This is a genomic window from Mesorhizobium sp. M0615 (genome assembly GCF_040320805.1).
Classification (GTDB): domain Bacteria; phylum Pseudomonadota; class Alphaproteobacteria; order Rhizobiales; family Rhizobiaceae; genus Mesorhizobium.
Genome location: NZ_JAMYQI010000011.1, coordinates 1 through 114106, shown reverse-complemented (window position 1 = coordinate 114106; position 114106 = coordinate 1). Strand labels below are relative to the sequence as shown.

The 114106-nt window shown below is 63.5% G+C and carries 102 protein-coding genes, 1 tRNA gene and 2 pseudogenes (1 of these 105 cut by a window edge); 49 read left to right on the top strand and 56 right to left on the bottom strand.

Annotated elements, in window-relative coordinates; genetic code table 11:
* On the top strand, window positions 1–53 hold the 3' end of the coding sequence (locus tag NKI46_RS20645; RefSeq protein ID WP_352747702.1) for a glycosyltransferase family 2 protein. Its footprint begins 946 nt before the window's first position; only the last 53 of its 999 coding nucleotides appear in the window; the start codon falls outside the window, past its left edge; the stop codon is at window positions 51–53.
* A 77-nt stretch (window positions 54–130) separates the two neighbouring features.
* On the opposite strand, the gene NKI46_RS20640 is transcribed toward NKI46_RS20645, so the two are convergent.
* Window positions 131–2272, bottom strand: coding sequence for a sodium-translocating pyrophosphatase (locus NKI46_RS20640; RefSeq protein WP_023689501.1), 2142 nt, complete (start codon window positions 2270–2272; stop codon window positions 131–133).
* Here NKI46_RS20640 and NKI46_RS20635 point away from each other — a divergent pair.
* A complete protein-coding gene (locus NKI46_RS20635; protein WP_156933240.1) occupies window positions 2262–2492 on the top strand; it encodes a hypothetical protein in 231 nt (76 codons plus the stop codon). The genes NKI46_RS20640 and NKI46_RS20635 overlap by 11 nt on opposite strands.
* Before the next feature lie 40 nt (window positions 2493–2532).
* Here NKI46_RS20635 and NKI46_RS20630 read toward each other — a convergent pair whose 3' ends face one another.
* From NKI46_RS20630 to NKI46_RS20550, 18 genes are all read right to left on the bottom strand, one after another.
* A complete protein-coding gene (locus tag NKI46_RS20630; protein WP_023700549.1) occupies window positions 2533–3300 on the bottom strand; it encodes an ABC transporter permease in 768 nt (255 codons plus the stop codon).
* Complete coding sequence (locus NKI46_RS20625) at window positions 3297–4235, bottom strand: ABC transporter ATP-binding protein (protein ID WP_352445123.1); 939 nt, start codon at window positions 4233–4235, stop codon at window positions 3297–3299. The genes NKI46_RS20630 and NKI46_RS20625 overlap by 4 nt, the downstream gene beginning before the upstream one ends.
* Window positions 4232–5395 carry an ABC transporter permease gene (locus NKI46_RS20620; protein WP_352445125.1) on the bottom strand — a complete coding sequence of 388 codons (1164 nt, stop codon included), beginning with the start codon at window positions 5393–5395 and terminating at the stop codon, window positions 4232–4234. The genes NKI46_RS20625 and NKI46_RS20620 overlap by 4 nt, the downstream gene beginning before the upstream one ends.
* A gap of 316 nt (window positions 5396–5711) precedes the next feature.
* Window positions 5712–6623: a glycine betaine ABC transporter substrate-binding protein OsmF gene (gene osmF / locus NKI46_RS20615; protein ID WP_023693262.1), complete on the bottom strand. Its 912-nt coding sequence runs from the start codon at window positions 6621–6623 to the stop codon at window positions 5712–5714.
* Between the two features lie 178 nt (window positions 6624–6801).
* The gene (locus NKI46_RS20610) at window positions 6802–8019 is read right to left on the bottom strand and encodes an MFS transporter (protein WP_023742853.1); all 1218 of its coding nucleotides are present in this window, start codon (window positions 8017–8019) and stop codon (window positions 6802–6804) included.
* A complete protein-coding gene (nusB, locus tag NKI46_RS20605; protein WP_023682390.1) occupies window positions 8016–8516 on the bottom strand; it encodes a transcription antitermination factor NusB in 501 nt (166 codons plus the stop codon). The genes NKI46_RS20610 and nusB overlap by 4 nt, the downstream gene beginning before the upstream one ends.
* Window positions 8513–9007, bottom strand: coding sequence for a 6,7-dimethyl-8-ribityllumazine synthase (gene ribH / locus NKI46_RS20600; protein WP_023693260.1), 495 nt, complete (start codon window positions 9005–9007; stop codon window positions 8513–8515). The genes nusB and ribH overlap by 4 nt, the downstream gene beginning before the upstream one ends.
* Window positions 9008–9088: 81 nt before the next feature.
* On the bottom strand, window positions 9089–9199 hold the full coding sequence (locus NKI46_RS30955) for a hypothetical protein (protein WP_502896829.1): 111 nt from the start codon (window positions 9197–9199) through the stop codon (window positions 9089–9091).
* A 50-nt stretch (window positions 9200–9249) separates the two neighbouring features.
* Window positions 9250–9867 carry a riboflavin synthase gene (locus tag NKI46_RS20595; RefSeq protein WP_352747696.1) on the bottom strand — a complete coding sequence of 206 codons (618 nt, stop codon included), beginning with the start codon at window positions 9865–9867 and terminating at the stop codon, window positions 9250–9252.
* A gap of 1 nt (window position 9868) precedes the next feature.
* Window positions 9869–10999, bottom strand: a complete 1131-nt coding sequence (ribD, locus tag NKI46_RS20590) for a bifunctional diaminohydroxyphosphoribosylaminopyrimidine deaminase/5-amino-6-(5-phosphoribosylamino)uracil reductase RibD (RefSeq protein WP_352747693.1) — start codon at window positions 10997–10999, stop codon at window positions 9869–9871.
* 2 nt (window positions 11000–11001) lie between these two features.
* A complete protein-coding gene (gene nrdR, locus NKI46_RS20585; protein WP_023669351.1) occupies window positions 11002–11496 on the bottom strand; it encodes a transcriptional regulator NrdR in 495 nt (164 codons plus the stop codon).
* Between the two features lie 138 nt (window positions 11497–11634).
* Window positions 11635–12219, bottom strand: coding sequence for an invasion associated locus B family protein (locus NKI46_RS20580; RefSeq protein WP_023669350.1), 585 nt, complete (start codon window positions 12217–12219; stop codon window positions 11635–11637).
* 80 nt (window positions 12220–12299) lie between these two features.
* Window positions 12300–13613 carry a serine hydroxymethyltransferase gene (gene glyA, locus NKI46_RS20575; RefSeq protein WP_023669349.1) on the bottom strand — a complete coding sequence of 438 codons (1314 nt, stop codon included), beginning with the start codon at window positions 13611–13613 and terminating at the stop codon, window positions 12300–12302.
* Between the two features lie 171 nt (window positions 13614–13784).
* A complete protein-coding gene (locus tag NKI46_RS20570) occupies window positions 13785–15431 on the bottom strand; it encodes a Na+/H+ antiporter (protein WP_352747690.1) in 1647 nt (548 codons plus the stop codon).
* A gap of 183 nt (window positions 15432–15614) precedes the next feature.
* Window positions 15615–16868, bottom strand: coding sequence for a L,D-transpeptidase family protein (locus tag NKI46_RS20565; RefSeq protein WP_023736470.1), 1254 nt, complete (start codon window positions 16866–16868; stop codon window positions 15615–15617).
* A 378-nt stretch (window positions 16869–17246) separates the two neighbouring features.
* Window positions 17247–17762, bottom strand: coding sequence for a transcriptional regulator LdtR (gene ldtR / locus NKI46_RS20560; RefSeq protein WP_023672997.1), 516 nt, complete (start codon window positions 17760–17762; stop codon window positions 17247–17249).
* 202 nt (window positions 17763–17964) lie between these two features.
* Window positions 17965–18387 (bottom strand): DUF6163 family protein, encoded by a 423-nt coding sequence (locus tag NKI46_RS20555; RefSeq protein WP_023682398.1) that lies wholly within the window; start codon window positions 18385–18387, stop codon window positions 17965–17967.
* Window positions 18384–19421 (bottom strand): enoyl-CoA hydratase/isomerase family protein, encoded by a 1038-nt coding sequence (locus NKI46_RS20550; RefSeq protein ID WP_023672999.1) that lies wholly within the window; start codon window positions 19419–19421, stop codon window positions 18384–18386. The genes NKI46_RS20555 and NKI46_RS20550 overlap by 4 nt, the downstream gene beginning before the upstream one ends.
* Window positions 19422–19601: 180 nt before the next feature.
* Between NKI46_RS20550 and NKI46_RS20545 the strand changes: the two genes are divergently transcribed.
* Window positions 19602–20108 (top strand): pyridoxamine 5'-phosphate oxidase family protein, encoded by a 507-nt coding sequence (locus tag NKI46_RS20545; protein ID WP_023705074.1) that lies wholly within the window; start codon window positions 19602–19604, stop codon window positions 20106–20108.
* Window positions 20109–20196: 88 nt separating this feature from the next.
* On the top strand, window positions 20197–21252 hold the full coding sequence (gene hemB, locus NKI46_RS20540; RefSeq protein ID WP_023724522.1) for a porphobilinogen synthase: 1056 nt from the start codon (window positions 20197–20199) through the stop codon (window positions 21250–21252).
* A 34-nt stretch (window positions 21253–21286) separates the two neighbouring features.
* Here hemB and NKI46_RS20535 read toward each other — a convergent pair whose 3' ends face one another.
* A complete protein-coding gene (locus tag NKI46_RS20535) occupies window positions 21287–21613 on the bottom strand; it encodes a DUF1330 domain-containing protein (protein ID WP_023693250.1) in 327 nt (108 codons plus the stop codon).
* A 176-nt stretch (window positions 21614–21789) separates the two neighbouring features.
* On the opposite strand from NKI46_RS20535, the gene NKI46_RS20530 reads away from it, so the two are divergent.
* Together NKI46_RS20530 and NKI46_RS20525 are read left to right on the top strand one after the other, a co-directional pair.
* Window positions 21790–22485, top strand: coding sequence for a winged helix-turn-helix transcriptional regulator (locus tag NKI46_RS20530; RefSeq protein WP_023682403.1), 696 nt, complete (start codon window positions 21790–21792; stop codon window positions 22483–22485).
* Window positions 22486–22594: 109 nt separating this feature from the next.
* The gene (locus NKI46_RS20525) at window positions 22595–23239 is read left to right on the top strand and encodes a dihydrofolate reductase family protein (RefSeq protein ID WP_023727512.1); all 645 of its coding nucleotides are present in this window, start codon (window positions 22595–22597) and stop codon (window positions 23237–23239) included.
* 228 nt (window positions 23240–23467) lie between these two features.
* On the opposite strand, the gene ppk2 is transcribed toward NKI46_RS20525, so the two are convergent.
* Window positions 23468–24388 carry a polyphosphate kinase 2 gene (ppk2, locus tag NKI46_RS20520; RefSeq protein ID WP_023682405.1) on the bottom strand — a complete coding sequence of 307 codons (921 nt, stop codon included), beginning with the start codon at window positions 24386–24388 and terminating at the stop codon, window positions 23468–23470.
* Window positions 24389–24628: 240 nt separating this feature from the next.
* Between ppk2 and NKI46_RS20515 the strand changes: the two genes are divergently transcribed.
* Window positions 24629–25672: an aldo/keto reductase gene (locus NKI46_RS20515; RefSeq protein ID WP_352747871.1), complete on the top strand. Its 1044-nt coding sequence runs from the start codon at window positions 24629–24631 to the stop codon at window positions 25670–25672.
* Between the two features lie 20 nt (window positions 25673–25692).
* On the opposite strand, the gene NKI46_RS20510 is transcribed toward NKI46_RS20515, so the two are convergent.
* A complete protein-coding gene (locus NKI46_RS20510) occupies window positions 25693–26664 on the bottom strand; it encodes a glycosyl transferase family 90 (RefSeq protein ID WP_023700560.1) in 972 nt (323 codons plus the stop codon).
* Window positions 26665–26842: 178 nt separating this feature from the next.
* On the opposite strand from NKI46_RS20510, the gene NKI46_RS20505 reads away from it, so the two are divergent.
* Window positions 26843–27001, top strand: coding sequence for a hypothetical protein (locus tag NKI46_RS20505; protein WP_023673009.1), 159 nt, complete (start codon window positions 26843–26845; stop codon window positions 26999–27001).
* A gap of 72 nt (window positions 27002–27073) precedes the next feature.
* On the opposite strand, the gene NKI46_RS20500 is transcribed toward NKI46_RS20505, so the two are convergent.
* Complete coding sequence (locus tag NKI46_RS20500; protein ID WP_245259900.1) at window positions 27074–27307, bottom strand: DUF982 domain-containing protein; 234 nt, start codon at window positions 27305–27307, stop codon at window positions 27074–27076.
* Window positions 27308–27416: 109 nt separating this feature from the next.
* The gene (locus NKI46_RS20495; protein WP_023736463.1) at window positions 27417–28082 is read right to left on the bottom strand and encodes a GntR family transcriptional regulator; all 666 of its coding nucleotides are present in this window, start codon (window positions 28080–28082) and stop codon (window positions 27417–27419) included.
* A gap of 150 nt (window positions 28083–28232) precedes the next feature.
* On the opposite strand from NKI46_RS20495, the gene NKI46_RS20490 reads away from it, so the two are divergent.
* Entirely contained in the window at window positions 28233–29498 is a 1266-nt protein-coding gene (locus tag NKI46_RS20490; protein WP_352747683.1) for a multidrug efflux MFS transporter, read from the top strand.
* A 43-nt stretch (window positions 29499–29541) separates the two neighbouring features.
* Window positions 29542–29916 carry a DUF423 domain-containing protein gene (locus NKI46_RS20485; protein ID WP_023697462.1) on the top strand — a complete coding sequence of 125 codons (375 nt, stop codon included), beginning with the start codon at window positions 29542–29544 and terminating at the stop codon, window positions 29914–29916.
* A 36-nt stretch (window positions 29917–29952) separates the two neighbouring features.
* On the opposite strand, the gene NKI46_RS20480 is transcribed toward NKI46_RS20485, so the two are convergent.
* Window positions 29953–30096, bottom strand: coding sequence for a hypothetical protein (locus NKI46_RS20480; protein ID WP_023697463.1), 144 nt, complete (start codon window positions 30094–30096; stop codon window positions 29953–29955).
* Window positions 30097–30159: 63 nt separating this feature from the next.
* Window positions 30160–30303 (bottom strand): hypothetical protein, encoded by a 144-nt coding sequence (locus NKI46_RS20475; RefSeq protein ID WP_023705079.1) that lies wholly within the window; start codon window positions 30301–30303, stop codon window positions 30160–30162.
* A gap of 147 nt (window positions 30304–30450) precedes the next feature.
* On the opposite strand from NKI46_RS20475, the gene NKI46_RS20470 reads away from it, so the two are divergent.
* Entirely contained in the window at window positions 30451–31533 is a 1083-nt protein-coding gene (locus NKI46_RS20470; RefSeq protein ID WP_352747678.1) for a LacI family DNA-binding transcriptional regulator, read from the top strand.
* A 15-nt stretch (window positions 31534–31548) separates the two neighbouring features.
* On the opposite strand, the gene NKI46_RS20465 is transcribed toward NKI46_RS20470, so the two are convergent.
* Complete coding sequence (locus NKI46_RS20465) at window positions 31549–32784, bottom strand: OpgC family protein (RefSeq protein ID WP_352747675.1); 1236 nt, start codon at window positions 32782–32784, stop codon at window positions 31549–31551.
* A gap of 217 nt (window positions 32785–33001) precedes the next feature.
* Here NKI46_RS20465 and NKI46_RS20460 point away from each other — a divergent pair, with 217 nt between their 5' ends.
* The gene (locus NKI46_RS20460) at window positions 33002–33673 is read left to right on the top strand and encodes an alpha/beta hydrolase (RefSeq protein ID WP_245259901.1); all 672 of its coding nucleotides are present in this window, start codon (window positions 33002–33004) and stop codon (window positions 33671–33673) included.
* 57 nt (window positions 33674–33730) lie between these two features.
* On the opposite strand, the gene sthA is transcribed toward NKI46_RS20460, so the two are convergent.
* Window positions 33731–35119: a Si-specific NAD(P)(+) transhydrogenase gene (gene sthA, locus NKI46_RS20455; RefSeq protein ID WP_023682415.1), complete on the bottom strand. Its 1389-nt coding sequence runs from the start codon at window positions 35117–35119 to the stop codon at window positions 33731–33733.
* A 190-nt stretch (window positions 35120–35309) separates the two neighbouring features.
* On the opposite strand from sthA, the gene NKI46_RS20450 reads away from it, so the two are divergent.
* The 3 genes from NKI46_RS20450 (at window position 35310) to NKI46_RS20440 (ending at window position 37701) form a co-directional block, all read left to right on the top strand.
* Window positions 35310–35780 (top strand): RDD family protein, encoded by a 471-nt coding sequence (locus tag NKI46_RS20450; RefSeq protein WP_352747671.1) that lies wholly within the window; start codon window positions 35310–35312, stop codon window positions 35778–35780.
* A gap of 139 nt (window positions 35781–35919) precedes the next feature.
* The gene (locus NKI46_RS20445) at window positions 35920–36684 is read left to right on the top strand and encodes an arginyltransferase (protein ID WP_023682417.1); all 765 of its coding nucleotides are present in this window, start codon (window positions 35920–35922) and stop codon (window positions 36682–36684) included.
* A gap of 120 nt (window positions 36685–36804) precedes the next feature.
* Window positions 36805–37701 (top strand): DMT family transporter, encoded by an 897-nt coding sequence (locus tag NKI46_RS20440; protein ID WP_352747669.1) that lies wholly within the window; start codon window positions 36805–36807, stop codon window positions 37699–37701.
* On the opposite strand, the gene NKI46_RS20435 is transcribed toward NKI46_RS20440, so the two are convergent.
* Together NKI46_RS20435 and parC are read right to left on the bottom strand one after the other, a co-directional pair.
* Entirely contained in the window at window positions 37689–38903 is a 1215-nt protein-coding gene (locus NKI46_RS20435; protein ID WP_023727506.1) for an AI-2E family transporter, read from the bottom strand. The two genes, NKI46_RS20440 and NKI46_RS20435, sit on opposite strands and share 13 nt — an antisense overlap.
* Before the next feature lie 235 nt (window positions 38904–39138).
* Window positions 39139–41391, bottom strand: coding sequence for a DNA topoisomerase IV subunit A (gene parC / locus NKI46_RS20430; protein ID WP_352747665.1), 2253 nt, complete (start codon window positions 41389–41391; stop codon window positions 39139–39141).
* A 404-nt stretch (window positions 41392–41795) separates the two neighbouring features.
* On the opposite strand from parC, the gene NKI46_RS20425 reads away from it, so the two are divergent.
* On the top strand, window positions 41796–42986 hold the full coding sequence (locus NKI46_RS20425) for an aq_1923 C-terminal domain (RefSeq protein WP_023697470.1): 1191 nt from the start codon (window positions 41796–41798) through the stop codon (window positions 42984–42986).
* Window positions 42987–43216: 230 nt separating this feature from the next.
* Here NKI46_RS20425 and aspS read toward each other — a convergent pair whose 3' ends face one another.
* The gene (gene aspS, locus NKI46_RS20420; RefSeq protein WP_023715385.1) at window positions 43217–45004 is read right to left on the bottom strand and encodes an aspartate--tRNA ligase; all 1788 of its coding nucleotides are present in this window, start codon (window positions 45002–45004) and stop codon (window positions 43217–43219) included.
* A 225-nt stretch (window positions 45005–45229) separates the two neighbouring features.
* On the opposite strand from aspS, the gene NKI46_RS20415 reads away from it, so the two are divergent.
* The gene (locus NKI46_RS20415; RefSeq protein ID WP_352747661.1) at window positions 45230–45436 is read left to right on the top strand and encodes a hypothetical protein; all 207 of its coding nucleotides are present in this window, start codon (window positions 45230–45232) and stop codon (window positions 45434–45436) included.
* A gap of 200 nt (window positions 45437–45636) precedes the next feature.
* Here the strand turns inward: NKI46_RS20415 and NKI46_RS20410 are convergent, their stop codons facing one another.
* Window positions 45637–46395 carry a DeoR/GlpR family DNA-binding transcription regulator gene (locus NKI46_RS20410; RefSeq protein WP_352747659.1) on the bottom strand — a complete coding sequence of 253 codons (759 nt, stop codon included), beginning with the start codon at window positions 46393–46395 and terminating at the stop codon, window positions 45637–45639.
* Window positions 46396–46502: 107 nt separating this feature from the next.
* Here NKI46_RS20410 and NKI46_RS20405 point away from each other — a divergent pair, with 107 nt between their 5' ends.
* The 3 genes from NKI46_RS20405 (at window position 46503) to rnd (ending at window position 50382) form a co-directional block, all read left to right on the top strand.
* Entirely contained in the window at window positions 46503–47705 is a 1203-nt protein-coding gene (locus NKI46_RS20405) for an MFS transporter (protein ID WP_352747656.1), read from the top strand.
* A gap of 205 nt (window positions 47706–47910) precedes the next feature.
* Window positions 47911–49155, top strand: a complete 1245-nt coding sequence (locus tag NKI46_RS20400) for an MFS transporter (protein WP_023742864.1) — start codon at window positions 47911–47913, stop codon at window positions 49153–49155.
* 75 nt (window positions 49156–49230) lie between these two features.
* Window positions 49231–50382 carry a ribonuclease D gene (gene rnd, locus NKI46_RS20395; RefSeq protein WP_023742865.1) on the top strand — a complete coding sequence of 384 codons (1152 nt, stop codon included), beginning with the start codon at window positions 49231–49233 and terminating at the stop codon, window positions 50380–50382.
* A gap of 63 nt (window positions 50383–50445) precedes the next feature.
* Here the strand turns inward: rnd and NKI46_RS20390 are convergent, their stop codons facing one another.
* From NKI46_RS20390 to NKI46_RS20370, 5 genes are all read right to left on the bottom strand, one after another.
* A complete protein-coding gene (locus tag NKI46_RS20390) occupies window positions 50446–50865 on the bottom strand; it encodes an MAPEG family protein (protein WP_023682427.1) in 420 nt (139 codons plus the stop codon).
* Window positions 50866–50887: 22 nt separating this feature from the next.
* On the bottom strand, window positions 50888–51457 hold the full coding sequence (locus tag NKI46_RS20385) for a hypothetical protein (RefSeq protein WP_023749016.1): 570 nt from the start codon (window positions 51455–51457) through the stop codon (window positions 50888–50890).
* A gap of 19 nt (window positions 51458–51476) precedes the next feature.
* Complete coding sequence (gene guaB / locus NKI46_RS20380; protein ID WP_023742866.1) at window positions 51477–52979, bottom strand: IMP dehydrogenase; 1503 nt, start codon at window positions 52977–52979, stop codon at window positions 51477–51479.
* 142 nt (window positions 52980–53121) lie between these two features.
* Window positions 53122–53577, bottom strand: coding sequence for a PIN domain-containing protein (locus NKI46_RS20375; protein ID WP_023673035.1), 456 nt, complete (start codon window positions 53575–53577; stop codon window positions 53122–53124).
* The gene (locus tag NKI46_RS20370) at window positions 53574–53819 is read right to left on the bottom strand and encodes a type II toxin-antitoxin system Phd/YefM family antitoxin (RefSeq protein WP_023673036.1); all 246 of its coding nucleotides are present in this window, start codon (window positions 53817–53819) and stop codon (window positions 53574–53576) included. Before NKI46_RS20370 ends, NKI46_RS20375 begins: the two co-directional genes overlap by 4 nt.
* Before the next feature lie 243 nt (window positions 53820–54062).
* On the opposite strand from NKI46_RS20370, the gene NKI46_RS20365 reads away from it, so the two are divergent.
* Window positions 54063–55484, top strand: coding sequence for an MFS transporter (locus NKI46_RS20365; RefSeq protein WP_352747651.1), 1422 nt, complete (start codon window positions 54063–54065; stop codon window positions 55482–55484).
* Between the two features lie 216 nt (window positions 55485–55700).
* Here NKI46_RS20365 and NKI46_RS20360 read toward each other — a convergent pair whose 3' ends face one another.
* A complete protein-coding gene (locus NKI46_RS20360) occupies window positions 55701–56399 on the bottom strand; it encodes an RlmE family RNA methyltransferase (protein ID WP_352742293.1) in 699 nt (232 codons plus the stop codon).
* A gap of 246 nt (window positions 56400–56645) precedes the next feature.
* Entirely contained in the window at window positions 56646–57989 is a 1344-nt protein-coding gene (locus NKI46_RS20355; RefSeq protein WP_352747648.1) for a Ppx/GppA phosphatase family protein, read from the bottom strand.
* A 349-nt stretch (window positions 57990–58338) separates the two neighbouring features.
* On the opposite strand from NKI46_RS20355, the gene NKI46_RS20350 reads away from it, so the two are divergent.
* From NKI46_RS20350 to NKI46_RS20315, 8 genes are all read left to right on the top strand, one after another.
* Window positions 58339–59286, top strand: a complete 948-nt coding sequence (locus NKI46_RS20350; RefSeq protein ID WP_027049612.1) for a lysylphosphatidylglycerol synthase domain-containing protein — start codon at window positions 58339–58341, stop codon at window positions 59284–59286.
* A gap of 147 nt (window positions 59287–59433) precedes the next feature.
* Window positions 59434–59507: transfer RNA gene (locus NKI46_RS20345), tRNA-Gln, on the top strand.
* Between the two features lie 9 nt (window positions 59508–59516).
* Window positions 59517–60143 carry a hypothetical protein gene (locus NKI46_RS20340; RefSeq protein ID WP_352460098.1) on the top strand — a complete coding sequence of 209 codons (627 nt, stop codon included), beginning with the start codon at window positions 59517–59519 and terminating at the stop codon, window positions 60141–60143.
* A 397-nt stretch (window positions 60144–60540) separates the two neighbouring features.
* Entirely contained in the window at window positions 60541–61044 is a 504-nt protein-coding gene (locus NKI46_RS20335) for a hypothetical protein (RefSeq protein WP_352747643.1), read from the top strand.
* A 290-nt stretch (window positions 61045–61334) separates the two neighbouring features.
* Entirely contained in the window at window positions 61335–64676 is a 3342-nt protein-coding gene (locus NKI46_RS20330) for a M10 family metallopeptidase C-terminal domain-containing protein (protein WP_352747641.1), read from the top strand.
* A 74-nt stretch (window positions 64677–64750) separates the two neighbouring features.
* Window positions 64751–65188 (top strand): hypothetical protein, encoded by a 438-nt coding sequence (locus NKI46_RS20325; protein ID WP_352747638.1) that lies wholly within the window; start codon window positions 64751–64753, stop codon window positions 65186–65188.
* Between the two features lie 35 nt (window positions 65189–65223).
* A complete protein-coding gene (locus NKI46_RS20320) occupies window positions 65224–66960 on the top strand; it encodes a type I secretion system permease/ATPase (RefSeq protein WP_352747635.1) in 1737 nt (578 codons plus the stop codon).
* Window positions 66957–68267 carry an HlyD family type I secretion periplasmic adaptor subunit gene (locus tag NKI46_RS20315; protein WP_352747632.1) on the top strand — a complete coding sequence of 437 codons (1311 nt, stop codon included), beginning with the start codon at window positions 66957–66959 and terminating at the stop codon, window positions 68265–68267. Before NKI46_RS20320 ends, NKI46_RS20315 begins: the two co-directional genes overlap by 4 nt.
* A gap of 63 nt (window positions 68268–68330) precedes the next feature.
* On the opposite strand, the pseudogene NKI46_RS20310 reads toward NKI46_RS20315, so the two are convergent.
* The 3 genes and pseudogenes from NKI46_RS20310 to NKI46_RS20300 form a co-directional block, all read right to left on the bottom strand.
* A pseudogene (locus NKI46_RS20310) lies at window positions 68331–69763 on the bottom strand (aldehyde dehydrogenase family protein).
* A gap of 116 nt (window positions 69764–69879) precedes the next feature.
* Entirely contained in the window at window positions 69880–70269 is a 390-nt protein-coding gene (locus NKI46_RS20305) for an ACT domain-containing protein (RefSeq protein WP_352747868.1), read from the bottom strand.
* Between the two features lie 13 nt (window positions 70270–70282).
* Window positions 70283–70753: a GNAT family N-acetyltransferase gene (locus NKI46_RS20300; RefSeq protein WP_352747630.1), complete on the bottom strand. Its 471-nt coding sequence runs from the start codon at window positions 70751–70753 to the stop codon at window positions 70283–70285.
* Between the two features lie 352 nt (window positions 70754–71105).
* On the opposite strand from NKI46_RS20300, the gene NKI46_RS20295 reads away from it, so the two are divergent.
* Window positions 71106–72182 carry a YeiH family protein gene (locus NKI46_RS20295; RefSeq protein ID WP_352747627.1) on the top strand — a complete coding sequence of 359 codons (1077 nt, stop codon included), beginning with the start codon at window positions 71106–71108 and terminating at the stop codon, window positions 72180–72182.
* On the opposite strand, the gene msrC is transcribed toward NKI46_RS20295, so the two are convergent.
* On the bottom strand, window positions 72179–72676 hold the full coding sequence (msrC, locus tag NKI46_RS20290; protein WP_023689662.1) for a free L-methionine (R)-S-oxide reductase MsrC: 498 nt from the start codon (window positions 72674–72676) through the stop codon (window positions 72179–72181). The genes NKI46_RS20295 and msrC overlap by 4 nt on opposite strands.
* A 183-nt stretch (window positions 72677–72859) precedes the next feature.
* Here msrC and NKI46_RS20285 point away from each other — a divergent pair, with 183 nt between their 5' ends.
* The 7 genes from NKI46_RS20285 (at window position 72860) to NKI46_RS20255 (ending at window position 80486) form a co-directional block, all read left to right on the top strand.
* Window positions 72860–73756, top strand: a complete 897-nt coding sequence (locus NKI46_RS20285; protein ID WP_352747866.1) for a GlxA family transcriptional regulator — start codon at window positions 72860–72862, stop codon at window positions 73754–73756.
* 323 nt (window positions 73757–74079) lie between these two features.
* Window positions 74080–75384 carry a M24 family metallopeptidase gene (locus NKI46_RS20280; protein WP_023742722.1) on the top strand — a complete coding sequence of 435 codons (1305 nt, stop codon included), beginning with the start codon at window positions 74080–74082 and terminating at the stop codon, window positions 75382–75384.
* 382 nt (window positions 75385–75766) lie between these two features.
* On the top strand, window positions 75767–76444 hold the full coding sequence (locus NKI46_RS20275) for an isochorismatase family protein (protein ID WP_023826099.1): 678 nt from the start codon (window positions 75767–75769) through the stop codon (window positions 76442–76444).
* Window positions 76445–76447: 3 nt separating this feature from the next.
* Window positions 76448–77434 carry an alpha/beta hydrolase gene (locus tag NKI46_RS20270; protein WP_352747622.1) on the top strand — a complete coding sequence of 329 codons (987 nt, stop codon included), beginning with the start codon at window positions 76448–76450 and terminating at the stop codon, window positions 77432–77434.
* 413 nt (window positions 77435–77847) lie between these two features.
* Entirely contained in the window at window positions 77848–79488 is a 1641-nt protein-coding gene (locus tag NKI46_RS20265; RefSeq protein ID WP_352747619.1) for an ABC transporter substrate-binding protein, read from the top strand.
* Window positions 79489–79661: 173 nt separating this feature from the next.
* Entirely contained in the window at window positions 79662–80066 is a 405-nt protein-coding gene (locus NKI46_RS20260) for a hypothetical protein (RefSeq protein WP_023742726.1), read from the top strand.
* 66 nt (window positions 80067–80132) lie between these two features.
* Window positions 80133–80486, top strand: a complete 354-nt coding sequence (locus NKI46_RS20255; protein ID WP_023742727.1) for a hypothetical protein — start codon at window positions 80133–80135, stop codon at window positions 80484–80486.
* Between the two features lie 38 nt (window positions 80487–80524).
* Here NKI46_RS20255 and NKI46_RS20250 read toward each other — a convergent pair whose 3' ends face one another.
* A complete protein-coding gene (locus tag NKI46_RS20250; RefSeq protein WP_245272163.1) occupies window positions 80525–81325 on the bottom strand; it encodes a hypothetical protein in 801 nt (266 codons plus the stop codon).
* A gap of 146 nt (window positions 81326–81471) precedes the next feature.
* Window positions 81472–82329: a hypothetical protein gene (locus NKI46_RS20245; protein WP_031253510.1), complete on the bottom strand. Its 858-nt coding sequence runs from the start codon at window positions 82327–82329 to the stop codon at window positions 81472–81474.
* A gap of 145 nt (window positions 82330–82474) precedes the next feature.
* Between NKI46_RS20245 and NKI46_RS20240 the strand changes: the two genes are divergently transcribed.
* Genes NKI46_RS20240 through NKI46_RS20210 form a run of 7 tightly spaced genes read left to right on the top strand, consistent with a single transcriptional unit; the run spans window position 82475 to window position 88797 of the window.
* Window positions 82475–83107 carry a DUF4129 domain-containing protein gene (locus tag NKI46_RS20240; RefSeq protein ID WP_352747615.1) on the top strand — a complete coding sequence of 211 codons (633 nt, stop codon included), beginning with the start codon at window positions 82475–82477 and terminating at the stop codon, window positions 83105–83107.
* Window positions 83104–84312, top strand: a complete 1209-nt coding sequence (locus NKI46_RS20235) for a hypothetical protein (RefSeq protein ID WP_023682901.1) — start codon at window positions 83104–83106, stop codon at window positions 84310–84312. Before NKI46_RS20240 ends, NKI46_RS20235 begins: the two co-directional genes overlap by 4 nt.
* Window positions 84299–85255 carry an AAA family ATPase gene (locus NKI46_RS20230; protein WP_352747612.1) on the top strand — a complete coding sequence of 319 codons (957 nt, stop codon included), beginning with the start codon at window positions 84299–84301 and terminating at the stop codon, window positions 85253–85255. Before NKI46_RS20235 ends, NKI46_RS20230 begins: the two co-directional genes overlap by 14 nt.
* On the top strand, window positions 85252–86562 hold the full coding sequence (locus NKI46_RS20225; RefSeq protein ID WP_352747609.1) for a DUF58 domain-containing protein: 1311 nt from the start codon (window positions 85252–85254) through the stop codon (window positions 86560–86562). The genes NKI46_RS20230 and NKI46_RS20225 overlap by 4 nt, the downstream gene beginning before the upstream one ends.
* Window positions 86559–87578, top strand: a complete 1020-nt coding sequence (locus NKI46_RS20220) for a stage II sporulation protein M (RefSeq protein ID WP_352747606.1) — start codon at window positions 86559–86561, stop codon at window positions 87576–87578. Before NKI46_RS20225 ends, NKI46_RS20220 begins: the two co-directional genes overlap by 4 nt.
* On the top strand, window positions 87565–88431 hold the full coding sequence (locus NKI46_RS20215; protein WP_352747603.1) for an RDD family protein: 867 nt from the start codon (window positions 87565–87567) through the stop codon (window positions 88429–88431). The genes NKI46_RS20220 and NKI46_RS20215 overlap by 14 nt, the downstream gene beginning before the upstream one ends.
* Window positions 88432–88443: 12 nt before the next feature.
* Window positions 88444–88797, top strand: a complete 354-nt coding sequence (locus NKI46_RS20210; RefSeq protein ID WP_352747600.1) for a hypothetical protein — start codon at window positions 88444–88446, stop codon at window positions 88795–88797.
* A 7-nt stretch (window positions 88798–88804) separates the two neighbouring features.
* On the opposite strand, the gene NKI46_RS20205 is transcribed toward NKI46_RS20210, so the two are convergent.
* Window positions 88805–89491, bottom strand: coding sequence for a D-lyxose/D-mannose family sugar isomerase (locus tag NKI46_RS20205; protein ID WP_023694398.1), 687 nt, complete (start codon window positions 89489–89491; stop codon window positions 88805–88807).
* A 151-nt stretch (window positions 89492–89642) separates the two neighbouring features.
* On the opposite strand from NKI46_RS20205, the gene NKI46_RS20200 reads away from it, so the two are divergent.
* The 3 genes and pseudogenes from NKI46_RS20200 to NKI46_RS20190 all read left to right on the top strand — a co-directional run bounded on the left by NKI46_RS20200 (window position 89643) and on the right by NKI46_RS20190 (window position 91364).
* Window positions 89643–90701 (top strand): D-TA family PLP-dependent enzyme, encoded by a 1059-nt coding sequence (locus NKI46_RS20200; protein WP_352747597.1) that lies wholly within the window; start codon window positions 89643–89645, stop codon window positions 90699–90701.
* Between the two features lie 69 nt (window positions 90702–90770).
* A pseudogene (locus NKI46_RS20195) lies at window positions 90771–91075 on the top strand (type II toxin-antitoxin system RelE/ParE family toxin).
* Window positions 91068–91364 carry an addiction module antidote protein gene (locus NKI46_RS20190; RefSeq protein ID WP_352747594.1) on the top strand — a complete coding sequence of 99 codons (297 nt, stop codon included), beginning with the start codon at window positions 91068–91070 and terminating at the stop codon, window positions 91362–91364. Before NKI46_RS20195 ends, NKI46_RS20190 begins: the two are co-directional and overlap by 8 nt.
* A 47-nt stretch (window positions 91365–91411) precedes the next feature.
* Here NKI46_RS20190 and NKI46_RS20185 read toward each other — a convergent pair whose 3' ends face one another.
* The 10 genes from NKI46_RS20185 to hutI form a co-directional block, all read right to left on the bottom strand.
* Entirely contained in the window at window positions 91412–93043 is a 1632-nt protein-coding gene (locus tag NKI46_RS20185; protein ID WP_352747591.1) for a tetratricopeptide repeat-containing sulfotransferase family protein, read from the bottom strand.
* Between the two features lie 35 nt (window positions 93044–93078).
* A complete protein-coding gene (locus tag NKI46_RS20180) occupies window positions 93079–93750 on the bottom strand; it encodes an outer membrane protein (protein ID WP_023739271.1) in 672 nt (223 codons plus the stop codon).
* 194 nt (window positions 93751–93944) lie between these two features.
* The gene (locus tag NKI46_RS20175) at window positions 93945–94697 is read right to left on the bottom strand and encodes a heme ABC transporter permease (RefSeq protein WP_023682911.1); all 753 of its coding nucleotides are present in this window, start codon (window positions 94695–94697) and stop codon (window positions 93945–93947) included.
* A gap of 169 nt (window positions 94698–94866) precedes the next feature.
* Window positions 94867–96639 (bottom strand): glucan ABC transporter ATP-binding protein/ permease, encoded by a 1773-nt coding sequence (locus NKI46_RS20170; protein ID WP_023672897.1) that lies wholly within the window; start codon window positions 96637–96639, stop codon window positions 94867–94869.
* Window positions 96640–96982: 343 nt separating this feature from the next.
* Complete coding sequence (locus tag NKI46_RS20165; protein WP_352747588.1) at window positions 96983–105562, bottom strand: glycoside hydrolase family 94 protein; 8580 nt, start codon at window positions 105560–105562, stop codon at window positions 96983–96985.
* Window positions 105563–105851: 289 nt separating this feature from the next.
* Window positions 105852–106451 carry a HutD/Ves family protein gene (locus NKI46_RS20160; RefSeq protein WP_352747863.1) on the bottom strand — a complete coding sequence of 200 codons (600 nt, stop codon included), beginning with the start codon at window positions 106449–106451 and terminating at the stop codon, window positions 105852–105854.
* Window positions 106452–106463: 12 nt separating this feature from the next.
* Window positions 106464–108134, bottom strand: a complete 1671-nt coding sequence (hutU, locus tag NKI46_RS20155) for a urocanate hydratase (RefSeq protein WP_502896825.1) — start codon at window positions 108132–108134, stop codon at window positions 106464–106466.
* Between the two features lie 28 nt (window positions 108135–108162).
* Window positions 108163–108975, bottom strand: coding sequence for an N-formylglutamate deformylase (gene hutG, locus NKI46_RS20150; RefSeq protein ID WP_023742743.1), 813 nt, complete (start codon window positions 108973–108975; stop codon window positions 108163–108165).
* Window position 108976: 1 nt separating this feature from the next.
* Window positions 108977–110515 carry a histidine ammonia-lyase gene (hutH, locus tag NKI46_RS20145; RefSeq protein ID WP_352510765.1) on the bottom strand — a complete coding sequence of 513 codons (1539 nt, stop codon included), beginning with the start codon at window positions 110513–110515 and terminating at the stop codon, window positions 108977–108979.
* On the bottom strand, window positions 110512–111747 hold the full coding sequence (hutI, locus tag NKI46_RS20140) for an imidazolonepropionase (protein WP_352747585.1): 1236 nt from the start codon (window positions 111745–111747) through the stop codon (window positions 110512–110514). Before hutI ends, hutH begins: the two co-directional genes overlap by 4 nt.
* Window positions 111748–111837: 90 nt before the next feature.
* On the opposite strand from hutI, the gene NKI46_RS20135 reads away from it, so the two are divergent.
* Entirely contained in the window at window positions 111838–113190 is a 1353-nt protein-coding gene (locus NKI46_RS20135) for a formimidoylglutamate deiminase (RefSeq protein WP_352747582.1), read from the top strand.
* Window positions 113187–113927 (top strand): histidine utilization transcriptional repressor HutC, encoded by a 741-nt coding sequence (gene hutC, locus NKI46_RS20130; RefSeq protein ID WP_023831551.1) that lies wholly within the window; start codon window positions 113187–113189, stop codon window positions 113925–113927. Before NKI46_RS20135 ends, hutC begins: the two co-directional genes overlap by 4 nt.
* Window positions 113928–114106 lie beyond the last annotated feature (179 nt).

The following is a 114106-nucleotide window of genomic DNA, read 5'->3' as shown; positions in this document are numbered from 1 at the left end:
TCGATCGCTACAGCAAGCGCGGCGATGCCGGCACCGAGCCGGATGAGGGTTGACTGCCACCAGCGTAAATCTCAAACAAAAACCCGCGGGATCGCTCCCGCGGGTTTGTTCCTGAAGCAGTGGCGTTGCCTTAGCCGTGCGCGAGCACGGCCAGCAGCAGAAGCGCCACGATGTTGGTGATCTTGATTGCCGGGTTGACCGCCGGGCCGGCGGTGTCCTTGTAGGGATCGCCAACCGTGTCGCCGGTGACCGAAGCCTTGTGCGCTTCGGAGCCCTTGAGGTGCTTGACGCCGTCCTTGTCGACAAAACCGTCCTCGAACGACTTCTTGGCATTGTCCCAGGCGCCGCCGCCCGAAGTCATCGAGATGGCGACGAACAGGCCGTTGACGATGACGCCGAGCAACGAGGCGCCGAGTGCCGCAAAGGCGGACGCCTTGGAGCCCGAGATCAGCTGCACGCCGAAATAGACGACGAGCGGCGCCAGCACCGGCAGCAGCGAGGGGATGATCATTTCCCGGATCGCCGCCTTGGTCAGAAGGTCGACGGCCCGGGCATAGTTCGGCTTGGAGGTGCCGGCCATGATGCCCGGATCCTCGCGGAACTGCTTGCGCACTTCCTCGACGATGGCGCCGGCCGCACGGCCGACCGCCGTCATGGCGATGCCGCCGAACAGATACGGGATCAGACCGCCGAAGATCAGGCCGGCTACGACGTAGGGATTGGAGAGGTCGAAGGAGACATCGCCCATGCCCTGGAAGTACGGATATTTGTCGCCATTGGCGGCAAAGAACTTCAAATCGTTCGAATAGGCCGCAAACAGCACCAGCGCGCCGAGGCCGGCCGAACCGATGGCATAGCCCTTGGTCACCGCCTTGGTGGTGTTGCCGACCGCGTCGAGCGCGTCGGTGGAGTGGCGCACTTCCTTGGGCAGGCCGGCCATTTCGGCAATGCCGCCGGCATTGTCGGTGACCGGGCCGAAGGCGTCGAGGGCGACGATCATGCCGGCAAGGCCGAGCATGGTGGTGACCGCGATCGCCGTGCCGAACAGGCCGGCGAGCTGGTAGGTCGAGATGATGCCGCCGACGATGACGATTGCCGGCAGTGCGGTCGATTCGAGCGACACCGCAAGTCCCTGGATGACGTTGGTGCCGTGACCGGTCACCGAGGCCTGGGCGATGGAGTTCACCGGGCGCTTGTTGGTGCCGGTATAGTATTCGGTGATCACCACGATAAGACCGGTCACAACGAGACCGATCAGGCCGCAGATGAACAGGTTCTTGCCGATGATGGTCATGCCGGCGACGGTGCCGACCTCGCCCCAGCCGACGGTTGCCGAGGTAGCGACACCGAGACCGACGATCGACAGCAGGCCGGTGACGATCAGGCCTTTGTAGAGGGCGCCCATGATCGAGCCGTTGGAACCGAGCTTGACGAAGAAGGTGCCGACGATCGAGGTCAGGATACAGGCGCCGCAGATGGCGAGCGGATAGAGCATCGCCGCACCCAGAGCGGCGGTTCCGCCGAAGAAGATGGCAGCCAGCACCATGGTGGCAACGACGGTCACCGCATAGGTCTCGAAGAGGTCGGCGGCCATGCCGGCGCAATCACCGACATTATCGCCGACATTGTCGGCGATGGTGGCCGGGTTGCGCGGATCGTCTTCGGGAATACCGGCTTCGACCTTGCCCACGAGATCGCCGCCGACGTCGGCGCCCTTGGTGAAGATGCCGCCGCCCAGACGGGCGAAGATCGAGATCAGCGAAGCGCCGAAGCCGAGCGAAACCAGCGCATCGATGACGATGCGGTCATTGGGCTGCAGGCCCATCGGGCCGGTCAGAATATAGTAGTAAATCGACACGCCGAGCAGCGCCAGGCCAGCCACCAGCATACCGGTGATGGCGCCCGACTTGAAGGCGATGTCGAGACCGGCGGCGAGGCTGTTGGACGCCGCCTGCGCGGTGCGCACATTGGCGCGCACCGAGACGTGCATGCCGATGAAACCGGCGGCGCCCGAAAGCACGGCGCCGATCAGGAAGCCGACCGCGGCGGTGATCGAGAGCAGCCACCAGGCGAGCACGAGCACGACCACGCCGACGATGGCGATGGTGGTGTACTGGCGCGCCAGATAGGCCTGCGCGCCTTCGCGGATGGCGGCGGAGATTTCCTGCATGCGTGCATTGCCCTGATCGGCTGCAAGAACCGATCGTGTCGCCCAGATGGCGTAAAGGATTGAAAGCAAGCCGCAGGCGATGACGGCAGAAATGATGGTCATTGCCGAATTTTCCTCGATTGATGGCCCAAAAGAACCCCTCCCTGGGCCGTTGGTGCGGGGAGCGGATAAGCCTAGGCGGAATCCGTCCTTCGCAGCGGTGTATGCGAAACAGGGCTCGGAACGTCAAGATATTGTTCGGTTTTTGCCCCGCTTTCAGCCAAAAGGTTTAGGCCACAACATTCCCATTGCCGATGCCCTGCTATTAGATCGATTGAAATGACGCCGCGTCAGTCAATGCTTTGCCCGCAGTCCAGCGACGGTCAGTCGCCAGTCTCCTGCCCCATCTTGCGCGCGGTGTAGCGCTCGATGGCGGACAGTCCGTCATAGATCAGCACCGCCAGCGCCGCGACGATCAGGCCGCCTTGCAGGACGAAGGCGAGATTGTTGGACAGCAGGCCGGCGATGATCACCTCGCCCAGCGTCTTGGCGGCAACCGTCGAACCGATCGTCGCCGTGGCCAGGCTGATCACCACCGACAGCCTTATGCCGCCCAGAATGATCGGCGCACTCAGCGGCAATTCAACCTTGATCAGCCTTTGCCAGCCGGTCATGCCGGCGCCGCGCGCGGCCTCCATGATGTTGCCCTGCAGCGTCGTTAGGCCGGTCAGCGCGTTCTCGAAGATCGGCAGCAGGCCGTAGAGAAACAGCGCAATCAGCGTCGGCTTCTCGCCGAAACCGACGGCGGGCACCGCCAGCGCCAGCACCGCCACCGGCGGAAAGGTCTGGCCGATATTGACCAGACTGCGCGACAGCGGCAGGAATTCGGCGCCCGCCGGCCTGGTCACCAGGATGGCAAGCGCCACGGCAACGATGGTTGCGGCGACGGTAGCGATCAGCACGGTCCTGAGATGCAGCAGGGTCAGCGTCAGCAGGCTGCCCTGATTGTAGATCGCCGGCGCATTGTTTTCGGTCAGCGGCTTCAACAGCGGCTCGAACCAGCCGGGATTGGTAACGAAGGCTATGAGAAGCACCACCAGGGCAAGCCTGAGCAGCGAAGGCAGCCAGGCTTTTAGACCGGCCCCTTTCATGCCGGTCTCGCCGCGCGCTTCACCAGCCCGTCGACGGTGACGCGGCCGAGAGGCTTGCCGTCTTCGCCCTTGACCGGCAGCGCCGGCCGGCCCGACCACAGAAGCTCGGCCAGCGCGTCGCGCTGGCTGGCGTCGCCTGGGATCGCCTCGCCTTCGGCAGACCCCTTTTCCACGGCGTCGCGCACGCGGCCGAGCGACAAGAGCCGGAACGGCTTTTCGCTGGCGCCGACCAGGGTTTCGACGAAGGCGTTCGCCGGCCGCGCCAGGATCTCTTCCGGCTTGGCGTATTGCACCAGCTTTCCGGCATCCATGACGGCGATCTTGTCGCCCATGTGGACCGCCTCCTCCATGTCGTGGGTAACGAGGATGATGGTGGTGCCGAAGCGCTTCTGGATCGCCAGCAGGTCCTCCTGCGCCTTGGTGCGGATGATCGGGTCGAGCGCGCCGAACGGCTCGTCCATCAACAGCACGTTGGGTTCGGCGGCGAGCGCGCGGGCAACGCCGACGCGCTGCTGCTGGCCGCCGGACAATTCGTGCGGGTAGCGCGGGCCATAGGCCTCGGGGTCGAGCTGGTAGAGTGTCATCAACTCATCGACGCGGCCGTTGATGCGGTCCTTGTCCCAGCCCAGCAGGACCGGCACGGTGGCGATGTTCTGCGCAACGGTGCGGTGCGGGAACAGGCCGTGGCCCTGGATAGCGTAGCCGATGCTGCGGCGCAGCTCGTAGCCGGGCAGCGTGCGGTTGTCGTTGCCGTCGAGCTTGATGACGCCGGCGGTCGGCTCGACCAGCCGGTTGATCATCCGCAGAAGCGTTGTCTTGCCGGAACCGGAGGTGCCGACGATGACGCAAACCGTGCGCGGCTCAATGACCATCGACACGTCGTCGACCACGGTCGTTGCGTCATAGCGCTTGGTAATGCCTTCGATCTCGATCATGCCGTTTCAACCCTGCGCCTGGTGGCGGTCATTTCGATTACTGCGTCGAGGATGATGGCCGCGGCGAAGGCCAACGCCACCGTTGGCACGGCGCCAAGCAGCACCAGGTCCATCGCCGTCTGGCCAACTCCCTGGAACACGAAGACGCCAAAGCCGCCGCCGCCGATTAGTGCTGCGATGGTGGCCAGGCCGATGTTCTGCACCAGCACGATGCGGATGCCGGTGAGGATCACCGGAAAGGCCAACGGAAACTCGACGCCGAACAGGCGCTGGCCATCGGTCATGCCCATGCCGCGCGCTGCATCATTGGCCGCGCGGGGTACGCCGGCAAGCCCGACCACGGTGTTGGCCACCACCGGCAGCAGCGAATAGAGGAACAAAGCCACGAAGGCGGGCGCGGTGCCGATGCCTCTGATACCGAGCGCTGCGGCACCCGGAACATGCGCGGCAACCCAGCCGAGCGGCGCGATCAGCAGGCCGAACAGCGCGATCGAGGGTATGGTCTGGACGATGTTGAGCACATTGAGCACGCCGGCCCGCAACCGTTCGACGCGGTGGCACAGGATGCCGAGCGGCAGGCCGACGATCACCGCCGCCGCCAGCGACCCCAGCGCCAGTGTGATGTGCTTGGAGCCTTCCGCCCAGAAACTATCGGCGCGGTTTGCATATTCCTTGAGGATCGACAGGCTGTCCCACTGCCCCGATATCAGCAACAAGCCGATGGCCAGCGCCGCGAGGACGAGCACGCCGATGCGGGCCGGTGGCGACAGGTTGAGCCTGGTCAGCACGTCGGCGAGCAACAATGTGAAGGCAAAGATCAACAGCCAGAAGCCGGAAGCCGGCGAGATGCGGGCGAAGGTGTTGCCGGCCGGCGTCAGGAAGGTGCCGGCGACACCGATCAGGATGGCAAGGGCGGCGAGCGCCACGACGCTTGCAGCCAGGCGCAGGACAAGCGGGGTTTTCAGCAACGCAACAATTGCGGCCACGACGACGACCGCCAGCAGCAGCGGCCCGACTGTGGCCGGCAGCGCCTCGAGGATCGAGCGCGCCTGACCGGGAACGATACGATTGGCGCGGAAGGTGGCGAACGGGGCCAGAAACGCCGCATAGGCAACGATCGCCGCGATAACCACGCCGAGCTTGTCGAAACGCAGGGTCATGGATGCCCCTCATGAGGAGCGATTTTCCACGTTGCGCAGACTACGCCGGTGATCGGCGAAAGCCGACGCGAAATCCGATCTCCCCCCTTGCGGGGGAGATGGCCGGCAGGCAAGAGGGGGGTGTGAAGGATCGCCAGCTTTCGAGCGTCGGCTTGTTCAGAAGCAACCCTGTCGAGGCACGCACCTGCTACCGGTTGTGAGGTCGGCGGGACAGCACCCCCCTCTGTCCTGCCGGACATCTCCCCCGCAAGGGGGGAGATCAGCAGCTTCCAGAGAGAGGTGTCTCGCACCAGCGTCACGATCAGCTATGCGCTGACTACTTCAAAAACCCGTTCTTCTTCAAAAAGTCCTCGGCGACACCCTTGACCGGCTCGCCGCCGACCTGGACGCGGCCGTTGAGTTCCTGCAGCGTGACGAGGTCGAGCTTGGCGAACACCGGCCTCAACAGCGTCTCGATCTCCGGATGCTCTTTCAGCACCGCTTCGCGGATGATCGGCGCCGGCTGGTAGACCGGCTGCACGCCCTTGTCGTCGGCGAGCACGACCAGGCCGGACGGCGCGATGCCGCCGTCGGTGCCGTAGACCATGGCGGCGTTGGCGCCGTTGGTCTGGTTGGCGGCAGCACCGATTGTCGCGGCGGTGTCGCCGCCCGAAAGCGTGATCAACTGCTCCGGCTTCAGCGTGAAGCCGTAAGTGGTCTGGAACGCCGGCAGGGCTGCCGCCGAATTGACGAACTCAGCCGACGCCGCCAAAACCACCGTGCCGCCGCCGGCGACGTATTTGCCGAAGTCGGTCAGGGTCGCCAGCTTGTTGGTCTCGGCAACCTCCTTGCGCAGCGCGATCGCCCAGGTGTTGTTGGCCGGTGACGGCGACAGCCAGACGATCTTGTTGGCGTCATAGTCGAGCTTCTTGGCGGTCTCATAGGCCTTGGCGGCATCCTTCCAGACCGGATCGTCGGCCTTCTCGAAGAAGAAAGCGGCATTGCCGGTGTACTCGGGATAGATGTCGATCTCGCCGGCAGTGATCGCCTTGCGTACCACCGGCGTGCCGCCGAGCTGGATGCGGTCGGTGGTCTTGATGTTGTTGGCGTTGAGCACAAGCTGGATGATGTTGCCGAGCACGCCGCCCTCGGTGTCGATCTTCGAGGAGACGACCACCTGGGCATTGGCGGAGGCGGCCGTGATGCCGAGCGCCAACGCCGCGCCGGCCAGAATCTTGACTGAAAACATTGTGAAAACCCCTTGCTTTGGACCGAAATGCGGTGGCCGCATATGAGCATGGCTTCAACGCCCCGTCGGGGCACACGGTTTCATAACAATGGGTACAGACGCAATAATTTTGTGCGGTCGCCGCGATTTCGGCCGCCGCCATGCTGACACGTCGTGCCAAGCCAAAGATAGAACCGGATCAGGCGCGGGCTTTGCGCGATCCGGTCAGTTTGAGCGCGCCAAGGGCGACGAAGCAGAGGGCGACGACCGGGAAAACCAGCCAGTTCAGCATCTCCCAGCCCCAGGCATTGTAGATGGCGCCCGACATTAGCGAGGCGAAGGCGACGGAGCCGAACAGGACGAAGTCGTGGAAGCCCTGCACCTTGCTCTTTTCGGACGGATGGTAGCTGTCGGCGACCATGGAGGTGGCGCCGATGAAGGCAAAATTCCAGCCGAGGCCAAGCAGGATCAGCGCCGTCCAGAACTGCCACAAATGCAGGCCGGACAATGCCACCGCGGCGCAGCCGATCAGCAGGACCAGGCCGGTTGCGACGATGCGTTCGGCGCCGAAGCGATGGATCAGCGATCCGGTGAAGAAGCTCGGCGCAAACATCGCCATCACATGCCAGGAAATGCCGAGCGTGGCGTCGTCCGTCGACAGGCCGCAGCCGACCATGGCCAGCGGCGCGCCGGTCATGACGAAACTCATCAGCGCATAGCTGCCGACGGCGCAAAACAGTGCCGCGACGAAACGCGGCCGGGTGACGATCTCGGACAGCGGCCGGGCGTCGCTTGACGCGACTTCCGCGTGGCCGGGAGCCTTGGCCGGGATGCGCAGGAATGACAGGATCATGGCGCCGGCCGCCGCCAGAACCGGAATGGCCAAGAACGAGCCGGCAAACATCACCGGCGCCAGCAATTCGCGGGTGAAGATGACGATCTGCGGCCCGAGGATCGCGGTGATGACGCCGCCGGCCAGCACGAAGGAAATGGCGCGCGCCTTGAATTCGGGCGGAGCATTATCGGCGGCGGCGAAGCGGAACTGCTGGACGAAGGCGCCGCCGACGCCGATCACCAGCAGGGCGAAAGCGAACAGCCAGAAGCTGGCGTGGAACAGTGCCAGCGTGGAGATGACGCCGCCAAGCGCGGTCACGATGGTGCCGGTCATGAAGCCGCCGCGCTGGCCGAGCCAGCGGATGATGGCCGCGGCCGGCAACGCGCCGAGCGCCACGCCGATGTTGAAGCCGGTGATTGGCGCCGTTGCCAGCGACTTATCGGGGCCAAGCAGATATTGCCCGGCCAGCCCGCCCATGGAAATGGCAATCGGCGCGGCCGAACCGATAATCGCCTGCGACGTCGCCAGGATGATCGCCGTGCGGCGCGCTTCCCTTGCTGCGCCGGCGACGGTGCCGGTCACAATGCGTCCTTGCCGCGCCCCTCGCCCCGCACCCGGCGCGACACACGGTCGAGCACGGCGTTGGTCAGCTTCGGCTCGTCTTCCTCGTAGAAGGCCTTGGCGATGTCGACATATTCCGAAACGATGACGGCCACCGGCACGTCGTCGCGCTTCATCAGTTCGTAGACGCCGGCGCGCAGGATGGCGCGCAACGTCGAATCGAGTCTGGACAGCGGCCAGTCTTCCGTCAGCGCCTGGCGTATGATCGGATCGATGGTCGTCTGGTTCTCGACGACGCCGGCCAGGATGGCGCGGAACCACTGCGCGTCGGCCTCGCGATAAAGCGCGCCGTCGACTTCCTTGCCGAGCCGGAACGCCTCGTATTCGGCGGTGATCTCGAAGACGCCGCTGCCGGCCACGTCCATCTGGTAAAGCGCCTGCACGGCGGCCAGACGGGCGGCGCCACGCTTGTTGGCGTGGCGTATCGCGGGCTGGCCGGGCGAAGCGGGTTCGCTCACGATTGCGCTCCCAGCTTCTCCTTGAGCGCGATCATGGTCAGCGCCGCGCGCGCGGCAAAGCCGCCCTTGTCGCCCTCCGAGCGCTTGGCGCGCGTCCAGGCCTGCGCGTCGTTCTCGGTGGTCAGGATGCCGTTGCCGATCGCAATCGCTTCCTGCACCGAGAGATCCATCAGCGCGCGGCTCGATTCATTGGCGACGATGTCGAAATGATAGGTGTCGCCACGAATGATGGTGCCGAGCGCGACAAAACCATCATAGTCCTTGCCGCCCTCGCCCATGCCGTCGAGCGCAAAAGTGATCACTGCTGGAATTTCCAGCGAACCGGGAACGGTGACGACGTCATAGGTCGCGCCGGCTTCGTCGAGCGCGCTCGTCGCGCCGTCGAGCAGCGCGTCGGCAAGATCGTCATGAAAGCGCGCCTCGATAATCAGAAGGTGGGCCTTCTTCTTCGGGCGAATGAACGCTTTGCCGTGTTGGGATGTGCCTGCCATGAATGTCTCCGGGGGTAGCCGGTGACTTAGGCCGAAGCCGGTTTGATCGCAAGCGGAAGATTGCTGGAGGCGAAGCGTAGCCTAGCGCGTCTTTGGGCTGGGCGTCGGTAGCGGGCACTCGCTGCAGAGGCTTTCAGCCCAGACGAGAACAGCTTCGTGATCCACTAAACGACCCGCGTCTACATCGGCCATTGCTTCGCGCGTAAGCCGCTTTTTCTGTTCGATTGTGAGTCTTGCGGCCATCAAAGCCCCTCTTTCGCCGCCTCGACTAGGCGCGCGGCGTAGCGGGCCATCGTGTCGATCTCCAGGTTGACCTTGTCGCCGACCTTGCGCTCGCCCCAAGTGGTCACGGTCAGCGAATGATGGATCAGAAGCACGTCGAAACGGGTGCCCTCGACCTTGTTGACGGTAAGCGAGGTGCCATCAAGTGCGACCGAGCCTTTTGGGGCAATGAATTTTGCCAGTTCGCGCGGCGCCTCCAGCGTGAAGCGAACGGCATCGCCTTCATCCTTGCGCTCGATGATTTCGGCCATGCCGTCGACATGGCCCGACACGATGTGACCGCCGAGTTCGTCGCCGATCTTCAGTGCCCGCTCGAGATTGACCTTGGTGCCTGATTTCCAGCCCGACGCCGTGGTCAGCCTGAGGGCCTCTTCCCAGGCTTCGACCTCGAACCAGCGTGCGTTGGACCCGCCATCTGGCAGCGCCGTCACCGTCAGGCAGACGCCGCCGCAGGAGATCGAGGCGCCAATAGCGATGGTCGCGGGATCATACGCGGTGTCGATGCGCAGGCCGACGCCTTCGCTCAGCGGCTTGACGGCCGCGACGGTGCCGATATCGGTGACAATTCCAGTGAACATTTCAGATATCTCTCACCCATTCGGCATAGCTGTCTTCCGCGAAGCGCATCTCGCGCAATTTGCGGAAGCCTGCCGGGATATGGTTGGCGTCGATGGGCGATGCAATGCCGCCCTCGCCGATCGCTTCCGGTCCCTGGAACAGCACGATGCGGTCGACCAGTCCTTCGGCGAGGAAGGCGCTGGCTACCTTGGCGCCGCCTTCGACCAGAACGCTGGCCATGCCGAGCGCGCCGAGATCCTCGAGCAGTTCCGGCAAGGCCACGCCGCCTTCATGGGTTTCGGTGCCGATGAAGCGCACGCCGGCACGCTCCAGCACCGACCGCCGCAGCGGATCGGCCCCCAGGCTCGCGGCGACATAGAGCGGCACTCGGTCGGTGCCGGAGACCAGCTTCGAGGCTTCCGGCAGCCTGATCTGGCGGTCGAGCACGATGCGCGCCGGCGAGCGGTTCTCCAGCCCCGGCAGCCGCACGGTGAGCGCCGGATCATCCTCCAGCGCCGTGCCGATGCCGACCAGTATGCCATCGGCTTCGGCGCGCATCAGATAGACTTCGCGGCGGGCGATATCGCCGGTGATCGCGACCTGGCCGGCGCCGTGCCTGCCGATCTTGCCGTCGCTGGAAAGCGCAAGCTTCAGAATCACTTCCGGGCGCTTTTTCAGGGACCGAATCAAATAGCCGGCCATCTGCTCGGCGGCTTCCTCGGCCAGCACCTTTTCGACCACTTCGATGCCGGCGGCGCGCAGGATGGCATAGCCTTTGCCGGAGACGCGCGGATCGGGATCGCTGGCGGCGCCGACGACCCGCGCCACTCCGGCATTGACCAGCGCGTTGGCGCAAGGCGGGGTGCGGCCATGGTGGGCGCAGGGCTCCAGCGTGACATAGGCGGTGGCGCCGCGGGCCAACTCGCCGGCTTCAGCCAGCGCCTCGGTCTCGGCATGCGGCCGGCCGCCAACAGCGGTGACCCCTGTGCCGACGATCATCGGGCCGGCGCCATCGTCGCGAACGATTATGGTGCCGACGGAAGGGTTGGTCGAGGTGCGGCCGGCATTTCTGCGCGAGAGCCTCAGCGCCGCGGCCATGAAGCGGCGATCGAGGGCCTGCTGATCGGCCTTCCCTGACGTTTGGCTTGCCATGCTCAGCCGGCGTCCTCTTCGCTCTTCAGCTCGTCGCCTTTGAGTTCGTCACCTTTGAGCTCACCCAGCACGTCATGGAAGTCCTTGGCCTCACGGAAATTGCGATAGACCGAGGCGAAGCGGACATAGGCGACGTCGTCGAGCGACTTCAGCGCTTCCATGACGAGCCGGCCGACCTCGCCCGAGGCGATTTCAGTCTCGCCGGAGCTTTCGAGCTGGCGCACGATGCCGGTGACGGCGCGGTCGATGCGCTCGGGATCGACATTGCGCTTGCGCACCGCGATCTCCACCGAACGCAAGAGCTTGTCGCGGTCGAACGGCACCTTTCTGCCGGACTTCTTCACCACCACGAGGTCGCGCAACTGGACGCGCTCGAAAGTGGTGAAACGGCCACCGCAATCGGGACAGACGCGCCGCCGGCGGATCGCCGCGCCATCCTCGGCGGGGCGCGAATCCTTCACCTGCGTATCTTCGGACTGGCAATAGGGACAGCGCATGGAGAGCCTTCAGGTTGGCGATTCTGGCGGAACGATAGGCTTAGAGGTTTTTGCCGGGACGGCAAAGGTTCGGCAACGGCCGCTCGCGCCCTCAGAGATAGCGAGGCGGGAGGAAAATTGCCAGCCGCGCCAGATATGTCAGGGGGCGACGTCCTTGGTCGGGAAGCCGCAGGACGTTCCGAGGTTGCGGTAGGCCTTGGTGAAGCCGTCCATAGGGATGCTGGCGACGGCTTGCTTGCCGAACGTCACGTCGAGCGAGATGACCTGGCGCATGGCCCGCAACAAAGCGAGACTGGTCTTGGCCTGGTTGTCGACGGTCCAGCTCGGGCGGCCGGCATCATTGGAATAGACGGTCGCGGAAACCTTGACGCCGGGGTCACCGAAGGTCGCGGCGATCTTCTTGCCGGTCGGCAGCTCCTTGTTGGCGACGGTGAACATGATCGCCGGATAGGCATCGGGCGGCAGGGCGTCGCCAGTCGAGATCGAAAGCGTCAGCGTGCCGGCATTGCCGCCGCCATCGACAAAGGCCGTGGAGGCAGCGCAGGTCTTGTGGGAATCCTGGCCGGTGTCGAGCGCATCGATGATGGTGGTCCACCTGCCAAAGGTGTTTGTGGCGGGGATATCCGTGCCCGGCTGCGGCTGCTCCTGGGCGATCGCGCCCGACACGGCGACAGCGGCAAGCGAGCCGATGAAGGCCAGAACGGCAGGACGGAACACGCGCATCGTCAGATCTCCAACAGGCCGCGCCGCCCGAACAGCAAGCGGCGCAGAGCGCGGGATAAAAGACGATGCGCCGCTGGCGGTCAACCGAGATAGGGATAGAGCGGGAAACGATCGGTCAGCGCCACGACCTTGGCCTTCACGGCTGCTTCCACAGCCGCATTGCCTTCGTCGGAATTGGCGACCTTCAGCCCGTCCAGCACCTCGGCGATCAACTTGCCGATCTCGCGGAACTCGGCCTGGCCGAAGCCGCGCGTGGTGCCGGCCGGCGTGCCCAGACGCACGCCCGAGGTGACGAAAGGCTTTTCCGGATCGAACGGGATGCCGTTCTTGTTGCAGGTGATGTTGGCGCGGCCGAGCGCTGCCTCGGCGCGCTTGCCGGTGGCGTTCTTGGGCCTGAGATCGACCAGCATCAGATGGTTGTCGGTGCCGCCGGAGACGATGTCGAGGCCGGTTTCCTTGAGGCTCGACGCCAGCGCCTTCGCGTTGGCGGCGACACTCTCGGCATAGAGCTTGAAGCTCGGCTTCAGCGCCTCGCCGAAGGCGACCGCCTTGGCGGCGATGACATGCATCAGCGGGCCGCCCTGCAGGCCGGGGAAAACCGCCGAGTTCATCTTCTTGGCGATGTCCTCGTCATTGCACAGGATCATGCCGCCGCGCGGGCCGCGCAGCGATTTGTGCGTGGTCGTGGTCACGACATGGGCGTGCGGCAGCGGTGACGGATGCACGCCGCCGGCAACCAGGCCGGCGATATGGGCCATGTCGACCATCAGATAGGCGCCGACCGCATCGGCGATCTCGCGAAAGCGCTTCCAGTCCCAGATGCGCGAATAGGCGGTGCCGCCGGCCAGGATCAGCTTTGGCTTGGTCTCATGTGCGGTCTTTTCGATCGCGTCCATGTCGAGCAGATGGTCGTCCTTGCGCACGCCGTAGGAAACGACTTTGAACCATTTGCCGCTCATATTGACGGGCGAACCGTGCGTCAGGTGGCCGCCGGAATTCAGGTCGAGGCCCATGAAGGTGTCGCCGGGCTGCAGCAGCGCCAGGAAGACCGCCTGGTTCATCTGGCTGCCGGAATTCGGCTGGACATTGGCGAAGTTGCAGCCGAACAGCTTTTTGGCGCGCTCGATAGCGAGTTCCTCGGCGACGTCGACGAACTGGCAGCCGCCATAATAGCGCTTGCCCGGATAACCCTCGGCGTATTTGTTGGTCATGATCGAGCCCTGCGCCTCGAGCACGGCGCGCGAAACGATGTTTTCCGAGGCGATCAGCTCGATCTCGTGACGCTGGCGGCCAAGCTCGTTGCGGATCGAGCCGAAGATCTCCGGATCGGCATCTTCCAGCGTGGTTTCGAAGAAGGATTCGAACTTGTTCGACGCTGCCGCTGCAGTTGCCATGGCCTGAAATCCTTCGGTTCGGGGCATTTATCTATGCATATCGTTGCCCCGAAACCGCTGCACGGTTCCGGGCGACATGCATTGCCGCGCCATTAACACAGTTGTTTTCGCCTCGCCACGTTTGCAGCGCGAAATTTGCTGGCCGGATTGCGCCAGAGCGGCCCTGAACCGCTATTTTCGCTCCTGCCGCCCCTGCAGCAAGGCTTCGGTGAGCGTGATCTCGGTAAACAGCGCCCGCGCCGTATGGTCGTTGATCGCGCCGCTGCTTAACATGTCGCGCACGGCGATGCGCTCGGCCTCGATGCCGGCAAGCCGCATTTCGAGCTCCAGCCGCCCGGCTTCGCGGGTCTCTGCCCGGGCGTCGTCGGCCTCGTCCGAAGTGGCGATCCGGCGCCGGTAGCCGGCGACGATGTTTTCGGCGGCGGCAAGCCTGGCGCCGGGCACCTCGCCCTGGTCGTCGTCGCTGGCGCCCGCCATGCTTTCGATGCGGGCGATGGCCGCCTTGGCGGCGCCGATGCGGGCGAGACGCTCCTCGATGGCGCTGCCATCCTCGCCCGGCTCGACCAGTCCGTGCGCTATCTTCGGCAGCGCCACGCTGGCGATGGCGAGCGAACAGATGATGACGCCGGCGGCGAGAAAGATCACCAGGTCGCGCGCGGGAAAAGGCGAGCCGTCCGGCATGGCGAGCGGGAGCGACAGGATGCCGGCCAGCGTGATCGCGCCGCGCACGCCCGCCACCGAGCCGGCAAGCCGCACACGCATCCCGAACGGCTCGGCCTTGCGCTTTCCCCATTTTGCCTTGAGGCCTGCCGCGATGTCGCCGACCCAGATCCAGAGGAAGCGCAGCGCGATCAGGCACAGCGTCAGCGCTATCACCGTCGCGACCGGCTGGATGATCGGGTAATGGCCGGTCAGTTCGGGCGGCACGCGGCGAATGATTTCGGGAAGCTGCATGCCGAGCACGATGAACAGCGCGCCATTGTAGACGAAGGACAAGGTCGTCCACAGCGAGATCGTCTGCATGCGCGCCGAGACGCCGAGGAAGCGGAAGACGCCGGAGCCGCCGGTCAAAAGCCCGGCGGTGACCGCCGCCAGAATGCCTGAGGCATGCAGATGTTCGGCGACGAGATAGGCAATGAAGGGCAGCAGGACCATGACCAGAACCTGCGCCTCGGCCGGAACGCCGCCGATGCGATTCAGAAGCTGCAGCAGCCTGGCGGCGATGAACAACGCGGCGATGCCGGCCAGGATGCCGATGGCGACGGCATAGACGAAGGACAGCGATGCATCGGCGAAGGAAAAGCTGCCGGTCACGGCGGCGGCGACGGCGAAGCGGAACATGACCAGGCCCGAGGCGTCGTTGAGCAGCGCCTCGCCTTCCAGAATATGCATCAGCCGCGCCGGCACCAGGCTTCTGTCGACGATCGAGGACACCGCCACGGCGTCGGTCGGGGACAGCACGGCGGCGAGCGCGAAGGCGACGACCAGCGGGATGCTCGGCACCAACCAGTGCAAGGCATAACCGAAGCCGACAATGGTAAAGAAGACCAGCCCGATGGCCAGATCGAGGATCGGCCCGCGCAGCGCGATCAGCTCGCGTTTGGGCGCTCCATAGGCATCGCCGAACAAAAGCGGCGGAATGAACACCAGCAGGAAGAGTTCGGGGTCGATCTCGACATGGATGCCTTTCACCGGCCAGGCGAGCGCGGCGCCGATGGCAATCTGCAGCACCGGCAGCGGCACCCGAACCAACCGCACCAGTGCGCCGGAAAGAGCGACGAAAACCAGCACGGCGAGGATGAAGATTGCGACCTGCATGGCGCGATTCCGGCTGTTTTGAGTACCATGCGCAATTGCCGTTAGTCCGTCCAGATGGGCCTGCGGCGCAACGTCCGGCAGTGTTCATGGCCTGCATGGCTGGCGGCCACCAGTCTTCTTCTGTTGGGATGTCGAACGGAAAAGGCCACCTTGCGGTGGCCTTTCCTGAAGGAGATCAGCAGCTTAGAGCGAAGAGGTGATCTGCAGTTCGCTGGCGCCATCGAGCGCGTAGACGTCGTCGCGGAACTGCACGACGCCCGGACCCGTCGACCAGGCCGACACATAGAGGAAGTGGACCGGAACCGGGTTGACGACCTGCACCGGCGTGTTCTCGCCGGTCTTGATGGTCGCCTCGAAATGCTGGCGGTCCCAGCCGGGCGTGTCGCGCAGGACCCATGTGACGAGGTCGCGCACGTTCTGGACACGCACGCAGCCCGAGGAATCGAAGCGCATCATCTTGCCGAACAGGCTTTGCTGCGGCGTATCGTGCATGTAGACGCCGTCGGGGCTGGGGAAGTTGATCTTCACCGAGGCCATGGCGTTGCCGGAACCCGGATCCTGGCGGAAGCGGTATTTTGCGGCATCATCCGTCGACCAATCGACAGTCATCGGATCGACTTCGCTGCCATCCGGCGCAAACAGGCGGATATGGCTGTCCTTGAGATAGTCGGGGTTCTTCCGCATCAGCGGAATGATGTCCTTGCGCACGATCGAGACCGGCGCGTTCCAGTAGGGATTGACGATGATCTCGTTGATCTTGGAATTGACCACCGGGGTCTGGCGGTCGATCTTGCCGACGATTGCGGTGTGGCGCAGCACGACGCGATCGTTCTCGACCGCCTCGATCTGTGCCGCCGGGATATCGACCAGCACATAACGGCTGCCCAGCGTGCCGGCCTTTTCGCGCAGGCGCTCCAGATTGGTCTGCAGCTGACCGAGGCGGATCTGCGCCGAAACGTTCATCGCGGCATAGGTGTATTTGCCCATGGCGCCGTCGGCCGGCAGGCCATGGCGCGCCTGGAAGCGCTTGACCGCGGCGTCGACATAGGAATCGAACGACGTCGAAATGCCGGCGCTCTGCGCCAGGTCGCCCGAAACCATCAGCCGCTTGCGCAGCGGCACCACGTCCGGATCGTCGACGCCAAGCTGCAGCTTCTTTGTCGCCGGCACCTCGCCCCAGCCGCCCTGGGCGACGATGTTCTGATACTGCGCCACAGCCTGTTCGGTGAAGGCGACCGTCTGCAGGCTGAAGATCGGCAGCGTCGAGGCGACCTTGCCGCCTTCCGAGGCGCGGGCATCGAACTGGTCGTCCCAATTGCCGCGGTTCGACGATTTCAGGATATCATCGATGACATCCTGCGCGCTGGCGGCATTGGCAACCATGGCCACGGCGAGCGCGGAAGCTCCGGAAAGAAAAAAGCGGCGGCTGGTTCTCATGGACGTTCCAGACATTCTTGTCGTGTTTGGCTTGTAGCGTTTGGCTGTTGCAGCGTTCGGCTACGTGCTCGATGTTGGGCGATATCGCCCGCACTCTAAAGTTGGCACTGTTAACAATTAGCCAACCATGACCTGCGTCACCTGGCCGTCAAAAGCGGACCGCGATGCGACATTACAGGCGCGCGAACAGCTTTCGCCGCCGCATCACCCGCATCCCCGCTTCCACCGCGAATATGGCGGCAACGTGGCTTACGACGAATTTGGAAGCGCCGGCGGCTCGAAAAGAAAAGGCCGGTGCTTTTCGGCACCGGCCTGTTGGCTGAGACTTTCCTCCGGCCGCGCTTCTTCCGGCGCAGCTGCTATTCAATGGCCCGCTGATTACATCCGGTAGGCGATGGTGTCGTTCCAGAAGCGATCCAGGCGCTGCAGCGCGCGGTTCATCTGCTTGAACTCTTCGCTGTTGATGCCGCCGACCTGTTCGATCGAGCCGACATGGCGCTCATAGAGACCGGCGACGACTTCGGCCACTTCATTGCCCTTCGGCGTCAGCGAGACGCGGACCGAACGGCGGTCGATGCGCGAGCGCTGGTGGTTGATGAAGCCGAGATCGACCAGCTTCTTCAGATTGTAGGAGACGTTCGAGCCGAGATAGTAGCCACGCGAGCGCAGCTCGCCGGCGGTCAGCTCGGAGTTGCCGATGTTGAACAGAAGCAGCGCCTGGATGGCATTGATGTCGGAACGGCCATTGCGGTCGAACTCGTCCTTGATCACGTCAAGCAGACGGCGATGCAGACGCTCCACCAGCTGCAGCGATTCCATGTAAAGCGAACGGATAGCCTCGCGGCGATCGTCGGATACGTTGGCGGTCTTCGCCGCCGGACGCGAATTGATCATTGTCTTTGCCTCTCGTTTGTCGCCTGGTGATTTTTTGTTTTTCACCTTGATTGCGACACTATCGAATACTCATAAAATTCGACTTAAACGCTAGGGCTAACAAGAGCTTACCGGTAATAGGTTTCGCAAGACGCTTAACGAACGGTCACCCGAGCAAGGATAATTAACCTAAAGATTTACCCAATGGCTGCGGGGCGGCGTTTCAGGCGCGAGCGGGGCGCTTGCGCATCCAGATGACAACGCGGAAGGCGATGTAGAGCAGCGCGACCGCGGCATGCGAGAAGACGATGAGCGGCCGGTGGCCGTACAGATCGGGGAAGCCGGCATACATGATGGTCTCGGTGACAGCACAGATGAACCAGATCACCGGGCCCCACGACGCCAGCATCCAGAGGCCGGCGGCGGCGAAGGGGAAGAACACGGCCAGCATCACCGCCACGACCTGCCAGTGCACCGGCATCAGGTCGAAGCGCCACAGCGGGCCGGGATAAAAGCCGATCAGCCGGATCCAGTACAGGATGCCGAACAGCAGGCAATAGCCCGCTATGACGCGCTGGAACCAGGCGAAGATGATCTCGACACCCGAGGGCTGCAGCACGATGCGCCGCGACGTGACCTCGCTCACAGTTCGAGCTCCCGTTCGAGCGGCGCGAAATAGGCGTCCACCGAAGCAGCGTCGACCTCGGCCAGGCTTGCCGGCCGCCACTGCGGCGTCGAACCCTTGTCGACGAGGACGGCGCGGATGCCTTCATAGAAGTCGTGCCCGGCCAGCATGCGGTTGAGGATGCGGAACTCCATCTTCATGCAGGCTTCCATCGACAGCGTCAGCCCGGCGCTGATCTGGCGCCACGCGACATTAAGGCTGGTCGGCGAGCGGGTGCGGATGGTGGCCAGCGTCTTGGCGGCAAACTCGTCGGCGCCTGCCGCCCGCTCCAGGCTCTCGAGGATTTCGGCGAGCGAGGGTTGGGAAAAATGCCGGGCAATGGCTTCCAGCACCGGCTGGCCGGTCTCGCGCCTGGCCGGCACGAAAAAGCCGCGCAGCACCGATTCCGGATCGCCATTGGCGCAGAGCCGATCGAGAAAGGCAGCCTGGTCGGCGGCCTTGATGGTGTGGGTGGCCAGGCCAGACCACAGCGCATCGCCATAGCGAATGCGGTTGCCGGTCAGCGCCAGATACATGCCGAAGCTGCCGCCAAGGTCGGGCAGAAGATGGCTGCCGCCGACATCGGGGAAGAAACCGATGCCGACTTCGGGCATGGCGAACTGGGCGTTCTCGGTCAGCACACGCTGCGAACCGTGGAAAGAGATGCCGACGCCGCCGCCCATAACGATCCCGTCGATCAGCGCGACATAGGGCTTTTTGTAACTGTTGATGCGGGCGTTGAGCCGGTATTCGTCGGCGAAGAACTCGACCGGCGGCTTTCCGGCGCGGGCCTCGTAGACGTGCATGATGTCGCCGCCGGCGCAAAACGCCCTGCCCTCGGCCTTGACGATGACGACATCGACGCCGGTATCGCGCTCAAAAGCGTCGAGCGCCTTGTCCAGCGCCTTGATCATGCGATGTGTCAGCGCATTGAGCGCCTGCGGCCGCGTCAGCGTGACGACGCCTGCCTTGCCCAACCGTTCGAAGCGGATCTCGTCGCCGCCGCCAAAATCCATCGTCAGAGAATCCCTCCCCGCGCCTGCGGGACTGAAGTGCTAAAGGTGGCGCATGGGTGCGTCAACCGGCGGGCGCGGTTTGGATTTTCGCAAGGGAACGCGACCGTGCTTTGCCCCCGACAGAAATGCGCGCAAAATTGCCGGGCAAAACAGCCTTTCTTCTGATGCAGGGACAAACGCATGACGCTTGAAACCGCAGCGCCGAGCCATGGCTGGGAGATGCCGAAAAAGTTCGACCCGGATGATGTTCTCAGCCGCCCGCTGATGGCCAATCTGGCGACCGTGACCGCTGACGGCGCGCCGCGCAACGCGCCGATGTGGTTCATCTGGGAGGACGCTGCGATCTGGCTGCTCGGCTCGACCGGCGCAAGTGCTGTCAAACACCTCGAACGCGACCCGCGCTGCGCCGTGGAGATCGTCCATTTCGACAATGAGGCCGGCATCCTGCTGCATCTCGGCCTGCGCGGCGTCGCCACCATAGAAGCGATGGCGCCGAACCGCTTCAAACGGCTGCTGCACAAATATCTCGGCCCGGAGGCGACCTGGAACCGCTGGTTCATCGACAATGTCGCCGACATCGGCCATCCGGACGGGCGCCTGATCCGGCTCGCCCCGGAGAGCACCTTCACCAACAATGTGTCGTTGTTCAAAACCGGCCCAGAACTGGCGTGGCCGCCAAAGCCGTAAGCACCGCGTCATCGGCTGGCACAATCGTGTCGCATTGGTCAGCGGCAAGGCCTCGTGGTAAAAGCCGCCTCGACCCGGAGTTTTTGCGATGAACAAATTCACCCCCGCGACGAGCAACAAATTCGCGCCGGCAAAGCCCGCCGGTGCGCGCAGCGTCGACGAGATCACCGGCAGCCGCCGCTTGCGGCGCATGCGCAAGGCCGACTGGTTGCGCCGCCTAGTGCAGGAAAACCGGCTTACGGTGAACGATCTGATCTGGCCGATCTTCGTCATCGACGGCAAGAACACGCGCGAGCCGATCGCCGCCATGCCCGGCGTCTTCCGCCTGTCGCTGGACCTCGCCGTCAAGGAGGCCGAGCGGGCCGCTAAGCTCGGCATTCCGGCGATCGCCACCTTCCCCAATGTTGAACTCAGCCTGCGCGACCAGACGGGATCGCACATCCTCGACCCGGAAAACATCATCAACCGCGCCACCCGCGCCATCAAGGACGCGGTGCCGGAGATCGGCATCATCACCGATGCGGCGCTCGACCCGTTCACCTCGCACGGCCATGACGGCATCTTGCGCGACGGCATCATCGTCAATGACGAGACGGTGGAACAGGTGACCGCCGCGGCCGTCATCCAGGCGGCGGCCGGCGCCGACATCATCGCGCCGTCCGACATGATGGACGGCCGCATCGGCGCCATTCGCGACGCACTCGACGCCAACGGTTTTTCGGATGTGGCGATCATGTCCTATGCGACGAAATTCGCCTCCGCCTTCTATGGCCCCTATCGCGAGGCGGTGGGCACCGCCGGCCTGCTCAAGGGTGACAAGAAGACCTATTATCTCGACCACGCCAATTCCGACGAAGCGGTGCGCGAGGCCGAGCAGGATATCGCCGAGGGCGCCGACATGCTGATGGTCAAGCCCGGCCTGCCCTATCTCGACATCATCCGCCGGCTGAAGGACGAGTTCCAGATGCCGACCTTCGCCTACCAGGTGTCAGGCGAATATTCGATGATCAAGGCGGCGGCCGCCAATGGCTGGATCGACGGCGAAAAGGCGATGCTGGAATCGCTGCTCGCCTTCAAGCGCGCCGGCTGTGACGGCATCCTGACTTACTTCGCGCCGGAAGTGGCGCAACTGCTGAAGGGTTAGCCGGAACCTGGATGCTCCGGGTTCCGGCTTTTCCTCACGCCTTTGGCAAATAAGGAATCGTTCCGGCGAGATCGGTATCGTCGATCAGTTGGAAGCGGCTGTCGCTGCCCTTCTGACGCTCCGCCACAAACGGAGCGTATTGCGGATCGTTGGTGAAGGCTTCGGCTGCCTTTGCCGACGGAAACGCCATGATGGCGATCAGGCTGGTGTCGAGCGGCTTGCCCTCCAGCGTCTTCACATTGCCGCTGCGGGCGAGATACTTGCCGCCATGCTTGTGGACGAGGTCATGCACCGAAGCGGCATAGGCCGGCACCCATTTGTCGTCCTTCACCTTGATGTCTGCGATCACGTAAGCGGTCATTGTCCAACTCCTCATGGATCGGCACCGGACTGCCCGGTGACGTGACCGCTGCCTCGCATGGCGGCGCCGGACCGCTCCAGTCACAGAACTGTACCGGGGGTGCCAGTACAGCTTCTGTACTGGCTGAACTCAGGTTTTCTGAATAAGGTCCGGCAACATCTTTTGGAGCTCACCACATGACACAAGCCGGTTACAAGCAATTCTGCCCGCTCTCCATGGCCGCCGAGCTGCTCTGCACACGCTGGACCATGGTGCTGCTGCGCGAACTGGTGGCGGGGTCGACCCGCTTCAACGATTTGCGCCGCGGCGTGCCGAAAATGTCGCCAACCCTTCTGTCGCAACGGCTCAAGGACCTCGAGGCCGGCGGCATCGTCGAGCGGACCGAGATCGCGACCGAGAAGGGCGTGTTCGAATACCGGCTGACCGAGGCGGGCCGGGATTTGCGCCCGGTTGTCGAGGCGATGGGGTTTTGGGGCCAGAAATGGGTCGAGGCCAGGCTGTCGCTCAAAAACCTCGATCCGTCGCTGCTGATGTGGGACATGCGGCGCAATCTGAACCCCAGTCCGCTGCCGGACGGGCGCACCGTGATACAATTCCTGTACCATGACCTGCCGGCGTCAAAACGATCGTGGTGGCTGATCGTCGAAAAGCAGGGCGAGGTCGATCTTTGCTGGTACGATCCGGGCTTCGACGTCGATCTCTACGTCTCGACCGATCTGTGCACCATGACCTCGATCTGGATGGGGCTGACGACAGTTCACAAGGAACGCGACAAGATCAGCCTGACCGGCGATCTCGACGTCGCCGGCAAGATGCAGATCTGGCTTGGGCTCAGCCCGTTTGCGGTGATGCCGAAGCGCGTGGCGGCTTGAGGTCCCTGCGCATTCCACAGATCGGCTTGCCTCTAAAATACTAGTTGCAAAATGCAATCAGTTTGAATACTGATTGCAAATCACAACTGGTCATCAAAGGGAGTCTTCCATGTCCAAACTCCGCGTCAATGCCTTCACCTTGTCGCTCGACGGTTTCGGCGCCGGTCCTGACCAGGACCTGCAAAATCCGCTCGGCGTTGGTGGCGAAGATCTGCACAAATGGATGACCGGCACCCGCACCTTCCACGAGATGGTCGGCAAGGATGGCGGCAGCACCGATGTGGACGACCGGTTCACCGTCCGCAGCTTCGACAATGTCGGCGCCTGGATCCTCGGCCGCAACATGTTCGGTCCAATCCGCGGCGAATGGCCAGACGAGAGCTGGAAAGGCTGGTGGGGCGACAACCCGCCCTATCATGTGCCGACCTTCGTGCTGACCCACTACGAGCGCGACTCCATTGTGATGGAAGGCGGCACCATTTTCCACTTCGTTACCGGCGGCATCCACGCCGCGCTCGAACAAGCAAAGGCCGCGGCCGGCGGCAAGGATGTCCGCGTCGGCGGCGGCGTTTCCACCATCCGGCAATATCTGCAAGAGAAGCTCATTGACGAGTTGCATCTGGCGGTGTCGCCGGTGTTGCTCGGGAGGGGCGAGAGCCTGTTTGCCGGGCTGGATATGCTGAAGCTGGGTTACCAGTGCACCGAGCAGGTGGCGACAGCGCTCGCCACGCATGTGACGATCAAGCGGGTGTAAGCCTCATTTGGGAAAATTGCGATCCGTCGCGCCCCCTCTGTCCTTCCGGACATCTCCCCCACGCCGGGGGAGATCGGATGTCGCGCCGGCTTTCGCCACTCATCAACGTAGCAAGAAGGGCGCCATCGGCGAAGCTGCCAATCTCCCCCCTTGTGGGGGAGATGTCCGGCAGGACAGAGGGGGGCGCGAAAGAATGCCGTCCTCTCGTGTCTTCAATTGCGAAGACGCTCAATACTTCTCCGGCACGTAAAGCTCGCGCGGCAGGACCTGGCGCTCGTACTCCGGGTTGAACACCCGCTCGGGCAGCGTGATTTCTTCGTGCGGCACGTCCTCATAGGGCAGCTGTTTGAGGAGATGGTCGATGCAGTTCAGCCGCGCCCGCTTCTTGTCGTTGCCTTCGACGATGTACCACGGTGCCTCGGGGATGTTGGTGCGGGCAAACGTCTCTTCCTTGGCCTTGGTGTACTGCTCCCAGCGCACGCGCGACTGCAGGTCCATCGGCGACAGCTTCCACTGCTTCATCGGGTCGTGGATGCGCATCATGAAGCGCATCTGCTGTTCCTCGTCGGTGATCGAGAACCAGTATTTGACCAGCGTGACGCCGGAGCGGACCAACATGCGCTCGAACTCCGGCACGTCGCGGAAGAACTCTTCGACCTGATCGGGTTCGGCAAAGCCCATCACCCGCTCGACGCCGGAGCGGTTGTACCAGGAGCGGTCGAACAGCACGATCTCGCCGCCGGCCGGCAGATGCGGCACGTAGCGCTGGAAATACCACTGCGATTTTTCGCGCTCGGTCGGCGCCGGCAGCGCCACGACGCGGCAGATGCGCGGGTTGAGGCGCTGGGTGATGCGCTTGATGACGCCGCCCTTGCCGGCGGAATCGCGTCCTTCGAAAACCACCACCAGCTTCTTCTTGTGGTAGGCGACCCAGGACTGCAGCTTGATTAGTTCCGACTGCAAGCCGATCAGGTCGCGGAAATACTGCATGCGGTCGATCGACGGCGGATGCGCGTTCTTGTAGATCTTGGAGATCTCCAGCGACAGCGCCGGCTCCGACATTTCAAGCTCATAGTCCTCGTCGAGCATGTCGGCGAGTTCGGCTTCCAGCCAATCCCTGGCCGGAGAATTCTGCTTCAACTCGGTCATTTCCACTGCTCCGCTTGCCGGCTGACATGAAACCCTGAGCCGACTTGATATAGGCCGGCAATGACGGTTTTATTGCAACCCGCCAGCCAGCCGATCATCGCTGCAAATCGGCGAGGCATGGCTGATCCATCGCCGTGGCATGGCGACAAGCCGCTCAAATTGTCCTACAAATGGCCGACCCGTTCGGGCTGCCCGCCCTTCTCCAGTAAATCCCCACCCGCCAAAATTGCGAGGACCGACATGGAATACAGCACGCTTGGCCGTTCCGGCTTGAAAGTTTCGACGCTGACCTTGGGAACCATGACCTTCGGCGGCAGCGGGCCGTTCGCTGCCGTCGGCAATTCCGATCTCGCGGAGGCCTCGCGCATCATCGACACTTGCATCGATGCCGGCATCAATCTCATCGACACCGCCAATGTCTATTCGAACGGATTGTCGGAAGAGATCATCGGCGAGGCGCTCGGCGGCAAGCGCAAGAACGACGTGCTGATCGCCTCCAAGGCGCGCATGCGGATCGGCAAGGGCCCCAATGACGAGGGCCTGTCGCGCCATCATCTGATCCGCGAATGCGAGAAGAGCCTGAAGCGCCTCAGGACAGATGTCATCGACATCTATTTCCTGCACGAATGGGATGGCGCGACGCCGCTCGAGGAAACCATCGCCGCGCTCGACACGCTGGTTGCCCAGGGCAAGATCCGCTATGTCGGCTGCTCCAACTATTCCGGCTGGCAGGTCATGAAGGCGCTCGGCATCAGCGACAGCCAGCACCAGCCGCGCTTCGTCACCCAGCAGATCCACTACACGCTGGAAGCACGCGAGGCCGAGTATGAGCTCTTGCCGATCTCGGTCGACCAGGGCCTTGGCGTGCTGGTGTGGAGCCCGCTCGCCGGCGGCCTGATGTCGGGAAAATACCGCCGCGACAGTCCGACGGCGCGCCAGATCGGCGGCTGGTCGGAACCACCGATCCGCGACGAGGACCGGCTGTGGCGGATCGTCGACGTGCTGGTCGACATCGGCGCCACTCGCGGCGTCTCGGCGGCCCAGGTGGCGCTGGCCTGGCTGCTTGGCCGGCCGGCCGTCAGTTCGCTGGTGATTGGCGCACGCAACGAGGCCCAGTTGAAAGACAATCTCGCCGCGGCAAGCCTGACGCTGTCCTTTGATGAACGCCAGCGCCTCGATGCCGTCAGCCGGCCGCCGGTGCTCTATCCCTACTGGCACCAGCAGTTTACGGCGAAGGACCGCTTCGGCCCGGCCGATCTGGTTATGGACCGCAGCGTTATCTGACTTAAGGGCGCCGGAAGCGGCTAGCCCGCGATAAACCGCCAGACCTGCGGATCGGGCTCGATCTGGCCGCTGAGCACGAAATATTTGTAGAGCACGAGCAGGCAGATCGCCTGCTCGGCCCGCTCGTCGGCGAATTTGCGGCAATAGGCGTTGGCCGCCGCAACGATGCGCTGGGCCTCGGCCGGATGCTGCTCGAGATGATGCACCCGCTCGGCCAGATCGCTGAAGTCGGGCGCCAGCGGCACATAATGGACATCGGGCTCGAGCTGCCCCTCGGCGAACCAGGTCTCGTAAGTCGGCGGCGGCATCAGGCAGAGCGAGTTCGAGCTCATGATCCATTTCAGATTGGTCGCGACATCATTGCCTTCGAGCGAGATGATGTAGCGGTAGCGGCGCTGCTGATCGATGCTGAGATAGGGCTTGCGGTATTCCGCAGGTGCTGTCGCCCTCGGCGTGCCGACATCGCAGAACGGCAGATTGCGGGCTGCATCCAGCAACAAGGTGCGGATCGGATTGTTGAGTTCGCCGCGCCAAACGACGAGCGGATGCTTGTCGGCGAAGGCGACATCGTCGGCCGGCATGTAGAAATGACGGAACTTGTTCAGCTTGAACAGGACGCCGTTGCCGTTGTCGCCCGCTATCGGCCGGTCCTTGACGATCGACGGCATCTTCGGCACTTCGATGACGTCGCCGAATTCCAGGTCGATGCGCAGATCTGGGTCGAAATAACGGGTGAACTCCTTCAGATCGTAATAGTACATGCTGCGGTCCGACGGCAGCCGGCTGACCGGCACGGCCTCGGGGCTGGGGCTAAAAGGCTCCCGCAGCGTGTTGTAGTAATTGAGCCGCTGGCGGACCGATGCGTCGGAAAGCCTGGCCTGATCGAGCAGCCGGCCGAGCCGGCGCCGGAAAAGAACCGGCGGCGCGATGTCGCGCATGGCGTTGCGCGCATAGTAGATCAGCTTCTGTGCGTTTCTTTGAAGCGTGGCCATCGGTCGTTTTGATTCGAAATCGGTCGGCGGCGGCTCCAGCAACTGTCCCGCAGCCTTTTCTAAACCATTGTGTTCGCCATCACGCAAGTCCAGAACCGCTGGCATCTGCCCTCGCGGCGCTGTTGTGTTTGCCGGCCAATGCTTCTAGGCAGGATCAGGCACAGCGAAAGGAAACGATATGGCTCGACCACCGAATTACGGTCAGGAACGCAAAGAGCGCGACCGGCAGAAGGCCGCCAAGAAGGCGGAGAAGCTCGCCGCCAAGGTCGCGGCCAAGGAGCGCGCCGAGCCTGAGAACGAGGCAAGTTCCAAAACCGACACCGAGACAGAAAAATAGGCAAGACAGGATCACCGGCCCGCGAAACGGGCCGGATCCTGGCAAAATGCCGGTGTGATCAGGCCGATGTGATCAGGCCGGGGCCTTGTCGCTGACGAAGACGTTGACCTCGCGCGCGGCGGCGATGAAGGCGCGTCTTGCAATCATCGCCGGCTTGTCGCCGGCCAGCGCGTCATGGCAGGCCTGCAGCGCTTCGCGGTGCTTGGGGCTGCGCTTGCCGGGCCAGCTGTTGAGCAGGTAATCGGAAGCCTCACGCACCGTACGCAAGAGCTGAGTGCTTCCCTCCGTGCCCGACTTAACGGTCACGGGTGTTTCAAATCGGTTGTTTTCCATGGCCGCCTCTTACGCCATCGGCGTCCGCGAAGCGAGGCCGAAAGCGGATCGCGACGGCGTTCTTTCGTTTTCGTGACCGGTATCAAGCGGCGACGACGGCAAAACCCCTGGCGCGCAGGCCGCGCCGGTCATTGTGCAACGACGTCACCAGGCGGTCGCGGCTGCCGGCGATATGGGCCGAAAGTCGCGCCGCCGCCGCATCGGCATCGCCGGCCCGCACCGCCGCCAGAATGGCGTGATGCTCGCTCCAGGCGCGGCCAAGGGCCGCCTCGTCGCGCACCTCCAGCCAGCGCGCCCGCGACAGGCGCGTCATGGCATCGCGCACGGCCCGAAACAGGAACTCGTTGCCGGAGAGCCGCGCCAGTTCGATATGGAAATCCATGCCGACGCGGTGCCATTCCTCGCGCGGCGTGGCAGTGTCGCAGGAATCCAGCATCGCCTCGATGACATCGGCTGCGCTCCTGTCGGCCAGCGCCGAAGTCAGCCTGACCGCCGCGACCTCGACCGCTTCGCGGTACACAGCGATCTGTTCCAGTTCGGCAAGGTTGATCGGCGACACGGTCCAGCCGCGCCCGTCGCGGCAGATAAGCCCTTCCGTCTCCAGCCGCAGCAGGGCTGCCCTGACCGGCGTACGCGAGGCGCCGAAGCGGCTCTCGATCCAGCGCTCCGTCAGCCGCTCGCCAGGACCGACCTCGAGGCCAAGGATCATCTCGCGAAGCGCTTTTTCGACGATCTGCATCTGCGACATAGTTGCTTCCATTGCTGGCGATCGGCCTTGCCCATTGGTCTTGCCGATCACATTGAGGGCGCCTGATTGACAGCAGCCGGGCTTTGCGTCCATGAGGGTGCCAAATTGGTATCCCAAAATGGTATCCGCAGCAAGCGGACAGGACAGGACATGCCGCAGGACAGTGCAGCGCAGGCCGCCGAAGCGCCTTCCACCTACAACATTCATTGGCGGCGCAACCTGTTCGTGTGCTTTGCCGGATCGTTCAGCACGCTTGTGGCGATGACGCTGTTGTTGCCGTTCCTGCCGCTCTATGTCGAGCAACTGGGCGCCGTCGGCCACGCGGCGATCGTGCAATGGTCGGGCATCGCTTTCGGCGCCACCTTCCTTGCCGCCGCCCTTGTCGCGCCGCTGTGGAGACGACTGGGGGACCGTTATGGCCGCAAGGTGATGCTGGTGCGCGCCAGTTTCGGCATGGCGATCTGCATGTCGCTGACCGGCATGGTGCAGACCGTCTGGCAATTGGTGCTTTTGCGCCTGCTGATCGGCTTTGCCGGCGGTTATTCCTCAGGCTCGACGATCCTTGTCGCCATGCAGACGCCGAAGAAGCGCTCCGGCTGGGCGCTCGGCGTGCTGTCGGCCGGCATCACCGCAGGCTCCCTGGTCGGCCCGTTGCTTGGCGGCGCGCTGCCGCCATTGATCGGTATTCGCGCCACCTTCCTCATCGCGGGCGGCGTCATTTTCCTGGCGGCGCTGGCGACGACGTTCCTGATCAAGGAGATGCCTCGCCCGCCAATGCAGGCACAACCCAAGGAGAAACCAAAGGGCGGTTGGGCGCAGATCCCCGACAAACGCCCTGTCGTGGCGATGCTGGCAACCGGCATGCTGTTCACCTTCGCCAACATGTCGATCGAGCCGATCATCACCGTCTACGTCCAGCAACTGGTCGCGGACGCAAGCCGGGTGACGCTGGTCTCCGGTGTCGTCATGTCGGCGGCGGCGCTGGGCGCCATCCTGTCGGCGTCACGGCTGGGCAAGCTCGCCGACCGCATCGGCCACTGGAACGTCATCGTCGCATCGCTGGCCGTCTCGGCGCTGCTGTTGATACCGCAGGCCTTCGTCACCGAGAGCTGGCAGTTGGTCGGGCTGCGGTTCCTTATGGGTCTGGTGCTGGGCGGGCTGTTGCCCTGCATCACCAGCGTCATCCGCCACAATGTTCCCGATGGGGTCGGCGGCAATGTGCTGGGCCTGGCAATCTCGGCGCAATATGTCGGCCAGGTTGCGGGGCCGCTGCTGGGCGGCTTCGTCGGCGGCCATTTCGGCATGCGCGCGGTGTTTCTCGGCACGTCGGTGCTGATGGCGGGCGGTGCCGTGTATAATTGGCTGGCCCAGGCGCGCCGCACGCGCGACATGCTGGCGATATCGGAAAAATCCTGACAGACAGGTTGCGCCGCCTATCGTCAATCACGGAGCCCGAGACATGAGCATAGCCGAGTCAGCACCAGCAAACAGCGCGCGCATCCTCGTTTTCGCCGGCGGCCTCGCCGGCGCGGCGGGCGTGGCGCTGTCGGCGGCATCAGCGCATCTCGGCGGCGCCTTCGTCGGCACTGCGGCATCCTTCCTGATCATGCATGCGCCGGTGTTTTTGGCCGTCGGCCTCGCCGGCGCAAGCCGGATCTTGCGGATCGGCAGCCTGGTGCTGCTCGTCGGGCTTGTTCTGTTCTGCGGCGATCTGCTGGCACGAGATTTCGTAGGATCGCGGCTGTTCCCGATGTCGGCGCCGATCGGCGGCACCTTGCTCATCGCGGGCTGGCTGGTGATCGCGGCCTCGGCGCTCGTGCGACAACGGACCTGACGGGGCAAGAACCCTGCCCCATCAAATATCGCAGATTTAATCCTGCCGGCTTTCCGGCAGCAGGTCGCGGTTGCGCTTGGCAGGCTTGGTCGGCCGCCGCCGTTGCGGCTGCTCCGTGGCAGGCGAGATACCCCAGTAATTGCGATAAATGTCTTCGAACAGATGTTTCACGGGATGCATGTTCGTTCTCCTCTTCAAGAACTTGAATCGATCCAATCAACTGGCAAGAAAATGTCTGGCCGATCAGCTGCGCTTGCGTTTCACAAGGTATTGCAGGTCACGCCTCCACGGCCCGACCTTGTCGCGGCGCTTGCGGGTGGCGGCGTCGGAGACTATGCCCCAATCATTACCGTAGATGTCTTCGAACAGATAATTCACGGGATGCATGGCACCCTCCTCTTGAATCGATCCAAGTTCTAATTGGTGAAATCCCTTGGATCGATTCAAATATAGACCCTCTCGGCCGTCTGATCAAGGGAAAATTTGAACCGATCCAACTAAAGTGCTAAATAGGCTCCGGTTCAGGAGACGAAAATGACGGTATTGACCTCCGGCAAGACGAGACCAGTGCGGCTTGCCGACATCGCCAAGGCGGCCGGGGTCTCGCACGGAACCGCGTCCAACGTGTTCGCTCGCCCGGAAATCGTGCGCGAAGAGGTCCGCGAGCGGGTCAAGGCGGCGGCGGAAGCGATGGGCTATGCCGGCCCGGATCCCAAGGGCCGGCTGCTGCGCGCCGGCAAGGTCAACGCCATCGGCGTGGCAACGGCAGAACCATTGTCCTATTTCTTCGACGATCCCTTTGCCCGCGTCATGATGGCCAGCATTTCGCAGGCCTGCGACGCCACCGGCGCCGGAATTTCGCTGGTCTCGGCCGCCAACAGCGAGCAGCTCGCCTGGAACATCCAGAGCGCCCTGGTCGACGGCTTCATCGTGTTCTGCATCGAGGGTGGGTCGCGGCTGGTCGAACTGGCGCGCGAACGCAAACTGCCTTTCGTGGCGCTTGATCTCGATTCGGAAAATGAGGCGGTCGCTGCGATCGGCGTCGACAACGTCGCCGGCGCGGGTCTGGCGGCGCGCCATCTGGCCGAGTTCGGCCATCGCAGCTTTGCCGTACTCGCCCTGGAATCTGCCGACGCTGGCTTTGGTCCCGTCACGCAGGAGCAAGTCGAGACGACATCCCTCTACTCGGGCACACGCGACCGTCTGCGTGGCTATTTCGGCGAGCTCTCCCGCTTCGGCATCGACGTCTCGCAAGTGCCAATCTACGAAACCCTCAATGACGAGGCGAGCGTGCGGGCCGGCCTCGATCATATTTTCGCGCTGCCGCAGACGCCGACGGCAATCCTGGCCATGTCGGACAAGATTGCGCTGCATGCGCTCGACTGGCTGCGCGAGCGTAACATTGCCGTGCCGGGCGATGTGTCCATCGTCGGCTTCGACGGCGTGCCGGAAGGCGCCGACTCCGAGCCGCCACTAACCACCGTCGCCCAGCCGATCGCCGAGATGGGACGCCTGGCCGTCAAGGCGATCCTCGAAAATGACGGCTCGCAGCACCGGCAATTGCTGCCGGTCGATCTCGTGGTGCGGGGGTCGTCCGGCCCCTCGCCTGCTGGCTAGGCGGCTGATGTGGGATCATCGGCTTAGCCTTGGCATCGCGGGCATGCCGAAGGTCTGGTGAACGGCTGGCGCTTCTTTGCGAACCGGCTTTTTGCTCGAGCCGATGCCGGACAGCCACTCAAGATAGAAGGCGAGCACGAATTGCATGGCGATGCCGGCCGAAATCAGCAAGGCGTCATAGGCAAAGCCGCCCGGATTGATCAGCTTCATCACCTGCGCCGCCATGGCGATCAGCGTGCCGGCGAGGAACACCGGCAAGGAGCGCTTGCCGAGCAGCGCTAGCGGATGATCCGGGCTGAGACGGAACAGGTTCGAGAAAGCCGGCAGGGCGACGATCAGATAGCTCACCGCCAATATGTGCAGGAGCCGCGGCAGCGACAGGAACGTCTTGTCGAAGCCGCCGATCACCACGGGCAGGTTAAACCACGTTATCTCGCCCCAGAGCGGGCTGTGCACCCAGACCGCCGCTGCCGCGACATAGGTCGCCGCGGCGCCCACCAGCCAACGATTGACGGGAATTGTGCCGCCGCGCCTGACATGCAGCATGCCGGCAAGGCCGATGTTGAACAGGAATTGCCAGGACAGCGGGTTGAGGAACCAGAAGCCGGGCTCGGGATAGTTCGGCGGCGCGATCTGCCAGAGGCCGGCGACGAGCCACAGCGCGCCGGAAAAGACCAGCGCCGGCAGCGGCCGGTAGCTGACGAAGAGCAGGAAGAGCGGCGCCATCAACAGCAGCGCCGCATAGACCGGCAGGATGTTGTTGTAGCCAAGCTGGTGGCCGAGCGTGACAATGCCGATCATGACCTCCGGCGTGTTCTTCATCAGCGGCTCGATGTTGATCAGCTTGAGCAGTTCCGGCCGCCGGCCGAACACCGCCGCGGCGCAGAATAACGCCATCACAACCATGGTGGTGACGATGTGGGCGCTGTAAAGCACGCCGGCCCGGCGCCACATCTTCAACGTCGCCAGTAGCCGGCCGCCCGGCTGGAACTTGTTGCCATAGGCGAGTGCGACCGACATGCCGGAAATCAGCACGAAGGCTTCCGCCGCGTCCGAGAATCCGAAATTCTTGTAGGTCAGCGTTTCGAAGACGGTGCCCGGCACGTGGTCGATATAGATGGTCAGGAGTGCGAGCGCACGGAACACGTCAATGCGCGTGTCGCGATCGGGGATACGCGGAGCGCGATCGGCGATACGCGGAGCGCGATCGGCGATACGCGGGGCGCGATCGGGCGGGACTGGCAGGGTCATCGACAAAAGGCCTCAAAGGAGAGCAAGGGTGCTCGCGTTGTTCATGCCGGGATGCGACCATCGGCGCACACCGCTTCGATTCCTCCCGCAGGGAGCATATCGGCGCAGAAACGGTCTGAAATGAGCCTGTTGCAATCACATTTCGCGGAGCGTGAAAATATTCCGTTTTGAAGCTGGCAAAGGACCAATGTCTCCGTGAAATCAATGAGATATGAGCGTGCATCGATATAGCGACGAGAACGCCTTTCTGCATCAGGATCTGGCGTTTCCCTACCGCCTCCTCAAGCCGGAGAATGCCGGCGGCGAGAGCCTGTTTTTACTGCACGGATCGGGTGTCGACGAAACGACGATGGTGCCGATTGCGAGGCAGATCGCCCCCAACGCCACGCTGGTCGCGGTGCGTGGCCGCATCCGCCAAGAAGACGGCTTCCGCTGGTTCGAGCGGATCACGCCGACCAGTTTTGAACAGGCGAGCATCCGTGCCGAAACATCGTACTTTGCCGCCTTCGCAAGCGAGGCCGCAAAGCGCCACGGGCTCGACCTCGCCCGGGCGACTTTCCTCGGCTATTCCAACGGCGCCAATCTGGTTTCCAGCCTGATGCTGCTCAACTCCGGCCTCGTCCGAAAAGCGGCGTTGCTGAGAGCAATGCCCGTGCTTGACGATGCGCCGGCAACCGATCTGACAGGAAGGCGCGTCCTGATTGTCGCTGGTGCCGCGGACGAGACCTACGGGCCGTTTGCGCCGCCACTGGTGAGGCTGCTCAACAAACATGGCGCCGAGGTCGATGCGCGCATCGTGCCTTCAGGTCACGAAATCGGCGACCCGGATGCCGCCATCGTCCGGCAATGGCTGGCGGGACCAGCATTGGTCGCACGCCAGGCAGGCTAAGAGACCTTGGTAGACCGCATCGGCGCCCGGCGGAACGGCTGAGCAGATGCTCGTCGCCTAGCCCTGTCCCATCCGGTTCCAGGCATCGAGCCCGGCGATCTTGTAGGCTTCGGCCAGCGTCGGATAGTTGAAGGTGTTGTTGACGAAGAAATCAACCGTGCCGCCGAGGTTGATCACCGCCTGGCCGATATGGATCAGTTCGGTGGCGCCTTCACCGACGATGTGGGCGCCGAGCAGGCGGCGCGTTTCGACCGAGAACAGCAGTTTCAGAAAGCCGGAGTTGACGCCCATTATGTGGCCGCGCGAGGTTTCGCGGAACCGCGCCAGACCGACTTCATAAGCAGCGCCGCTCTCGCGCACCTGCTCCTCCGACTGACCAACGGTGGAGATTTCCGGCACGGCGTAGATGCCATAGGGGAAGGTTTCCGGCGGCGGTGGCAGTTGCACGCCGAAGGCGTGGCAGGCGGCCACCCTGCCTTGCTCCATCGATGTCGAGGCAAGGCTGGGGAAACCGATGACGTCGCCGGTGGCATAGATGTTGGGCGCACTGGTCTGGAAGGTCTGCGGATCGACCTTGATGCGGCCCCGGGAATCGGCCTCGATGCCGACCACGTCGAGGCCGAGGCTGCCGAGATTGCCGCTGCGGCCGGCGGCGTAAAGCACGATCTCGGAGCGGATGGTGCGGCCATCGGCGAGCGTCACTTCGGCATAGTCGGGTTTTGAGACGATTTCCTTGACCGTACTGCCGAGGCGAATGGTCATGCCGCGGTCGCGCATCTGGTGGATGAAGTCGTCGACGATCTCGCGGTCGACGAAATCGAGGATGGTGTTGCGCGGCTCCACCAGCGTCACCGGCACGTCGAGCGCCGAAAAGATCGTCGCATATTCAACGCCGATGACGCCGGCGCCGATCACCGTCAGCGTGCGCGGCAGATGGTCGAGTTCCAGCATCTCATCGCTGTCGAAGACGCGGATCTTGTCGAAAGGCACGTCGCGCGGCCGGTGCGGCCTGGTGCCGACCGCGATCAGCGCATTGGTGAAACCAACCTCCGAGTAGTCGCCATTGTCTGCCGTCAGGCTGACCTTGTTTGGGCCGACGAATTTCGCCATGGCGCGCACGCTTTTGACGGCGTTGCGCATAAACTGGTGCTGCAGCACCTCGACCTCGTGGTCGAGCGTCTTGTGCAGCCGCTCGACCAGATCGGCGATGGAGATGTCCTGCTTGACCCGGTAGCCGCGGCCGTAAAAGCCCCGCTCGCGCCAGCCGGACAGGTTCAGCACCGTCTCGCGCAGCGTCTTCGACGGGATGGTGCCGGTGTGCACCGAGACGCCGCCGAGGCGCCGGCCCCTGTCGACCACCAGCACCGATTTGCCGAGCTTGGCCGATTGCACCGCGGCGCGGCGCCCGGAAGGGCCGCTGCCGATGACCAGCATGTCGTAATCCATGTAACCCCGTCCCCTCGGCGTCTTGTTGCGCCGCAGCAAGCTAACGCCATCCGTCCACCAAATTCAATCGGCTCAACCGCGTCACACTGCCGAGCAGGACCGATGGACGAACCGATCTTGATTCCGCCCGCGGTCTTCACCATTTCAGTGGCGGCGCACCCTAGCGTGGCGCCTGTTGCGAGGACATGACATGAACGCGCGCGTACTTGACGGCGAAATCATCACCAGCAGGCTCGACGACGTCAGGGCCTATGACGGTGTGCGCACGCGGCGCATCCTGGCCTTCATCATCGACTATTGCATCGTGGCGCTTCTCACCATTACGTTCGCGATCCTGGTGGCCGTGCTTGGCCTTTTGACATTCGGTCTTGGCTGGGCGCTGTATTCCATCCTCGTGCCGGCGGTCGCCATTCTCTACATCTGGAACACGCTGGGCGGTCGCAACCAAGCCACATCAGGCATGAAGATGATGGGCATTCGGCTCGATCGTCTCGACGGCAGCCGTATCGACGGCCTCACCGCCGTTGTCCATTCGGTGCTGTTCTGGGCGAGCACGGTCATCCTGACGCCGCTCGTCCTCCTGGTGACGCTGTTTTCCGATCGCAAGCGCACACTGCACGACCTGCTGCTTGGCACGGTCGTCAGCCGCAGCGACCGTTGAACCGGCGTTCAACCGGGGCCAACAGGCATTTGTGCGCAAATGTGAAGGGGTCCGTTCAACCCCGCCTTCACAATCCTGTTGAATTTTTCGCCAGCCAAGCCAAAGGTAGAGCGATTCGCAGGAGTGTTCCCAAGGTTCGATGACGCACCATCCGACCCAGTCGCCGCAGTTCTTCCTGACCGCGCCATCGCCGTGCCCGTATCTCGAGGGCCAGTTCGAACGCAAGGTGTTCACGCATCTGGTCGGCGACAAGGCGCCGGAGATGAACGACCTGTTGACGCAAGGCGGTTTCCGGCGCTCGCAGAACATCGCTTACCGTCCCGCCTGCGAGACCTGCCGCGCCTGCGTCTCGGTGCGCATCCTGGCGCAGGAGTTCACCGCCAGCCGCAACATGAAGCGGGTGATCCAGCGCAATTCCGATCTGATCGGCGCCATGCACGACGCGCAGCCGTCGACCGAGCAGTATTCGCTGTTTCGCGGCTATCTCGACGCTCGCCATCGCCGCGGCGGCATGTCCGACATGACGGTGCTCGACTACGCCATGATGGTCGAGGATACCCATGTCGACACCAAGGTGATCGAATACCGGCGCCGCGGCCCCGACACATTCATCACCGGCAAGGGCCAGGGCGAGCTGATCGCCGTGGCGCTGACCGACAAGATGGCCGATGGCCTGTCGATGGTCTATTCCTACTTCAATCCCGAGTTCGAGGACCGTTCGCTCGGCACCTTCATGATCCTCGACCATATCGCCCGCGCCCGGGCCATGGGCTTGCCCCATGTCTATCTCGGCTACTGGGTCAACGGCTCGCGCAAGATGAACTATAAAATGCGCTTCATGCCGCAGGAGCATCTCGGCCCGAAGGGCTGGGAACGCTACGACCACGAAGCGGTCACGCGCTGATTTTTTTCTTACCAAATCCTGATCTAAACATTTTCAGCCGAGACGATGCTGGTCTTTCCGCCCGTTGGCGGGGCGATTGCGCAGACCGGCATCTGCTCAAATCATTGCGAAAGCCGTTGCATGTCCTCTCACAATGCCCACACCAAAGGACTTCTGCTCACCGCGCTTGGCGGGCTGGCGCTGACCATCGACATTCCCCTGATCCGGCTCGCCCATGGCGAAGCCTGGACGATCCTTTTGCTGCGCACCGGCTGCACCTTCGTGGCGGGGCTGATCGTATGGGCCATCTGGCGCTCGTTCAGCAAGAATGCTCCGCAGCTGATACCCGGCTGGTCGGGGCTCGTCGTCGCCACCCTCTACGGGCTCGGCGCAATCGCCTTCATCACTGCCGTCTACAACACCTCGACCGCCAATCTGGTTTTCATCCTGGCCTTCTCCACCATGTTCTCGGCGCTGCTGTCGTGGCTGTTCCTGAAGGAGCGACCGCAGCCGCTGACGCTTGCGGCAATGGCGCTGATGATCGTCGGCATCGCGATCATCGTCGGCGATTCCGTCGGCACGGGAAATCTGTTCGGCGATGTGATGGCGCTGTGTTCGGCCTTGGCGATTGCCTGCGCAATCACCGTTTCACGCGCCAGCGGCAGGGATATGGGATTCACCGCGCTGACCGGCGTCCTGCTGCCGTTCGGGCTGGCGGCGCTCATGGTCTCCAGGACCGGTTTCCAGGTGGAGGCGCCATGGTGGATCATTTTCAACGGCGCCGTGATCATGCCGTTCGCCTTCTTCTGCCTCGCCAACGGGCCGAAATACATTTCAGGCCCGGAAGTGGCGATGTTCTATCTCCTGGAAACGGTTCTGGCGCCGGTCTGGATATGGATGATCTTTGCCGAGACGCCGTCGCGCAACAGCCTGATCGGCGGCGTGATCCTGATCGTCACGCTGGTCGCCCATTCCCTGTGGCAGTTGCATGAAGGGCGCAAGCGCCGGGCAGCGCTCGCCGTCGCTTACCCAGCCTGACTTTTCTTCGCGGGGCCGGCAACAATCTCGATCTGCGGCGGCCCGCCTTCGAGCTCGGCCGCCGCGTCGGGAACGGTGTCTTCGGCCAGTTCCACCTCGCGCAGCCATTCGCGCCAGATCGCCACCAGCAGCGCCATCAGCACGGGACCTATGAACAGGCCGAGAAAGCCCATCGTCTTGACGCCGCCGATCAGGCCGAAAAAGGTGGGCAGGAAGGGCAATTTGATCGGTCCGCCGACCAGCTTCGGGCGCAAGGTCTTGTCGACGATGAACAGTTCCACCGCGCCCCAGATGAACAGCGCCAGACCCGCCATCGGCGAGCCGCTGGCGGCGAGGTAGATCGACACGAGCGTAAACGACAGCGGCGCGCCACCGGGGATCAGCGCCATCACGCCGGTCAATGCGCCCAGCGTCACCGGCGACGGCACCCCGGCCAGCCAGTAGGCGATGCCGAGCACCAGCCCCTCGCCGATGGCGATCACGGTCATGCCGGTAACGGTCGAGGAAATGGTCGCCGGCACGACGCGCGAAATCCGCTCCCAGCGCGTCGGCAGGATGCGTTCGCCGAGCCGGTCGATCTGGCTGGCAAAGTGTTCGCCGTCGCGATAGGCGAAGAACAGCGCGATCATCATGAACAGCAGCGTCAGCAACAGGCCGAAGGCGCTGCCGCCGGCAGCCAGCACGCCGCGATAGATGCTGCCGATATTGGCGCCGCTGACCAGCTGGATCAGCTCGCCGATGCCGCCGGGATGGCCGAAATTGTCGATCCACTGTTCGTTCAGCCACTCGCCGACGACAGGCAGCGAGGTGATCCAGTGCGGTGTGACGGCGCCGTGCCTGTTGGTCTCGATCGCCCAGCCGACCCATTCGCGGACCTCGTTGATGGCGTAGGTGCCGGCAAGCGCTATCGGCACCACCAGGAAGGCGAGGATGAACAGGATGGCGAGCGTCGCGGCGACGGTGCGGTTACCGCCGACACCGGCAAGCAGCCGGCGGTAGAGCGGCCAGCTGGCAAAAGCAATGACGAGGGCTGCCAGCACGGGAAACAGGAACCCGTGGAAGAAATAAACGCCGGCGGCGACGATCAGCACCAACAGCCAGCGCGCCGCCGACAGCGGCGGGATGACGGCGGCCCGCAGCGGTGTCGACAGGCCGAACAGGCGCTGCTGACGTTCCGGCTTCTGGATCTTCGCTTCCTTCAAACGGTCAATTCTCCCCAGCCTACACAGCGTTTATGCACTGTTATAGTGCCGCAATCGTGACGATAGTCCAAATGCCTTGGGATCTCCCCCCTTGAGGGGGAGATGGCCGGCAGGCCAGAGGGGGTCGCCGCGCATGAAGCGCCAGCCTTCTCTGCCAGCGAAAGGGTGTCGTGTCAGGACGTACCGACCCCCTCTGTCGCCTTCGGCGACATCTCCCCCTCGAGGGGGGAGATTCCTACCCAAATTTCCCCGTCCGCGGGAATCCCTTCGGCACCATCCGTCCGGCCGACGCTCTCGCGCCGATCCACTCGGCCAGCTCTTCGCGCGACCTGACGAAGGTGCGGTCAGCGGAATCCTGCCAGGACAGGCCGCTCTCCAGCGTGAAAGGTTTCAGGTCGAGCAGACCGCCATCCTTGTATTTCTGCAGGCGAACGCCCTTGCCGCGGCCCATCTCCGGAATTTCGGAGAGCGCAAACACCAGCATCTTGCGGTTCTCGCCGACAATGGCGAGATGATCGCCGGAAACCGGGATGCAGGCCTTGGCCTCGTCGGGCGCCTTGACGTTCATCACCTGCTTGCCCTTGCGGGTGTTGGCGACGACTTCCTCCTCCGGCACGACGAAACCATTGGCGTCGTAGGAAACCAGAAGCAGCTTGCGTTTCGGGTCATGGACGAAGGCGGTGACGATGTCCTGGTCGTTGTCCATGTCGACGATGATGCGGATCGGTTCGCCATGGCCGCGGCCGCCCGGCAGCCGGTCTGCGCCGATGGTGTAGAATTTGCCGCCGGTGGTGAAGACCAGGATCTTGTCGGTGGTCTGGGCATGGAAGGCGAGCTTGAGGCTGTCGCCTTCCTTGAAGGTGAGCGTGGAATGGTCGGCCAAATGGCCTTTCATCGCCCGCAGCCAGCCCTTTTCCGAGACCACCACGGTGACCGGCTCGCGCTCGATCATGGCGTGCGCGATGTCGGTCAGATCGTGCTCCGGCGCGTCGGCGAACTGGGTGCGCCGCTTGCCGAGTTCGGTCTCGGGGCCGAACTTGTCGCGAACTTGCGTGACTTCCCATTTGATCGTCGACCATTGCTTGGCGTCGGATGCGAGCAATGCCTCGATCTGCTTCTTCTCGGTGGTGAGACCGTCAAACTCCTTGCGGATCTCGAACTCTTCCAGCTTGCGCAGGGCCCGCAGCCGCATGTTGAGGATGGCTTCGGCCTGGGTGTCGGTGAGCGACCAACGGGCCATCATCACCTGCTTGGGCTCATCCTCCTCGCGGATGATCCTAATGACCTCGTCGATGTTGAGATAGGCGATCAGGTAGCCGGCAAGGATTTCCAGCCGCTTCTCGATCTCGCCAAGCCGATGCTTCGAGCGGCGGATCAGCACATCGCGCCGATGGTCGAGCCACTCCTTCAGCACGCCCTTCAGCGACAGGACGTTAGGCACCTTGCCCCGCGACAAAACGTTCATGTTGAGGGGAAATCGGCTTTCGAGCTCGGTCAGCTTGAACAGCGATTCCATCAGAATGCCGGGATCGACCGAACGGCTCTTCGGTACGAGCACAATGCGGACGTCCTCGGCGCTTTCATCTCTGACATCCTCGAGCAGCGGCAATTTGCGCGCGATCAACAGCTCGGCGATCTTCTCGATCAGCCTGGCCTTCTGGATGCCGTAGGGGATTTCGGTGACGACGATGCTCCAGGTGCCCCTGCCCTGATCCTCCTGGCCCCATTTGGCGCGCACGCGAAAACCGCCGCGGCCGGTCTCATAGGCCTCCAGGATGGATGCGCGGCTGTCGACGATGATGCCGCCGGTCGGGAAATCCGGCCCCTGGACGAACTCCATCAGCTTTGTCACCGGCGCGTCCGGCTGCTCGATCAACTGCAGCGCTGCGTTGCAAAGCTCGGCGGCATTGTGCGGCGGGATGGACGTGGCCATGCCGACCGCAATGCCGGAGGAACCGTTGGCGAGCAGATTCGGGAAGGCGCCGGGAAGCACTACGGGCTCCTCGTCCTCCTCATTGTAGGTTGGCCGGAAATCGACGGCGTCCTCGGTGATGCCGGCAAGCAAATCGCTCGCCACCTCGGTCATGCGCGCCTCGGTATAGCGCATGGCGGCGGCGTTATCGCCGTCGATATTGCCGAAATTGCCCTGCCCGTCGACGAGGGGATAGCGCATGGAGAAATCCTGCGCCAGGCGCACCAGCGCGTCGTAGATCGACTGGTCGCCATGCGGATGGAACTTGCCCATCACGTCGCCGACGATGCGGGCGCATTTGGCAAAGCCCTGGTCGGGGTTGAGCCTGAGCAGCCGCATCGCATGCATGATGCGGCGATGCACAGGCTTCAGCCCGTCGCGCACGTCAGGCAGCGCCCGGTGCATGATGGTCGAGAGCGCATAGGCAAGATAGCGCTCTTCCAGCGCCTTCTTCAGATCGACCGGTTCGATGTGGTCACCGCCGCCATTTTCAGGCGGCAAAATCCTTTTTCCCATGCGGCTGAACTAGCCGAGCGGGTGATTCGCGGCAAGGCGGGGCTGCGGAAATCCGCACTTTGCAGCCTTTGGGCTTACGAGGGCGGCTCAAGGTCCGACAATGGATGTGACGGACTTCATGTTCCCCCTTGCCGTCCCTGTGCAACAGCAACGGTAGCAGTGCTGTTGCCAACCAACATCAATCTGTTACACGCCCTCTCTAAGGCAGGAGACGGTACGCAGGGGAGCCCGACCTTCATGACATATTCACCGCGTCGGGCGAAGGCTCCCGCTCCGATTTGCCTTTCGCCGTGATTTTCGACAACTCTGCGGGAAAGCGCCTTTTTCCCGTCCAGTTCGTCACGGAATGGTGATGGCGTAGAATTGAGAAAACACTTTTTCAGGACTCTCTCAGGGAACTCGCGATGACAATCCAACGTTCGACACTCAAGAAACTTGCTTTTTCGACCTTTTTGCTGACGCTGCCGCTGAATGCCGCCTTTGCGCAAGACACGGCGGTTGCCGACCGACTGAAGGCCGCACTTGCCGTCCAGGGCGTCGATATCACCTGGACCGGCGTTACCGGCGACAATTCCAGCATGGTGCTACAGGGCGTGTCGGTCAAACCGGCGGCCGAAAAGGAGGCGCTGCCGATCGGCGACGTCAAGCTCGAGGGCGTGACCGAAGCCAATGGCGGCTTCGATGTCGCGACCATCACGACTTCGGCCTTCGAGCACAGCAAGGACGGCGTCACGCTCAACCTCACCCCCTTCGTCATCCACGACGCCAACATCCCGGCTGAGGGCGCTACAGGCCCGCTCGGCTCGATGATGATCTACAAGTCGGCCGAACTCGAAAACCTGACGGTCAAGGTTGCCGACAAGACCGCCTTCTCGGTGGATGGGCTTGCTGTCCAGATCACGCCGCCGGCCGACGGCAAGGCGATGGAGTTTTCCGCCACCACGGAAAAGTTCAACGCCGACCTGACCCTGGTCGACGATGCGAAATCCAAGGAAGCCATCGAGGCCCTCGGCTACCAGAACATCTCGGGCAATATCGAAATCGGCGGCACCTGGCAGCCGAGCGACGGCAAGATGGACCTGTCGAAATACGACATCTCGGTCGAGAATGCCGGCACGCTCGGCATGACCTTCGGCCTCGGCGGCTACACGGTCGACTTCGTCAAGTCGCTGCAGGAGATGCAGAAGAAGATGGCGGCGCAGCCCGAAGGGGCTGACAATTCGGCGCAAGGCATGGCCCTGCTCGGCCTGTTGCAGCAGCTCTCCTTCAACAGCGCATCGATCCGCTTCGATGACGATTCGCTCACCGGCAAAGTGCTTGAGTATGTCGGCAAGCAGCAGGGCATGTCGGGCAAGGACATCGCCAACCAGGCCAAGGCGATCGTGCCGTTCGGCATGGCGCAGCTCAACAATCCCGAACTGACCGCCGAAGTGACGGCCGCGGTGAGCAAGTACCTCGACGATCCGAAGAGCCTCGAGATTTCGGCCGAGCCGCCGGCAGCGGTGCCGTTCGCGCTGATCATGGCCGGCGCCATGTCCAACCCGGCCGACCTGACCAAGACGCTGGGCGTCCACGTCAAGGCCAACGAAGACTGATCGAAGTTCGCTCCCTTCTCCCCGTCACTATACGGGGAGAAGGTGCTGGCAGGCAGATGAGGGGCGGCGCCAACGCCTGCAAATTGTAGTTCGATGCTGAACCGGTTGTCAGAAGGCGCCAACTGCTAAGGCCGTTCGCCAATCGCCTGCATGCGTGCTGCCCCTCATTGTCCTGCCGGACATTTCTCCCCGTATAGAGACGGGGAGAAAGGGCAGCTGCAACGCTGCCGTCAGTCCTTCTTCACTGCCGCGACACGCAGCGACAGATCACGCAACTGCTGCGGCGAGGCTTCCGAAGGCGCGTTCATCAACAAATCGTAGGCCTGCTGGTTCATCGGGAACATGGTGATCTCGCGCAGGTTCTTGGCCCCGACCAGCAGCATGACCACGCGGTCGACACCGGCCGCCATGCCGCCATGCGGCGGCGCGCCATACTGGAAGGCGCGATAGAGGCCGCCGAAGCGCTCCTCGACCGTGGCGCGGTCCAGCCCGACCGTCTCGAACGCCTTGACCATGGTTTCCGGCAAATGGTTGCGGATACCGCCAGAGGCGATCTCGAAGCCGTTGCAGACCATGTCGTACTGGAAGGCCTTGATGCCGAGCAGGTCGTCGCCGTTGAGCGCGTCGATACCGCCTTGCGGCATCGAGAACGGGTTGTGGGCGAAGTCGATCTTCTTTTCCTCCTCGCTCCATTCGAAGAACGGGAAGTCGACGATCCAGCACAATTCGAAGCGCTCGCGGTCGACAAGGTTCAGTTCTTCGCCGGCACGCGTACGCGCGGCACCGGCGAAGGTGACGAACTTCTTCGGATCGCCGGCGACGAAGAAGGCGGCGTCGCCATCGGCAAGGCCGAGCTGCTGGCGGATCGCCTCGGTGCGCTCCTCGCCGATGTTCTTGGCCAGCGGACCGGCGCCTTCAAGCTTGTCGCCTTCCTTGCGCCAGAAGATGTAACCCAGTCCCGGCTGGCCCTCGCCCTGCGCCCACGAGTTCATGCGGTCGCAGAAGGCGCGGCTGCCGCCGGTCTTGGCCGGAATGCCCCACACTTCGGCCTTCGGATCGTTGGCCAGGATGTTGGCGAAGACCTTGAAGCCGGAATCGCGAAAATGGTCGGAGACGGCCTGCATCTCGATCGGGTTGCGCAGGTCCGGCTTGTCGGAGCCATATTTGCGCATCGCGACATCGTAAGGAATGCGCTGGAATGTCTGCGTCACCGGCTTGCCGTTGGCGAAGGTCTCGAAGACGCCGCGCATCACCGGTTCCATGGTCGACAGCACGTCGTCCTGCTCGACGAAGCTCATTTCGAGGTCGAGCTGGTAGAATTCGCCGGGCAGACGGTCGGCGCGCGGGTCCTCGTCGCGGAAGCAGGGCGCGATCTGGAAATAGCGGTCGAAGCCGGAGACCATGATCAGTTGCTTGTACTGCTGCGGCGCCTGCGGCAGCGCGTAAAAGGTGCCGGGATGGATGCGCGACGGCACCAGGAAGTCGCGCGCGCCTTCCGGCGACGAGGCCGTCAGGATCGGCGTCGAGAATTCGGTGAAGCCGACATCGGTCATACGCTTGCGCATCTCGGCGATGATTTTCGTGCGCGCCACGATGTTCCTGTGCAGCGTCTCGCGGCGCAGGTCGAGAAAACGGTACTTCAGGCGGATGTCTTCGGGATAGTCGGGCTCGCCGAACACCGGCAGCGGCAATTCCTTGGCTGCCGACAGCACCTCGATCTCGCGGGCAAAGATCTCGATCTCGCCGGTCGGCAGGTTGGCGTTGGTGGTGTCCGGCAGGCGCGCCTTGACCTCGCCGTCGACGCGGATCACCCATTCGCCACGCAGCGTCTCGGCCACCTTGAAGGCGGGCGAATCCGGATCGACGACGATCTGGGTCAGGCCGTAATGGTCGCGCAGGTCGATGAACAGCAGGCCGCCATGGTCGCGCACGCGATGCACCCAGCCCGACAGGCGAACCGAAGAGCCGACATCGCTCTTTCTCAACTGGGCACAGGTGTGGCTGCGGTAACGATGCATTGTCATGTCAAAATTCCGGGGTGTTCTGGTTGCGGGCCGAAGCATCAAAGCCCGGTCCAAAATTTGCGCGAAAAGCGCATGGGAGGCCCGATTTGTCAAGGCAAGCCGGGTTTGGGTCGTCTCTCTAACCGCTCGTCAGTGTTGAAGTCTTTGCCAGGCTTGGCGCATTGCCGCCAGAAGTGTTTCTCGCGACAGTGCAGTCATCGAATGATCTGGAGATACTTCATGCCAAAACCCACAGTCCCGCCGAGTGTCGGGCCACATAATGGCCGCGAATTGGAGCTGATGCTTCAAATCAATGGCCTTGTTCGCGGCGGAACCGGGTATGGACGCCGACATATTGGCGATGCAGGCTTTGCACCGTTTGTCGACGAAGGCCGCATCCTGAAGTTCACCCAGATTGTTCCTAAAACCTCAGTGGAAGAGCGCTGATACTGCCTGCCGACAGAAGAATGACGCTGCAAACTGAGCTTGTTGATCTCCAGAACGTGCCGCAGCGGAGAGGCCTTTGACATCTTCACATCGAATGATCTGGCGAGGCTTGAAGGAGCCCTTCTCGGCTATTCAAAGGAAGATGTCGAAGTGTTCGTCGCCCATGCTGCGTCCCGGACTGCCCGCGCGCCGAGCTCCGTTTAAGCCAAATGGATTTCGGCGCCCTGGCGTTCGAAATCCGCGAGGATCGCGGCCGGCGCGGTCTTTTCGACCACGAGGTGGCGGATCGCCTCTGGCCTGGCGACCCGGTAGGGTGCGGCTGTGGCTAGCTTGTCGTTGGTTACAGCGATGACGATGCCTGCGCTGTTCTTGGCCATCGCCCGCTTTACCTCGGCCTCAGCCGAATCGAAGGCCGTGACGCCGCGCGACGCATCGAGGCCGCAGGATCCGAGAACAAACAGGTCCGCGCCAAGTTGCGCGACAGCGGCAAGCGTGTCGGCGCCGACGCAGGCGCCGAGGTGGCGGTCGAACCGGCCGCCCAGCACAATCAGTTCGACCAAAGCGTGGTCTGACAGGACGGAGGCGATTTCGAGGGAATTGGTGGCGACGGTCAGTTCGAGGTCGCGCGGAATGGCCCTGGCGATCGCGGCATTGGTCGAGCCGCTGTCGATGAACAGGGTCTGTCCGCGCGAAAGCAATGCCACGGTCGCGCGGGCCAGCCGCGTCTTTTCTTCGACCGCATGGCCGGCGCGCAGGCCGACTGCTGTCGAGGCGAAGGGTGCGGGCGCGACCGCGCCGCCATAGACGCGGCGGCACTGCCCGGCCTTGGCGAGTTCCCTGAGGTCGCGGCGAACCGTGTCCTCCGAAACGCCGAAGCGGCTTGCCAGCTCGCCGGCCAGTACCCGTCCCTCGACGGCGAGGCGATCGCGAATGATTTGATGCCGCTCATCGGTCAGCATTGCATGATCCTGTTTTCTTTGTGCACGTTATTGCACGATTTGCATGTTTGTGCAAGATAAGGGGATATCAACGACAATATCCGGCTCTCTTCCCCGAAAGCATCGTCATGACCTTTGGCCTCCGCCTCGCTCCGCAACACCGGGTCTACGCCGGCTTTGCGATCTATTCGTTCGCCATGGGCCAAATCTTCCCGCGGCTGCCCGACATCAAGCACGCCATGGGCATCGGGGACGGCACGCTCGGGCTCAGCCTGATCGGGACGCCGATCGGCACCTTGACCGCGCTGACGCTGGCGGCGCCGATCCTGGAGCGCATCGGCTTCCGCCGCGCGCTGCTCGGGCTGGTGCCGCTTTTGTCGGTTGTCTTTGCCATTGCCGTGCATGCGCCTGGGCCGCTTGCGCTGTTCCTGATGCTGTTTCCGGTCGGCCTGATGATCGGCAGCGTCGAGATCATTCTCAATGTCGAGGCCGACAGAACCGAATTCCTGCTCAAGCGCCGGATCATGAACCGGGCGCATTCGTTCTGGAGCATCGGCTTTTTCGGCGCCGGCCTGTTCGGCGCCGCGCTTGCGCATCTCGGCATTTCGCCGCAACTGCACCTGGCGATTGTCGTACCGATGGTGGCGACAGGAATCGCGCTGTTTCTCGGCGGTTACGAACCGGCGCCGAGCCGCTTCGCCGGCAATGACGAGACGGCGCCAAGGCTGGCGCGGCCGACGCTGCCTATCCTCGTCCTCGTCGCGGTGACGCTGTCGGCGATGCTGATGGAAGGCGCCAGCATCGACTGGTCGGCAATCTACATGCGCACCGTGTTCGATGCGGGCCCTTTCGTCGCCGGCTTCACGGTGGCGCTGTTTGCATTCTCGCAAGCGGCCACGCGCTTCTTTGCCGACTCCTTTGTCGACCGCCACTCGCCGAGCGTCGTGGCGCGGGTGCTGCTGGCGACGATGGCGGTCGGCGTGCTGCTCGTCTTCTTCTCGCCTGCCCCGCTCGTATCGATGCTGGGCTTTGCGCTGCTTGGCATCGGCAGCAGCGTGCTCTTTCCGTTGGCGATCTCGGCGGCAGCCCAGCGGACGGACCGCTCCGCGACGATCAATGTCGCGGCGCTGTCGCAGATTTCCTTCGTCGCCTTCCTGCTCGGCCCGCCGCTGCTCGGTTTCGTCTCCGACCATTGGGGCATCCGCTCGGCCTTCGGCATCGGCATTCCGTTCATCATCCTCAGCCTGCTGACCGCCGGCTCGCTTGGCCGAAGGGCGTCCCGCCCGGCCGCACAAGCGGATGAAGCTTTGACGAGGGCTCACGAAGCCTGAACGGCCCGACCTGAAAGCCACACACCTGTTGGCGGCGGGATAAGCCACTGGCATTGGCCACACCGATGGTTCAGAACTGTGGAGCCACCTGGACGAGTATGACGTTTCGTCGATCGTCACACTCATCCAACTCTTTCTCGAAGCATGATCTTTTCCGAAAACCGGTTCCCACTTTTCGGGATCATGCTCTAAGCAACGGTTCCGTATGTCCTCCATCCGCCCGCTGATCCCGCTCCTCATCGCCGCCGGCATCCTGCTTGGCGGCAACGGGCTGCAGGGCACGCTGATCGCGTTGCGCGGCGCGCAGGAAGGATTTTCGGCCTCCGACATCGGCCTGATGGGCACGTTCTATTTCGCCGGCTTCCTGTTGGGGTGCTTGGCCGTCACCCGTATCCTCAAGGCAGTCGGCCATGTCCGGACGTTTTCAGCGCTCGCCGCCATCGCCGCTGCCAGTACGCTGCTCCTGGTGCTGGTGATCGATCCGGTGATGTGGTGCGCGGTGCGCTTTGCCGGCGGTTTCTGCTTTGCCGGCCTGTTCACCGTCATGGAAGCCTGGCTGAACTCCGGCGTCGAAAACAAGGATCGTGCGCGGGTGCTCGCCGTCTACCGCATGGTCGATATCGGCTCGGTAACCGGCGCGCAGTTCCTGATCCCGATCTTCGGCCCCGGCGGCTTTGCCATCTTCGCCATCATGTCGATGATGATCACGCTGTCGCTGGTTCCGGTGTCGCTCGGCGACCGCTCCAACCCGACGCCGCCGGAAGACGTCAAGCTCGATCTCGCCCGCGTCTGGCGGATTTCGCCGCTCGGCTGCTTCGGCTGCATCTGCGTCGGCGTCACCAACAGCGCGTTCCGCACGCTGTCGCCAGTCTATGCCGAGCAGATCGGCATGTCGGTGGCCGATGTCGTCACCTTCGTCAGCGTCGGCATCTTCGGCGGCGCCCTCATCCAGTATCCGCTGGGCTACCTCTCCGACCGCTGGGATCGGCGCGCGGTGCTTTTGGCCACGACATGCGGCGCCATGTTCGCCGCGCTGGCGCTGGTCTTCGTCGCTGGCGCCGATCCGACCCTCAATTTGATCATCGTCTTCATCTTCGGCAGCTTCGCCATGCCGCTCTATTCGCTATCGGCGGCGCATTCCAACGACCGCGCCGACAAGGGCGAGTTCGTGCTGATCAACGCCTCCTTGATGCTGTTCTATTCCTTCGGCGCCATTGGTGGCCCCTTCGCGGCGTCCGCAGTGATGCAACATTTCGGACCGGGCGCCCTGTTTGTCTTCAGCGCAGTCGTCTACGCCACCCTCATCGCCGTCATTCTCTACCGCATGCAGGTGCGCGGCAGCGTGCCGGCGGGCAAGCGCAGCCGCTTCACGGCGCTGCTGCGCACATCAACCGCCTTCGCGCGGCTGGCGCGCAGAAATGGCGATTCCGACGGATCGGCCGATACTTGACCGAAGGGCGGCTTGACGAAAGCGCCCATGGCTGAAATTGAAAGAGAACCTTACCCGTTACTAAAAAGCGATTTGATGCACGTCATCACCACCCAAAATGAGCTTGAGTCCGTTCTCGCCGCTTTTGAAAAGTCGGATTTCGTCACCGTCGACACCGAATTCATCCGCGAAACGACATTCTGGCCGATTCTGTGCCTGATCCAGATGGCGGCGCCCGGCGTCACCGCGCTGATCGACCCGCTGGCGCCCGACATCAACCTCGCCCCATTCTTCCGGCTGATGGCCAATGAGGCGGTGGTCAAGGTTTTCCATGCCGCCCGCCAGGACATTGAAATCATCGTCCATCTCGGCGATCTGGTGCCGCATCCGGTGTTCGACACCCAGGTCGCGGCCATGGTCTGCGGCTTCGGCGACAGCGTCTCCTACGATCAGCTGGTGCAGCGCATCACCGGCGCACGGCTCGACAAATCTTCGCGTTTCACCGACTGGCGCCACCGGCCGCTGTCGGACAAGCAGCTCGACTATGCCTTGGCCGACGTCACCCATCTGATCGACGTCTACAAGCATCTCAGCGCCGAACTGGAGCGGGAAAACCGCGCCCATTGGCTAAACGAGGAAATGGAGGTGCTGACTTCGCGCGAGACCTACGATCCGCACCCGGAAGACGCTTGGAAGCGGCTGAAGATGCGGCTGCGCAAGCCGCAGGAGCTGGCGATCGTGCAGACGGTGGCGGCATGGCGCGAACGCGAGGCGCGCGAGCGTGACGTGCCGCGCGGCCGGGTGCTCAAGGACGACGCCATATACGAGGTCGCCCAGCAGGCGCCGCGCGATGCGGCAGCGTTGGGCAAGCTGCGCACGACGCCGAAAGGCTGGGAGCGTTCGTCGACGGCTACCGCATTGCTTGGCGCGGTCAACACGGCGCTCACTTTGCCCCGCGAAGAGATGCCGAAGCTGCCCAAGAGCTTTCAGCCGCCCGAGGGCTCCAATGCCGCCTCCGAGCTGCTGAAAGTTCTGTTGCGGATCGTCGCCGAGAAGGAAGGCGTCGCCTCGAAAGTGCTGGCGTCCAGCGACGACATCGACCGCATCGCCGCCGAGGGCGAGGATGCCGACGTGCCGGCCCTGCAGGGCTGGCGACGCGCCGTGTTCGGCGAAGCCGCACTGAAGCTGGTGCGCGGCGAAATCGGCATCAAGTTCGACAAGCGGAAGATCGCGGTGTTCGATTTGTAGACCCCCACCCCGCTCCGCTGCGCGGAGCGACCCTCCCCACAAGGGGGAGGGTAAACAACTGCCCTACACCGCTCCGAGCAGGTGTAGCGCGAACCAGATCCATGCCAGCAAGAGAATGATCGCGCCGACGTAGAAGGCGCGGCTGCGAAACCGCAGATTGTTGCTGGTGAGGTGGACCCAGGCGTGGCCATAGCGGGAAATCACGAAAATCCACATCAAGGCCAGGGTCAGATAATTGACGCCATTGGTCGCGTGCAGCGCCAGACACAGCACATAGAACAGCACCGGCAGTTCGAACTGGTTGATGAGATTGTTGGCAACCGTGACGCTCGACCCGGGCTCGGTCGTGCGCACCTTGTATTGACCGACCTTGGCCTCGCCCGATTTGACCGCGCCGTAGCGGCGCCGGCCCATCACGACATAGACGATATAGACGAGGAACACCTGCGCCAGCATCGGCCAGAAAATCGCGGTCTGGCTCATGGCGTTGCCCCTGCTCTGTCGTTCATGCCTGTGGACGCCGCTGGGCGGCAAGGATCAAAAACGCGATGACGATGACGGGGATCGCCAGCAGCGCGAATTTGGTGACGATCAGCGACGAGGCGAAAGACAGAGAATCCGGATTGGCCGACAGCGCATCGGACAGAAGCCGCGCCACCGCAATGTTCTGGGCGTAGTCGGCGCACGTGTAGGGCAGCACGATGACCAGCGCGAACAGCGCCTGAAGCTGCACCGGCATGGCACGAAAATTCTTCAGCCGCCGCCCGGTTGCCAGGATCAGGCTGACCATGGTCAGCGACAGCAGCGCCGGGAAGAGAAGGTCGAAAGTCAAATAGTGCCAGACCAGGATGATCTCGCTGCCGCGTCGGCCGAGTGCCGTCAGCCAGGCCATGCCCTCGTCGGGCGTGAACCCGCCAAGGCGCACGTCGAGCGACGGCAGGCCGCCGCTCAGCCGGCGGAAATAGAAGAATTCCAGCAGCGTCATGATGATGAAAACCGCCGCGGCGGCAAAGCACAGCGCGCCGGCATGGCGCGCCAGCCGCAGCACGATCGTCGCCTGGTGGCGCCAGAGCATGTACCGCTCTGGCTGCCGGTCAGGCTCCGCCAGGATAGTTCGGGCTTTCGCGGGTAATCGTGACGTCATGGGCGTGGCTTTCACGAAGTCCGGCGTTGGATATGCGCACAAAGGTGGCGCGTTCGCGAAAATCGGCAAGGTCGCGGCCACCGACATAACCCATAGCGGCTTTTAGCCCGCCCGCAAGCTGGTGCAGCACGCCAGACACAGGTCCCTTGTAGGGCACCTGCCCTTCAATGCCTTCCGGGACCAGTTTCAGCGTGTCGCGAACCTCGGCCTGGAAGTAGCGGTCGGCCGAGCCGCGCGCCATGGCGCCGACAGAGCCCATGCCGCGATAGGCCTTGAAGGAGCGGCCCTGATGCAGATAGACCTCGCCCGGGCTTTCGTCGGTGCCGGCCAGCAGCGAACCGATCATGGCCGCACTGGCGCCGGCGGCAAGCGCCTTGGCCAGATCGCCCGAATATTTGATGCCGCCGTCGGCGATGACCGACACGCCTGATCTATGCGCCGTCTCCACCGCCGACATGATCGCCGAAAGCTGCGGCACGCCGACACCGGCGACGATGCGCGTGGTGCAGATCGAGCCCGGGCCGATGCCGACCTTGACGGCATCGGCGCCGGCGTCGATCAGCGCCTGCGTGCCTTCGGCGGTGGCGACGTTGCCGGCCAGGATGCGCACGGAATTGGAAAGCTTCTTGGCCCGCGTCACCGCATCGAGCACGCGCTGCGAATGGCCATGCGCGGTGTCGATGACCAGGAGGTCGACACCGGCGTCGATCAACCGCTCGGCGCGCTCGAAGCCGTCATCGCCGACGCTGGTGGCGGCCGCCGCCCGCAGGCGCCCCTGCGCATCCTTGGTGGCGTGCGGGTTGAGCTGCGACTTCTCGATGTCCTTGACGGTGATCAGGCCGACGCAATTGCCGGACTTGTCCACGACGACGAGCTTTTCGATGCGGTGCTGGTGCAGCAGCCGCTTGGCCTCGTCCTGGTCGACATTCTCCTTGACCGTGATCAGGTTCTCACGGGTCATCAATTCGTAGACTTTCTGCCCCGGATCGGAGGCGAAGCGCACGTCGCGGTTGGTCAGGATGCCGACCAGGCGGCCGATCTTCTGGCCGCCGCTGCCGCCATTCTCGACCACCGGAATGCCCGAGATGGAATAGGTGCGCATCAGCGCCAGCGCGTCCGCGAGCGTGGCGTCGGGGCCGATGGTGACCGGATTGATGACCATGCCCGATTCGAACTTCTTGACCTGACGCACCTGCTCGGCCTGTTCGGCCGGCGAGAAATTGCGGTGGATGACGCCGATGCCGCCGGCCTGCGCCATGGCGATGGCGAGCCGCGCCTCGGTGACGGTGTCCATGGCGGCCGACAGGATCGGCACGTTGAGGTCGATGTCGGTGGCGATGCGGGTGCGGATGTCGGTCTCACCGGGCATGACCTCGGAATGACCGGGCTGCAACAGCACGTCGTCAAAGGTCAGCGCCAGCGCGCCGGTGGACGTTTCGATGATTTTTGCCATGGCCAGTCCTCGGATACGAAAAGCGCTGGGAGAATACAAAAAAGCGCTGGACCGAAATGGACAGCGCCGACTCGTTTCTTCCCTTTCAGGATTGGCGCTGGCTGGTAACACGTCGCGGCGTGGTTGAAAAGCCGGTCCTGGCCTATTCGGCGGACTTGCCCAACAGGGCATCGAGCAAGACATGGCGCGGTGACGCGAAAGGATTGACGACCGTTACGCCGCCCCAGGTGAAGCCGTCCTGCAGATCTTCCGACAGCAGCAGCCGGCAACCGGTTTGCGAGGCAACAGACAGGATGGTCGCATCCCAGATGCCGAAATGGTGATCGGTCGCAAGATCAGCCGCGACCGTCATCACCTCCGGCGTCGTGCCGACAACCGGAAACGCGTCGCGCCAGCTCAACAGGGCGTCGCGCGCTTGTGCACGTGATCGTCCGGCCTTGCGTGTGAGAACGGTGAACAATTCGCCGAGCACTTGGACTGGAATGACGGCTGCCTCTTGCGCAATGTCGTGCAGCAGGCCGAAAACGATGTCGCGCTTCTCGGCTCCGTTGATCCCCTCGGCATAAACAAGGATGTTGGTATCGAGCGCGACCTTCACCGCTCGTCCTCGTAAAGCTCGTCGCGGCTCCAGCGCCCGGCTTCTACAACAGGCTGGCGTTCGAGGCGCGACAGCAGCGCTGTGCGCGAACGAGACGCCGCAGGGTCGGGCTGCCCTGCAGGCACGATCCGCGCCACGGGGCGCCCATGGCTGGTCACGACATAGCTCTGTCCTTCGCGGACACCGCGCAGGAGGAGCGAGAATTTGCGGTTGGCGTCGGCTGCGGAAACGGCTTCTTCCATAGCATTGTCCATATAGTAGTTATATTCACTACAGCATAGTGAACCAGGTCAATTTTCGCAAGTTCATTCAATGTGGCGAAACGCAGCGACGCCTCTTGTCCGCCCACGGTCGCACAAAAGTGACAGCAAATTAATGCGACATCGCGCCTGAGGCGTGATAACCGCCCGTTTGTATCGGCTTGCCCGCCTTTTCATTGTTTGGATTGGCCGGCAGGCACATTTAGACCAGTTCGGACGCGTTCGTTGAACCGCATCATTCCGCTCATTCTGGCGGTCGCCTTGTTCATGGAAAACATGGATTCGACCGTCATCGCGACATCGCTGCCGGCGATTGCCGTCGACATCCACACCAGCCCGATCGCGCTCAAGCTGGCGCTGACCGCCTATCTGGTGGCGCTGGCGATCTTCATTCCGATCAGCGGCTGGATGGCCGACCGGTTCGGCGCGAAGACCATTTTTCGCGCCGCGATCGGCGTCTTCATCGTCGGCTCGGTCTGCTGCGCCATCTCCAATTCACTGCCGGCCTTTGTCGTCTCGCGCTTCCTGCAAGGCATAGGCGGCGCCATGATGACGCCGGTCGGCCGGCTGGTCCTGGTGCGCGCGACGCCGAAGAGCGAGCTGGTCGCGGCCATGTCGTGGCTGACGGTGCCGGCGCTGGTCGGCCCGCTTGTGGGACCACCGATCGGCGGCTTCATCACCACCTATTTCACCTGGCACTGGATCTTTCTGATCAACGTGCCGATCGGCCTGATCGGCATCTGGCTGGCGACGCGCTTCCTGCCGCAAACCGACTCGATGGAGACGCCGCCGCTCGATTTCGTCGGTTTCGTACTGAGCGGGCTGGCGGCCTCCGGCGTCATCTTCGGCCTGTCGGTGGTCAGCCTGCCCTATCTGCCGCCGGCGACCGGCCTCATCACCGTGGCGGTCGGGCTGATTTCCGGCGTGCTCTATCTCCTGCATGCGCGGCGCGCCAAGAACCCGCTGCTGGCGCTGGAACTGTTCCGCAACCCGGTGTTCCGCTCCTCGGTGCTCGGCGGCTCGCTGTTTCGCATCGGCATCGGGGCGGTGCCGTTCCTGTTGCCCCTCATGTTCCAGATCGGCTTCGGGCTGACGCCGTTCCAGTCGGGCATGATCACCTTCGTCTCGGCTATCGGCGCCATCGGAATGAAATTCGTTACCGCGCTGATCTTCCGGCTTGCGGGGTTCCGCCGGGTGCTGATCTGGGGCTCGCTGATCGCCGCGGCATCGATCGCCATATACGGCCTGTTCACGCCGGAGACGCCTTACGCGCTGATGCTGGCGATATTGCTGGTCGGCGGCTTCATCCGCTCGATGTTCTTCACCGGCGTCAACGCGCTCTCCTATGCCGAGGTGACGGCCGAGGACACCAGCAAGGCAACGCCGATCACGGCGGTGTTCCAGCAACTGTCGATCGCGCTCGGCGTGGCGCTGGCCGGCGGCATCCTGGAAGTCTCGACCTCGATCCATGGCGGACCGCTGGCGCTCGGCGATTTCCACATCGCCTTCTTCATCGTGGCGGCAGTGTCAGCAGCGGCGTCGGTATCGTTCATGCGGCTGGCACCGGATGCCGGCAACGCCGTGTCGGGTCATGGCCGGATGACGATGCCGAAGACACTGGAGCCGGTGAGCACGGCTGGGAAGTAAGGGGCGAGCGCCCCTCATCGCTTCGTTCATCCTAGGGCGAAGCGACTCAAAGCGTCGCGCAGACCCTGGGATCCATGCCGTGATCTTGATCGAAGGATGCAGCGGCACAGAATTCTGCGGCGTTTTCAACGCGTTAACGTCACGGCATGGATCCTAGGGTCTGCGCTGCGTCGCTTCGCTCCTTGCTTCGCCCTAGGATGACGATGCCACTGGTGGCTATCTGCCCTTAAAATCCTTCGCCAGCAAATACAGTTCCACCGACTCATCGCGCGACGCCGGCGGCTTGACGTGGTGCACCGAGCGGAAGTTCTTCTTGAGCATCGACAGCAGCTCGTTTTCGGCGCCACCCTGGAAGGTCTTGGCGAGGAAATGCCCGCCCGGCTTCAGCACCGACAGCGCGAAATCGGCGGCCACCTCGCACAAATGCATGGTGCGGATGTGGTCGGTTCGCTTATGACCCGTCGTCGGCGCGGCCATGTCCGACAACACGACATCGGGGTCGCCGCCCAACGCCTCGGCGAGCTTTTGCGGCGCTTCCGGGTCGAGGAAATCCATCAGCAGCACCGGCGCACCCGGCACCGCATCCATTTCGAGATAGTCGATGCCGATGACATGTGGATTATCAGCCGTCGATTTCGTCCTCGCGGCCGCCACCTGGCACCAGCCGCCGGGGGCCGCACCGAGATCGATGACCTTCATGCCGGGTTTCAGCAGATGATGCTTGTCATCGATCTCGATCAGCTTGTAGGCCGCGCGCGAGCGATAGCCGTCGGCCTTGGAGCGCTGGACATAGGGATCATTGATGTGGCGCTGCAGCCAGCGGCGCGACGATTCCTTCAGGCCGCTCTTCTTCTTGATCCGCGTCTTGAGGACACGAATGCTGGCGGAGCCCGGCTTTTCCGGCTTCTTGGTCATGACGTTATTTCTTGTTTGAGTTTTTGCGCTGGCCGAGTTGCCGCCGTTTTTCGGCGGCTTCGCGTTTCGCGGAGGGCTTCCCCCACTCCGTCGCCGCTTCGCGGCGCCACCTCTCCCCCCTCCGGAGGGAGAGGAAAGGCGCCGGTCTGCATAAGTTCGCGCCTTCCTCTACCCCGTCGATCGGGGGAGAGGTGTGGCGGGAATCTCGGCGGGGTGGGGGTGCGCCCTTCACCAAAGCAATGCGGATCATGCTCGGCCTCGCCCACTGTTGCGCCAGACGCCGTCATCGGCCATCAGCTCGCTCAAAATGCCTTCGCGCAGACCACGGTCGGCGACGCGCAGCCGCTCCGACGGCCACACCGCACGGATGGCTTCCAGGATAGCACAGCCGGCCAGCACCAGGTCGGCGCGGTCCGTACCGATGCACGGGTTGGCGCAGCGCTGCTGGAAATCCCAGCCGACCAGTTTTTCGACCATGCGGTCAACGCTGTCGCGGTCCATCCACAGCCCGTCGACGCGGCGCCGGTCGTAGCGTTCGAGGTCGAGATGGACGCCGGCCAGCGTCGTCACCGTGCCGGATGTGCCCAGCAGATGGAATTTCGGGCTGGTCAGCACGTGGCTCAACCGGTCGCGACCATCAAAGGATTTTAGCCGCACCGCGACGTCGTCGACCATGGCGGCAAAGATCTCGCGCGTCACCGTGCGGCCGCCAAAACGCTCGGCCAGCGAGACAACGCCGACCGGAAGCGACGTCCACGACACGATGTGGTTGGCAAGCCGCGGCGAGCGCTGGCCGGTGAGGTCGATCAGCGCGATTTCGGACGAGCCGCCGCCGATGTCGAACAGCACCACGCCTTGCGTGTCGCGCTCGACCAGCGAGCCGCAGCCGGATACAGCAAGCCGCGCCTCGGTCTGGCGGTCGATGATTTCCAACTTCAACCCCGCCTCTCGTTCGACGCGCTGCAGGAATTCGACGCCATTGTCGGCGGTGCGGCAGGCCTCGGTGGCGATCAGCCGGGCTTTCCTGATCTTGCGGTTGCGCAATTTGTCGCCGCAGATCTTCAGCGCCTCGACGGCGCGGTCCATCGCCGCCTGGCTCAGGTGCCCATTCGCCGTCAGCCCCTCGCCCAGCCTGACGATGCGCGAGAAGGCGTCGATGACGCGGAACTGGCCATGGCGCTGCGGCACCGCGACCAAAAGCCGGCAATTGTTGGTGCCGAGATCGAGCGCGGCAAACACCGGCAGTTCCTGCATCGGCGGACGATGCATTGGCTGTTCCGGTCGGGATTGTGGCGCCGAGGGCAAAGGCACGGGCGCTGGAGCGGCCGGGCCGACGGAGGCCGGCGCACTAACCGCTGCGGCCGTTGCGAGAGGGCTGTCGTCGCGCGCAAAAACCTTGCGCCCACGCCGGCGCTTGCGCCGCTTTCTCGCCTTGCCGCGCTGATGCTGGGCGTCGCCGGCCTGTCCGTTGCCGGACTGGGGTCCCGCCTGGCGGGGCCGCCCGGCGGATGGGCTTGGCCCGCCTGATGGCGGCGAAGCCCTGGACACGCCCACTTCCGGCGCGCCAGCGCCGGTGTCGTGGTCTTCCACTTCAGTTCCTTCCGGCGCCGCGCGAACCGGAAAACCGGACGCACCAGGCGCTTCAATCTTTTAAGTTGCCGCCAGAGTAGCAGCGCCGGACCGGATCACCAAGAGCAAGGACTCAAATTTTGCCGGCTGCGTCCTGCCAGATCCCCGCTGCTTTGCAGCGTCCCGGCGTTCGCTAGCCTTTCATCTTGCCACTGGCACGACGAATTCGCCGTTGGCGAACCGGCTGCTCACCCTTGCCGGTTGAATAGCCGGCTTCAATGAGGCATTTCTGAAATGAGGGGGAATTGGTGAATCGCGGACGTTTTAACGCCCGCCTGGGCGATGGGCAGCAACACATGACGACAACTCCATGAATTGGGGGGCCACGAATTGGAAGCGCTATCTGTGGCCGGTCATCGGTGTCGCGGCGGTCATCGGGTCGCTGTTGTTGCTGTGGCATGAACTGCGCGGCATCTCGATCGACGATGTCTGGGACGGCATATCAGCCATCCCGACGCGCGGCTGGGTGCTGGCGGCGCTGAGCTCGGTGGTCGCCTACGCCTCGCTTGCCGGCTACGACCACATTGCCCTTCTACATATCGGCAAGAAGGTGTCGTGGCTGTTCGTCACCTTCTGCTCCTTCACCACCTATGCGCTGTCGCACAATATCGGCGGCTCGGTGTTTTCGGGCGCCGTGATCCGCTACCGCGCCTACGGCACCAGGGGGCTGACCGGCCAGGATGTCGGCATTCTGGTGGCGATCTGCTGGATCACCTTCGTGCTCTCCAGCATTCTGGTCGGCGGCCTGGTGCTGGTTTTCGAGCCTGCAATCATCGACCGCTTTTCCGGCGCCCCGCACCACGGCCTGGCGATCGCCGCCGGCATCGCTTTGCTGATCCTGGTCGGCGCCTACATCTTCGGCAGTTGGCTGCATCTGAAGCCGCTGAAAATCGCCGGCTTCCAGCTGCACTATCCGGCGCTGCCGATCGTGGCGCGGCAATTGCTGATCGGCCCGATCGAGCTTCTGGCGGCGGCGGCGATCATCTTCTTTGCCCTGCCCGTGGCCGGCAATCCCGGCTATTTCGTCACCCTAGGCGTGTTCCTGGTGTCGTTCTCGGTTGCGCAGATCTCGCACGCGCCGGGCGGGCTCGGCGTGTTCGAGGTCGTGTTCCTCGCCGGACTGTCTGATATGGACCCGGTCGGCGTGCTGGCGGCACTTCTGGTGTTCCGGCTGTTCTACCTGATCATCCCGCTGCTGATCGCGCTCGGCGTGGTGCTGTTCTTCGAGCATTCGCAATACAGCCGGACAGAGAGCTGAGGATCATTGGGTGCGGCGCGCCACCCCGGCGTAATTGCCCCTATGAAACGCTGTGATTGAAACGCAGCTTAGGCTTGACTATTTTCCGGCGGCGGCTACAAGGCACGCGCGGCTGCTTCGGCGGCCCACCAGCGCGACAGCGCCTGCTGGGGAATAGGTTAACGGTAGACCCACGGACTCTGACTCCGTTAGTCCTGGTTCGAATCCAGGTTCCCCAGCCAAGGCACGTCATGCCCACTGACAGCCAGTACATCCTCGAACGCATCCGCCAGGGATGCGTGGAGTTGTCCGACGACGAGTTCGCCATCGACAGGCTGGCAAAATATGTCGGCAACGGGAGAATCCGCTGGCATGTCGAGTTCCGTGGGCATCGCATCGAGCTGACAACCGGCCAGATCAAGAAGCAGCCTACCTTTCGCAGGAAAATCCTCGAACAGGCTGGCGTGCTGCCGCCGCAGCGTACCGGTGCCGACTACCGGCGATGGGCACTCGATCTGAGGCGAAATGCCATCGAGCTTCCCTGGCGCGACAGGCCGGTCGATGCGGGTTTTGCCATCGACCGGCTGACCAGCCATGGGGATGGGCGCTGGACGGTGGAATATCAGGGCAAGGCGATAAAATTCACGACGACGAAACTGCGCCGGCAACTCAGTTTCCGCAAACGCATGCTGGCCAAGGCTAAGGTGCTGCCGCCGGAATTGGCCCCGCCTGCCTATCGCAAGTGGATGGACTCGCTCATGCAAAACGCCACAGAGGCGGTACCGCAGGCCGGCGAAGCTTCGGCGACGGAGAAGAGTTGGCTTGACGACCTGCCGGAGCTGGCCGGCTGGGAAGATGAAGCGCCGCCCGAGAATTGATTGGGTTCCAATGATCATGAATCGGGCGATGCTTCTCCGGAACTGCGCGATTGGGCAGCGGACGTTCTGGGGATACAGACCGATATCCAAATGCCGGCCAAAACCGCCCAGCGATAACCCTCCCGCCAAGCCTCATATTTCCCCGGCAGGAGTTTGGTCGCCGCCCAAGCCAGCGGCCGACGCCGCTCATTCAAGAGATGGCCTGAGGAGGCGCCGGCCAGGCGGGCATTGGGGTACCCGCCGACGCTACATTAGCATTCACGCATAGATATGATATGGCGCGAACGCGGAAGTGCCTGCAGCCACGGGACTACAGCAATTTTTCCCAAGACCTGGGCCCGCAACGCTGCAAGGGTTGTGGCGCCAGCGTTTCAGCGCGGCTTGCCTGGAGACAGTCATGACGACGTTTCTTACCGCTCTCGCATCCGAAGGTCCGCCAGCCGACCGGGCGAAAGACATGGACCTGTATGGATGGTTGATCGGCAGTTGGGACATGGAGACGGTCCACCACCGCAACGACGGCACAAATCAGAAATCGGATGGCGAGTGTCATTTTGGCTGGGTGCTCGAAGGCCGCGCCATTCAGGACATCTGGATCAGGCCCAGGCGCCCTGCCCCGTCCACCATGTATGGCACGACCTTGCGCGTCTTCGATCCCGGGATCGGTGGCTGGCACATCATCTGGAGCGATCCGCTCAACCAGGACTATTCGCGCCAGATCGGGCGGGCCAAAGGCAAGGACATCGTCCAGATCGGCGCTGACTCGCGCGGCCTGCAGGCCCGGTGGCGGTTCACCGAGATCACCGCCGGCAGCTTTCACTGGATCGGCGAGGAAAGGGCGGTCGAGAGCGACCCCTGGCGCGTGACATATGAACATTTCGCTCGCCGGGCGGGTTCCTGAGGGACGCTTGCGCATTCAGCCCCTCGTGCCTACGGGCGAGGTACGACCATAGATTAGCGATAGCTCAATTAACACCAAACGAGTATCTCAAACCCGCCGGTACAAGCGCGCCCAAGAACCTTCATATGTACCGAGCGCGAACAGAGGCTAGACAAGCGAAGATTCCAATAGCATTGTTGGCACTGGGACGGGGCTCGACCGGCAAGCGCAAACGATGCTTGTCGGTGGTTGGCAACTGCTAAACCATACAGCCGTAATTGCCACGGCTGCGAGACCAAGGAGTCCCAAGGATGCCGAACCCAAGCCAAACCAGCGATCAATGGTGGGTCAACGACCAGACGCCGGACAACCCGTACGGCAAAAGCGAAGATTACGGGGCCTTCCTCACCTACCTTGGAGCGCTGGACCGGTCGATAACGCCGGCGATCGCGGCGGGAACGCTGAGGATCAATGTCTCCGAGCTCAATGACCATCCCGAATACAAGGCCGCCGCGATCGGCGCCTTGCAGATGTGGGCCAGTGTCACCCCTTTGAAGTTCGAAATCGTCGACAATGCACCATACAACAGCGCAACGGACTGGATGCAGGTTGTCAGCCCCGAACTGGGCGAAGAGGACGACGGCAGCGCCTATTCCAACGACCGCTATGTCAGCATCGGCCAGCGTTTCCACGACACCGAGGTCAACAAGACGGATATTGGCGGCTATGTCTTCGATTCCTTCATCCATGAATTCGGTCATGAGTTCGGGTTGAACCACCCCGGGCTCTACAATTACAGCGGCCCCGGCGGCGTACAGATCAATTATCTGAACAATGCGACCTGGACCTACGACCGTCAGCAATACAGCGTCATGTCCTATTTCGACGGGATCGATGTCGGTGAAACCAGCCGCTGGTCGGCGTCAACGCCGATGATGGCCGACATCGAGGCAGTCATCCGCCGCTTTTTCTCCACCGTCGACGAGAACGGCGTGCGCACCTATCAGCATATCGACCTCAACACGGGCGACAACGTCTACGGCTTCGGCAGTGCCGTGGACGGCTACCGGCTGACCTCGTCGGGCATGCAGCACGATCTCGGCTTTGTCATCCATGACACCGGCGGAACCGACACGATAGACTTCTCCGGCTCGACGGCCGGCACGATCCTCGATTTGCGCGCCGGACAGTTCTCCAGCGTCAACGGCCACAGCAACAATGTGTCGATCTTTGCCGGGCACAACGCCGACGGCACCGACTATTACATCGAGAACGGCATCGGCAGCAGCTATGACGACGTCCTGATCGGCAATGACGGAGCCAACGTGCTGGATGGCCGCGGCGGCGGCGACCGCATGGCCGGCAATGGCGGCGACGACACCTACTTCGTCGATTCCCTCGACGACATCGTGCGCGAGGAAGCGAATGGCGGGAATGACACGGTCGTTCTGCTGAACCGGAACTTGAATATCCGGAAAATCGCCAACGTCGAACACATCATCTACGCCGACGAGTCGACACTCCAGCCTGGAGACGGCGGCACCGAAACCGCACCGACCATCGGCGACAACACGATGACCAGCGTCATCTTCGGCGACAATGGCAACAATACGCTCGACGGCGGCGCCGGCGACGACACGATCTTCGGCCAGGGCGGCGATGACCTCATCATCGGCGGCCGCGACTCGCTCGCCAGCCGCGACATCAACAACACCATCGATGTCGCCGACCTTCCAGACCAGACCGAGAGCGACGACGGCAATGACACGCTCTATGGCGGCCGCGGCAACGATACGATCCTCGGCGGCCAAGGCAACGACATCCTCGACGGCGGCGACGGCGACGATACGCTGAGCGGCCAGGATGGCGTCGATATATTCAGGGGCGGCGCCGGCGTCGACACGGTAGACTTCAGCAAGGAGAGCCCCTTCCAACTGCTCGTCAACCTCGAGACGAACGTTGCCAATGGCGGCACCGCCACCGGCGACACCTTCTACAGCATCGAAAACCTGATCGGCTCCGATGACCGCATCGACCGTTTCATCGGTACGTCGGCGGCAAATCATTTCTGGGGCCGGGGCGGCGGCGACTATTTCAACGGCGGCGGCGGCAACGACATACTGGATGGCGGCAATGACGGCGACATCCTGTACGGTGAAGCCGGCAACGACACGATCATCGGCGGCGCCGGCCAGGACTATCTGGATGGCGGCGCCGGCATTGATACGGTCGTCTACGAAGGCAGTTCCGCCGGCGTGACGATCGACCTCGCCAATGGCACGGCCAATGGCGGCGACGGCGATGGCCCGGTGCAGATCGTCGGGCGCGGCACCGTTATCCGGCACGACATCCTGGTCGGCTTCGAAAACGCCGTCGGGTCGTTCTTCGACGACCATCTCATCGGCAACGCCCAGGCCAACAAACTTTCCGGCGGCGCCGGCAACGACACGCTGACCGGCGGTGGCGGCGCCGATATATTGAATGGCGGCGCCGGCAGCGACACGGCGGACTACGCCGACGCGGCCAGCGGGCAAAACCTCAAACTGGGTGGCGGCAAATCCGGCGGCGACACCTATATCTCGATCGAAAATCTGGCTGGCTCGGGCTTCAACGATCACCTGACCGGCGATGGCGCGGCCAATGTGCTGACCGGCCAGGGCGGCGCCGACAAGATCGACGGCGGCGGCGGCGATGACACCCTGCTCGGCGATTTCGCCTATCAGGGCGATGCTCCGCCACGCCCGGGCATGGGCACCGGCTACGCCACGCTCGGACCGGACGCGACCAACAATTCGGTCTCGACCGCCTTCGACATCTCGAACAACTTCTCGCTGACCGCCGACCCCGACATCTTCGATTCGACGACCACCCTTCACACCACCGTCAATGCGACCGGAAACGGCTTGGGCGGATATTACAGCATCAACCTGGCGGCCGGCACGATCATCACCATCGACATCGATGGCATTGCCGACCCCAATGTCCATGACAGCATCGTCAGGGTGCTGGACAGCGATGGCAATATCGTCGCCCAGAACGACGATGGCGGCAACGACCCCGGCTCCAACAACGGCCGCGATTCGAGCACCAGCTTCATCGTTCAGGAAACCGGAACCTACTATATTGTGGAGGGCGAATGGTCGGACTCGGCTCCTGGCGATGGCTGGGTCGAATCCGTGCCGGAGGGCTCGACTTACAAGCTGAACGTGTCGGTCGAATTCCCGCCGGCACCAGCTCAGCCGGGCGTTGCGGGCGCCGATACGCTCAATGGCGGCGGCGGCAGCGACCTTTTGGATGGCGGGCTGGCTGCCGATACGCTGACCGGCGGCGCCGGCGACGACTATTTCCGCTTCTCGACAGAACTCGGGAACGGCAATATCGACTGGATCAAGGACTTCAAGGTCGCCGACGATACGATCCTGCTGGACAACCTCATCTTTGCCAGCGTTGGCGGCGACGGCGCCCTCGCTTTGGGCTCATTCTACAAGAGCGCAGCCGGCGCTGCTCATGATGCCGACGACCGCATCATCTACGACACCGACAGTGGAATATTGTCTTACGACGCCGATGGTTCCGGACAGGGAGCAGCCGTTCAGTTTGCACACCTGAACACAAATCTGGATCTTTCGGCTGCAGACTTCATCGTCATCTAACGCGTTGCCGGGGGAGGGGTGCCGTCAGGCTCCCCTCCCGCATACCCCAGCGCAGTGAAAAGGGAGAGGACGCGATGACCGACCGCCGCACAGTGTTAATGGCCGCCGGAGTTGCGGCAGTCGCCGCGGCCACCGGGGCAGCGGCAGCGCAATCGCCAGATATTCGCGCGCCAGATATTCGCGCAACAGATATTCGCGCAACAGATATTCGCGGCGCCGTCACCTTTGTGGGCGGCAAGGCTATCCCGGAAGGTCATCTCGAGATCTATCTTGAGGATCCCGCCATCCACGACAGTGGGCGACGCCGCGCCGCCAAAACCAGCCTCAAGAGCGAGGGCGGCTCAAAGACGATAGAATTTTCCTTGCCCCTGCCCGCAAGCTCGACCGCTTCACCAACGCTGCAGGTCGTAGCGCGCCTGGAGCGTGCGGACGGCTGGCTGGTGGCGCGGGGCAGCGCGCAGTTCCAGGCCGGCCTGCCCGTCCATGTCACACTCAAGGCAGTTATCTATTGAAGGGACGAGATGCCATATCCTGATTGCGAGCCTGCATGCAGCTGACGCCATCGACGCCGCTTACGCTGGTCGGAATCCTGGCGTCCTTTCGACGTGCGTTTTCGGGCATCGTCCTGATGAGCGGGGTCGTCAACGTGCTGACCCTGACCGGCTCGCTCTTCATGTTGCAAGTCTATGACCGCGTCGTTCCGGGTCGCAGCGTGCCGACGCTGGTCGGCCTGGCGGTGCTTGCGGGAACATTGTTCGTGTTTCAGGGAGTGCTGGAGCTGATCCGCTCTCGCCTCATGGTGCGGCTGGGACAGGGGCTGGACGCAAAGCTGAGCCCGTCGGTCTATTCGGCGCTGATGCGCCTGCCGCTGCGCGCCAAGCCTTCCGGCGACGGGCTGCAACCCCTACGGGATCTCGATCAGGTCCGCTCCTTTATCGGCAGTGCCGGACCGACCGCTTTGTTCGACCTGCCATGGATGCCGCTCTATATCGGCATCTGTTTCATTTTTCATTTCTGGATCGGCGTTACCGCGCTTGCCGGCGCCGTTGTCCTGTTTGCACTGACGCTTCTGGCCGAATTCCGGACCCGCGGCCCGACAAGGATCGCCGGACAGCACGCGGCCGTTCGCAGCACGTTGGCCGAGGCGACAAGGCGCAATGCCGAAGCCATGCAGGCCATGGGTTTTGGCGGGCGTATCGCCGAGCGGTGGTCTGCCGTCAATGCCGAGTACCTGAACGCCCATGCGGCGGCCAGCGATGTCGCGGGAACGCTTGGCACGATTTCCAAGATCCTGCGGTTGATGCTGCAATCGGCAATGCTGGCGATCGGCGCTTATCTGGTCATCCAGCAAGAGGCGACCGGCGGCATCATGATCGCAAGCTCGATCATGATGGGCAGGGCGCTGGCTCCGATCGAACTGGCGATAGCGCATTGGAAGGGCTTCATTTCAGCGCGGCAAAGCTGGGCACGCCTGAAGCAGCTTCTGTCCGCGCTGCCGGAAGGCGCAACCGGCGTGACCCTGCCCGCGCCTGTCAGCGCGCTGGCGGTCGAGAATGTCAGTGTCGCCCCGCCGGGCGAACGCACGCCGGTGGTGTGGGATGCAAGTTTTTCACTGGCCAGGGGAGCAGGCCTGGGGGTCATCGGCCCGAGTGCTTCCGGCAAATCATCGCTGGTGCGTACGCTTGCAGGTGTCTGGCTTCCGGCGCGCGGCGCCGTGCGGCTGGACGGCGCGACGCTTGACCAGTGGCCGGCCGACGAGCTGGGTAAACATATCGGCTATCTGCCGCAGGATGTGCAGTTGTTCGACGGCACGATTGCGCAGAACATCGCCCGCTTCGACCCGGATGCGTCGTCCGACATGGTGCTTGCGGCAGCCAAGGCCGCCGGCGTGCATGATCTCGTCGTGCATCTGGCCGACGGTTACGACACAAAGGTTGGCGAAGCCGGCGCCTCGCTGTCGGCGGGGCAACGCCAGCGTGTCGCCCTTGCCCGCTCTCTTTATGGCGATCCCTTCCTGGTCATCCTGGACGAGCCGAATTCCAATCTCGACTCAGAGGGTGAAGTGGCCTTGTCCGCCGCCATCCAGGGCATCAGGGACCGCGGCGGCATCGTTATCGTCGTCGCGCACCGATCCAGTGTGCTGGCCAATGTCGACACCGTGCTGGTGATGGCCAATGGCCATGTGCAGGCCTTCGGTCCGAAGGATGAGGTGCTGAACAAGGTCTTCCGATCGGCGGCACCGCTCAAGGTCGTTGCCGCCACGGAGAGAGGCGTTCCTGCATGAGCGAGGACAGATCCGCTTTGCATCATCGGCAGGTCCGCCGCTATCTCGTGGCTGGCGTTGCTACCTGTCTGCTGCTTGTCGGAGGTGTTGGCGGCCTGGCGGCAGTGACCAAGATGTCGGGTGCGGTGATCGCAGCTGGCCGGCTGGTGGTCGATTCCAATGTAAAGAAAGTTCAGCATCCGACGGGCGGCGTGGTCGGCGAGATCAGGGTGCGTGAAGGCGACCGGGTCAAGGCGGGCGATATTCTGGTGCGGCTGGATGAAACGACAACACGCGCCAATCTGGCGATCGTCTCAAAAGGTCTGGATGAGTTTTATGCACGGTTGGCGCGCCTGGAGGCGGAGCGTGACGGCAAGGACACGATCAGCTTTCCGGACGTTTTGACATCGCGGCGCGACGAAGCCGGTGTCGCCGCATCGATGGCCGGAGAACAATCGCTGTTCGATTTCCGGCACCAGGCGCGGTCTGGCCAGCGATCGCAATTGCGCGAACGGATCGCGCAGTTGAAGCAGGAGAGTGCCGGCCTGACCGAGCAGCTGCAGGCGAAACGCCGCGAGATCGAGCTGATCCAGATCGAGCTGGAAGGTGTGCGGTCGCTCTGGCATCGCAAGCTGATAGGAATCGACCGCATGACGTCGCTGGAACGGGACGCGGTGCGGCTCGAAGGCGAGCATGGCCAGTTGACCGCGGGAATTGCCCAGGTGAAAGGCAAGGCGTCCGAGATCGAACTGCAGATCATCCAGATCGACCAGGACCTTCGCAGCGAGGTCGCGACCGATTTACGCGATACCCAGGGAAAGATCTCCGAGTTCGTCGAACGCAAGGTAGCGGCCGAGGACCAGTTGAAGCGCATCGATCTGCGCAGCCCGCAGGATGGCGTGGTGCTGCAGTTGGCGGTGCATACGATCGGCGGGGTCATCACCCCCGGCGAACAGGTGATGCAGATCGTACCGGTGACGGACGACCTGACCGTTGAAGCGCATATCGCACCGCAGGATATCGACCAGGTGACGATGGGCCAGAACGCGATTTTGCGCCTGTCGGCGTTCAATCGGCAAACCACGCCGGAGCTGACCGGGACGCTGTCGCGGATCTCGGCGGATCTCACCATCGAAGAGCGTACCGGAGCAGCCTTCTATATGGCGCGGGTGACGCTTCCGAAAACCGAGGTCGCCAAGCTGCGCGGGCTGGCGCTGGCGCCGGGCATGCCGGCCGAGGTGTTCTTCCCGACGGGCGACCGGACGATGCTTTCCTATCTGGTGAAGCCGCTGTCGGATCAGATCCAGAAAGCTTTCCGGGAGGAGTGAAGCCGCACCTTTGAGAGCTGAAGCCTCGGGACCGGCTGGTTGCCGGTCCCCAAGGGGTAGCCCCTACTCCGCTGCCTTATACCCCGCGATGCCCTTGATCTCGAGGAAATCCTCCAGCCCGTATTCGGCGTATTCGCGGCCGTTGCCGGATTGCTTGTAGCCGCCGAATGGCAGGCCGGCGTCCCATTGCGGATAGTTGATGTAGACATTGCCGGTGCGCATGCGGGCGGCGACTTCGCGGGCCTTCTCGATATCCTTGGCCTGGATGTAGGACGCCAGCCCATAGACAGTGTCGTTGGCGGTGCCGATCGCCTCTTCCACTGTGTCGTAAGGCATGATCGCCAGCACCGGCCCGAAGATTTCCTCGCGCGCGATGCGCATGTCTGATGTGACGTCGGCGAACACGGTGGGGCGGACATAGTAGCCGCGGTTGAGCTCGGCCGGACGCCCCGGTCCACCCGCGACCAGCGTGGCGCCTTCATCTATGCCGGCCTGGATCAGGTCCTGGATCTTGTCGAACTGGATCTGGCTGACCACCGGGCCGAGCTTGGTGCCGGCCGCATCGGCCGGGCCGACGGTCAATTTTTCGGCCGCCGTCTTGGCGTAGCCGGTCGCCTCGTCATGGCGGTCGCGCGGCACGAACATGCGGGTCGGCGCGTTGCAGGACTGGCCCGAGTTGCTGAAGCAGCCGGCGACGCCCTTGCTGACGGCCTTTTCGAGATCGACATCGGGAAACAGGATGTTGGCCGACTTGCCGCCGAGTTCCTGATGCACGCGCTTGACCGTGTCGGCGGCCGCCTTGGCGACCAGGATGCCGGCGCGGGTCGACCCGGTGAACGACATCATGTCGACATCGGGATGGCTGGACAGCGCCTGGCCGACGCCCGGGCCGTCGCCGTTGACGAGGTTGAAGACGCCCTTGGGAACGCCTGCCTCGTCGATGATCTCGGCAAAGATGATGGCGTCGAGCGGGCGATTTCGGACGGCTTCAGAACCATGGTGCAGCCGGCGGCAAGGGCGGGACCGACCTTGCAGGTGATCTGGTTCAGCGGCCAGTTCCACGGCGTGATCAGGCCGACGACCCCGATCGGCTCCTTGACGATCAGCGACGAGCCCTTGACGTGGCGGAATTCGAACGACTTCAGCACCTCGGCCATCTTCCGCAGATGTGCCAGGCCGATGCCGACCTGGCTGTCGAGTGCCATCTGGCGCGGCGCGCCCATCTCGCGCGATACGGCCAGCGCCAGATCGGCGCTGCGCTTCTTGTAGACCTCGATTATGCGGTTGAGGATATCCAGGCGCTCCTCGACCGAAGTGAAGCCGAATGTCTCGAAGGCGCGCTTGGCGGCCGCAACCGCCTTGTCAACATCGGCCTTTGAGCCGAGCGAAATCTGCGCGAAAACATCTTCGTTTGACGGGTCGATGACGTCGAGTGTGCTGGGCACGACAGGATCGACCCACACGCCGTCGATATAGAACTGCAGATTGTGTGACACGGGCTTCTCCTCGGGGGATTTCTGAATTGATGGGGGGCGATCGCCAGATCGTCGTATCGGTTCAGGGATAACGATGGGGCAAGAGCGATGTCAAACGCAAGGGCGGGCGATTGAGCCTACGGCTTCAGAAGCGTGTGCCCCGCCGCGACCAGAAGCCCCCTTGCCGCGGCTTCATCCTTGGCTTTGACGAGCAGATGGTCACCATCGAAGGTGGATACCAGAAAAATGCCGAGTTCGCTTTCCGACAATGGCTTTATCACCGACAGGACGATGCCGGTTTCGTCGAAGGCAAAGGGACCTTGGAGTTTCAGGGCGACCCAGTCCCTGTCATGCTTCACCCCGTCCGGCACCCGATCCTGCAGGCAGACAACCGAAAGCTCGTCGTCGGTCCTGGTAATGCTGACGAAGCCCGGTCCTTCGGCCCAGCCGGGAATGCTGTCTTTTGCTTCGAGGCGCGAAACCGCATACCGCCCCGTGAGCGGCTTCAACCGGACCCTGACTGCTATCCGATCCTCCCTGTTATCGGCCATCACCCAGTTTCTTGCTCATATAGACCGTCATGCCGTTCATGAACGGCTCCTCCCGGTCGATCGTATAGCCATGCCGTTTGTACAACAACACATTGGCCATGAAGGCGCCGTTGGTCAGCAGGCGCAGCTCGAAGCAGCTGGCCTCCAGCGCCTTCTGCTCCGCCCGTTCCAGCAACAGCCGGCCGATGCCCCTGCCCTGCGCCTGTGGCGCGACGCAGACATTCTCGATCCAGAGATGATCGTCGGCCAGCATGGTCTCGATCATGCCGACGATGCGGCCATTTTCGATGGCGAGATCGAACGGATGTTCGGCGACCGCCTTGTCATAGTCGGCGCGCATCGGCAGCGGCTCGCGGCCGATCAGAGGCACCCATTTGGCATAGGCGGCACGCACAATGTCCTTGATGGCGGCAGCGTCCGCCGGTTGGGCCGGCCGAAACAGGATGGAAGAATTGGACATGGCAAAGGCTCCAGACATGAAAACCCCGCCGGCAGACGTCGCGGGCGGGGCTGGAACGAACGAACCGATTTAGTGTGCCGGTCTTTGTCGTCGCGCCTTGCCGCTCCGCACTGTGCAGAGGCGACGTCGCTGGGCGATGGCGAGCGAGAAAATGGACATGACGCCACGCTGGAGTGCAAGACGCAGAGCGTCAAGCTGCATAACCGAGCCAGTCATTACGTTTGCATGGCACAGGCAAGATTGAAGGCATTGCCGACCGTTCGCAAAAATCGATCATTTCAACAAAAACAATTCGTTGGAAAGATCGATTCTGGAATGACATTCTCCTGAGGTACTTGCGTGGAGAATTGCATTGTCTTCCGCCGCCCAGCGAGCGAACGATATTCCGATCAGCCTGATATCGGCCGACCTGGCCGTGGGCCGGAAGCGGCTCGATTCCGTGTGGAATGGCGTCATCCCCGGGATCGTGCTGGTGGCGATGATCACGGGGGTGGCCTTCTCGGCCCATAATGTCTCCGGCTTCGCGCTGTTCAGCCCGATGATCCTCGCCGTCGTCGCTGGCATGATCTATTCCAACGTGCTCGGCACGCCCGCCCACGCCAAGGCCGGCATTGCCTTCTCGCAGAAGCGCCTGCTGCGCTTTGCCATCGTGCTGCTCGGCTTTCAGCTGACGCTCGGCCAGGTCGTCTCCATCGGCGCCGGCGGCGTCGGCATCGTGGCGCTGACCCTTGGAGCGACCTTCGTCTTCACCATTACGCTTGGCCGGCTGATCGGCGTCGACGCCAAGCTGGCGCAACTGATTGCCGCCGGCACTTCGATCTGCGGCGCTTCGGCCATTGTCGCCACCAACATCGTCACCGATGCGCGCGACGAGGACGTCACCTACGCCGTCGCCTCGATCACGCTGTTCGGCACCGTCGCCATGCTCGGCTTCCCGCTGCTGGCGCCGGTGCTCGGCCTCGACCAGCACGCATTCGGCCTGTGGGCCGGCGCCTCGATCCACGAGGTGGCGCAGGTCATCGGCGCCGGCTTCCAGAACGGCGCCCAGTCCGGCGAGATCGCCACCGTCGCCAAGCTTACCCGCGTCGCCATGCTGGCGCCGATGGTCGTCGCGCTCGGCCTGATGACGCGCCGCAAGAGCAATGGCGATCGCCCAAGCGACCAATCCGGTGCGCGGCCGCCGATGCCGTGGTTCGTCGCCGCTTTCATCGCCGTCGTGGCGCTGAACAGCCTGGTTGCCGTGCCGGCCGAAGTGAAGTCGGCCATGGCGTTCGCCACCACCATCATGCTGACCATGGGGCTCGCCGCCATGGGTCTGCAGGCCAACATTTCGCAGCTGCGCTCGCGCGGCCTTCGCCCGCTGGCGCTCGCCTCCTGCGCCTTCCTGTTCATCGGCTGCTTCAGCCTGATGCTGGTGAAGTTCGCTTAATCCTCGAACGAACTCGCCGCGACATAGATCGCGGCAAGCGCCTCGATGCCGGCCTGGTCGTCCTTGTCGAAGCGGCCGGGCGTCGGGCTGTCGAGGTCGATCAGGCCGAAGACGCCGTCATTGTCCCTCAGCAGCACGACGAGTTCCGAGCGCGAGTCGGCGTCGCAAGCGATGTGGCCGGCAAATTCATGCACATCCTTGACCAGCATCGACATTTCGAGATCGATGGCGGTGCCGCACACGCCCTTGCCGACGGCGATGCGCACGCAGGCCGGCTTGCCCTGGAACGGTCCAAGCACCAGCTCCTCGTCCGACGCCAGGAAATAGAAGCCGGCCCAGTTGAGATCGGGCACCATCTGGAAGATCAGCGCCGATGTGTTGGCGGCGTTGGCGACGGAGTCGCTCTCGCCTTCCAGCAGCGCCTTCAACTGGGTGGCCAGTTCGCGGTAGAAGGCCGGCTTGTCGGTGCTGTCGATGGTCTGGGCCGCAAACATGGCGTCGTCTCCATTGCCGGCGGGCCAAAAAGCCCGCTACATTTCCTGTCTGCCACCAATGACGCTCCCGGGAAATACACAATTGTGAATACCGACCGTGCCAGCCAAACACACGACCGGGCGCAACCCGCAGCGAGCGAAGGTCCCCTCACCTTCGCCGTGCTGGTCTTTCCCGGCTTTCCGATGATGGCGTTCAGTTCGGTGATCGAGCCATTGCGCGCCGCCAACGTGCTGGCCAAACGCGATTGTTACCGCTGGGTGATCGTCGGCGCCGACCAGGGCACGGTCGAGGCGTCCAATGGGGTTGTCATACAACCGGGATTCTCAGCCTCCGGCGCGCCGAAGGTCGACCGCATCGTCGTCTGCTCGGGCGGCAATGCCGATCTCGTCGTCGCCGAGGACGCGGTTGCCTGGATCCGCAGGAGCCTGCGCGCCGGCGCCCATATCGGCGCGGTGGCCGACGCCGCCTTCTTCCTCGCCCGGGCCGGCCTGCTCGACAGTCATGCCTGCACCTTGCACTGGACCAGCCAGGCCGCCTTCACCGAGGCGTTCCCGGACATCGAGCTTCGGCGCGATCTCTATGTCATCGACCGCAAGCGCTTCACCTCGGCCGGTGGCGTCGGCAGCCTCGACATGATGCTGGAGATCATCACCAACGATTATGGCGGCGAGCTCGCGGCCGGCGTCGCGGAATGGTTTGTGCACAGCCCTTTGCGTTCGAGCGTCGACCGCAAGCTGATGCCGCTCAGGCTGCGCACTGGCGTCCAGAACGAACTGGTGCTGTCGGCCATTGCCATCATGGAGGATGCGGTGGAAGAGCGGCTTGGCATGACGGAACTGGCGGCAAGGCTCGGCGTCTCCTCCGACAAGTTGGAGCGCAATTTCCGCACTGAGCTCAGCATTTCGCCCAACGGCTACTACCGTCGCCTCAGGCTGCGGCGCGCCGCCGACCTTCTGGCGCATTCGACGCTGATGGTGCGAGACGTGGCGCTGGCCTGCGGCTTCGCGTCGATGTCGAGTTTTGCAAGGGCTTTTCGCGAAGAGCATGGCCACGCCCCGAAGGCGATGCGGCGGCATTAGAGGGCGCTGCGCGCTAACGCGGTGAGATGCTGGCGGGACAGCGCCCCCCTCTGTCCTGCCGGACATCTCCCCCACACGGGGGGAGATCAGATGTCGCCTCGGCTTTCGCCAATCACCAAAGTTGCAGGGCGAGCGGGACGCGAAAGCTGCTAATCTCCCTCCTTGTGGGGGAGATGTCCGGCAGGACAGAGGGGGCGCGAAGGATCGCTACATTGCCCTTTGTATCCATGCCCTCTTGCGGCATTTCGCACGACATCTGCGGATTCTCGCACAGACATTTTTCGGCGCATGGCTATGGTCTAGCCCTTCAGGAGGCGCACCCAATGAGCATCGTCGTTTTCGACCCCGACAGCACCGAAGACGTGGACTTCAAAGACCGCATGCGCCACCCGGTCGCGGCTGACTCCGCCGGCGGCATGTGGCTGTCGGACACCGAGCCGTCCTTCATCGATGCCGACGCCTTGCGCAAGGGGCGGCTGGCGAAACTGCGCGGCTGGATGCGCGAGGCGGGCTATGGGGGCGTCGTTTTGTTCGACCCCTACAACCAGCGCTATGCCACCGGCTCGCGCAACATGTTCGGCTATTTCCTGCGCAACTCGACGCGGTATTTCTTCATCCCGACCGACGGGCCGATCGTTCTGTTCGAATACCCGCAGAGCTACCATGTCTCGATGGTGCTCGACACGATCGACGAGGCGCGCCCGTCCAAGCTGGTATGGTCTTCGGTGTCGGGCCGCGACGACGAAACCGCCGGCCCCTTCGCCGACGAGATCGCCGAGCTTTTGAAGAAACATGGCGGCGGCTCGATGAAGCTCGGGCTCGACCGCTGCAGCCATTTGCAGGCGCTGGCGCTGGAAAAGCGCGGCTGCGACGTCAGGGATTGTCAGGGCGAAATCCTGGCGGTGCGCGCGGTGAAAACACCCGAGGAAGTCAAATGCCTGCAGGTATCGATGGCTGGCGCGGAAGCCGCTGTTTATGCCGTGCGCGAGGCGATCAAGCCCGGCGTCTCCGAAAATGAGCTGTTCGCCATCATGTATGGCGAGGTGATCCGCCAGGGCGGCGAGTTCATCGAGACGCGGCTCCTCACCTCGGGACAGCGCACCAATCCGTGGTTCAACGAGGCCAGCGGCCGCAAGATCCGGCCGGGCGAGCTTCTGGCGCTCGATACCGATACGATCGGCTGCTATGGCTATTATTCCGATTTTTCGCGCACCTTCCGCTGCGGGCCGGGCAAGCCGACCGGCTATCAGAAATCGCTCTACCGCATGGCGCACGACCAGGTTCAGCACAACATTTCGATCGTCAGGCCGGGCATGGCTTTTCGCGAGATCGCCGAAAAGGCGTGGAAAATCCCGGACCGTTTCGTCGACCAGCGCTATACCTCGGTGATGCACGGCGTCGGCATGCATGGCGAGACGCCGTTCATAGCGCACGCCATGGACTATGAAACCTACGGCCGCGACGGTGTTATCGTGCCCGGCATGGTGGTGAGCGTGGAAAGCTATATCGGCGAGAAAGGCGGCCGCGAGGGCGTCAAGCTGGAGGACGAGATCCTGATCACCGACACCGGCACCGAACTTCTGTCGCGCTTTCCCTACGAGGATGAGTTTCTGGAGAAGCAGGTTTGATGGTCGTTTCGCATCCCTTGGCAACCAGCGCGAACGCCAATCCCGTCGTCATCCTAGGGCGAAGCAAGGAGCGCAGCGACGCGGCGCAGACCCTAGGATCCATGCCGGGACTCATCCGCGCCGCAACGGTGCAAGTTCTGCTCCGCTGCATTCCTTGGCCAATGTCACGGCATGGACTCCAGAGCGCCGCAACGGTGCAGATCCTGCACAGTTGCACTGCACGGTCGACGTCACGGAATGGATCCCAGGGTCTCCGCGACGCCGCTGCGCGGCTGCTTCGCCCTGGGATGACGAAGTTCGGAGGACGACGACCAATCTCCATCGCTTGCGCTGCCCTTGCGAGAAGAACGGCGGCGGCGGTCGCGAACCCAGGCCCGTCCACATGAAAAGCCCCATCTCGATCAAACGCGGCACGGTCGCCGCGGCGTTCATCGACCTCCAGGAAGAGCATCGGCAGGACAAGCGCTATCTGGTCGAAGGTTTTGGCGAGGTGCTTGCCAACGTCCAGCGCCTGCAGGCGGCGGCGCGGCGCAACTTCGTGCCGCTGTATCACTGGGCCTATATCGTCGATACCGCCAAGGCGCGTCCGTTCCATCCGCTCGACGCCGACGGCAAGTCCGCCTTTTCCGACAAGACCGATCCGCTGACGGAGATTTGCCATGAGGTGGCGCCCGCGGCCGGCGAGACGATGCTGGTCAAGACGCAGGCCAGCGCCTTCGGCGCCGGACCTGGCGCAACCGAACTCAAGGCGCGCGGCATCGAATGGCTGATCGTCGCCGGCGTCTGGACCGAGGCCTGCATCGACGCCACCGTGAAGGACGCGGTGGCATCCGGCTTTCGCGTGCTTCTGGTCAAGGATGCCTGCGGCAGCGGCAGTGCCGCCATGCACCAGACCGCCATCCTCAACCTTGCCAACCGGCTCTATGGCGGCGCCGTCACCAACACGATAGACGCGTGCCGGCTGATGGCGGGCGACACCATCGATGCATGGCAGGTCGAAGGCTCGGTACCGCTGCGCTTCACGTTTGAAAACGCCGAACGGCTCTACGGCGAGCTCTGAGAGATGGGCACGGTCCACAAGCTCAAGACCGCCAGGCGGGGGAAATACGCCACCCTGCTCGATCCGGCGCTGTGGGAGTATATCGACCTGGTCAATGACTGGTTCCCGCCAGAAATCGCCGAACTTCCGATCGCCGAGCAAAGGTCGGTCTATGATGCGATGTGCCGCGCCTTCCATCAGGGTTATCCCAAAGGGGTTTCGGCCAGCGGCGGCATCATCGCCGCCGATGCAGGGCACGCCATCCCGATCCGCTACTATCGGATGGCGGGCAAGCCCGTGCGCGCCGTCATCGTCTACTATCATGGCGGCGGCTTTGTGCTTGGCGGGCTCGACAGCCATGACGACATCTGCGCCGAGATCTGCGCCGGCACCGGTTTCGACGTTGTCTCGGCCGACTACCGGTTGGCGCCGGAACATCCCCACCCGGCCGCCTTCGACGACGCGCTGACCGTGTTCGAATGGGCGGCGGTGACAACGGACCTGCCGATCGTGCTCGTCGGCGAAAGCGCCGGCGGCAACCTTGCCGCCGCGGTCGCACACGCGTCTCGCCGCCACCTGCGCCGGGCGGTCGGCCAGGTGCTGATCTATCCCGGTCTCGGCGGCGACGAGAGTGCCGGTTCCTATGTCGAACATGACGACGCACCGCTGCTGACGCTGCGCGACATCGCGTTCTACCGCACCATTCGCGCTGCCCCGGCACAGTCGCCCGACGACCCGACTTTTTCTCCGCTGAGCGACAATGACTTCTCCGGCCTGCCGCCGACTGTCATCATCACCGCCCAGTGCGATCCGCTGTCATCGGACGGCGAGACCTATCGCGACCGCATCGTTGCCGCCGGCGGCCGCGCCTGGTGGTATGAGGAGAACCGCCTCGTGCACAGTTTTCTGCGCGCCCGCAAAAATGTTCCGCGCGCCGGCGAGGCGTTCGTGTGCACGCTTGCAGCCATCGCCGCCGTCGCCGTGCTCGGCAAGAACGACTGGCCATATTGAGGCGGCGAAGCGCTGATCTCCCCCTCATGGGGGTTGAGGAGTGGTCCGCGTAGCGGATGGAAAGCCAATTGCTTGGCTTTCCGAACGACGAAAGCCGGCAGGCCAGAGGGGGGTGCGAAGGATCGCGGCCCTTCAATATCCTGAGTTAACGCAACGATTGTCTGCAAGGACACTCCAGTCAACTGAAGGGCAGGCAGGACAGCGCCCCCTCTGTCCTGCCGGACATCTCCCCCACAACAAGGGGAGAGATTGGCTAACGCGACTGCGGAGCAGCGCACAAGAATTGCGGAAAAGCGAACATTTCCCGGTGTCGGCCCGCTTTATGATTGCCTGCTCAGGTAACAGCGCCTCGGCGATCGCATTCGCGCCCAGCGGGGCGGACCATCGAGGCGCCCACAAAAGAGGGAACGACGATGAAATTCATGCTGACCGACCGTAATTTGCACCCGCAGGCCAAACCCGTTGCCGATGGTTTCAGGAAAGGCGGCGTCAACCGGCGCGAATATCTCGCCATCATGGCCGGCTTTGGCGTCAGTGCTGCCGGCGCGCTGGCGCTGGGCGGCCTCAGCGCGTCACCTGCCCGGGCCGAAGAGCCGAAGCGCGGCGGCACCTTGCGCGTCGCCATGAACGTCAAGGGTTTCAAGGATCCGCGCACCTTCGACGGCGTCGAAATGTCCAATGTAGCGCGCCACTGCAACGAATATCTGGTGCGCTGGAACCGCGACTTCACCTTCGAGCCGTGGCTGCTCGAAAGCTGGGAAACCAGCGACGACGCCAAGACGCTGACGCTTCATGTGCGCAAGGGCATCGCCTGGTCGAATGGCGACGCCTTCAACGCCGATGACGTCATCCACAATCTCAGCCGCTGGTGCGATGCTTCCGTCGCCGGCAACTCGGTCGCCGCACGCATGGGCGCGCTGGTCAATGCCGACACCAAGAAGCCGGTCGATGGCGGCATCGAGAAGGTCGACGACTTCACCGTAAAGCTCAATCTGCCGAAACCCGACATTTCGCTGATCGCCGGCATGGCCGACTATCCCGCGCTGATCATGCATCGCTCCTATGAGGGCGGCGACGACCCGATGAAGGCGCTGGCGATCACCACCGGCCCTTGCGAACTGGTCAGCTGGAATGCCGAGACCAGTGCGGAGGTGAAGCGCAAGGACAAGCCCTGGTGGAAGGGCGACTTCTACCTCGACGGCATCAAATGGGTCGATTACGGCTCCGACCCCAACGCCATGCTGTCGGCGTTCGAATCCGGCGAAATCGACACCGACCACGAGACCGCGTCCGACGCCGTGTCGCAGACCGAGCAGATGGGCTTGTTGAATTCCGAGATCGCCACCGGCTCGACCATCGTTGCCCGCTTCAATGTCGGCAACGCGCCCTATGACGACGTCAACGTGCGCCGCGCCGCCCAGCTTGCGGTCGACAATTCGGCCGTGCTGGCGCTCGGCCTCGGCGGCCGCGGGAAGCCTGCCGACAACCACCATGTCGGTCCGATGCATCCTGAGTTTGCCGATATCGGTCCGGCCAAGCGAGATATGGATCAGGCGAAGAAACTGCTCACTGAAGCCGGCAAGACGGACCACGAATTCGAGCTGATCTCGGTCGACATCGAATGGCAAAAGAGCACCGGCGACGCGATCGCCGCGCAGATGCGCGAGGCCGGCCTGAAGATCAAGCGCACCGTGCTGCCGGCGGCGACCTTCTGGAACGACTGGAGCAAATACCCCTTCTCCACCACCGAATGGCTGGGCCGCCCGCTCGGCGTCCAGGTGCTGGCGCTCGCCTATAAATCGGGCGCCGCCTGGAACGAAAGCGCTTACGCCAACAAAGAGTTCGACGAACTCCTCGACAAGGCGCTGGCAACGCCGGATGCTGCCCAGCGCAAGGAGATCATGGCCAAGATCGAACAGAATCTGCGGGATGCCGGCATCATCATCCAGCCCTACTGGCGCTCGGTCTACCGCACCTACCGCAAGGGCGTGCAAGGCTGCGAACAGCACCAGTCGCTGGAACAGCATTTTGAGAAGGTGTGGCTGGAGGGGTGATCCTTCGGGGACGCCGCATACCGGCTGGCACCTGAGCGGTATGTCGCTCAGGTAGATACCTGCAGCGCACTCCGAGCATTTACGACGGTGTCTGTCTTGACGCGGCGACCGTGGATCGGTCTGGTGTGTCGACGAGGCGCCGCTGTGGGCTCGCGTCATTCCGGAGAATACACATGCGCGCCCGTTGGGCTTTCATTCTTGCACCCATTATTCCGGCGATCCTGCCCGGCTACAATTGGCATGCGAACCACCCTGAGACGGGGCCGTTGTCGGGCTTCATCTTCGTAACCCTTGTTTTCTATGTTGTGGAGGCGGTGGTAGGAATTCCGGCCTTCTATGTCCTGACCCGACGGCGCTGGCAGTTTTTTTGGGTATACGTCGTCGTTGGCTTTCTGGCAGTTTTTGTTCCAGCGTTTGTCTTCGGCCTCAGTAAGTGGAGTCCTCCATTGGGAATCGGCGGAGTTCTCTATGCATGCTCCTTCATAGGGATACTCGGTGGCGCTACAGGGCTGATCTTCTGGCTTTTGGTGCGCCCAGACAAGGACCCTGTCGAACAGATTGCTTCGCACTTTACCTAGGTCAGCACCCCAAGATTGAGTTCAAGGCCTGATACACTTTGGCCGCGATATTTTGCACGAGAACGCATGGACCACTTCGACCTCGGCACCTATCGCCGTCCAATCTCCACCGCCTCGGTCGAGACGCAGCGCTGGTTCGATATCGGGCTGAACTGGTGCTACGGCTTCAACCATGAGGAAGGCATAAAGTGCTTCGAGAAGGCGCTGGAGACAGATCCTGATTGCGCCTTCGTGCATTGGGGCATCGCCTATGCCGCCGGGCCTTTTTACAACCTCACCTGGAACGAGCACGGCAAGGACGAGGCAGACCGTGCGGCCAAACGCTGCTTCGACCATGTCCAGCTCGCGCGGGATGTGGCGATCACCTCGTCGTGCCTGTGTCGGACGAGCGCGGAGGCGGGGCCAAGCTGTTGTCACTGAAATCCCCGCCGCCCGACCAGCCGAGTTGGCTTCGCCTTCTAAGAGAAAATCTCCGCCAGTTCGTCTACGCTGGTGCCTTCCCTAACCTGGCGCAGTTCAACATAGGCGACCGCAATGGCCACCGATGCCACCGTGGACACGACCGTCGCGATAAGGACGCTTCCGATAGCGCCGAAAATCAGGGCAACCGTCGAGAGGCCGCTGAAGAAAGCGAAAATCAGGCCGATCAGCAAGGCAAACATCATCTGGAAGGCAAGCGCCGCCAAAAACAGGATCAGAAAGACACCGAACATCGGCCAGCGGCTGCCCTTTGTCAGAGCACGGCTGCGCGACATCGCGCCAAACATGCCAAGCCGCTCCTGCATCAGCACCGGCACGGAAACCGATATGCCGAGCAGCCACCTGATGCCGGCAACGAGCAACACCACGAAGGCAATGATCGCTCCGAAGATCGGCACCAACATTCCGGCGATGCCCATCACGATGAGGCCAAGGATCATGGCCAAAAAGACAATCAGCCCCACCCCCAGCGTCGGGAATATGCTGCGCAAGGCTATCTGGATGCAGTCGCCGATCGCCGGGCGCTTGCCGTTCAGGTCCTCTATCGTCGCTTGCACCAGCGAGGACTGGAACAACAGCGCGCAAACGAAATAGATCAGGCTTAAAACGAGCGATAAGAACGAGCTGCTCATAATGACCCACTTCGCGCCGAGTGGAGGTGCGGCGATGTAGCCGTTGGGGCCGCCATTCCAGTGGTTCGACAGATTGAGCGCAACTGCTGGGAGGACCAGGAAAAGCGCCGCCAAAGCAATCATCAGACCGGGATTGCGGTCGATCACGGCGAAGGTGTTGTTGAAAACCCTGCCGATCTGGAACTTCTCAAGCCGCGCCGACGCCGTCGATGCCACGATTACCCCTTCCGGCCCGAGCTAGATCCCGGCCAATCGCGCCAACATGACTGGCTGTTCTCGGGCCAAAACCTTCGTTACGAGAAGATCTCCGCCAGTTCGTCGACGCTGGTGCCTTCCCTGACCTGGCGCAGCTCGACATAGGTGACGGCAATCGCCACCGAAATCACCGCCGAAACGATTGTCGACAGCAGGCTGCTTCCGATGGCAGCGGCAATGAGACCGGTCGTGCTGATCCCGCCGCTCGCAATAGCAGCCTGAAACAGCAAGGTGAAAACCACTTGTAGCCCTATCGCAACAATGCCGAGGACCAGAAACAGCGCGAATATCCGCCAGCGGCTTCCCTTCGTCAGCGCCCTGCTTCGCGAAATCGAGGCGAAGACGCCAGGCCTTTCCTGAACTGCGACAGGCACAGCCACCGATATGCTGATCAGCCACATGGCTATGGGGATGAGCGACAGAAGTGCAATCACACCGCCGACGATGGGGATGGCCATGGTGATGACCGTTAATATCATCGCCACCAGAAACATTGCCACGATGATCACAAGACCAATTCCGAGCGTGGGGAGGAAGCTGCGCAGGGCTATCTGAATGCAATCGCCAATCGACGGGCGCTTGCCGTTCAAATCTTCGATTGTCGCTCGTACCAGCGCCGCCTGCGCCAGAAAGGCCAAGATCAGGAGCACCAGGCCGGCAATCATCGAAACGGCACCATAGCCCGCCATAGCCGATTGCTCGAAGCTCGCCCCAGGTACTGCTATCTTTGCAATCTGTCTAAAGCTCCAGATGTTGTACAGCAGCGCAGGCAGCGTCGAAAAAAGGCCGACGATGGCGGCAAGTGGGACGAAGCTTCGTCCGATTACCGAAAACGTATTGCTGAAAGCCCTGCCGATGCTGAACCGTTCCGGCCGCTCGCTCGCGATTGACGTCATGTTACATTCCCCCCGACTAATGGATACCCGAAATCAGAAAGTATAAATCACCGATATTGATACTTGCGGTTGCCGCCGCTTGCAATTGCCTTGGCGTATTGTCAGTGTCGGCCCGCGAACCGCAGGTTGCAGGGGGGGCGAAAAGGTGACTGCTGCACAGCCGGACGCTGCGCAAGCCGAATGGCTGGCCAAACTGCACAAGCAGTTGCTGTCGGACGATTCGATCCAGTTCGACCTGCCGGCCTACGTACAGCCCAAGACGCCCGAGTGGCTAAAGCCGCTGGCCGAATTCCTGGCACAGCTCGGCCCTTACATGATCTATCTGTTCTGGGGGGCCGTGATCACAGGTGCCGCAATCATTCTGCTGCTGATTTTCCTTGAGGTGAAAGGCGTCGCCTGGCGCCTGCCCTGGTGGCGCAAAAAGAGCGTGACCGAGGCGGAAGCGACATGGCGCCCCGACATTGGCGCGGCGCAGGTCCTGCTGTCGGAAGCCGATGCGCTGGCCGCCCGGGGCGAGTATGAGGAGGCGGTGCATCTCCTGCTGCGCCGCAGCGTTGCCGACATTGCCGGCCGCCTGCCCGACTTCCTGCGCCCGTCGCTGACCGCGCGCGATATCGCGGGAGCGGCGTCGCTGCCAACGCGGGCGCGTGGCGCCTTTACCCAGATCGCGCGCATCGTCGAGGCGGCGTTGTTCGCGCGCCGGCCGGTCGGGCCCGAGGGCTGGCAGGAGGCGCGCAGCGCCTATGAGCGATTCGTCTTCAGGGATGCCTGGACGTGAGTGACGCGACAGCCGACATCGCCCAGCAGGAACCGTTCAGCCGCAGGACGGTGTTCTGGGGCATTTTCGCCAGCCTGCTCGCGGCGGCGGGCTTCTTCCTTTTGTCCACCTATGCCCCCGATTTTCGCCAGCCGAGCGTCGGTGGCGCAACGCCGCTCTCGAAGAGCGGCATCGGCTATGCCGGCTTGGCGGAATGGCTGGAGCTGACCGGCGAAGCGCCCGACATGGCGCGGTCCGACAGCGATCTCCAGATCGACACGAACCTCCTGATCGTCACGATTTCGCCCGACAGCGACCCGGATGCGCTTGCCAACATCGTCAAGCTTCGCAAGGGCCTGGATACGCTCTTCGTGCTGCCCAAATGGGCGACCTTGCCGCTGTTCGAGCACGAGGGGTGGGAGATGAAGATCCAGCGGCTGCCGGACGTCGTGGTCAACGACTGGCTCGCCCGGATCGCCAAGGCCAAGCTCGGCGAAGGTGAGACCACGGTCAAGCAACTCGACGTCTCAGGGCAAATGGTCAGCGTTCCCGACCAGCTGCAATGGGTGGCCGACGAACACCCGCTGATTGCCGCCGGCAACGGTAAGGCCGTGCTGACCGAGGTCGAAGACGAGCGGTTCTACATTCTGACGGACCCCGATCTCATCAATAACGCCGGCTTGAAAGATCCCGACAAGGCGGCGGCGGCGCTCAAGCTGATCGAGCTCCTGCAGCCCGAAGAGGGTGCCGTCATGTTCGACCTGACGCTGCATGGCGTCGGGCGAAAATACGATCTCGCCAAGCTTCTGGTCGAGCCGCCCTTCCTGGCGCTGACGCTGACCATCCTGGCGGCGGCGGCACTTGCCTTCCTGCATGGCCTTGGCCGGTTCGGGCCGCCACGGGCCGATCAGCGCGCCATCGCCTTCGGCAAACGCGCGCTGGTCGACACCACGGCGATGCTGTTGCGCCGCGCCGGCCGGCTGGAGGAACTGGGCGACCGCTATGGAGCACTGGCACGCGTGCGCGCCGGCGCGCTGCTCGGCGCGCCGCACGGTTTGCAGGGCGAAGCGCTCGACCGCTGGCTCGATTCCCGCGACAAGGACGAAGCCGGCGGTTTCACGACCCGCCTGCAAGCTGCGAACGCGGCAAAGACCCTGACACAAATGCATGATGCAGCCGAAAAGCTGCACGACTGGACGGCAAGGAGGCTCGGTGAACGTCGATGATGTGAAGGCCCTGGCGACACAGATCAGGGAAGAGGTGGCCAAGGCCATCACCGGGCAACACGATACGGTCGATCTGATGCTGACGGCATTGTTCGCCGGCGGGCATATATTGCTCGAAGGACCGCCGGGTACGGCCAAGACGATGACGGCGCGCTGCTTTGCCCAGGCGCTGGGGGTCGCCTATGGCCGCATCCAGTTCACGCCCGACCTGATGCCCGGCGATATCGTCGGTTCCAACATCTACAATTTCCAGACCGGGCAATTCACGCTGACGCGCGGCCCGATCTTCTGCGACCTTTTGCTCGCCGACGAAATCAACCGCACGCCGCCCAAGACCCAGGCTGCCCTTTTGGAGGCGATGCAGGAGCACGCCGTCACCTTCGACGGCACCACCCATGCGCTCGGCCAGAATTTCATGGTGGTGGCGACGCAGAACCCGATCGAGCATCAGGGCGTCTATCCCCTGCCCGAGGCCCAGCTCGACCGTTTCCTGTTCAAGCACCGGGTGAGCTACCCCGGCGCGCAAGAGGAAAAGGCGATCATCATCCACCATGGCGGCGGCACCGCCTCGCACGATATCAAGCAATACGGCATCACCGCCCAGGCCGACCGCAAGACGCTGGAAAAGGCGTTGGCGACCGTCGGCGAGGTTACGCTGGTCGATGATGTCGTCGACTATATCGCCAGGCTGGTGCGCGCCACGCGCGAAAGCCCCGACCTCGAGGTCGGCGCCAGCCCGCGCGCGGGCGCCATGCTGGCGAGAGCTGCACGGGCTCGGGCAGCGCTCGACGGGCGTGCCTATGTCATCCCCGACGACGTCAAGGCGCTTGCCGTGCCGGCGCTGCGCCATCGCGTTATCCTGTCGCCGGCGGCGCAGATCGACGGCCGCCTGGTCGAACAGATCGTGACCGACCTTGTAGACCAGACGGAAGCGCCACGTTGATTTATCCGAGCGGCCGGGCAGTCTGGGCAGGTGCGGCCGGTGCAATACCGGCCTTCCTGATCGCGCTCGCGCTGCCGTCGATGTGGTATCTCGGCCTGTTGTGGATCTGCGCGCTGCTTGCTTTCCTGGCCGTGGACGCGGCCGCTGGGCGCGGACGGGCTTCTCTGAACGCCAGCATCCACGCCCCGCCGCAAGTCAGCGTCGGCGGCCAGCTCACCGTCAATGTCACCGCCAGGCTCGGCGGACGGCCGCGCGCCGTGCAGGCGCGTCTTGGCCATGACGAGCGGCTGCAACCGCTGGGCGGCACCGGCGGCGCATCGACCGCCGAGGCCGGCAGCGCATCGCTCGATCTCAGATTTCAGGCGCTGCGGCGCGGCATTGCCAGGTTCGATCGCCTGTGGGTGCGCTGGCGCGGGCCGTTCGGGCTGGTCTGGAACCAGGTGGTGCTGCCGATGGACGGCAAGGTGGTGGTGCTGCCCAACGTCAGCAGCGCCCGCGACGAGGCGATCACGCTTCTGCAGCGCCAGGCGCTGCCCGACGGACATGCGCAGCGCCGCGCCGGCCAGGGCCGCGAATTCGAGGCGCTCAAGGACTACCAGCCCGGCATGGGCCGGCGCATGATCGACTGGAAGCGCAGCGCCCGCCACGGCAGGCTTCTGGCGCGCGAATTCCGTATCGAGGAGAACAACAACATCGTGCTGGCCATCGATAGCGGCCGGCTGATGTGCGAGCCCGTCGACGGCGTGCCGAAGGTCGACCGCGCCGTCACCGCAGCCTTGCTGTCGGCGTTCATTGCGCTGAAGGGCGGCGACATGGTCTCCCTGTTCGGCTTCGATGCGCGGCCGCGCGTCTCCAGCGGCGCCGTGCGCGGCTCCGCCAGCTTCGCCATGATCCAGAAGCGGGCGGCGGAGATCGACTATTCCACCGAAGAGACCAATTTCACCCTGGCGCTGACGACCCTTGCAGCAAAGCTCGACCGGCGTTCGCTGGTGATCATCTTCACCGACTTCGTCGATCCGATCAGCGCCGAACTGATGCTGCGCACCGTCGGCCGGCTCACCGAACGGCATCTGGTGCTGTTCATGATGATGAAGGATGTCGAACTGGAGACACTGGCCGACATGCCGCCGGACGCTCCAGAGAATGTGGCGCGCTCGGTCGTCGCCGGCGGGCTGCTGCGCGAAAGGCAGGTCGTCATCGGCAGGCTCAGGCTGCTCGGCGCGCACGTCATCGAAGCCGATCATCAAAGGCTCGGACCAGCACTGGTCGAGCGCTATCTCGAGCTCAAGCGGGAGGATCTGTTGTGAACGCGCTGGTCGGCAAGGATGCCGTGCGCCAGTCGCTGGCGAGCTTCCGTTCGGAGCGCGAGGCCGACTGGAAGGCGTTCGAGGCGCTGCTTGCCCGGGTCGAGAAACGTGCGCCGCGCACGCTGTCGGAAGACGAGCTTTTGTCGCTGCCGCTGCTCTACCGCTCGGCGCTGTCCTCGCTTTCGGTGGCGCGGGCGACGTCGCTCGACAATGCGCTGGTCAGCTATCTCGAAGCGCTGTGCCTGCGCGGCTACTTCTACCTCTATGGCGCGCGTCGCGGCTTGCGGCAGCGCATCGGCGATTTCTGTCTGCATGACTGGCCGCATGCCATTCGCGATTTGTGGCGCGAGACCTTGCTGTCGGTCGTCCTGACCTTTGTCGGCGCCGGCGCCGGCTACTGGCTGGTGGCCAAAGACAAGGGCTGGTTCGACGCCATCATTCCGCCGAGCCTGGCCGGCGGGCGCAACCCGGATGCCTCAGTCGAAGTCCTGCGACAGGTGCTTTATGACGGCGCCGACAGCAATTTCCTGTCGGGCTTCGCCGCCTATCTGTTCACGCACAATGTCCAGGTGGCGATCCTTGCCTTCGCGCTCGGCTTTGCTTTCGCGGTGCCGAGCGTGCTCCTGATCCTGATGAATGGCTGCCTGCTTGGCGCGATGTTCCAGATCTACATCGCCAAGGGGCTCGGGCTGGAGCTGGGCGGCTGGCTGTCCATCCACGGCACCACCGAGATGTTCGCGATCGCCTTGGCGGGCGCCGCCGGCATGCGCATCGGCACGCGCATCGCCTTCCCCGGCGAACTGACGCGGATGACGGCTGCTGCCTATGCCGGGCGCGTGGCCGCCACCACCATGGTCGGGGTGACGATCATGCTTTTGTTTGCCGGCCTGCTCGAAGGCATCGGCAGGCAGGTGATCACCAGCGACGTGACACGCTATGCCATTGGCGGCGTCATGCTGACGCTGTGGCTTTGCTATTTCTATGTGTTCAGGGTGGTGCGGCATGGCAACCGCTAGGCGTGCTGCCGTCTCGACAATACGGCCGCTGGTCACGCCGGAAGGCGTCGATCTCCGGATCAAGCTCGCCGATGCCGGCACCCGCGCCGCCGCTTTCCTGCTCGACTTTGTCATCATCATCGTCACGGCGATCGTGATCTCGATCGTTGCACTGTTCGGGCTGGCCGGCCTCAAAGGCGAAGGCGCGCAGCCGCTGTTCATCGTCTGGATCATCCTGATCTTCTTCCTGCGCAACGCCTATTTCATCGTCTTCGAAGCCGGCCGCCGCGCCGCCACACCCGGCAAACGGATGCTCGGCATCCGGGTGGCATCGCGCAGCGGCGCCGGCCTGTCGATCGATCAGGTCATTGCCCGCAACCTGATGCGCGAGATCGAGATCTTCCTGCCGCTGTCGATCATCCTAGGCCGCAGCCAGATGGGGCTCGCCGACACGCTGTCGACGATCTTCGGGCTGGTGTGGACGCTGCTGTTTGCGCTCTTCCCGCTGTTCAACCGCGACCGCATGCGCATCGGCGACCTGCTGGCCGGAACCTGGGTGGTGGAGGCACCCAAGCTGGCGCTGGTCGAAGACCTGTCGCAACGCCAGGATACCACCACCCGCGCCTTCCGCTTCACCCAGGCGCAGCTCGATGCCTATGGCATCGCCGAACTGCACAAGCTGGAAGAGGTGCTGCGCCGCGACGACTATTTCGCGCTGAAAGCCGTGGCCGAAACGATCGGGCGCAAGATCGGCATGACGATCGAGCCGGTCGATTCCAGGGCCTTCCTCACCGCCTATTATGGCGAGCTGCGGGCACAGCTTGAGCGCAAGCTTTTGCTGGGGACGCGTAAGGCGGATAAGTACCAGCGGTAGATCGGAGTTCGGATGCCGGCTCAAGTTAGCGAAGCGGAAAAAGCCAGAATAGAACGCGCCATTCAGGCGGCAGTCTCCGGATCCTGGAAGGAATTTGCAGAACTCACCGACGAACCGTTTCCAAACGATGCATCGATGAGGGAGCAATTCGGAGATACTTCTTCCCGACTTCAGCAAGCCGACGGAAATTGGGAAATGACCTCAGGCATAGGTATCGTGCCTGAAGGCAGCGCGCGCCTGATCACAGTCTTGATCAAGGCGCCGCCCACCGTGGATATTGTCCTGACGCTGCACAGCACGAGCGATCGGGATGACAGCACGATCAGCATCTGGACGTTCTTTCAGCAGGTGAATTGGGGCGATTAGGCCTCGCCTACCCCACCCACTTCTCATAGTCGGACACCAGCAGGTGCACCGGCGCGACATCCTCGTCGATGTTGGAGAAGCGGCCGATCGGCTCGCGGAAGACGTTGTCGGTGAGATCGTCATTGACGGTGGAGACCTCACCGATCAGCACATCCTTGCCCTCGGCCCAGAAGGCGTGCCAGACGCCGGGCAGCAGCGTCACGCTCTGGCCCGGGTCGAGCTTCAGGAGCCCGCCTGCCGGCAGCCTGTGGATGGTGCCGTCGACCGGCACCGTCACTTCGGCCTTCGGATCGATGCCGCCGTCGCGATCGTGCATGAACAGTTCCAGCACGAGCTTACCGCCGCCGCGGTTGATGATGTCCTCGGCCTTGATGTTGTGGCGGTGCATCGGCGACAGCTGATCCTTGCGCGAGATCATGATCTTCTCGGCATAAAGCATGCCCATGCCCTTCTTCATGTCGGCATAGACGCCGTTGCGAACGGTGAACAGGAACAGGCCGAGTTCGTCGAATTTTTCCTGGCCGTAATCGGTGATGTCCCAACCGAGCCGCGAGGTGAAAATGGCGGCGGAGTCGGCCTTGCGCGCCTTCATCTCTTCCGGGCTCCAGTAGGCGAAGGGCGGCATGATGTAGCCGAACGAGCGGATGAAGGCGTCTGCATCGCGGATGATGTCGTTGACGGTGGAGCGTTTCATGATCGTGATCCCTTCGCGTCGCGTTCCCTGGAGTTATCTGAAGCGCATAGCCGAACAGCGCTGCGGTGTCGACGCAAACTGCGTGCTGGCCCCATGACATCCGTGCGGATCGGGGTCATAAGTCCAGCCAGATTTCCCAGGGTGATATTTCATGCAAGGCATAGACGACCTCGACACGCCGGCGATCCTCATCGACGCAGCCCGCGCCGAAGCCAACATCACACGAGCGCAGGCGCATGCCGACCGCCGGGGGCTGAAACTCAGGCCGCACATCAAGACGCACAAGCTGCCTTATTGGGCGAAGAAGCAGCTGGCGGCCGGCGCGGTCGGCATCACCTGCCAGAAGATCGGCGAAGCCGAGGTGATGGCCGATGCCGGGCTGACCGATATTTTCCTGCCCTACAACATCCTTGGCCGCGCCAAGCTGGAGCGGCTCAAGGCCCTGCATGGCCGTGTGACACTGTCAGTGACGGCCGACAGCCTCGAAACGCTGGAGGGGCTCGCCGCCACCTTCACCGATGCAGGGCACCCCCTGCCCGTCCTGGTCGAATGCGACACCGGCATGGGCCGTTGTGGTGTGCAAAGCGCCGCCGAGGCGCTGGCACTGGCGAAGTTGATCGACCAAGCCAAGGGGCTCACCTTCGGCGGGCTGATGACCTACCCCGCGGCCGGCCGCGCCGCCGAGGCTGAATCGTGGCTGGCCGGCGCCAAACAAACGCTCGCGGCCTCGGGCCTCGCCTGTGAACGCATCTCCAGCGGCGGCACGCCTGACATGTGGCGCTCGGGCGAGGACAGCGTGGTGACCGAATACCGCCCCGGCACCTACATCTACCTCGACCGCTACCAGGTCGCCAAAGGCGTCGGCACGCTCGACGATTGTGCGCTGACGGTGCTCGCCACCGTGGTCAGCCATCCGACGCCGGCCCGCGCCATCCTGGACAGCGGCAGCAAGGCGCTGTCCAGCGACACGCTGGGGCTCGCCGATTTTGGCGAGCTGCTCGGCATGCCCGGCGCCCGCGTCACCAGCTTGAGCGAGGAACATGGCACGGTCACGCTTGGAAATGGTGCGAAGCTTCGCATTGGCGAGCGCGTGCGCGTGGTGCCTGATCATTGCTGCGTCGTGACCAACCTGTTCGACCAGGTGCATCTGATCGACGGTGACAAGGTGCTGGAAACGCTGAAGGTGGAAGCGCGTGGGCGGATGGGGTGAGGCTTTTCGTTTTGGAGGCTCGCCCTATTTCGACATTGACGAATTGTAATTTATAACTTACTAGCCCCCATGGCAATCCTGAAGCAGACAGCCACCTTTCGGAGGTGGCACCAAAAGCTGAAAGACGGAAGAGCCAAGGCGGCAATTGCCGTTCGGCTGCAATGTTTGATTGTAGGAAATCCCGGCGACGTGGCCCCAGTGGGTGAAGGCATCAGTGAATTGCGCATTCACTATGGGCCCGGCTATCGCGTTTATTTCACAAGCGCGGTGAAACGGTCATCCTGCTCCTGTGCGGCGGGGATAAAAGTTCACAAGAAACCGACATACGGACAGCAAAGCGCCTGGCCGTAGAATGGAGTGACGACAATGGTTGAAAAAATCTATGATTTCGATCCCGCCGAAATGCTCGATTCCGATACGGCAATCGAGGCGTTTCTGGCAGAGGCAATGGAAACCGGAGACGCCAAATTCGTCGCGTCCGCCCTCGGTGTCGTTGCCCGCGCCAAGGGGATGAGCAACATTGCCAGAAAGACCGGCTTGGCTCGCGAGCATCTTTATACCTCGCTCAGCGAAAACGGTAATCCTACGCTGGAAACCACAGTGGCGGTCATGAAAGCATTCGGCTTTCATTTGGCCCCAAAGCACGATGCAACTCAGGTCTAATCTACGCCAGCGCGCGTCGAGCGCGAGGTTGTTCGGGCCAACTGAAATCAGGACGGATAAACCGGACCCAGCGCCGCCTTCAGCGGATCCAGCGCGTCGCCATACAGCTTCCAGCGCTCGACCGAGGATGAATAGATCGGCTGGCGCACCTGCCAGCGGCTCGGCGTCCGCACGGTGCGCTCGGTCTCGTTGAAACGCAGGCAGGCATCGTCCCACTCGATGCCGAGGAATCCGATCAATCCACGGGCGCGATTTTCGAAATCGGCGACCGTTTCTTCGTAGGGCATGTCGTGGATATTCAGCGGGATGACCTTGGTCCAATGGCGCATCAGGCGGTCATACTGCCGGTAATACTGCCCAAGCTTGGTAAGATCGGCATTATAGCCGTGCGCCTCGGAAAAATTATGCATGAAACAGGACGCGCAATTGTCCATCGGGTCACGCCGGCAATGGATGATGCGGGCATTCGGCAAGATCAGGCTGATGAAGGCCAGCAGCTCGAAATTATGCGGCATCTTGTCGACGACAAGCCGCGCCGTGTTGTTGCGCTTTTTGAGATCGTCGAGATATTTCGATCCAAGCTCCTTGGCCTTGGCCGCAGTGAGCGCCGCCATGGCCTTGGTGAAAATGGCTGGGTCGAGCTTGTCGAACCCAAGTTCGCCGGCAAGTGAACGAATGGTCGACAACTCGCCGGCGCCATGGATATCGCGATGACTGGCGCATATCTGCTCGGTCAGCGTCGTTCCCGACCGTGGCATGCCGACGATGAAGACCGGGCGTCTGGATGGATTTCCCAAATTGGCTCGCGCCTCGAAGAAGCCGGCGTCGAAGGTGTCGATGAAGCTGTCGTAAAGCTGGGTGTGCCGGTCGATGTCGAAATCATTGCCGGAAATCGCCTTTGCCCTCGCGAAATGGCGGATTGCCGGGCCATAATCGCGCTGATCATTGAGCATCTTGCCGGCGGCGTGGTGCAGCACTACCCGCTCGCGATCGGTGGTCGTCGGCAATTCCAGGCGTTTCAGCACCAAAGGCAACGTCGGATCGTCCTTGACCGCCCGGCGCGCAAGCGCCATTCCAGCCAGCGCCTCGACATGGCCCGGGTCGATGGCAAGGGCCTTGCTGAAGCATTCGACCGCCTCGGCCGGCCGGCCAATGTCGGTGAGCAAATCGCCCATACCGGCAAGTGCCATCACCGACTGGCCGTCGATAGCCAGCGCCTGGCGATAGAACCCTTCGGCAATGTCGCCCTCGAGCTGGCTGCGGTAGGAGCGGCCGAGATTGCACAGCGCTTCGATGAGCCCTCCGTCGAGCTCGATCGCCTTTCTCAGATGTCTGCGCGCCTTGTCGACGTTGCCGGTGACATTGTAGGCATTGCCGAGATTGTTGCGGAAGATGGCGTTGTCCGGTTCGAGCTTGACCGCCCTTTCCATATAGGCAATGGCGGCGTCATGATGCTCGGCCTCGATGGCGAGCGTGCCCATCAGGTTCAGCGCCATGGCATTTTTGGGCTGCGTGCGAAGCACCGTCTGGTAGCAGAACTCGGCCTCGCGAAAACGCTTGCGCCGTTGCAGGTCGATGCCGCGCTGCAATGTCTTTTCCGCCGGCTCACCGGCGGTCGGCAGCGAGGCTGGGATCATTGCCGGCAGGCCCAGGGGTTGCCGGCGTGGCAAGAGCGGCATCCGTCAAATCCCGGTCGCGGCCTGCGACGAACCAATCAGAACTTCAGGGTAACGCCAAGCTGGAGATTGTGGGAGTACAATTTGGCGTTCTCGTATGTGCCGCCGCCATCATTGTCGTCTAGATCCACGCTTGTCACGGCCTTAAAGCGGTAACCGAAATCGAGGTCGACATTCTGCGTTACCGCGTAGGTAACACCGGCGCCCACCTGGCCGGCGAAACCCCAGCCGCCAGGCCCGTATCCAAAGGCGTGGCCATCAAAGTGAGTATCGGCGGTAACATAGGCCGCGCCGAGACCGCCGCCGACATAGAGTTTGGCATCACCAAAATGCGCAACATCGGCCCAGACGTTGGCGAGAAGATAGGTGGCCGACAGATTGCCGGAAGCCGGATAGTTGCCGACGCCCGTGTAGCTGTATTCGCTTGCCTTGTAGCGCGCGTAGGACAGTTCGCCTTCGACACGAAACACATCGTTGATGCGCCGACCGACAGCGCCGCCGATTACGAACCCGGTATCAAGATCGACTGAATACCCAGTACCATTGTAGTCCGTTTTCACATGGTTCGGGAAACTGGCGCCGCCGAAGAGCGTGACGTACCAGAGATCCTCTGCCCTCGGAACGTCGACGATCGCGTCGGCGGCGTACGCCGAACTCCAGCCAAGCGCCAATGCAAATGTCGAGACGCCAGCCAACAAGCGCAGTTTCATCGCCGATTCCCTCGCTACAACTAGTGACTGGTATCACTCTTGCTTCGCGGCCGAGCTGTCAAGAAAGCAAACGAGATCAAGGAGCCAAGCGAAGTCGGGAACAATCTTTTGAGAATTCTTGTTGCTGCACCGCAACATAGCAGCACATGCTAATGTTTGGCGGCAGGCGTATGGCTTCGGTTTTGAAAATCGCGCTAGTCGGCCTGCCGTGCTGCCACCCTGCGCATGGCGATCACCCGCCGGCGGCGGATTTCGGTGCGCATCGCCGTCAAATGCAGCGCGAAGAACAGCACGGTGAAGCCGAGCGCCATCACCAGCAGCGGCCATAGCAGGCTGGGATCGATCGTCGGTCCGCCGAGCCGGAACACCGACGCCGGCTGGTGCAGCGTGTTCCACCAGTCGACCGAGAATTTGATGATCGGGATGTTGATGAAGCCGACGAGCGTGATGATGGCGGCGGCCCAGGCGGCGCGGCTGGCGTCATCCAGCGCACGCGTCAGCGCGATGATGCCGAGATACATCAGGAACAGGATGAAGACCGAGGTCAGGCGGGCGTCCCAGACCCACCAGGTGCCCCACATCGGCTTGCCCCAGATCGAGCCGGTGACCAGCGCAAGTGCGGTGAAGGTGGCGCCGATCGGGGCTGCCGACTTCAGCGCGACATCGGCCAAGGGATGGCGCCAGACCAGCGTGCCGAGCGCGGCGACGGCCATCACCGTGTAGCACATCATGGCGAGCCAGGCGAAAGGCACGTGGATATACATGATGCGCACCGTGATGCCCTGCTGGAAATCCTCAGGCGCGGCAAAGCTCATATAGAGACCGATGGCGAGCAGGATCGCGGCGATCGACGCCAGCCACGGCACCAGCCTATCGGCCAGCCCGACAAAGCGCGTGGGGTTGGCGAGGTCGGTCCAGCCGGCGAGGCGTGAGGAGGTATCGCTCATAAGGTCTAGATAGACCGGCGGCGCGTTCGGGGCAATCGAGGGAGTGTCGCAGTCTTATTTACCCTCCCCCTCGTGGGGAGGGTCGCTGCAAAGCAGCGGGGTGGGGTGGCGGGCACTACCCCACCCGGACCTTCGGTCCGACCTCCCCACAAGGGGGAGGTAAAAAAGCTTACGCAGCTTCGATATTCACCGTGCGGCTGAGACGGCGGACTTCCTCGTCGTTGAGCAGGCCGCCGGCGCGCAGCAGGCTGGCGAAACGGCCATTGCGCAGCGACAGTTCGGCGAAGCCGCCCATCTCGACCACCTTGCCCTTGTCCATGAACACGACCAGGTCGGCGTCGCGGACGGTGGTCAGGCGGTGGGCGATGATGAAGGTGGTGCGGTTGCGCCTCAGTTCGTCGATGGCTTCCTTGACGCGGTCCTCGGTCTCGACATCGAGCGCGCTCGTTGCCTCGTCGAGCACCAGGATCGGTGCGTCCTTGAGCACGGCGCGGGCAATGGCGATGCGCTGACGCTCGCCGCCTGAAAGCTGGCCGCCGCGCTCGCCGACGACGGTGTCATAGCCGGCGCTCTTGGCAAGGATGAAATCCTGCGCGGCAGCCGCATTGGCGGCGGCGTGAACCTCGTCATAAGTCGCCTCGGCACGACCGACGCGGATGTTGTCCTCGATCGAGCGGTTGAGCAGGCCGGCATCCTGGAAGACGGTGGCGATCGAATGACGCAGCGACTTGCGGGTCACCGTGCGGGTGTCGATGCCGTCGATCAGGATACGGCCATGAGACGGCGAGAAGACGCGCTGCAAGAGGTTGATCAGCGTCGTCTTGCCGGCGCCGGTCGGGCCGACGATGGCAACCGTCTGCCCGGCCTGGACCTCGAAGGAGACGTCGTCGACGCCCTGCCGCGAATTGGCAAACTCGAAGCCGACATTCTCGAAGCGGACATGGCCGGTGACGTTGGTGAGGTCGCGCAAGCCGTCCGGCTCGGCGGAGTCGGCGGCCGAATCCTCGAGGTGATAGAAGTCCTCGAGCTTGGCGCGGGCTTCGGAAATCTGGTTGGCGAAAGCCGACATCTGGTCGAGGCGGGCAATCAGCAGCGTGGCAAAGCCGGTGAAGGCGATGACGTCGCCGATCTTGAGCTGGCCATGGGTGACCAGATAGGCGCCGATCAAAAGCACAACCATCATCGAAATGGTCGACGACAGGCGGTGCAGCGCATTGGCCATCGCCCACCAGTCGAGCACCGGGTTCTGCGCGTCGAGCAGGTTCTTGACATAGCGGCGCAGCGTATCGGCCTCGTGGCCGAGACGGTTGTAGCTCTGCAGCACGGCGACATTGCTGACCGAGTCGGTCACATGCGCGAACACCTGATGGTAGTGGCGCTCGACCGCGGCCTGGCCCGCCTTGGTGCGCTTCATCACAAGCCGGCCGATGCCGACATAGAGAACGCCCAGCGCCATCAGCACCAGCGACATGCGAAGATCCATGCTTATAGCGGTCGGAATCAGCAGAGCCAGCGCAACAGCCGTCGACAGATGCTGGCGCATGAATTCAAGCCACAGGCTGAACAGCGTCTCGACGGCGCGCAGCAGCGTGTGCAGCGCGTTGGAGGTGCCGCGCTGGTGGTGCCAGGCGAGCGGCATGGTGATCACGCGCTCGAACGACTGGCACAGCACCTCGCTGCGCCGCTTGTGGGCAAAACGGTCGGCGCCGCGCGCCACCAGCACGAAGGCGACGATGTTAAAGGCGCCGAGACCGGCCCACAGCGCCAGCGTCGAAAACACCGAACCCTTATCGGAGATGGCGTCGATTACCCGGCCGAACATGATCGGCTCGAGGATGGCGATAATGGCGAGCGCGACATTCGCACCGCAGATAAACGCAACGCGCTTCCTGTCGGCTGCGAGATAACCCAGCGCTCTCCAGTAGATTTGCAGAAGTGACACTTCAGCTACTCCGCCCAAAACATTATTGTGCACCGCACCATTTCTTGACACGTACCGGTTAACGGGTCGCAAAACAATGCCCGTCTACCTCTTCCGTTCCCATTCTGCGAACAAAAGATGACGACGTTGCGAAATCTGCCGTGATCACCTAACGGTTTGAGATAAAAGGTGAAATGTCAGTCTTGCGGCAAAATCATGGCAACAGCTGGCCCTGCCACATTTTTAGTCACTGCACGCTTGGACCGCCGTTATCGGGAAGGCACGCCGTTCTGCGCCAGGAGCATGTCGAAGTAGAAAACGCGCGCCTCGAAAGGCGCGCGTCAATAACCTGAAGCCTTTGATTTTACGAGGGTATCTTGACGACCACCTCGGTCTTGTCGCCGGCTTTCGGCTGAAAACCGGAAGATTTTGTCTTGGTTCCATTGACTTCGAGCGAGATTGATTTGGCCTTTTTGTCGCGGATGACGCGAACCTTGATCTCCGACCCCAGCATCTTCAGCGTGGCAGAATAGCCGTCCCAATGGCTGGGCAGTTTCGGCCGGAACGTGATCTGCTTGCCCCGCCGCTCAATGCCCAGAATGCCTTCGACCGCAGCACGGTAGAGCCATCCCGCTGAGCCCGTATACCAGGTCCAGCCGCCGCGACCGCCCTTGTCCTCACCGGAATAGATGTCGGCGGCAACGACGTACGGCTCGACGCGATAATGCTCGGCCGATGCATCGTCGAGCGCATGGTTGACCGGGTTCAGCATCGAGAAGCAGCGATAGGCATCGTCGGTGCGGCCCATTTCGGCGAGCGCGATCACGAACCAGGTCGCCGCATGGGTGTACTGGCCGCCGTTCTCGCGCACGCCCGGCGGATAACTCTTGATGTAACCAGGGTCCTTTCTCGTGTTCTGGAAGGCCGGGGTAAACAGTTTGACGATCTTGAGCTTGTCGTCGACCAGCAGGTTCGTCGCCTGCTGCATCGCCGTGGTCGAGCGCGCGGGGTCGCCCTCGCCGGAGAGCACGCTCCACGACTGCGCGATGGAGTCGATCTTGCACTCGTCCGAATTGTGCGAGCCAAGCGGCGTGCCGTCATCGTAGCTGCCGCGGCGATACCACTGGCCGTCCCAGGCGGTGCTTTCCAGCGCCCGCTTCAGCACATCGGCGTGTTTTGTCCAGGCCTGCGCCCGCTTGGTGTCGCCCTGCCCCTTGGCCACGGTGGTAAAGTCGCCCAGCGTCTTCAAAAGGAACCAGCCGAGCCAGACACTCTCCCCCTTGCCGGCTTCGCCGACGCGGTTCATGCCGTCGTTCCAGTCGCCGCCGAGGATCAGCGGCAGCCCGGCCGGGCTGCTGCGCTTGACCGCAAGGTCGAGCGCGCGCGCGCAATGGTCGTAAAGCGAAGCGCTCGTCTTGGAGATTTCCGGCGTGAAGAAGGCGTCGTGCTCGCCCTCGCCCAACACCTGCCCGTCGATGAAAGGCAGCTGCTCCTTCAGGATCCCTGTATCGCCGGTCACCTCGATGTAGCGATTGGTGGCATGCGCCAGCCAGACCACATCGTCGGAGATCATAGTGCGCACGCCGGCGTCGGTGCGCGGCAACCACCAATGCTGGACGTCGCCTTCGGGGAACTGCCGGCGCGCCGCATTGAGGATCTGGTTGCGCGCCAGTTTCGGATCATGCGCAAGCAGGGCCAGCGTGTCCTGTAGCTGGTCGCGGAAGCCGAAGGCGCCGCTTGCCTGATAAAAGGCCGAGCGGGCGCGGATGCGGCAGGCCAGGCTCTGATAGGGCAGCCAGTGATTGACCATGGCGTCGAGCGCCTTGTCGGGCGTCTCGACCTGGATGGTGTCGAGGAAGCCGCGCCAGACGCGTTCATTATCGGCCAGCCGCTGGTCGAAATCCTTGCCCGAATGGGTCTGCACCAACGCGCTCGCTTCGGCTGATGTAGCGGCGTCGCCAAGCAGCCAGACCAGCGTGACGTCGCCGCCGGCAGGGATGTCGATGTCGCTGGCGACAGCTGCGCACGGATCGTCGCCGGCCTCGACGCGGCCCGACAGGCCGGCGCCGCTGACGACAGTGTGCGGGAAGGCGCTGGTGCCCTGCCTGCCGATGAACTCGCCACGATCGGCTGTCACCGAATGCACCGGACCGGTGGCGGCCAGGAAGGCCACCCGGTCGCCGAAATCGAGACCGTAGGGGTTTTGCGCCAGAAGCGCGCCGGTCGCTGGATCCCTGGACGGGATGATGGTCGCAGCCGTGCTCGAGCGATGGCTGCCGAGAACCCATTCGGCATAGGCATAGATGCGCAGCCGCGCCGGCGCCGAGCCCGAGTTCTGGATGCGCAGCCGCGTGATCTTCACTGGATCGACGGGATCGACGACGTGCGTCAGATCCATTGACAGCGGGCCGCGTTTGGATCGGAAGGTCGAGAAGCCCTGGCCGTGCCATGTCTCATAGGTCATCGAGGGATCGCGGACCACGGCAGCCAGCGGCGAGAATGCCTTGCCGCTGGCCTGATCGTAGATGTAGATGCCCTCGCCCGGCCGGTTGGTGACCGGATCGTTCGACCATGGCGTCAGTTGGTAATCGCGGCTGTTGCGGCTCCAGGTGAAGGCAGCGCCTTCGGCCGAGACATGGAATCCGAACGAGGTGTTCGAGACGACGTTGATCCAGGGCTGCGGAGTCGTGCGCCGGCCGGTGAGACGCGTGACATAGTGACGGCCATCGCCTTCGAAACCGCCGAAGCCGTTCCACTGGCTGAGGCCGCTGCCGTCGGCGCTGCTGTCGGACGCGGCATGGTATGCAGGCGCCGCCGGCACCGGCAGAGACGGCTCGCGCAGTGACGCGGGGGCCGCCGGCTGCAGGCCATCGCGTGCTTGCAAGGCTGCCGCCTCGGCGCGTTCGATCTGGTCGAAGATGGTGCCGTTGCGCGTGTGCAGAACCACGCGGGCAACCGCCAGCAGCGTCTTGTACGTCGCCTCGTCCATCAGGTCGCGGCGCACGGCGAAGATGTGCTGGCGCGGCCCGAGTTCCTTGCCGCGCAGGCGGCTGTTTTCGCATAGCGTTTCGACCGCGCGCTGCAGGTCCTGGACATAGGACGATGCCTGCTCGTTGACGACCACGAAGTCGATCATCATGCCGCGGGCGCGCATATACTCCTGGAAGCGCAGCGCCTGGGCGACAATTTCGAGGTCGGCCACGTCGCCGATGCGGACCAGGAAGATCGGGAAATCGCCCGAAATGCTGGTCGGCCACAGGCTGGACTGCTTGCCCAGCCCCGAAGCGATGGATTCGCCGGGCAGGCGCAGGAACGGATCGGGATAGATCAGGAAGCGCGCCAGCTTCTGCACGTTGGCGGCGTCGGTCAGGCTGAGACCAAGATGGCGGGTCTGCACCTGCGAACGCGTCCAGGCAAGCATCGCCTGGCGAGCAAAACTTTCGGGATGGTCGAGCCTGGCGATGGCCTCGTCCAGTTCGGCGCGGTTGGCGCCGACGGCGGTCCAGAAGGTCAGCGATATCTTCTTGTTGGCCGGCACCCGCACCTGGCGGCGCAGGGCCGCTACCGGATCGAGGGTGAAGCCGTGGTGACCGCCAAGCTTGGCGCCGGGATCGAAGGCCGCCGCTTCCGCGATGGTACGGCCACGGCCGATGAAGGCACGGCGGTCGGTTTCGGCCTCGGCATCGCGCGCCGACCCGGACGGATCGGTGACGAAATGCACCATGGTGACGTCAGGCTCGTGCTTGTCGCGCGTGCGCCTGGTGGCAAAGATGGCACCGTTGTTGGCAGCGATCTCGGTCTCGATAAACATTTTCGAGAACGCAGGATGGGCATTGTCGGAGGCTTCGTTGCCCAGCACCAGCTCGGCAAAGGAGGTCACCTCGATATGCCGGTCAGTGGCGCCGTCGTTGTAGAGCGTGACGCGCCGTCCCTCGCCATTGCCTTCCGAGATGACGATGCATTCGACCTCCGAACGCAGCGAGCCCACTGTTTTGACGAAGCTCGCCTTGTCGTCGGAAAACAGCGTTTGCACTCTCTCGCCGGTCGCCTGCTTCGGCTCCGCGGTGGCCGACCACCAGTCGCCGCTGCCGGCGTCGCGCAGGAAGATGTAGGAGCCGAGCCGGTCTTCGGTCGGGTCGGGCTGCCAACGGGTGACGGCGAGTTCGCCCCAGCGGCTGTAACCGGAACCGGTGGCCGAGACCATGACGGAGTAGCGGCCATTGGACATGACGCTGGTGGCGCGCAACGCCCTCAGCGGGTCGAGGACGATGCGCGAATCCGGGCTCTCGACCTCGGTCTCGTCCTTCGAGCGCTCGTCGGCTTCGGTCCTGACCGTGGCGGTCGGGATGTCGCGCGGCGCCCTCTCCTGAAGCAGGAGTTCGGCAGACTCGATCACCGGATCGCTGTGGAAGCGGTCGCGCAGCCTGCCCTCGAAGATGGCGTCGGCAACGGCGGCGATCGACATGCCGGAGTGATGCGCCATGTAGTTCAGGACAACGGCATGGTCGGTGCCTTCCGGCACGCGCTGCGGCGTGAAGTCGACGGCGTCATAAAAGCCATGCCGGCCGAGAGCGCCGATGGAGCGCAGCCTGGCCAGATTCTGGACGGATTCGCGCGGTGTGAACTGCGCCGCGAGGATCGTGGCGTAAGGCGCGATCACCGTGTTCTGGCCAAGGCCGCGCTTGAGACCAAGTCCGGGCACGCCGAAATTGGTATACTGGTAGGTCAGTTCGCGGTCGCGGGCGTTGTAGGCCGCTTCCGAAATGCCCCAGGGCACGTTCTTCGAACGCGCGTACTGGATCTGGCGCTTGATGATCAGCTTGCTGGTCTGGTTGAGGATCGACCCCTGCGGCTCCTTCATTACCAAAGGCGGCATCAGATACTCGAACATCGAGCCCGACCAGGACATCAGCGCACCCTGGAAGCCGATCTCGACAATCGGCCTTCCAAGCCGGAACCAATGCTCCGTGGGCAGGTCACCCTTGGCGATGGCGAACAGGCTGGTCAGCCGCGCCTCGGAGGCGAGAAGATCGTAGCAGCTCTCGTCGAGCTGATGCTCCTCCACCCGGTAGCCGATCGACAGCAGTTTGCGCTCCTGACGCATCAGGAAAGAGAAATCCATCTCGAAGGCATAGCGGCGGCAGCGTTCGCGCAGCGCCAGCAGCTTGGCGCGCAAGGCTTCGACGGCGTTTTCGTCGCTGTGCGAGTCATGCACATGCGCCTCGCAGGTCGCTTCCAGCCGTGCCGCCCAGTCGGCGATAATGTCGCTGCGCTGCGATCCGGCCTCGGTGTGGATGGCGGTGGCGAGCTTGCGGATCTCGCCGGCAAGCACGGCCAGGTTAATGGTGCGGATCGAGGCCATCTCCGGCTGCGCCTTGATGGTCATGACGGCGCGCCGCATGCCGTCGAGGCGGTCGGCCAGACGCTGGCGCAACGGCCGCAGTTGCCGGCGGTCGTCAGGCAATTCCTCGAGGCTCTCGTCGAGGATGCTCACCGTGTCGAGGACGCCTTCGAAATCGCCCTGCAGGTGAACGGACGGGGCTTCCGCCCACTCGGCACAGGCCGCCGCCACCGCGACCAGATGTCCGGCCAGATTGCCGCTGTCGACGGCCGAGATGTAGAGCGGATAGAGCGGCTTGAGCGTCGTGGTGTCGTACCAGTTGAAGAGGTGGCCGCGGTTGCGCGGCATGCTCTCGATGGTCGTCATCGTGGCGTCGATGCGAGTGATGGCGTCGGAGAGCGCGATCCAGCCGAAATCGCGTGCCGACACCACCGACAGCAGGTAGACGCCGATATTGGTCGGCGACGTCCGCGGCGCCACAACTGGCGCCGGGCTTTCCTGGAAATTGTCGGGCGGCAGATTGTGGTGCTCGGCCGTGACGAAGGTTTCGAAATAATGCCAGGTGCGGCGCGCCACGGTGCGCAGCGCGTGGATGTCGGCCTGCGATATGCGCAGGCGGTCCTCGGTCTCGGCCGAGCGGCTGATCCAGCAGGCAACCGCCGGCGAACCGATCCAGAACAGAGCGAAGAAGAAGGCGACGAAGGCACCGGTGGAATCGGCCAGTACGGGAATAGCGAGACCGACGACGCCGATGATCACGGCGCCATACATCATGCTGTAATAGGAGCCGAGATCGTTGTCGCCGCCCTTGTGCGCCTGCGACGCGGTGCGCCATTCCAGCAGATTCTGGCGGCTGACGAACAGGCGGTCGAGCGTGCGCACGATGGCGTCGCCCATCATCCAGGCATTGTGCGCCATCAACAGCACTTTCAGCGCCACAAGGGCCGTGCCGAAGACGGTGTCGTGCGCCAGCGCGGAGAAATGGCCGCGCGGCGTCTGGTCGCCGCTCTTGGGCAGGATGGCGTTGACGACATCGAAGGTCGGCGCCATGAACAGCGACAGGATCAGCAGCGCCTGCCACTGCGCGGCCTGCGTGAAGGGCAGCAGCGTCCAGCCGGCAATCGCCGCCATCACCCAGAAGATCGGGGTCAGCGAGCGGCGCAGATTGTCGACCATCTTCCAGCGCGACAGCGCCGGCACGCCGGAACGCGGCGAGACGATGAAGCGCAGCAGCTGCCAGTCGCCGCGCGCCCAGCGGTGGTGGCGCGAGGCGTCGACCGAGTAGCGGGTAGGATAGTCCTCGACCAGTTCGACATCGGTGACAAGTGCTGCGCGCGCCAGCGCACCTTCGAGCAGATCGTGGCTGAGGACGGTGTTTTCCTCGATGCGGCCCTGCAGCGCCGCCTCGAAAGCGTCGACGTGATAAAGGCCCTTGCCGGTGAAGGAGCCGTCGCTGAAGACGTCCTGGTAGAGATCCGAGACGGCAAAGACGTAAGGATCGAGACCGCTGTTGGACGAGAAGACGCGCTGGAAGAAAGAAGCGTCGTCGCCGCTGGTGAGCGAGGCTGTGATGCGCGGCTGCAGAATGGTGTAGCCGGCGGTAACGACGCGCTTTGTCGCGTCAAAATGCGGGCGGTTGAGCGGATGGGCGAGCTTGCCGACCAGTGACGACACGGCGTCGCGCGTGGTGCGCGTGTCGGCGTCGAGCGTCATGACATAGACGACCTTTTCCGGCAGCGGCACGTCGAGCGGCAGGAAGGTGGTGTCGCTATCGCCGCGCAAGAGAAGGTTCAGCTCATGCAGCTTGCCGCGCTTGCGCTCCCAGCCCATCCAGGCGCCCTGCGCCTGGTTGTAGAGCCGGCGGCGATGCAGGATATAGAAACGCGGCGCGCCTTCCGAGGGATAACGGGCATTGAGCCTGGCGATCTCGTCGCGCGCATATTGCAGGATCTCGATGTCGGCGGCGTCGATCTCGGTCTTGGAATCCGGCCAGTCGGACAGCAGCGCGAAATGGATTTCTTCGGCCGTGTTGGCGAGGTGATGCACCTCGATGTTGCGGATGTTTTCCTCGACATCATCGCGCGAGCCGATCAGCGACGGCACCACGACCAAGGTGCGTGATGCCGCCGGAATGCCGTGCTTGTAGTCATAGCCGACGAGCCGCGTCGGCTTCAGGAACAGTGAAACAACGGTGTTGAAGAAGGCGAGCGCGCCTTCGCTGGCAGGCACCGCAAACAGCGCCAGCATCAGCGTGATGGATTCCACCGACAGGCCAAGATGGGCAAGCGCATTGCCGGAGACAACCAGCAGTAGCACCGTAAGCAGGAAGACCGGCACAACGATGCCGAGCCAGCCCGTGGCGGTGAAGGCGCGCTTGAAGGTCACATGGAAGGGCGGCCGGTAGCCGATCGCCTCTTCCAGATCCGGCCGGCGCGGGCCGACCAGGAAGAAGCCGACATCGGTATGCATGGCCGGATCGGCTGATGCATCCGGCACGCCGGAGGCATCGGTGACGCCGGGGACATGGCTGGCCAGCTCGATGGCCTTTTCGGCGACACGGAATTCGGACAGGTCGGAGCGGCGCGCCAGTTGCTCGATCGACGTGCGGTACTGGTCGCGCGAAAAGAAATCGAGCGCGGCGAAATCGGTGCGCTCGCGCAAGAGCGTGTCGATGCGGCTGACGCCCTCGAACCACACCGTCCAGTCGACGTCGTTGATGAGGCGCAGGCCGCGGATGATGTTGCCGGTGGTGACATTGCCGCTGGACAGCGTGCGATGCTCGGAAATGATGATTTCCTCGGCGTCGGAGCCGGTTTTCTCGAGCTCGACCTCCAGCCATTCCAGCGCCCTGCCGGCATTCTGCGAGCCGTCGCGCAGGCGGTAGAGCAACTGGGTGGCGAAGGTGGTGTCCTGCGCATGCGCGCCGTAGCCCGACAGGATCTTCCGGCGGTCTGCATTGTCGTCGGTCGCCAGCACGCGGTCGGCGACCTCGTTGGCGATATGGCGCATCTGCCTGGTGCGGTCGACGCGCACGGCGATGCGGCGCAGATTCTCGATTAAAACGAAGCGCAGCAGCGACGGCAGCGCCCACAATTCGCCGATCTTGAGCGGCTCGACCGACTGAAAACCCTCGACGATGGATTTGAACATGGTCGCCGAAACCGAACTGTCGGAATGGGCAACATAGCTCCAGGCCAAGGCCAGCGCGCGCGGCACCGCGGCGCGATCGGCAACTTCCAGGGTCGGCAACTGCCGGTAGAAACGGCGCGGCAAGTCGCGCTTCACCTGAAAAATGGTCTCCTCGACGAGATAATTGTTGTCGAGCAGCCATTGCGCGGCAGGCGTGATGGTTTCGCCCTTGGCCTGGGCGGCATTGGTCGAGCGGTAGACTTCGAGGATTTTCTTGGCGCTGTCGCGGATGCGGGCCTGGAAATCGAACGGCGTCAGGCCGAACAGGTCCTTGATGTCGCCGTTGGCGAGGCTTTCGCCCAGCGCGCGCAGCCGCTCTTCGGGCAGGAAATTGGAGCGTATCGGCTCTTCGGTGATGACCGGGAAGCCGGCGCTGGACTTTTCGATTTGGGCAGGATTTGTCTGGATATTCATTGAAAATTCCGCATGGGGGACGCGATGCGGCGCCACCGCCACGGCAATGTCCCTAAAACCGATTCAAATGCAATTGGTTGCATGATTACACTGGCCGAAAGTTTTGCTTCGCACCACGCCAGAGGCGTTATCCCTTCGACATTTTAAGTGGGGCTTTCGACAACTCAAGGACGAGCACCCCTGCCCTCCCGTCCGCCTTGGAACGACGGAAGGATTCGGGCTTTTTCGTGATCCAGACAACAGCTTACGCCAGATTTCTCCGGCGTGCGATCATGTTTGGCAACAGGCGTTAATCGTTGTGCTGGCGGTGCGGCTGGCCCAGCCTGGCTATCCGGATGACGAACACGGTCGTCGGCCGTACCGGTTCAACCCGTAGTTTCGCCTGCGGACCGAGCAACAGCGTGTCGAGGGGTCCAAGACGAGACGATGTCGGGCCGCTGAGGCCGACCTCGCCGTCGAACGGCAGGATCAGGGTCATAGCGCTGGTCGGCCGGATATCGGTCGGAACCGAGAACACCAGGCGCTCGACCGTGTGCGTGGCCCGCGCGCGGCGGGTCATGACGTTGAGGTCGGTGATCGGACCGGAGATCAGCGCGGCCGTGGTCGGCACATCGGCCGGGAAGGACAGCGGGGCGGAAGCCGCCGTCACTTCGGCCGGCGGACGGCCGGCAATATCAAGCACGATACCCTCGCCTTCCAGCACGGCAAGCGTGCGGTCGACGCCGGCAAAGCCCGAGAACGGGCCGCTGCCCTCGACTCGCGCCATCGAAACGCGCCAGTCGAAATCGTCCAGCCCGGCGCCGTCCGGCGAGACGGCGATCTCGGTGGTCGTGCCGCCGCCATTCTTCCACGGCATGACGCGGTAGTCGGCGGCCCGTAGGATGCGCATCATTTAAGCCAATCAGCCTAAAATACCGGGCAGATTGAGCTGGTGCTCCTTCGCGCACTCGATGGCGATGTCGTAGCCGGCATCGGCGTGGCGCATGACGCCTGTCGCCGGATCGTTCCACAACACGCGCTGCAGGCGCCTTGCGGCGTCCGGCGTGCCGTCGGCGACGATGACCATGCCGGCATGCTGCGAGAAGCCCATGCCGACGCCACCGCCATGATGCAGCGACACCCAGGTTGCGCCCGACGCGGTGTTGAGCAACGCATTGAGCAGCGGCCAGTCGGAGACGGCGTCGGAGCCGTCCTTCATCGCTTCCGTCTCGCGGTTGGGCGAAGCCACCGAGCCGGAATCGAGGTGGTCGCGGCCGATGACGACGGGCGCCTTGAGTTCGCCCCTGGCCACCATCTCGTTGAAGGCGAGCCCCAGCCTGTGGCGGTCGCCGAGGCCGACCCAGCAGATGCGCGCCGGCAGGCCCTGGAAGGCGATGCGCTCACGTGCCATGTCCAGCCAGTTGTGCAGATGGGTGTTGCCGGGGGTGAGTTCGCGCACCTTGGCGTCCGTCTTGTAGATATCCTCGGGATCGCCTGAAAGAGCAGCCCAGCGGAACGGGCCGATGCCACGGCAGAACAGCGGCCTTATATAGGCCGGCACGAAACCCGGGAAAGCAAAGGCGTTCTCGAAGCCTTCGTCCTTGGCGACCTGGCGGATGTTGTTGCCATAGTCGAGCGTCGGCACGCCGGCATTCCAGAACGCGACCATCGCCTCGACATGCTGGCGCATTGAGGCGCGGGCGGCCTTCTCGACAGCCTTGGGATCGGAGACGCGCTTCTCGCGCCACTCAGCCATCGTCCAGCCCTTGGGCAGATAGCCGTTGATCGGGTCATGCGCCGAGGTCTGGTCGGTGACCATGTCGGGGCGGATGCCCCGCTTGAACATTTCCGGCACGATGTCGGCCGAATTGCCGAGCAGGCCGACCGACTTCGCCTCGCCGGCCTTGGTCCAGCGCTCGATCATTTCCATCGCTTCGTCGAGCGTCTCGGCCTTCTCGTCGACATAGCGGGTGCGCAGCCGGAAATCGATCGAGTCCGGATTGCATTCGATGGCGAGGCAGCAGGCGCCGGCCATGACGGCGGCAAGCGGCTGGGCGCCGCCCATGCCGCCGAGGCCGCCGGTCAGGATCCATTTGCCCGTAAGGTTGCCATTGTAGTGCTGGCGGCCGGCCTCGACGAAGGTCTCGTAGGTGCCCTGCACGATGCCTTGCGTGCCGATATAGATCCAGGAGCCGGCCGTCATCTGGCCGTACATCATCAGGCCTTTTTTATCGAGCTCGTTGAATTTGTCCCAGGTCGCCCAATGCGGCACGATGTTGGAGTTGGCGATCAGCACGCGCGGCGCATCGGTGTGCGTCCGGAAGACGCCGACCGGCTTGCCGGACTGGACCAGCAGCGTCTCGTCTTCATTGAGGGTCTTCAACGAGGCGACGATGCTGTCGAAATCGTTCCAGGTGCGCGCGGCCCGGCCGATGCCGCCATAGACGACGAGCTCATTGGGGTTTTCGGCGACATCGGGATCGAGGTTGTTCATCAGCATGCGCAGCGGCGCTTCGGTCGTCCAGTATTTGGCGTTGAGCTTGTCGCCGCGGGGCGCGCGCACTTCGCGGATGTTGTGGCGAGGATTGTTCATCATTGTCCCTTTGGAGTAAGGCGGCGTCTCAGCGCCCGGCCCAGTCAATGGCGGATTGGAGGATTTTCGTCAGTGTGGCGCGCATCGGCGCGGCGAACTCGGCATCATAAGGCACCGGCCAATTGTCCGGTTCGCCCTTGCCCTCGGGCTCGCGCAAATAGCCGCGATCGGCAAGTTCCATCTGCAGCGCATGGTAGCCGCCTTGCGGATTGCCGAAATAGCGGGTGATCCAGCCGCCCTTGAAACGACCGTTGATGACATTGCTTTCACCGCTCTCGGCCATGATCTGACCAACCAGCGCCTGCAGCGTAGGATCCGCGGTCTGGCCGTCATTGGTGCCGAGATTGAATACCGGCAGCGTGCCGTAGAACAGGCGCGGCAGCACCGACCGGATCGAGTGGCAATCGTAAATGACGACCTTCTCATGCAGGCCGCGCAGCCTGACGGCCTGGGCCGCCAGCATTTCATGGTAAGGCACGAAATACGCTATGCGGCGCTGGTCTATCTCCGACGGCGTCGGTTCCGCGCCGGGCAGATACAGCGGATCGCCGTCGAAGGTCTCGGTCGGGCATAGCGTCGTTGTCGTCTGCCCGGGATAGAGCGAGGCGCCGGAAGGATCGCGGTTGACGTCGATAACGGTGCGCGAGATCGACGTATGCACAATCGTCGCGCCAAGGCCGGCGGCGAAATCGTAGAGATTGTCGATCCACCAGTCGCAATCGCGGCGGCCGAGCCAGGGCGAGACCAGCCGATTGTCGATGCCGGCGAGATCGATACCCGTGTGCGGGATCGACACCAACAGGGGTGCCGTGCCTTCGGTCACTGTCAGCCAGTCGGTCATGTCAGACTCCCGAGATCGAAGGCAATGTCACCGCGCTCGCAGCCTTGATGGCTGCGCCGCTGCGCACCATGGCGATGGCTTTTTCCATGTCAGGGTGGAAATGCCGGTCATTGTCGAGATGCGGCACTTCTGCGCGGACCAGCTTGCGAACCGCTTCCAGAGCTGCACTCGACGCCAGCGGCGCATGGAAATCGCAGCCTTGCGCGGCGGCCAAGAGTTCGATGCCGATGACGGCCGTGGCGTTTTCGATCATGCCGATCAGCCGGCGAGCGCCGTGTGCGGCCATCGATACATGGTCTTCCTGGTTGGCCGAGGTCGGGATGGAATCGACACTTGCCGGATAGGCCTTCTGCTTGTTCTCAGAGACGAGCGCCGCCGCCGTCACCTGCGGGATCATGAAGCCGGAGTTCAGGCCGGGCTTCGGCGTCAGGAAGGCCGGCATGCCGGACAGCGCGGGGTCTACCAGCATGGCGATGCGGCGCTCCGACAGCGAGCCGATCTCGCAGACGGCAAGCGCGATCATGTCGGCAGCGAAAGCCACCGGCTCGGCGTGGAAATTGCCGCCTGAAAGCGCAGTATCGTCCTCGGCGAAGATCAGCGGATTGTCGGTGACGCCATTGGCCTCGGTGCCGAGCGTATCGGCAGCCTGGCGCAGCACGCTGAGTGCAGCACCCATCACCTGCGGCTGGCATCGCAGGCAGTACGGATCCTGCACGCGCTCATCGCCGACGCGGTGCGATTCACGGATGGCGCTGCCGGACATCAGATTGCGCAGCGCTGCCGCCGTCTCGATCTGGCCCGGGTGTTTTCTGAGGAGATGGATGCGCGGATCGAAGGGTGCATCCGAGCCCTTGGCAGCGTCGGTCGACAGCGCCCCGGCGACCAGCGCCGACTGATATAGCACTTCGGCCTCGAACAGAGCGGCCAGCGCGTAGGCGGTGGAAAACTGCGTGCCGTTGAGCAGCGCCAGACCTTCCTTGGCGCCCAGCGTCACCGGCTCCAGGCCGTGCGAGACGAAAGCGACCTTGGCCGGGAAGCGGCCATGCGGGGTAAAGCATTCGCCAACGCCGATCATCACTGCCGTCATGTGCGACAGCGGCGCGAGATCTCCGGAGGCGCCGACCGAGCCCTGCGCCGGCACGACGGGGATGACGTCGTTGGCCAGCATCGCTTCCAGCAATTCGATGGTTTGCGGCCGCACGCCCGACGCGCCCTGCGCCAGGCTGGCCAGCTTCAGCGCCATCATCAACCGAACCACAGCGACCGGCATCGGCTCGCCGACGCCGGCGGCATGCGACAAAACGATGTTGCGTTGCAGGGTCTCTAGATCCTCGGCCGGAATGCGGACGCTGGCCAGTTTGCCGAAGCCGGTGTTGATGCCGTAGACCGGCTCACCCTTGGCGACGATGCGGGCGACAGCCTCGGCGCTGGCCTTGATCTTCGGACGGCAGGCAGCGTCGAGCTTCGGCACGGCGCCACGATAGATAGCGCGCCAGTCGGCCAGCGTCGCATTGCCGGGCTTCAGGTTAAGTTCGGTCATTGTCCTCTCCAGATGCGGGCATGGAGCGGGTTGAAGCCCATGCGGTAGACGAGTTCGGCCGGACGCTCGATGTCCCAGATCGCCAGGTCGGCGGATTTCCCTGCTTCAAGCGTGCCGGTCTGGCCGAGCAATCCCAGCGCGCGGGCAGCCTCGCGAGTGGTGCCGGCCAGGCACTCCTCGACGGTCAGGCCGAAAAGCGTCGCGGCCATGTTCATGGTCAGAAGCAGCGAGGTCAGCGGCGACGTCCCGGGATTGTTGTCGGTGGCGACCGCCATCTTGACGCCGTGCTGGCGAAACAGGCCGATCGGCGGCTTCCTGGTTTCGCGGATGAAATAGTAGGCGCCGGGTAGGATCGTCGCCACGGTGCCGGCCTTGGCCATGGCTGCGGCACCTGCTTCATCGGTGTATTCGAGATGGTCGGCCGACAGCGCGCCATAGCGGGCGGCGAGTTCGGCGCCATGCAAATTGGACAGCTGGTCGGCATGGAGTTTGACCGGCAGGCCAAGCGCCTTAGCCTTGTCGAAGACGCGGGCAATCTGTTCCGGCGAAAAGGCAATGCCCTCGCAAAAGCCGTCTACGGCGTCAGCCAGGCCCTCGGCGGCGATTGCGGGCAGGATCGTGTTGGCGACGAGATCGACAAAAGCGTCCTTGTCGCCTTTTGCTTCCGGCGGCAGCGCATGCGCGCCGAGGAAGGTGGTGCGGACCGTGACCGGGCGTTGCTTGTCCAGCTGCCGCGCGGCGCGAAGCGACTTCTGTTCATTTTCGAGATCGAGCCCGTAACCCGACTTTACCTCTACCGTGGTGACGCCCTCGGCCATCAGCGCATCGAGGCGTGGCAGCGTCTGCGCAACCAGTTCGTCTTCGCTCGCGGCACGCAGGGATTCGACCGAGGAGACGATGCCGCCGCCGGCACGGGCGACTTCTTCATAGGTGGCGCCGGCCAGCCGCATCTCGAACTCGTTGGCACGGTTGCCGGCATGGATGAGATGGGTGTGGCAGTCGATGAGACCGGGCGTGATCCAGCGGCCTTCGCAATCGGTAGTCTCGCCGCCCTGAGCCAACGCTGACGGCATGTCGGCTTCCGGACCGGCATAGACGATGAGACCGTCCCGGGCGGCAATCGCGCCCTTGTCGACAATGCCCAGTCCGGCGTCGCCTTCGGCCATGGTTGCCAGGCGCGCATTGCGCCAAAGGTGAAGGCCCCCTGCCCGGCTTTTGTTCTGTGCCGCCATCATCTTTTTCCGTTTGATTGGATGGCGATTATGTATATACATATTGAAAAGCACTGCAAGTGCAATTGTTCAGGGAATGCGGAGAAAAACGTGACGGCGATCTTTGCGGAACAGGCGCTGCTGCCCAATGGCTGGCATGACAAGGTGCGGATCGTCGTCACGGACGGTCGCATCGCAACCGTCGAAGTCGACACGTCGCCGCGGAGCGGTGACGAACGCCACGCCATTGTGGTCCCCGGCATGCCGAACCTGCACAGCCACGCCTTCCAGCGCGGCATGGCCGGGCTTGCCGAACTGCGCGGTCCCTCCGCCGACAGCTTCTGGAGCTGGCGCGAGGTGATGTACCGCTTCGCGCTGTCGATGACGCCGGATCAGGTCGAGGCGGTCGCCGCCCAGCTTTATGTCGAAATGCTGGAGGCCGGGTTCTCACGCGTTGGCGAGTTCCACTATCTCCATCACGATCGTGACGGAAAACCCTACGCCAACCTTGCCGAGATGGCCGAGCGCATTGCCGCCGCGGCTGGCGAGACCGGTATCGGCCTGACGCTGCTGCCGGTGTTTTATGCCCATTCTTCCTTCGGCGGCGCTGCGCCCAACGAAGGCCAGCGGCGATTCATCAACGATGTGAATCGGTTCGAGCGCTTGCTTGAGAAAAGCCGCGAATCGGTTCGTGCGTTGAATCAGGCTGTCGTCGGCGTCGCCCCGCACAGCCTGCGCGCCGCGGCGCCGGAGGAACTCAGCGCTGTTGCCGCCATTGCGCCGGACGGACCGATCCACATCCATGTCGCCGAGCAGGTGAAGGAGGTCGAGGATTGCCTGGCGTGGTCGGGTGCGCGACCGGTCGAATGGCTGCTCGCCAATGCCGGGATCGACAAGCGTTGGTGCCTGATTCACGCCACCCACACGACCGAGGCTGAGACAACCGGCATGGCCAGAAGCGGCGCCATTGCCGGGCTTTGCCCGATCACCGAGGCCAATCTCGGCGACGGCACCTTTTCAGCACCTCTGTTCATCGAACATGGCGGCCGCTTCGGCGTCGGCTCGGATTCCAACGTGCTGATCGGCCTGCCGGATGAATTGCGCCAGCTCGAATATTCGCAGCGCCTCGCACACCGCGCCCGCAATGTGCTGGCGGTGGCCGGCGGCTCGACCGGGCGGGCTCTGTTCGACGCCGCCCTCGATGGCGGCAGCACCGCACTCGGCGCCGGCCCGTCGCGGATCGCCGCCGGCGCCGCGGCTGATTTCGTCTCCCTCGACGAAAACCATCCTTCGCTGGCCGGAAAAAGTGGCGATGCGATCCTCGACGCCTGGATCTTTGCCAATGGCGGCAAGGTCGATTGCGTCTGGGTGCACGGAAAAAAACAGGTCAGCGGCGGCCGGCATGCAGCGCGTGAGACGATCGCCGAGCGCTTTCGCCATGTGATGACGGCGCTTTCGGCATGAGCATATCAGAGACAGCGGCGGTGGAAGGCGGCGGTTCGCTGCACCAGCGCATCCTGTCCGACATCAGCGAGAAAATAATGTCCGGCGCCTGGGCGCCGGGTCACCGCATCCCGTTCGAGCACGAGTTGACGGGCGAATACAATTGCTCGCGCATGACGGTGAACAAGGCGCTGTCGCAACTGGCCAAGGCCGGGCTGATAGAGCGCCGCCGCCGTTCGGGCAGCTTTGTCCGCCAGCCGCAGTCGCAGGCCGCGGTGCTGGAAATTCACGACATCAGGATCGAGGTCGAAGCGCTTGGGCTGGCCTATCGCTATGAGCGCATGGCGCGGCAGAAAAGGCGCAGCAGCGCCGAGGATCGCGCCTTGCTGGAATTGGGAGCGGCTGGACAGGTGCTGGCGCTGGAATGCCGGCATTTTGCCGGCAAGCGGCCGTTCGCGCACGAACAGCGGCTGATCAATCTGGCCGCCGTCGCGGAAGCCGCCGAGGAGGAGTTTCTCGACATTGCCCCCGGCCCTTGGCTGATCGGGCGCGTGCCGTGGAGCGAGGCAGAGCACCGTATCCGCGCGGTCGCGGCCGACAGGCACATTGCCGAATCGCTCGACATCGCCGCCGGCGCGCCCTGCCTGGTGGTCGAGCGCCGGACCTGGGGCGCCGAGCACCCGGTGACGCAGGTGAGGTTCACCTACGCCGCGGAGAGCCACACGCTGGTGGCGCGGTTCAGGCCTTCGCAGGGGTGATTACCCTCCCCCTCGAGGGGAGGGTCGCGGAGCAAGTGCCGCAAGGCGGCACTGGTGACGCGGGGTGGGGTCGGTGCAGCCTCGCCGACCCCCCCCCCACACCCCCAAAAAACACACAATAGAAAAAAAAAACACCCAACCCCCGAACTGGGGAAGATACAAACCGCACCAAAAAAACG

What these genes read in the sequence shown, in the direction of transcription:
- NKI46_RS20635 (WP_156933240.1), top strand. Translation starts at nt 2,262, where the DNA reads ATGATGGTCATTGCCGAATTTTCCTCGATTGATGGCCCAAAAGAACCC.
- NKI46_RS20640 (WP_023689501.1), bottom strand. Translation starts at nt 2,272, where the DNA reads ATGACCATCATTTCTGCCGTCATCGCCTGCGGCTTGCTTTCAATCCTT.
- NKI46_RS20630 (WP_023700549.1), bottom strand. Translation starts at nt 3,300, where the DNA reads ATGAAAGGGGCCGGTCTAAAAGCCTGGCTGCCTTCGCTGCTCAGGCTT.
- NKI46_RS20625 (WP_352445123.1), bottom strand. Translation starts at nt 4,235, where the DNA reads ATGATCGAGATCGAAGGCATTACCAAGCGCTATGACGCAACGACCGTG.
- NKI46_RS20620 (WP_352445125.1), bottom strand. Translation starts at nt 5,395, where the DNA reads ATGACCCTGCGTTTCGACAAGCTCGGCGTGGTTATCGCGGCGATCGTT.
- osmF (WP_023693262.1), bottom strand. Translation starts at nt 6,623, where the DNA reads ATGTTTTCAGTCAAGATTCTGGCCGGCGCGGCGTTGGCGCTCGGCATC.
- ribH (WP_023693260.1), bottom strand. Translation starts at nt 9,007, where the DNA reads ATGGCAGGCACATCCCAACACGGCAAAGCGTTCATTCGCCCGAAGAAG.
- NKI46_RS30955 (WP_502896829.1), bottom strand. Translation starts at nt 9,199, where the DNA reads ATGGCCGATGTAGACGCGGGTCGTTTAGTGGATCACGAAGCTGTTCTC.
- NKI46_RS20595 (WP_352747696.1), bottom strand. Translation starts at nt 9,867, where the DNA reads ATGTTCACTGGAATTGTCACCGATATCGGCACCGTCGCGGCCGTCAAG.
- ribD (WP_352747693.1), bottom strand. Translation starts at nt 10,999, where the DNA reads ATGGCAAGCCAAACGTCAGGGAAGGCCGATCAGCAGGCCCTCGATCGC.
- nrdR (WP_023669351.1), bottom strand. Translation starts at nt 11,496, where the DNA reads ATGCGCTGTCCCTATTGCCAGTCCGAAGATACGCAGGTGAAGGATTCG.
- NKI46_RS20580 (WP_023669350.1), bottom strand. Translation starts at nt 12,219, where the DNA reads ATGCGCGTGTTCCGTCCTGCCGTTCTGGCCTTCATCGGCTCGCTTGCC.
- glyA (WP_023669349.1), bottom strand. Translation starts at nt 13,613, where the DNA reads ATGGCAACTGCAGCGGCAGCGTCGAACAAGTTCGAATCCTTCTTCGAA.
- NKI46_RS20570 (WP_352747690.1), bottom strand. Translation starts at nt 15,431, where the DNA reads ATGCAGGTCGCAATCTTCATCCTCGCCGTGCTGGTTTTCGTCGCTCTT.
- NKI46_RS20565 (WP_023736470.1), bottom strand. Translation starts at nt 16,868, where the DNA reads ATGAGAACCAGCCGCCGCTTTTTTCTTTCCGGAGCTTCCGCGCTCGCC.
- ldtR (WP_023672997.1), bottom strand. Translation starts at nt 17,762, where the DNA reads ATGATCAATTCGCGTCCGGCGGCGAAGACCGCCAACGTATCCGACGAT.
- NKI46_RS20550 (WP_023672999.1), bottom strand. Translation starts at nt 19,421, where the DNA reads ATGGATTTTGGCGGCGGCGACGAGATCCGCTTCGAACGGTTGGGCAAG.
- NKI46_RS20545 (WP_023705074.1), top strand. Translation starts at nt 19,602, where the DNA reads ATGACGCTTGAAACCGCAGCGCCGAGCCATGGCTGGGAGATGCCGAAA.
- hemB (WP_023724522.1), top strand. Translation starts at nt 20,197, where the DNA reads ATGAACAAATTCACCCCCGCGACGAGCAACAAATTCGCGCCGGCAAAG.
- NKI46_RS20535 (WP_023693250.1), bottom strand. Translation starts at nt 21,613, where the DNA reads ATGACCGCTTACGTGATCGCAGACATCAAGGTGAAGGACGACAAATGG.
- NKI46_RS20530 (WP_023682403.1), top strand. Translation starts at nt 21,790, where the DNA reads ATGACACAAGCCGGTTACAAGCAATTCTGCCCGCTCTCCATGGCCGCC.
- NKI46_RS20525 (WP_023727512.1), top strand. Translation starts at nt 22,595, where the DNA reads ATGTCCAAACTCCGCGTCAATGCCTTCACCTTGTCGCTCGACGGTTTC.
- ppk2 (WP_023682405.1), bottom strand. Translation starts at nt 24,388, where the DNA reads ATGACCGAGTTGAAGCAGAATTCTCCGGCCAGGGATTGGCTGGAAGCC.
- NKI46_RS20515 (WP_352747871.1), top strand. Translation starts at nt 24,629, where the DNA reads ATGGAATACAGCACGCTTGGCCGTTCCGGCTTGAAAGTTTCGACGCTG.
- NKI46_RS20510 (WP_023700560.1), bottom strand. Translation starts at nt 26,664, where the DNA reads ATGGCCACGCTTCAAAGAAACGCACAGAAGCTGATCTACTATGCGCGC.
- NKI46_RS20505 (WP_023673009.1), top strand. Translation starts at nt 26,843, where the DNA reads ATGGCTCGACCACCGAATTACGGTCAGGAACGCAAAGAGCGCGACCGG.
- NKI46_RS20495 (WP_023736463.1), bottom strand. Translation starts at nt 28,082, where the DNA reads ATGTCGCAGATGCAGATCGTCGAAAAAGCGCTTCGCGAGATGATCCTT.
- NKI46_RS20490 (WP_352747683.1), top strand. Translation starts at nt 28,233, where the DNA reads ATGCCGCAGGACAGTGCAGCGCAGGCCGCCGAAGCGCCTTCCACCTAC.
- NKI46_RS20485 (WP_023697462.1), top strand. Translation starts at nt 29,542, where the DNA reads ATGAGCATAGCCGAGTCAGCACCAGCAAACAGCGCGCGCATCCTCGTT.
- NKI46_RS20480 (WP_023697463.1), bottom strand. Translation starts at nt 30,096, where the DNA reads ATGCATCCCGTGAAACATCTGTTCGAAGACATTTATCGCAATTACTGG.
- NKI46_RS20475 (WP_023705079.1), bottom strand. Translation starts at nt 30,303, where the DNA reads ATGCATCCCGTGAATTATCTGTTCGAAGACATCTACGGTAATGATTGG.
- NKI46_RS20470 (WP_352747678.1), top strand. Translation starts at nt 30,451, where the DNA reads ATGACGGTATTGACCTCCGGCAAGACGAGACCAGTGCGGCTTGCCGAC.
- NKI46_RS20465 (WP_352747675.1), bottom strand. Translation starts at nt 32,784, where the DNA reads ATGACCCTGCCAGTCCCGCCCGATCGCGCCCCGCGTATCGCCGATCGC.
- sthA (WP_023682415.1), bottom strand. Translation starts at nt 35,119, where the DNA reads ATGGATTACGACATGCTGGTCATCGGCAGCGGCCCTTCCGGGCGCCGC.
- NKI46_RS20450 (WP_352747671.1), top strand. Translation starts at nt 35,310, where the DNA reads ATGAACGCGCGCGTACTTGACGGCGAAATCATCACCAGCAGGCTCGAC.
- NKI46_RS20445 (WP_023682417.1), top strand. Translation starts at nt 35,920, where the DNA reads ATGACGCACCATCCGACCCAGTCGCCGCAGTTCTTCCTGACCGCGCCA.
- NKI46_RS20440 (WP_352747669.1), top strand. Translation starts at nt 36,805, where the DNA reads ATGTCCTCTCACAATGCCCACACCAAAGGACTTCTGCTCACCGCGCTT.
- parC (WP_352747665.1), bottom strand. Translation starts at nt 41,391, where the DNA reads ATGGGAAAAAGGATTTTGCCGCCTGAAAATGGCGGCGGTGACCACATC.
- NKI46_RS20425 (WP_023697470.1), top strand. Translation starts at nt 41,796, where the DNA reads ATGACAATCCAACGTTCGACACTCAAGAAACTTGCTTTTTCGACCTTT.
- aspS (WP_023715385.1), bottom strand. Translation starts at nt 45,004, where the DNA reads ATGCATCGTTACCGCAGCCACACCTGTGCCCAGTTGAGAAAGAGCGAT.
- NKI46_RS20415 (WP_352747661.1), top strand. Translation starts at nt 45,230, where the DNA reads ATGCCAAAACCCACAGTCCCGCCGAGTGTCGGGCCACATAATGGCCGC.
- NKI46_RS20410 (WP_352747659.1), bottom strand. Translation starts at nt 46,395, where the DNA reads ATGCTGACCGATGAGCGGCATCAAATCATTCGCGATCGCCTCGCCGTC.
- NKI46_RS20405 (WP_352747656.1), top strand. Translation starts at nt 46,503, where the DNA reads ATGACCTTTGGCCTCCGCCTCGCTCCGCAACACCGGGTCTACGCCGGC.
- NKI46_RS20400 (WP_023742864.1), top strand. Translation starts at nt 47,911, where the DNA reads ATGTCCTCCATCCGCCCGCTGATCCCGCTCCTCATCGCCGCCGGCATC.
- rnd (WP_023742865.1), top strand. Translation starts at nt 49,231, where the DNA reads ATGCACGTCATCACCACCCAAAATGAGCTTGAGTCCGTTCTCGCCGCT.
- NKI46_RS20390 (WP_023682427.1), bottom strand. Translation starts at nt 50,865, where the DNA reads ATGAGCCAGACCGCGATTTTCTGGCCGATGCTGGCGCAGGTGTTCCTC.
- NKI46_RS20385 (WP_023749016.1), bottom strand. Translation starts at nt 51,457, where the DNA reads ATGCTCTGGCGCCACCAGGCGACGATCGTGCTGCGGCTGGCGCGCCAT.
- guaB (WP_023742866.1), bottom strand. Translation starts at nt 52,979, where the DNA reads ATGGCAAAAATCATCGAAACGTCCACCGGCGCGCTGGCGCTGACCTTT.
- NKI46_RS20370 (WP_023673036.1), bottom strand. Translation starts at nt 53,819, where the DNA reads ATGGAAGAAGCCGTTTCCGCAGCCGACGCCAACCGCAAATTCTCGCTC.
- NKI46_RS20360 (WP_352742293.1), bottom strand. Translation starts at nt 56,399, where the DNA reads ATGACCAAGAAGCCGGAAAAGCCGGGCTCCGCCAGCATTCGTGTCCTC.
- NKI46_RS20350 (WP_027049612.1), top strand. Translation starts at nt 58,339, where the DNA reads ATGAATTGGGGGGCCACGAATTGGAAGCGCTATCTGTGGCCGGTCATC.
- NKI46_RS20340 (WP_352460098.1), top strand. Translation starts at nt 59,517, where the DNA reads ATGCCCACTGACAGCCAGTACATCCTCGAACGCATCCGCCAGGGATGC.
- NKI46_RS20335 (WP_352747643.1), top strand. Translation starts at nt 60,541, where the DNA reads ATGACGACGTTTCTTACCGCTCTCGCATCCGAAGGTCCGCCAGCCGAC.
- NKI46_RS20330 (WP_352747641.1), top strand. Translation starts at nt 61,335, where the DNA reads ATGCCGAACCCAAGCCAAACCAGCGATCAATGGTGGGTCAACGACCAG.
- NKI46_RS20325 (WP_352747638.1), top strand. Translation starts at nt 64,751, where the DNA reads ATGACCGACCGCCGCACAGTGTTAATGGCCGCCGGAGTTGCGGCAGTC.
- NKI46_RS20320 (WP_352747635.1), top strand. Translation starts at nt 65,224, where the DNA reads ATGCAGCTGACGCCATCGACGCCGCTTACGCTGGTCGGAATCCTGGCG.
- NKI46_RS20315 (WP_352747632.1), top strand. Translation starts at nt 66,957, where the DNA reads ATGAGCGAGGACAGATCCGCTTTGCATCATCGGCAGGTCCGCCGCTAT.
- NKI46_RS20300 (WP_352747630.1), bottom strand. Translation starts at nt 70,753, where the DNA reads ATGTCCAATTCTTCCATCCTGTTTCGGCCGGCCCAACCGGCGGACGCT.
- msrC (WP_023689662.1), bottom strand. Translation starts at nt 72,676, where the DNA reads ATGTTTGCGGCCCAGACCATCGACAGCACCGACAAGCCGGCCTTCTAC.
- NKI46_RS20285 (WP_352747866.1), top strand. Translation starts at nt 72,860, where the DNA reads ATGATGGCGTTCAGTTCGGTGATCGAGCCATTGCGCGCCGCCAACGTG.
- NKI46_RS20280 (WP_023742722.1), top strand. Translation starts at nt 74,080, where the DNA reads ATGAGCATCGTCGTTTTCGACCCCGACAGCACCGAAGACGTGGACTTC.
- NKI46_RS20275 (WP_023826099.1), top strand. Translation starts at nt 75,767, where the DNA reads ATGAAAAGCCCCATCTCGATCAAACGCGGCACGGTCGCCGCGGCGTTC.
- NKI46_RS20270 (WP_352747622.1), top strand. Translation starts at nt 76,448, where the DNA reads ATGGGCACGGTCCACAAGCTCAAGACCGCCAGGCGGGGGAAATACGCC.
- NKI46_RS20265 (WP_352747619.1), top strand. Translation starts at nt 77,848, where the DNA reads ATGAAATTCATGCTGACCGACCGTAATTTGCACCCGCAGGCCAAACCC.
- NKI46_RS20260 (WP_023742726.1), top strand. Translation starts at nt 79,662, where the DNA reads ATGCGCGCCCGTTGGGCTTTCATTCTTGCACCCATTATTCCGGCGATC.
- NKI46_RS20255 (WP_023742727.1), top strand. Translation starts at nt 80,133, where the DNA reads ATGGACCACTTCGACCTCGGCACCTATCGCCGTCCAATCTCCACCGCC.
- NKI46_RS20245 (WP_031253510.1), bottom strand. Translation starts at nt 82,329, where the DNA reads ATGACGTCAATCGCGAGCGAGCGGCCGGAACGGTTCAGCATCGGCAGG.
- NKI46_RS20215 (WP_352747603.1), top strand. Translation starts at nt 87,565, where the DNA reads ATGGCAACCGCTAGGCGTGCTGCCGTCTCGACAATACGGCCGCTGGTC.
- NKI46_RS20210 (WP_352747600.1), top strand. Translation starts at nt 88,444, where the DNA reads ATGCCGGCTCAAGTTAGCGAAGCGGAAAAAGCCAGAATAGAACGCGCC.
- NKI46_RS20205 (WP_023694398.1), bottom strand. Translation starts at nt 89,491, where the DNA reads ATGAAACGCTCCACCGTCAACGACATCATCCGCGATGCAGACGCCTTC.
- NKI46_RS20200 (WP_352747597.1), top strand. Translation starts at nt 89,643, where the DNA reads ATGCAAGGCATAGACGACCTCGACACGCCGGCGATCCTCATCGACGCA.
- NKI46_RS20190 (WP_352747594.1), top strand. Translation starts at nt 91,068, where the DNA reads ATGGTTGAAAAAATCTATGATTTCGATCCCGCCGAAATGCTCGATTCC.
- NKI46_RS20185 (WP_352747591.1), bottom strand. Translation starts at nt 93,043, where the DNA reads ATGCCGCTCTTGCCACGCCGGCAACCCCTGGGCCTGCCGGCAATGATC.
- NKI46_RS20180 (WP_023739271.1), bottom strand. Translation starts at nt 93,750, where the DNA reads ATGAAACTGCGCTTGTTGGCTGGCGTCTCGACATTTGCATTGGCGCTT.
- NKI46_RS20175 (WP_023682911.1), bottom strand. Translation starts at nt 94,697, where the DNA reads ATGAGCGATACCTCCTCACGCCTCGCCGGCTGGACCGACCTCGCCAAC.
- NKI46_RS20165 (WP_352747588.1), bottom strand. Translation starts at nt 105,562, where the DNA reads ATGAATATCCAGACAAATCCTGCCCAAATCGAAAAGTCCAGCGCCGGC.
- NKI46_RS20160 (WP_352747863.1), bottom strand. Translation starts at nt 106,451, where the DNA reads ATGCGCATCCTACGGGCCGCCGACTACCGCGTCATGCCGTGGAAGAAT.
- hutU (WP_502896825.1), bottom strand. Translation starts at nt 108,134, where the DNA reads ATGAACAATCCTCGCCACAACATCCGCGAAGTGCGCGCGCCCCGCGGC.
- hutG (WP_023742743.1), bottom strand. Translation starts at nt 108,975, where the DNA reads ATGACCGACTGGCTGACAGTGACCGAAGGCACGGCACCCCTGTTGGTG.
- hutH (WP_352510765.1), bottom strand. Translation starts at nt 110,515, where the DNA reads ATGACCGAACTTAACCTGAAGCCCGGCAATGCGACGCTGGCCGACTGG.
- hutI (WP_352747585.1), bottom strand. Translation starts at nt 111,747, where the DNA reads ATGGCGGCACAGAACAAAAGCCGGGCAGGGGGCCTTCACCTTTGGCGC.
- hutC (WP_023831551.1), top strand. Translation starts at nt 113,187, where the DNA reads ATGAGCATATCAGAGACAGCGGCGGTGGAAGGCGGCGGTTCGCTGCAC.